The organism is Streptomyces sp. 5K101, from assembly GCF_046506645.1.
Lineage (GTDB): Bacteria > Actinomycetota > Actinomycetes > Streptomycetales > Streptomycetaceae > Streptomyces.
In genome coordinates this window covers 1-113,406 of record NZ_JBKFFO010000010.1, presented here as the reverse complement: position 1 = coordinate 113,406, position 113,406 = coordinate 1, and the positions used below count along the sequence as shown (strand labels likewise).

General features: G+C 71.2%; 100 protein-coding genes, 4 tRNA genes and 2 pseudogenes (1 of these 106 only partly in view). 41 read left to right on the top strand and 65 right to left on the bottom strand.

Going from position 1 to position 113,406, the window contains the following annotated elements; all coding sequences use genetic code 11:
• The 6 genes from rplJ to ACLB9X_RS20390 all read right to left on the bottom strand — a co-directional run.
• Positions 1 to 40: the beginning of a 50S ribosomal protein L10 gene (rplJ, locus tag ACLB9X_RS20415; protein ID WP_410361819.1), read on the bottom strand. It extends 491 nt beyond the left edge of the window; the window shows 40 of its 531 coding nt (coding positions 1-40); the start codon lies at positions 38 to 40; its stop codon lies beyond the left edge, outside the window.
• A gap of 516 nt (positions 41 to 556) precedes the next feature.
• Positions 557 to 1,285, bottom strand: a complete 729-nt coding sequence (rplA, locus tag ACLB9X_RS20410; RefSeq protein ID WP_365991383.1) for a 50S ribosomal protein L1 — start codon at positions 1,283 to 1,285, stop codon at positions 557 to 559.
• Positions 1,286 to 1,365: 80 nt separating this feature from the next.
• Positions 1,366 to 1,800, bottom strand: coding sequence for a 50S ribosomal protein L11 (rplK, locus tag ACLB9X_RS20405; protein ID WP_177148603.1), 435 nt, complete (start codon positions 1,798 to 1,800; stop codon positions 1,366 to 1,368).
• 163 nt (positions 1,801 to 1,963) lie between these two features.
• Positions 1,964 to 2,836, bottom strand: coding sequence for a transcription termination/antitermination protein NusG (gene nusG / locus ACLB9X_RS20400; RefSeq protein WP_410361818.1), 873 nt, complete (start codon positions 2,834 to 2,836; stop codon positions 1,964 to 1,966).
• 76 nt (positions 2,837 to 2,912) lie between these two features.
• A complete protein-coding gene (gene secE, locus ACLB9X_RS20395; RefSeq protein ID WP_177148601.1) occupies positions 2,913 to 3,200 on the bottom strand; it encodes a preprotein translocase subunit SecE in 288 nt (95 codons plus the stop codon).
• 104 nt (positions 3,201 to 3,304) lie between these two features.
• Positions 3,305 to 3,377: transfer RNA gene (locus ACLB9X_RS20390), tRNA-Trp, on the bottom strand.
• A gap of 205 nt (positions 3,378 to 3,582) precedes the next feature.
• On the opposite strand from ACLB9X_RS20390, the gene ACLB9X_RS20385 reads away from it, so the two are divergent.
• Both ACLB9X_RS20385 and ACLB9X_RS20380 read left to right on the top strand, forming a co-directional pair.
• On the top strand, positions 3,583 to 4,809 hold the full coding sequence (locus tag ACLB9X_RS20385) for a pyridoxal phosphate-dependent aminotransferase (RefSeq protein ID WP_410361817.1): 1,227 nt from the start codon (positions 3,583 to 3,585) through the stop codon (positions 4,807 to 4,809).
• A 120-nt stretch (positions 4,810 to 4,929) separates the two neighbouring features.
• Complete coding sequence (locus ACLB9X_RS20380; RefSeq protein ID WP_410361816.1) at positions 4,930 to 5,991, top strand: adenosine deaminase; 1,062 nt, start codon at positions 4,930 to 4,932, stop codon at positions 5,989 to 5,991.
• Between the two features lie 138 nt (positions 5,992 to 6,129).
• On the opposite strand, the gene ACLB9X_RS20375 is transcribed toward ACLB9X_RS20380, so the two are convergent.
• A complete protein-coding gene (locus ACLB9X_RS20375) occupies positions 6,130 to 6,744 on the bottom strand; it encodes a TetR/AcrR family transcriptional regulator (RefSeq protein ID WP_410361815.1) in 615 nt (204 codons plus the stop codon).
• A gap of 89 nt (positions 6,745 to 6,833) precedes the next feature.
• Between ACLB9X_RS20375 and ACLB9X_RS20370 the strand changes: the two are divergent.
• Positions 6,834 to 7,465: pseudogene (locus tag ACLB9X_RS20370) on the top strand (NAD(P)-dependent oxidoreductase).
• Positions 7,466 to 7,620: 155 nt separating this feature from the next.
• On the opposite strand, the gene ACLB9X_RS20365 reads toward ACLB9X_RS20370, so the two are convergent.
• From ACLB9X_RS20365 to ACLB9X_RS20340, 6 genes are all read right to left on the bottom strand, one after another.
• The gene (locus ACLB9X_RS20365) at positions 7,621 to 8,676 is read right to left on the bottom strand and encodes a UDP-N-acetylmuramate dehydrogenase (protein ID WP_410361814.1); all 1,056 of its coding nucleotides are present in this window, start codon (positions 8,674 to 8,676) and stop codon (positions 7,621 to 7,623) included.
• A 67-nt stretch (positions 8,677 to 8,743) separates the two neighbouring features.
• Entirely contained in the window at positions 8,744 to 9,172 is a 429-nt protein-coding gene (locus ACLB9X_RS20360) for a MaoC family dehydratase (protein ID WP_410361813.1), read from the bottom strand.
• The gene (locus ACLB9X_RS20355) at positions 9,172 to 9,624 is read right to left on the bottom strand and encodes a MaoC family dehydratase N-terminal domain-containing protein (protein WP_410361812.1); all 453 of its coding nucleotides are present in this window, start codon (positions 9,622 to 9,624) and stop codon (positions 9,172 to 9,174) included. Before ACLB9X_RS20355 ends, ACLB9X_RS20360 begins: the two co-directional genes overlap by 1 nt.
• Positions 9,625 to 9,771: 147 nt before the next feature.
• Positions 9,772 to 9,936: a 50S ribosomal protein L33 gene (gene rpmG, locus ACLB9X_RS20350; RefSeq protein WP_003956487.1), complete on the bottom strand. Its 165-nt coding sequence runs from the start codon at positions 9,934 to 9,936 to the stop codon at positions 9,772 to 9,774.
• 88 nt (positions 9,937 to 10,024) lie between these two features.
• Positions 10,025 to 10,097: transfer RNA gene (locus ACLB9X_RS20345), tRNA-Met, on the bottom strand.
• Between the two features lie 45 nt (positions 10,098 to 10,142).
• Positions 10,143 to 10,215 (bottom strand) — tRNA-Thr (locus tag ACLB9X_RS20340).
• A gap of 383 nt (positions 10,216 to 10,598) precedes the next feature.
• Here ACLB9X_RS20340 and ACLB9X_RS20335 point away from each other — a divergent pair.
• The 6 genes from ACLB9X_RS20335 (at position 10,599) to ACLB9X_RS20310 (ending at position 16,829) form a co-directional block, all read left to right on the top strand.
• Positions 10,599 to 11,834 carry an amidohydrolase family protein gene (locus tag ACLB9X_RS20335; protein ID WP_410361811.1) on the top strand — a complete coding sequence of 412 codons (1,236 nt, stop codon included), beginning with the start codon at positions 10,599 to 10,601 and terminating at the stop codon, positions 11,832 to 11,834.
• A 34-nt stretch (positions 11,835 to 11,868) separates the two neighbouring features.
• Positions 11,869 to 12,525: an SDR family oxidoreductase gene (locus ACLB9X_RS20330; protein WP_410361810.1), complete on the top strand. Its 657-nt coding sequence runs from the start codon at positions 11,869 to 11,871 to the stop codon at positions 12,523 to 12,525.
• 61 nt (positions 12,526 to 12,586) lie between these two features.
• The gene (locus ACLB9X_RS20325; RefSeq protein ID WP_410361809.1) at positions 12,587 to 13,096 is read left to right on the top strand and encodes a GyrI-like domain-containing protein; all 510 of its coding nucleotides are present in this window, start codon (positions 12,587 to 12,589) and stop codon (positions 13,094 to 13,096) included.
• 226 nt (positions 13,097 to 13,322) lie between these two features.
• A complete protein-coding gene (locus ACLB9X_RS20320) occupies positions 13,323 to 13,748 on the top strand; it encodes a helix-turn-helix transcriptional regulator (RefSeq protein WP_410361808.1) in 426 nt (141 codons plus the stop codon).
• 5 nt (positions 13,749 to 13,753) lie between these two features.
• A complete protein-coding gene (locus tag ACLB9X_RS20315; RefSeq protein WP_410361807.1) occupies positions 13,754 to 14,167 on the top strand; it encodes a VOC family protein in 414 nt (137 codons plus the stop codon).
• Between the two features lie 265 nt (positions 14,168 to 14,432).
• Positions 14,433 to 16,829: an ATP-binding cassette domain-containing protein gene (locus tag ACLB9X_RS20310; protein WP_410361806.1), complete on the top strand. Its 2,397-nt coding sequence runs from the start codon at positions 14,433 to 14,435 to the stop codon at positions 16,827 to 16,829.
• Between the two features lie 450 nt (positions 16,830 to 17,279).
• On the opposite strand, the gene ACLB9X_RS20305 is transcribed toward ACLB9X_RS20310, so the two are convergent.
• A complete protein-coding gene (locus ACLB9X_RS20305; protein WP_410361805.1) occupies positions 17,280 to 20,387 on the bottom strand; it encodes an NACHT domain-containing protein in 3,108 nt (1,035 codons plus the stop codon).
• A 260-nt stretch (positions 20,388 to 20,647) separates the two neighbouring features.
• Positions 20,648 to 22,768: an ATP-binding protein gene (locus ACLB9X_RS20300; protein WP_410361804.1), complete on the bottom strand. Its 2,121-nt coding sequence runs from the start codon at positions 22,766 to 22,768 to the stop codon at positions 20,648 to 20,650.
• A gap of 153 nt (positions 22,769 to 22,921) precedes the next feature.
• Here ACLB9X_RS20300 and ACLB9X_RS20295 point away from each other — a divergent pair, with 153 nt between their 5' ends.
• From ACLB9X_RS20295 to ACLB9X_RS20285, 3 genes are all read left to right on the top strand, one after another.
• The gene (locus tag ACLB9X_RS20295) at positions 22,922 to 23,968 is read left to right on the top strand and encodes a pentapeptide repeat-containing protein (RefSeq protein WP_410361803.1); all 1,047 of its coding nucleotides are present in this window, start codon (positions 22,922 to 22,924) and stop codon (positions 23,966 to 23,968) included.
• Between the two features lie 332 nt (positions 23,969 to 24,300).
• Complete coding sequence (locus ACLB9X_RS20290; RefSeq protein WP_410361802.1) at positions 24,301 to 25,536, top strand: helix-turn-helix domain-containing protein; 1,236 nt, start codon at positions 24,301 to 24,303, stop codon at positions 25,534 to 25,536.
• Entirely contained in the window at positions 25,518 to 26,096 is a 579-nt protein-coding gene (locus ACLB9X_RS20285) for a flavoprotein (protein WP_410361801.1), read from the top strand. The genes ACLB9X_RS20290 and ACLB9X_RS20285 overlap by 19 nt, the downstream gene beginning before the upstream one ends.
• Positions 26,097 to 26,312: 216 nt before the next feature.
• Here ACLB9X_RS20285 and ACLB9X_RS20280 read toward each other — a convergent pair whose 3' ends face one another.
• On the bottom strand, positions 26,313 to 26,699 hold the full coding sequence (locus ACLB9X_RS20280) for a winged helix-turn-helix domain-containing protein (RefSeq protein WP_410361800.1): 387 nt from the start codon (positions 26,697 to 26,699) through the stop codon (positions 26,313 to 26,315).
• A 703-nt stretch (positions 26,700 to 27,402) separates the two neighbouring features.
• Here ACLB9X_RS20280 and ACLB9X_RS20275 point away from each other — a divergent pair.
• The 13 genes from ACLB9X_RS20275 (at position 27,403) to ACLB9X_RS20215 (ending at position 38,698) form a co-directional block, all read left to right on the top strand.
• On the top strand, positions 27,403 to 27,669 hold the full coding sequence (locus ACLB9X_RS20275) for a DUF6284 family protein (protein ID WP_410361799.1): 267 nt from the start codon (positions 27,403 to 27,405) through the stop codon (positions 27,667 to 27,669).
• Entirely contained in the window at positions 27,666 to 28,001 is a 336-nt protein-coding gene (locus ACLB9X_RS20270) for a hypothetical protein (protein ID WP_410361798.1), read from the top strand. Before ACLB9X_RS20275 ends, ACLB9X_RS20270 begins: the two co-directional genes overlap by 4 nt.
• Positions 27,998 to 29,008, top strand: a complete 1,011-nt coding sequence (locus ACLB9X_RS20265; protein WP_410361797.1) for a DUF2637 domain-containing protein — start codon at positions 27,998 to 28,000, stop codon at positions 29,006 to 29,008. The genes ACLB9X_RS20270 and ACLB9X_RS20265 overlap by 4 nt, the downstream gene beginning before the upstream one ends.
• A complete protein-coding gene (locus ACLB9X_RS20260) occupies positions 29,005 to 29,244 on the top strand; it encodes a hypothetical protein (RefSeq protein ID WP_410361796.1) in 240 nt (79 codons plus the stop codon). The genes ACLB9X_RS20265 and ACLB9X_RS20260 overlap by 4 nt, the downstream gene beginning before the upstream one ends.
• Positions 29,244 to 29,582, top strand: coding sequence for an RRQRL motif-containing zinc-binding protein (locus ACLB9X_RS20255; RefSeq protein ID WP_410361965.1), 339 nt, complete (start codon positions 29,244 to 29,246; stop codon positions 29,580 to 29,582). Before ACLB9X_RS20260 ends, ACLB9X_RS20255 begins: the two co-directional genes overlap by 1 nt.
• 82 nt (positions 29,583 to 29,664) lie before the next feature.
• A complete protein-coding gene (locus ACLB9X_RS20250) occupies positions 29,665 to 31,236 on the top strand; it encodes a hypothetical protein (protein ID WP_410361795.1) in 1,572 nt (523 codons plus the stop codon).
• Position 31,237: 1 nt separating this feature from the next.
• The gene (locus ACLB9X_RS20245; RefSeq protein ID WP_410361794.1) at positions 31,238 to 33,337 is read left to right on the top strand and encodes a hypothetical protein; all 2,100 of its coding nucleotides are present in this window, start codon (positions 31,238 to 31,240) and stop codon (positions 33,335 to 33,337) included.
• A gap of 198 nt (positions 33,338 to 33,535) precedes the next feature.
• A complete protein-coding gene (locus tag ACLB9X_RS20240) occupies positions 33,536 to 34,003 on the top strand; it encodes a hypothetical protein (RefSeq protein WP_410361793.1) in 468 nt (155 codons plus the stop codon).
• A 12-nt stretch (positions 34,004 to 34,015) separates the two neighbouring features.
• Positions 34,016 to 34,204: a hypothetical protein gene (locus tag ACLB9X_RS20235; RefSeq protein ID WP_410361792.1), complete on the top strand. Its 189-nt coding sequence runs from the start codon at positions 34,016 to 34,018 to the stop codon at positions 34,202 to 34,204.
• A 101-nt stretch (positions 34,205 to 34,305) separates the two neighbouring features.
• On the top strand, positions 34,306 to 35,160 hold the full coding sequence (locus ACLB9X_RS20230) for a bifunctional DNA primase/polymerase (RefSeq protein ID WP_410361791.1): 855 nt from the start codon (positions 34,306 to 34,308) through the stop codon (positions 35,158 to 35,160).
• 3 nt (positions 35,161 to 35,163) lie between these two features.
• Positions 35,164 to 36,645: an ATP-binding protein gene (locus tag ACLB9X_RS20225; RefSeq protein WP_410361790.1), complete on the top strand. Its 1,482-nt coding sequence runs from the start codon at positions 35,164 to 35,166 to the stop codon at positions 36,643 to 36,645.
• Between the two features lie 470 nt (positions 36,646 to 37,115).
• A complete protein-coding gene (locus ACLB9X_RS20220; protein WP_410361964.1) occupies positions 37,116 to 37,286 on the top strand; it encodes a helix-turn-helix transcriptional regulator in 171 nt (56 codons plus the stop codon).
• Positions 37,287 to 37,333: 47 nt separating this feature from the next.
• Entirely contained in the window at positions 37,334 to 38,698 is a 1,365-nt protein-coding gene (locus tag ACLB9X_RS20215; RefSeq protein ID WP_410361789.1) for a tyrosine-type recombinase/integrase, read from the top strand.
• A gap of 165 nt (positions 38,699 to 38,863) precedes the next feature.
• Here ACLB9X_RS20215 and ACLB9X_RS20210 read toward each other — a convergent pair.
• Positions 38,864 to 38,945, bottom strand: a tRNA-Tyr gene (locus tag ACLB9X_RS20210).
• A gap of 192 nt (positions 38,946 to 39,137) precedes the next feature.
• Here ACLB9X_RS20210 and ACLB9X_RS20205 point away from each other — a divergent pair.
• The 3 genes from ACLB9X_RS20205 to ACLB9X_RS20195 all read left to right on the top strand — a co-directional run bounded on the left by ACLB9X_RS20205 (position 39,138) and on the right by ACLB9X_RS20195 (position 41,078).
• A complete protein-coding gene (locus tag ACLB9X_RS20205) occupies positions 39,138 to 39,626 on the top strand; it encodes a YajQ family cyclic di-GMP-binding protein (protein WP_410361788.1) in 489 nt (162 codons plus the stop codon).
• Between the two features lie 283 nt (positions 39,627 to 39,909).
• Positions 39,910 to 40,416 carry a methylated-DNA--[protein]-cysteine S-methyltransferase gene (locus ACLB9X_RS20200; RefSeq protein WP_410361787.1) on the top strand — a complete coding sequence of 169 codons (507 nt, stop codon included), beginning with the start codon at positions 39,910 to 39,912 and terminating at the stop codon, positions 40,414 to 40,416.
• The gene (locus ACLB9X_RS20195; protein ID WP_410361786.1) at positions 40,413 to 41,078 is read left to right on the top strand and encodes an alpha-ketoglutarate-dependent dioxygenase AlkB family protein; all 666 of its coding nucleotides are present in this window, start codon (positions 40,413 to 40,415) and stop codon (positions 41,076 to 41,078) included. Before ACLB9X_RS20200 ends, ACLB9X_RS20195 begins: the two co-directional genes overlap by 4 nt.
• 74 nt (positions 41,079 to 41,152) lie before the next feature.
• Here ACLB9X_RS20195 and ACLB9X_RS20190 read toward each other — a convergent pair whose 3' ends face one another.
• Positions 41,153 to 41,422: a GlsB/YeaQ/YmgE family stress response membrane protein gene (locus ACLB9X_RS20190; protein WP_410361785.1), complete on the bottom strand. Its 270-nt coding sequence runs from the start codon at positions 41,420 to 41,422 to the stop codon at positions 41,153 to 41,155.
• Between the two features lie 86 nt (positions 41,423 to 41,508).
• Between ACLB9X_RS20190 and ACLB9X_RS20185 the strand changes: the two genes are divergently transcribed.
• The gene (locus ACLB9X_RS20185) at positions 41,509 to 42,753 is read left to right on the top strand and encodes an APC family permease (protein ID WP_410361784.1); all 1,245 of its coding nucleotides are present in this window, start codon (positions 41,509 to 41,511) and stop codon (positions 42,751 to 42,753) included.
• 72 nt (positions 42,754 to 42,825) lie between these two features.
• Here ACLB9X_RS20185 and ACLB9X_RS20180 read toward each other — a convergent pair.
• The 12 genes and pseudogenes from ACLB9X_RS20180 to ACLB9X_RS20125 all read right to left on the bottom strand — a co-directional run.
• Positions 42,826 to 43,212: pseudogene (locus ACLB9X_RS20180) on the bottom strand (YccF domain-containing protein); the annotation flags it as partial.
• Positions 43,209 to 44,072: a zinc metalloprotease HtpX gene (htpX, locus tag ACLB9X_RS20175; protein WP_410361783.1), complete on the bottom strand. Its 864-nt coding sequence runs from the start codon at positions 44,070 to 44,072 to the stop codon at positions 43,209 to 43,211. The pseudogene ACLB9X_RS20180 and the gene htpX, both read right to left, overlap by 4 nt.
• A 145-nt stretch (positions 44,073 to 44,217) precedes the next feature.
• Positions 44,218 to 45,744 carry an NADH-quinone oxidoreductase subunit N gene (locus ACLB9X_RS20170; protein ID WP_410361782.1) on the bottom strand — a complete coding sequence of 509 codons (1,527 nt, stop codon included), beginning with the start codon at positions 45,742 to 45,744 and terminating at the stop codon, positions 44,218 to 44,220.
• Positions 45,741 to 47,342, bottom strand: a complete 1,602-nt coding sequence (locus ACLB9X_RS20165; RefSeq protein WP_410361781.1) for a NuoM family protein — start codon at positions 47,340 to 47,342, stop codon at positions 45,741 to 45,743. The genes ACLB9X_RS20170 and ACLB9X_RS20165 overlap by 4 nt, the downstream gene beginning before the upstream one ends.
• A gap of 3 nt (positions 47,343 to 47,345) precedes the next feature.
• The gene (locus ACLB9X_RS20160) at positions 47,346 to 49,346 is read right to left on the bottom strand and encodes an NADH-quinone oxidoreductase subunit L (protein ID WP_410361780.1); all 2,001 of its coding nucleotides are present in this window, start codon (positions 49,344 to 49,346) and stop codon (positions 47,346 to 47,348) included.
• Positions 49,343 to 49,729: an NADH-quinone oxidoreductase subunit NuoK gene (gene nuoK, locus ACLB9X_RS20155; RefSeq protein WP_410361779.1), complete on the bottom strand. Its 387-nt coding sequence runs from the start codon at positions 49,727 to 49,729 to the stop codon at positions 49,343 to 49,345. The genes ACLB9X_RS20160 and nuoK (ACLB9X_RS20155) overlap by 4 nt, the downstream gene beginning before the upstream one ends.
• A complete protein-coding gene (locus ACLB9X_RS20150; protein ID WP_410361778.1) occupies positions 49,729 to 50,364 on the bottom strand; it encodes an NADH-quinone oxidoreductase subunit J in 636 nt (211 codons plus the stop codon). The genes nuoK (ACLB9X_RS20155) and ACLB9X_RS20150 overlap by 1 nt, the downstream gene beginning before the upstream one ends.
• Positions 50,361 to 51,041: a NuoI/complex I 23 kDa subunit family protein gene (locus tag ACLB9X_RS20145; protein ID WP_410361777.1), complete on the bottom strand. Its 681-nt coding sequence runs from the start codon at positions 51,039 to 51,041 to the stop codon at positions 50,361 to 50,363. Before ACLB9X_RS20145 ends, ACLB9X_RS20150 begins: the two co-directional genes overlap by 4 nt.
• Positions 51,041 to 52,009 carry a complex I subunit 1/NuoH family protein gene (locus ACLB9X_RS20140; protein WP_410361776.1) on the bottom strand — a complete coding sequence of 323 codons (969 nt, stop codon included), beginning with the start codon at positions 52,007 to 52,009 and terminating at the stop codon, positions 51,041 to 51,043. Before ACLB9X_RS20140 ends, ACLB9X_RS20145 begins: the two co-directional genes overlap by 1 nt.
• Complete coding sequence (locus ACLB9X_RS20135) at positions 52,006 to 53,349, bottom strand: NADH-quinone oxidoreductase subunit C (RefSeq protein ID WP_410361775.1); 1,344 nt, start codon at positions 53,347 to 53,349, stop codon at positions 52,006 to 52,008. Before ACLB9X_RS20135 ends, ACLB9X_RS20140 begins: the two co-directional genes overlap by 4 nt.
• Positions 53,346 to 53,963 carry an NADH-quinone oxidoreductase subunit B gene (locus ACLB9X_RS20130; RefSeq protein ID WP_410361774.1) on the bottom strand — a complete coding sequence of 206 codons (618 nt, stop codon included), beginning with the start codon at positions 53,961 to 53,963 and terminating at the stop codon, positions 53,346 to 53,348. The genes ACLB9X_RS20135 and ACLB9X_RS20130 overlap by 4 nt, the downstream gene beginning before the upstream one ends.
• Positions 53,954 to 54,352: an NADH-quinone oxidoreductase subunit A gene (locus ACLB9X_RS20125; protein ID WP_410361773.1), complete on the bottom strand. Its 399-nt coding sequence runs from the start codon at positions 54,350 to 54,352 to the stop codon at positions 53,954 to 53,956. Before ACLB9X_RS20125 ends, ACLB9X_RS20130 begins: the two co-directional genes overlap by 10 nt.
• Positions 54,353 to 54,566: 214 nt before the next feature.
• On the opposite strand from ACLB9X_RS20125, the gene ACLB9X_RS20120 reads away from it, so the two are divergent.
• From ACLB9X_RS20120 to ACLB9X_RS20105, 4 genes are all read left to right on the top strand, one after another.
• Positions 54,567 to 55,727 (top strand): sensor histidine kinase, encoded by a 1,161-nt coding sequence (locus tag ACLB9X_RS20120; protein ID WP_410361772.1) that lies wholly within the window; start codon positions 54,567 to 54,569, stop codon positions 55,725 to 55,727.
• 364 nt (positions 55,728 to 56,091) lie between these two features.
• Entirely contained in the window at positions 56,092 to 56,751 is a 660-nt protein-coding gene (locus ACLB9X_RS20115; RefSeq protein ID WP_410361963.1) for a response regulator transcription factor, read from the top strand.
• 250 nt (positions 56,752 to 57,001) lie between these two features.
• Positions 57,002 to 58,945, top strand: a complete 1,944-nt coding sequence (locus ACLB9X_RS20110) for a 2-oxoacid:acceptor oxidoreductase subunit alpha (RefSeq protein ID WP_410361771.1) — start codon at positions 57,002 to 57,004, stop codon at positions 58,943 to 58,945.
• A complete protein-coding gene (locus tag ACLB9X_RS20105; RefSeq protein WP_410361770.1) occupies positions 58,938 to 59,987 on the top strand; it encodes a 2-oxoacid:ferredoxin oxidoreductase subunit beta in 1,050 nt (349 codons plus the stop codon). The genes ACLB9X_RS20110 and ACLB9X_RS20105 overlap by 8 nt, the downstream gene beginning before the upstream one ends.
• A gap of 81 nt (positions 59,988 to 60,068) precedes the next feature.
• Here the strand turns inward: ACLB9X_RS20105 and ACLB9X_RS20100 are convergent, their stop codons facing one another.
• Positions 60,069 to 60,470 (bottom strand): winged helix-turn-helix transcriptional regulator, encoded by a 402-nt coding sequence (locus ACLB9X_RS20100; RefSeq protein WP_410361769.1) that lies wholly within the window; start codon positions 60,468 to 60,470, stop codon positions 60,069 to 60,071.
• 109 nt (positions 60,471 to 60,579) lie between these two features.
• Between ACLB9X_RS20100 and ACLB9X_RS20095 the strand changes: the two genes are divergently transcribed.
• Together ACLB9X_RS20095 and rarD are read left to right on the top strand one after the other, a co-directional pair.
• On the top strand, positions 60,580 to 61,440 hold the full coding sequence (locus tag ACLB9X_RS20095; RefSeq protein WP_410361768.1) for an SDR family oxidoreductase: 861 nt from the start codon (positions 60,580 to 60,582) through the stop codon (positions 61,438 to 61,440).
• A 151-nt stretch (positions 61,441 to 61,591) separates the two neighbouring features.
• A complete protein-coding gene (rarD, locus tag ACLB9X_RS20090) occupies positions 61,592 to 62,587 on the top strand; it encodes an EamA family transporter RarD (protein WP_410361767.1) in 996 nt (331 codons plus the stop codon).
• Positions 62,588 to 62,924: 337 nt separating this feature from the next.
• On the opposite strand, the gene ACLB9X_RS20085 is transcribed toward rarD, so the two are convergent.
• Both ACLB9X_RS20085 and ACLB9X_RS20080 read right to left on the bottom strand, forming a co-directional pair.
• Positions 62,925 to 63,332 carry an SRPBCC domain-containing protein gene (locus ACLB9X_RS20085; RefSeq protein ID WP_410361766.1) on the bottom strand — a complete coding sequence of 136 codons (408 nt, stop codon included), beginning with the start codon at positions 63,330 to 63,332 and terminating at the stop codon, positions 62,925 to 62,927.
• Entirely contained in the window at positions 63,329 to 63,946 is a 618-nt protein-coding gene (locus ACLB9X_RS20080; RefSeq protein ID WP_410361765.1) for a CGNR zinc finger domain-containing protein, read from the bottom strand. Before ACLB9X_RS20080 ends, ACLB9X_RS20085 begins: the two co-directional genes overlap by 4 nt.
• Positions 63,947 to 63,968: 22 nt before the next feature.
• Here ACLB9X_RS20080 and ACLB9X_RS20075 point away from each other — a divergent pair, with 22 nt between their 5' ends.
• Both ACLB9X_RS20075 and ACLB9X_RS20070 read left to right on the top strand, forming a co-directional pair.
• Positions 63,969 to 64,418, top strand: a complete 450-nt coding sequence (locus tag ACLB9X_RS20075; RefSeq protein WP_410361764.1) for a VOC family protein — start codon at positions 63,969 to 63,971, stop codon at positions 64,416 to 64,418.
• Between the two features lie 182 nt (positions 64,419 to 64,600).
• On the top strand, positions 64,601 to 65,926 hold the full coding sequence (locus ACLB9X_RS20070; RefSeq protein WP_410361763.1) for a M28 family metallopeptidase: 1,326 nt from the start codon (positions 64,601 to 64,603) through the stop codon (positions 65,924 to 65,926).
• Positions 65,927 to 66,049: 123 nt separating this feature from the next.
• Here ACLB9X_RS20070 and ACLB9X_RS20065 read toward each other — a convergent pair whose 3' ends face one another.
• On the bottom strand, positions 66,050 to 67,273 hold the full coding sequence (locus tag ACLB9X_RS20065; RefSeq protein ID WP_410361762.1) for a LolA family protein: 1,224 nt from the start codon (positions 67,271 to 67,273) through the stop codon (positions 66,050 to 66,052).
• A 286-nt stretch (positions 67,274 to 67,559) separates the two neighbouring features.
• Positions 67,560 to 68,570: a polyprenyl synthetase family protein gene (locus ACLB9X_RS20060; protein ID WP_410361761.1), complete on the bottom strand. Its 1,011-nt coding sequence runs from the start codon at positions 68,568 to 68,570 to the stop codon at positions 67,560 to 67,562.
• A 221-nt stretch (positions 68,571 to 68,791) separates the two neighbouring features.
• Between ACLB9X_RS20060 and ACLB9X_RS20055 the strand changes: the two genes are divergently transcribed.
• Positions 68,792 to 70,780, top strand: a complete 1,989-nt coding sequence (locus ACLB9X_RS20055; protein WP_410361760.1) for a CocE/NonD family hydrolase — start codon at positions 68,792 to 68,794, stop codon at positions 70,778 to 70,780.
• A 114-nt stretch (positions 70,781 to 70,894) separates the two neighbouring features.
• On the top strand, positions 70,895 to 72,121 hold the full coding sequence (gene fahA / locus ACLB9X_RS20050) for a fumarylacetoacetase (RefSeq protein ID WP_410361759.1): 1,227 nt from the start codon (positions 70,895 to 70,897) through the stop codon (positions 72,119 to 72,121).
• 67 nt (positions 72,122 to 72,188) lie between these two features.
• Here fahA and ACLB9X_RS20045 read toward each other — a convergent pair whose 3' ends face one another.
• The 15 genes from ACLB9X_RS20045 to ACLB9X_RS19975 all read right to left on the bottom strand — a co-directional run bounded on the left by ACLB9X_RS20045 (position 72,189) and on the right by ACLB9X_RS19975 (position 88,736).
• Positions 72,189 to 72,485: a hypothetical protein gene (locus ACLB9X_RS20045; protein ID WP_410361758.1), complete on the bottom strand. Its 297-nt coding sequence runs from the start codon at positions 72,483 to 72,485 to the stop codon at positions 72,189 to 72,191.
• 141 nt (positions 72,486 to 72,626) lie between these two features.
• Positions 72,627 to 74,282 carry an NADH-quinone oxidoreductase subunit NuoN gene (gene nuoN, locus ACLB9X_RS20040; RefSeq protein ID WP_410361757.1) on the bottom strand — a complete coding sequence of 552 codons (1,656 nt, stop codon included), beginning with the start codon at positions 74,280 to 74,282 and terminating at the stop codon, positions 72,627 to 72,629.
• Positions 74,279 to 75,868 carry an NADH-quinone oxidoreductase subunit M gene (locus ACLB9X_RS20035; RefSeq protein ID WP_410361756.1) on the bottom strand — a complete coding sequence of 530 codons (1,590 nt, stop codon included), beginning with the start codon at positions 75,866 to 75,868 and terminating at the stop codon, positions 74,279 to 74,281. The genes nuoN and ACLB9X_RS20035 overlap by 4 nt, the downstream gene beginning before the upstream one ends.
• Positions 75,869 to 75,873: 5 nt before the next feature.
• A complete protein-coding gene (gene nuoL / locus ACLB9X_RS20030) occupies positions 75,874 to 77,817 on the bottom strand; it encodes an NADH-quinone oxidoreductase subunit L (RefSeq protein ID WP_410361755.1) in 1,944 nt (647 codons plus the stop codon).
• A gap of 15 nt (positions 77,818 to 77,832) precedes the next feature.
• Positions 77,833 to 78,132 carry an NADH-quinone oxidoreductase subunit NuoK gene (nuoK, locus tag ACLB9X_RS20025; RefSeq protein ID WP_365977471.1) on the bottom strand — a complete coding sequence of 100 codons (300 nt, stop codon included), beginning with the start codon at positions 78,130 to 78,132 and terminating at the stop codon, positions 77,833 to 77,835.
• A complete protein-coding gene (locus ACLB9X_RS20020; protein WP_410361754.1) occupies positions 78,129 to 78,965 on the bottom strand; it encodes an NADH-quinone oxidoreductase subunit J in 837 nt (278 codons plus the stop codon). Before ACLB9X_RS20020 ends, nuoK (ACLB9X_RS20025) begins: the two co-directional genes overlap by 4 nt.
• Positions 78,962 to 79,624, bottom strand: a complete 663-nt coding sequence (gene nuoI / locus ACLB9X_RS20015; protein WP_410361753.1) for an NADH-quinone oxidoreductase subunit NuoI — start codon at positions 79,622 to 79,624, stop codon at positions 78,962 to 78,964. The genes ACLB9X_RS20020 and nuoI overlap by 4 nt, the downstream gene beginning before the upstream one ends.
• A complete protein-coding gene (nuoH, locus tag ACLB9X_RS20010; protein ID WP_410361752.1) occupies positions 79,587 to 80,984 on the bottom strand; it encodes an NADH-quinone oxidoreductase subunit NuoH in 1,398 nt (465 codons plus the stop codon). The genes nuoI and nuoH overlap by 38 nt, the downstream gene beginning before the upstream one ends.
• A complete protein-coding gene (locus ACLB9X_RS20005; protein ID WP_410361751.1) occupies positions 80,981 to 83,488 on the bottom strand; it encodes an NADH-quinone oxidoreductase subunit G in 2,508 nt (835 codons plus the stop codon). The genes nuoH and ACLB9X_RS20005 overlap by 4 nt, the downstream gene beginning before the upstream one ends.
• A 61-nt stretch (positions 83,489 to 83,549) precedes the next feature.
• Positions 83,550 to 84,929 carry an NADH-quinone oxidoreductase subunit NuoF gene (nuoF, locus tag ACLB9X_RS20000; protein WP_410361750.1) on the bottom strand — a complete coding sequence of 460 codons (1,380 nt, stop codon included), beginning with the start codon at positions 84,927 to 84,929 and terminating at the stop codon, positions 83,550 to 83,552.
• Positions 84,929 to 85,762, bottom strand: a complete 834-nt coding sequence (gene nuoE, locus ACLB9X_RS19995; RefSeq protein WP_410361749.1) for an NADH-quinone oxidoreductase subunit NuoE — start codon at positions 85,760 to 85,762, stop codon at positions 84,929 to 84,931. The genes nuoF and nuoE overlap by 1 nt, the downstream gene beginning before the upstream one ends.
• Positions 85,759 to 87,081, bottom strand: coding sequence for an NADH-quinone oxidoreductase subunit D (locus tag ACLB9X_RS19990; RefSeq protein WP_410361748.1), 1,323 nt, complete (start codon positions 87,079 to 87,081; stop codon positions 85,759 to 85,761). The genes nuoE and ACLB9X_RS19990 overlap by 4 nt, the downstream gene beginning before the upstream one ends.
• Positions 87,078 to 87,806, bottom strand: a complete 729-nt coding sequence (locus ACLB9X_RS19985; protein WP_410361747.1) for an NADH-quinone oxidoreductase subunit C — start codon at positions 87,804 to 87,806, stop codon at positions 87,078 to 87,080. Before ACLB9X_RS19985 ends, ACLB9X_RS19990 begins: the two co-directional genes overlap by 4 nt.
• Positions 87,803 to 88,357, bottom strand: a complete 555-nt coding sequence (locus tag ACLB9X_RS19980) for a NuoB/complex I 20 kDa subunit family protein (RefSeq protein WP_393877392.1) — start codon at positions 88,355 to 88,357, stop codon at positions 87,803 to 87,805. Before ACLB9X_RS19980 ends, ACLB9X_RS19985 begins: the two co-directional genes overlap by 4 nt.
• Before the next feature lie 19 nt (positions 88,358 to 88,376).
• Positions 88,377 to 88,736, bottom strand: coding sequence for an NADH-quinone oxidoreductase subunit A (locus tag ACLB9X_RS19975; protein ID WP_003974383.1), 360 nt, complete (start codon positions 88,734 to 88,736; stop codon positions 88,377 to 88,379).
• A 690-nt stretch (positions 88,737 to 89,426) separates the two neighbouring features.
• On the opposite strand from ACLB9X_RS19975, the gene ACLB9X_RS19970 reads away from it, so the two are divergent.
• Positions 89,427 to 90,206 carry a C40 family peptidase gene (locus tag ACLB9X_RS19970; RefSeq protein ID WP_410361746.1) on the top strand — a complete coding sequence of 260 codons (780 nt, stop codon included), beginning with the start codon at positions 89,427 to 89,429 and terminating at the stop codon, positions 90,204 to 90,206.
• 646 nt (positions 90,207 to 90,852) lie between these two features.
• Here the strand turns inward: ACLB9X_RS19970 and ACLB9X_RS19965 are convergent.
• Positions 90,853 to 91,647, bottom strand: a complete 795-nt coding sequence (locus ACLB9X_RS19965) for a class I SAM-dependent methyltransferase (protein ID WP_410361962.1) — start codon at positions 91,645 to 91,647, stop codon at positions 90,853 to 90,855.
• A 152-nt stretch (positions 91,648 to 91,799) separates the two neighbouring features.
• Here ACLB9X_RS19965 and ACLB9X_RS19960 point away from each other — a divergent pair, with 152 nt between their 5' ends.
• A complete protein-coding gene (locus ACLB9X_RS19960) occupies positions 91,800 to 93,329 on the top strand; it encodes an ArnT family glycosyltransferase (RefSeq protein WP_410361745.1) in 1,530 nt (509 codons plus the stop codon).
• Between the two features lie 203 nt (positions 93,330 to 93,532).
• Here ACLB9X_RS19960 and ACLB9X_RS19955 read toward each other — a convergent pair whose 3' ends face one another.
• From ACLB9X_RS19955 to ACLB9X_RS19890, 14 genes are all read right to left on the bottom strand, one after another.
• Complete coding sequence (locus ACLB9X_RS19955; RefSeq protein ID WP_410361744.1) at positions 93,533 to 94,294, bottom strand: 4'-phosphopantetheinyl transferase family protein; 762 nt, start codon at positions 94,292 to 94,294, stop codon at positions 93,533 to 93,535.
• Positions 94,295 to 94,297: 3 nt separating this feature from the next.
• Complete coding sequence (locus tag ACLB9X_RS19950; protein WP_410361743.1) at positions 94,298 to 95,305, bottom strand: aspartyl/asparaginyl beta-hydroxylase domain-containing protein; 1,008 nt, start codon at positions 95,303 to 95,305, stop codon at positions 94,298 to 94,300.
• Between the two features lie 87 nt (positions 95,306 to 95,392).
• Positions 95,393 to 96,763: an MFS transporter gene (locus tag ACLB9X_RS19945; RefSeq protein WP_410361742.1), complete on the bottom strand. Its 1,371-nt coding sequence runs from the start codon at positions 96,761 to 96,763 to the stop codon at positions 95,393 to 95,395.
• A 17-nt stretch (positions 96,764 to 96,780) separates the two neighbouring features.
• The gene (locus tag ACLB9X_RS19940; RefSeq protein ID WP_410361741.1) at positions 96,781 to 97,242 is read right to left on the bottom strand and encodes an ArsR/SmtB family transcription factor; all 462 of its coding nucleotides are present in this window, start codon (positions 97,240 to 97,242) and stop codon (positions 96,781 to 96,783) included.
• A 96-nt stretch (positions 97,243 to 97,338) separates the two neighbouring features.
• A complete protein-coding gene (locus tag ACLB9X_RS19935) occupies positions 97,339 to 99,150 on the bottom strand; it encodes a non-ribosomal peptide synthetase (protein ID WP_410361740.1) in 1,812 nt (603 codons plus the stop codon).
• A 166-nt stretch (positions 99,151 to 99,316) separates the two neighbouring features.
• Positions 99,317 to 100,321: a TauD/TfdA family dioxygenase gene (locus ACLB9X_RS19930; RefSeq protein WP_410361739.1), complete on the bottom strand. Its 1,005-nt coding sequence runs from the start codon at positions 100,319 to 100,321 to the stop codon at positions 99,317 to 99,319.
• Complete coding sequence (locus ACLB9X_RS19925) at positions 100,318 to 101,085, bottom strand: thioesterase II family protein (RefSeq protein WP_410361738.1); 768 nt, start codon at positions 101,083 to 101,085, stop codon at positions 100,318 to 100,320. The genes ACLB9X_RS19930 and ACLB9X_RS19925 overlap by 4 nt, the downstream gene beginning before the upstream one ends.
• A 2-nt stretch (positions 101,086 to 101,087) precedes the next feature.
• Entirely contained in the window at positions 101,088 to 101,306 is a 219-nt protein-coding gene (locus ACLB9X_RS19920; RefSeq protein WP_410361737.1) for an MbtH family protein, read from the bottom strand.
• Between the two features lie 256 nt (positions 101,307 to 101,562).
• Complete coding sequence (locus ACLB9X_RS19915; protein WP_410361736.1) at positions 101,563 to 102,870, bottom strand: glutamate synthase-related protein; 1,308 nt, start codon at positions 102,868 to 102,870, stop codon at positions 101,563 to 101,565.
• Between the two features lie 26 nt (positions 102,871 to 102,896).
• Entirely contained in the window at positions 102,897 to 104,171 is a 1,275-nt protein-coding gene (locus ACLB9X_RS19910) for a methylaspartate mutase (protein ID WP_410361735.1), read from the bottom strand.
• Positions 104,171 to 104,584, bottom strand: coding sequence for a cobalamin B12-binding domain-containing protein (locus ACLB9X_RS19905; protein WP_410361734.1), 414 nt, complete (start codon positions 104,582 to 104,584; stop codon positions 104,171 to 104,173). The genes ACLB9X_RS19910 and ACLB9X_RS19905 overlap by 1 nt, the downstream gene beginning before the upstream one ends.
• A gap of 38 nt (positions 104,585 to 104,622) precedes the next feature.
• Positions 104,623 to 105,384 carry an SDR family NAD(P)-dependent oxidoreductase gene (locus tag ACLB9X_RS19900; RefSeq protein WP_410361733.1) on the bottom strand — a complete coding sequence of 254 codons (762 nt, stop codon included), beginning with the start codon at positions 105,382 to 105,384 and terminating at the stop codon, positions 104,623 to 104,625.
• A 105-nt stretch (positions 105,385 to 105,489) separates the two neighbouring features.
• Entirely contained in the window at positions 105,490 to 106,527 is a 1,038-nt protein-coding gene (gene gntD, locus ACLB9X_RS19895) for a guanitoxin biosynthesis L-enduracididine beta-hydroxylase GntD (protein ID WP_410361732.1), read from the bottom strand.
• Positions 106,528 to 106,648: 121 nt separating this feature from the next.
• Positions 106,649 to 113,374, bottom strand: coding sequence for an amino acid adenylation domain-containing protein (locus tag ACLB9X_RS19890; protein WP_410361731.1), 6,726 nt, complete (start codon positions 113,372 to 113,374; stop codon positions 106,649 to 106,651).
• Positions 113,375 to 113,406 lie beyond the last annotated feature (32 nt).

The window sequence follows — 113,406 nt, the reverse complement described above, 5'->3', positions numbered from 1 at the left end:
CGAGCTCGGCTACCGCGGCAGCCTTGTCGGGCCTTGCCATAGAGCGTCGGCCTCCTTCCGGGTGATGAGGACCGCTCAGAAGGGGCTGAACAAAACGAAACGCCCCGGCGCAGGCGCACGGGGCGTAGCTCTACCCGAACGGAGTCCGATCGGGGAGCTGTCCACTGTCACCTGCGCGGGTCGTCCGCTGCTGAGCGGATCCTTCGGCCACCGGACCCTCGGAAGGAGAGCACGGCAACGACCAGCGGTCTTTGGCTTCCGTGGAAGAGTACGGGAACGACTCGCCACGAGGCAAATCGGGCCATCGCCGCCCATGGCAGGCCTCGGCCCCTCGTCCGCGGGCCGCCGGCAAAAGCCGCGGCCCTTGCCGGTCCGGAGGGCGTCGGCTCCTCGTCTGCGCGCCGTCGCGGCGGCCGAGGCCCTTGCCGGCCCTGAAGGCGTCTGCGCCCGCGCAGCGCGCCCATGACGGGCGTATACGGGAAAGAGCCGGCCCCCGCCGCTCCGGGGGAGCGACGGGGGCCGGCTTCGTACGCGAGACCCGCGACTGCCGTCAGACTCAGACGGCGGCCGGGTCCTCCTCGACGAGGAGGTTGCGGGTGCGGTTCGGGTCCAGCGGGATGCCGGGGCCCATGGTGGTGGTCAGGGTCGCCTTCTTGATGTAGCGGCCCTTCGCGGCGGACGGCTTCAGACGGAGGATCTCCTCCAGCGCCGCGGCGTAGTTCTCGACCAGCTTCGTCTCGTCGAAGGAGACCTTGCCGATGATGAAGTGCAGGTTCGAGTGCTTGTCGACGCGGAACTCGATCTTGCCGCCCTTGATCTCGTTGACGGCCTTGGCGACGTCCATGGTGACGGTGCCGGTCTTCGGGTTCGGCATCAGACCACGCGGACCGAGCACGCGGCCGAGGCGGCCGACCTTGCCCATGAGGTCCGGGGTGGCGACGACGGCGTCGAACTCGTTCAGGCGGTTGCCCTTGGAGATCTCGTCGATGAGCTCGTCGGAGCCGACGATGTCGGCGCCCGCGGCACGCGCGGCCTCGGCACGGTCACCGGTCGCGAAGACCAGGACCCGGGCGGTCTTACCGGTGCCGTGCGGAAGGTTCACGGTGCCACGGACCATCTGGTCGGCCTTGCGCGGGTCAACGCCCAGACGGAAGGCGACCTCGACAGTGCCGTCGAACTTGGTGGCGGCGGTGTCCTTGGCGAGACGGACGGCCTCGAGCGGGGCGTAGTTGCGCTCCCGGTCGACCTTGGCGTCCGCAGCGCGGAGAGTCTTGCTGCGCTTCACTTCTGCTCCTGATGTGTTGAGCGTGGAGTCGTGGTCCGGGCCAGCGCTTGGCCCTGCCACTTGAGGTCGGACGGGGACTGTCAGCCCTCGACCGTGATGCCCATGGAACGGGCGGTGCCGGCGATGATCTTCTCGGCGGCGTCCAAATCGTTGGCGTTCAGGTCGGGCATCTTGGTGCTGGCGATGTCACGGACCTGGTCGCGCGTGAGCTTGGCGACCTTGGTCTTGTGCGGCTCGCCGGAGCCCTTGTCCACACCCGCGGCCTTGAGGATCAGCTTGGCGGCCGGCGGAGTCTTGGTGACGAAGGTGAAGGAACGGTCCTCGTAGACCGTGATCTCCACCGGCACGACCATGCCACGCTGCGACTCGGTCGCGGCGTTGTAGGCCTTGCAGAACTCCATGATGTTGACGCCGTGCTGACCCAGGGCGGGGCCGACCGGCGGAGCCGGGTTGGCCGCACCGGCCTGGATCTGGAGCTTGATAAGCCCCGTGACCTTCTTCTTCTTGGGAGGCATTGCTCTCTCCGGGTCCTAGTGAGAGGTGTCAGCACTCCAGCCGATCATCCGGATGGAGGCATACCGCACAACGATAACGGGTATCCATGCGCGGCCAAAAACCGAGCAGGTCAGACAACCTGCGAGAGGCGGTCTGACCTGTTCGGAAGCGTGCAGAAAAGTGTCAGTTCTTCTGGATCTGGTCGAAGCTCAGCTCGACCGGCGTCTCGCGGCCGAAGATCTCGACGAGGCCCTTGACCTTCTTCGAGTCGGCGTTGATCTCGTTGATCGTCGCCTGCAGCGTCGCGAACGGGCCGTCGGTGACGGTGACCGAGTCGCCGACCTCGAAGTCCAGCACCTGGACCTCGACCTTGCGGGCGGGGGCGGGCTTGCCCTCGGCCTCGGCGGCCTCGCGGGCGGCCTTCTCCTCGGCCTCCGGGGCGAGCATCTTGACGATCTCGTCCAGGGTCAGCGGGTACGGGTCGTAGGCGTTGCCCACGAAGCCGGTGACGCCGGGGGTGTTGCGCACGACGCCCCAGGACTCGTTCGTCAGGTCCATGCGGACGAGCACGTAGCCGGGCAGCTTGTTCTGCCGGACGTTCTTGCGCTCGCCGTTCTTGATCTGGACGATCTCTTCCTCGGGGACCTCGGCCTGGTAGATGAAGTCCTCGACGTTCAGCGAGACGGCACGCTGCTCCAGGTTGGCCTTCACGCGCTTCTCGTAGCCCGCGTAGGTGTGGATCACGTACCACTCGCCGGGCAGGCCGCGGAGCTCGTCGCGCAGAGCGGCGATCGGGTCGGCGGGAGCCTCCGGCTCGGCCTCGGCCTCTTCGGCGGTCTCGGCGTCTTCGGTCGCGACCTCGTCCGCAGCCTCGGCGTCGGTCTCGTCCTCCACGTGCAGCGCGGCGTCCTCGGCCGACTCGCCGACGGCGTCGTCGGCGGCTTCGGCCTGGTCCGGGTCCACACCGTCTGCCGCCTCGACGATGTCGAGCTCGTCCTCGACGGACTCGAAGCTCTCGCCGGACGTGGCGGAGTCGTTCAGGTTCGGGTCAGACACGGTGGCTGCTTCTTCCTGGATACAGATGGGGTGGAACAATGCGAAAGGGGCGCCGAGTACGGCGCCCTCCGCAGGATCAGCCGAAGACGTACTTGACTGCTTCCTGGAAGCCCAAGTCAATCACGGTCACGAGGCCGATCATGATGACGACGAAGACGATCACCACGGTGGTGTAGGTCGTCAGCTGGTTGCGCGTGGGCCAGACGACCTTGCGCAGCTCAGCGATGATCTGGCGATAGAACAGCCCGAGACGGCCCAGCGGGCCCTTCTTGCCGCGCTTTCCGCCCTTGCGGGACTTCTTCTTCGACTCCGGCGACTCGTCCTCGGCATCAGGCATGTCGATGGAGCCCACGGCGTCCGTCACGATCTCTCACCTGATTCCGGGTCGTGGCCGTGCCGCGCCCGGTGGAGCCGCACGGCGGTGCATAGTACGTACATGCGCACACAGCCTGGCGAAGGTGTGTGTAGCAGGGCCGGAGGGACTTGAACCCCCAACCGCTGGTTTTGGAGACCAGTGCTCTACCAATTGAGCTACGACCCTTTGTGGTTCCCCCAACCTACCGCATCCGGCCGGGTGCACTAAGTGCCCGGTGCGGATGTGGCTGGTGAAGGCCAACGACCAGTGAGTGTACGTGTTCCCAGGCCCGGCGTCGAACACAATGCCCTCGGGTCCACTTCTGACCACTGTTGTCCGCTCCTCGAAACCTGTGTGCCGGGTCCGTTTGCCGTCTGCGAGCATGGGCGGCATGAGCGCTGCAACCCCTCCCACCGAGCGCCGGGTCTCCGCCCGCATCGGCGCGATCTCCGAGTCCGCGACCCTCGCCGTCGACGCCAAGGCCAAGGCCCTCAAGGCCGCCGGGCGTCCGGTGATCGGCTTCGGCGCGGGTGAGCCCGACTTCCCGACGCCCGACTACATCGTCGAGGCCGCCGTCGAGGCCTGCCGCAACCCGAAGTACCACCGCTACACGCCGGCCGGCGGTCTGCCCGAACTCAAGGCCGCCATCGCCGCGAAGACGCTGCGCGACTCCGGCTACGAGATCGACCCTTCCCAGATCCTGGTCACCAACGGCGGCAAGCAGGCGATCTACGAGGCGTTCGCCGCGATCCTCGACCCGGGTGACGAGGTCATCGTCCCGGCTCCGTACTGGACGACGTACCCCGAGTCGATCCGCCTCGCGGGCGGCGTCCCGGTGGAGGTCGTCGCCGACGAGACCACCGGGTACCGCGTCTCGGTGGAGCAGCTGGAGGCCGCGCGTACGGAGAAGACCAAGGTGGTCCTCTTCGTCTCCCCGTCCAACCCGACCGGCGCCGTGTACACGGAGGCCCAGACCGAGGCCATCGGCCGCTGGGCCGCCGAGCACGGTCTGTGGGTGCTGACGGACGAGATCTACGAGCACCTGGTGTACGGCGACGCGTCCGCCGTCTCCCTCCCGTCCGTCCTGCCGGAGCTGCGCGACAAGTGCATCGTCGTCAACGGCGTGGCCAAGACGTATGCCATGACCGGCTGGCGGGTGGGGTGGATCATCGGCCCGAAGGACGTCGTCAAGGCGGCGACCAACCTGCAGTCGCACGCCACGTCCAACGTGTCGAACGTCGCGCAGGTCGCGGCGATCGCCGCCGTGTCGGGTGACCTGGACGCCGTCGCGACGATGCGCGAGGCCTTCGACCGCCGCCGCCAGACGATCGTCCAGATGCTCAACAAGATCGACGGCGTGGTGTGCCCGGAGCCCGAGGGCGCGTTCTACGCGTACCCGTCGGTCAAGGGTCTGCTCGGCAAGGAGATCCGGGGGCAGCGCCCGCAGACCTCGGTCGAGCTCGCCGCCCTGATCCTGGACGAGGTCGAGGTCGCCGTCGTCCCGGGTGAGGCCTTCGGCACCCCCGGCTACCTGCGTCTCTCGTACGCGCTGGGCGACGAGGACCTGGTCGAGGGCGTGTCCCGGATCCAGCAGCTCCTGGCCGAGGCCCGCGACTGACGCGTTCCCCGTGCACGACGGGCTCCCGGCTCCGGCCGGGGGCCCGTCTCTGCGTTCGGGCAAGAACCCGATCGGGGAAAAGGGCTGCCCAGGAGGTGTCCCGTACGGCAGGATCCCTGAATGCTGCACTCTTCAGGGGGACAGCCCCCCAACCCCCCGTACGCACGAGACGTCAGCCTGCTGCCCAAGGCCCATCTGCACCTGCACTTCACCGGGTCGATGCGGCCGGCCACCCTTCTCGAACTCGCCGACAAGTACGGCGTGCACCTGCCCGACGCGCTGACCGGCGGCGAGCCGCCCAAGCTGCGGGCCACCGACGAGCGCGGCTGGTTCCGCTTCCAGCGGCTGTACGACATGGCCCGCTCCTGCCTACGCGAGCCGGAGGACATCCAGCGGCTGGTGCGCGAGGCGGCCGAGGAGGACATCAGGGACGGCTCGGGCTGGCTGGAGATCCAGGTCGACCCGACCTCGTACGCGCCCCGGCTGGGCGGCCTGATCCCCGCCCTGGAGATCATCCTCGACGCGGTGGACACCGCGTCGCGCGAGACAGGTCTGGGCATGCGGGTCCTGGTCGCGGCGAACCGGATGAAGCACCCATTGGACGCCCGCACCCTCGCGCGGCTGGCCGTGCGCTACGCGGACCGGGGCGTCGTCGGCTTCGGCCTGTCCAACGACGAACGCCGGGGACTTGCCCGCGACTTCGACCGCGCCTTCGCGATCGCCCGCGAGGGCGGCCTGCTGGCGGCCCCGCACGGCGGCGAGCTGACGGGTCCGGCGTCCGTGCGCGACTGCCTCGACGACCTGCACGCCGCCCGTATCGGGCACGGCGTGCGCGCCGCGGAGGACCCGCGGCTGCTGCGCAAGCTGGCCGAGCGCCAGGTGACCTGCGAGGTGTGCCCGGCGTCGAACGTGGCGCTGGGCGTGTACGAGAAGCCGGAGGACGTCCCGCTGCGGACGCTGTACGAGGCCGGGGTGCCGATGGCGCTGGGCGCGGACGACCCGCTGCTGTTCGGCTCCCGGCTGGCGGCCCAGTACGAGCTGGCCCGGAGCCATCACGGCTTCACGGACGAGGAGCTCGCGGAACTGGCCCGCCAGTCGGTGCGCGGCTCGGCAGCACCCGCGGAGGTCAAGGAGAAGCTGCTGGCGGGCATCGACGACTGGCTGGGCGGCCCGGGGGCCTGACGTGACGGTGGGGCGGGCGGTACGGATGAGGCCGGCGGCCTGAACGCCCCCGCGGCGAACGTCCGGGGCATGCTCCGCCGCAGCGGCAGGTGCCCGACCGGCCCAGGCGCGGTGACGGTCAGCGGCCCGGCGTGGCGCTCAGCGGGGACCGTCCGGAGCGGAGATTCCGCGCAGCAGGGTGCGGGCGAGGCCCGCGGCGAACTCGTCCAGCGGCTGCGGGGGCCTGCCATCGGGAGTCGCGTCGTAGGCGAACGCGCGCTGGGCACAGGCGCCGAGGAGCAGGGACGCGGCGGCGTGGGTGTCGGCGTCGGCGCTGATGCGGCCCGCCTGCTGCTCGGTCCGCAGGTAGGCGGCGAGGCCCTCGATCGGCTTGTGCGGGCCGGTGCGCATCTCGCGCATGGCCTCTTCGTGGCGGCGCTTGAGCTGGGGCTCGGCGTACAGCGAGGCGGCCATGGGGAAGGTCTGCCCGTAGAAGAGGGCCGCCTGGCGGGCGATGTCGGTCAGGTTCTCCTCGACGCCGCCCCGGCCGGGGTCCTCGATCAGCGTGCTCAGCAGGGCGCCGACCTTCGGCAGCCGTTCGTTGAGCACGGTCACGAAGAGCTCCTCCTTGCTGGCGAAGTGCTTGTAGAGCGCCGCTTCGGAGCAGCTCGCGGCCTTCGCGATCTGCTTGGTGGTCGTACGCGCCAGGCCGAGCGACAGCATCAGCTCACGCGCGGCGTCGACGATGCGGACGCGGGTCGGCTTCTGCTCCATGCGCGCTCCTGACCGGCTTGACGGGTGGGTGAGTACCCACTCACCTTAGTGGTGAGTGAATACTTACCCACCTGAGGAGGGCGTGCACGATGCGGCTCACGGTTTTCGGCGCCACCGGCGGAATCGGCCAGGAGATCGTCCGGCAGGCCCTGGCCGCGGGACACCAGGTCACCGCCGTGGTGCGCGATCCGGCCCGCTTCACCGTGACGGGTGACGGGCTCGACGTCTTCCGCGCCGACCTCCGGGACCCGGAGGCACTGCGCCCGGCCGTCGCCGGGCGAGACGCGGTCCTGTCCGGGCTCGGTGCCCGCAGAAAGCCGACGCCGGCATCGCCGCCCGGCTGACCCGGTCGGTGCTGGCCGCGATGGAGGCCGAAGGCACCCGGCGGCTGCTGGTGGTCAGCGCGGCCCCGCTGGGCACTCCGGCGGAGGACGAGCCGCTGCTGGACCGGGCCATGACGTCCGTGGTCGGCTCGGTCCTGAAGGACGTGTACGCGGACCTGCGGGTCATGGAGGACGAGCTGGCGCGCAGCGCCACGGACTGGACGGCGGTCCGGCCTCCCCGGCTGCTCGACAAGCCGCTGACCGGCCGCTACCGCACGGTCGTCGGCGGCAATCCGCGCAGGGCCCGGACGATCGGCCGCGCGGACGTGGCCCACGCGATGCTGGCGATGACCGACGACCCGGCGACGGTGGGCCAGGGAGTAGGCGTCGCCTACTGACGCCTCCGGCCGACGCGTGTCCCGCGGCGGCTCAGGCCGTCACCGGTGACAGCCACCGAGGGACCGCTGCGCGGCTGCGGCCGGGCGGGCCGCACGGTGACGGCGGCCGCCTGGGCGAGCGCCATGCGGCGAGGACAGCGGGCGGCGCGACAGCGTCAGAGGCTGACCCCGACCGTCACCGGCTCGTTGACGAGGGTCACGCCGAAGGCGTCCCGTACGCCGGCCACCACTTCGCGGGCCAGGGCCAGCAGGTCCTCGGTGGTGGCCTCGCCCCGGTTGGTCAGCGCGAGGGCGTGCTTGGTCGAGATGCGGGCCGGGCCGGTGCCGTAGCCCTTGGTGAAGCCCGCCCGGTCGATCAGCCACGCGGCGGAGGTCTTGGTGAGGCCGTCGCCCGCGGGGTAGGCGGGCGGGACGGCACCGTCGCCGAGCCGGTCGCGCACGCGTCCGAGGAACGTCTCGTACTCGGCCGCCGTGAGGATCGGGTTGGTGAAGAACGACCCCGCCGACCAGGTGTCGTGGTCCTCGGCGTCCAGGACCATGCCCTTGCCGGCGCGCAGCCGCAGCACGGTGTCCCGTGCCTCGGCGGCCGGCACCCGGTCGCCGACCTCGACGCCGAGGGCCTTGGCGGTCTCGGCGTACCTCATGGGGGCCGACAGGCCGCCCGCGTCCTCCAGCTCGAACCGCACGCGCAGCACGACGTAGCGCTCGGGGTGCTGCTTGAAGCGGCTGTGCCGGTAGGAGAAGGCGCACTCCTCGTTCGTCAGCGTCACGGTCTCGCCCGTCGTGCGGTCGTACGCGACGACCTCCGTGATCGCCCCGGAGACCTCCTGACCGTAGGCGCCGACGTTCTGGATCGGGGTGGCGCCCGCCGAGCCGGGGATGCCGGCCAGGCATTCGATGCCGGCCAGGCCCGCTTCGACGGTGCGGGCCACCGCGTCGGTCCAGACCTCGCCCGCGGCCAGCTCCAGCCGCGTCCCGTCGAGCGCGAAGCCGCGGGTGGCGATGCGCAGGGCGGTGCCGTCGAAGCCCTTGTCCCCGATGACGAGGTTGCTTCCGCCGCCGATGATCAGCAACGGGGTGCCGGCGTCGTCCGCCTCGCGGACCGCGGTGATCACCTCGTCGTCGGCGGTGGCCACCACGAGACGCGTCGCGGGGCCGCCGAGGCGGAAGGTGGTCAGGGGGGCGAGGGGAGCGTCGTGAAGTTCCAGCACGGGGACAAGGGTACGGTCCGCGGCCGCGCCGCTCGGGCGGGGCCACGGACCGGGGCCGTCGGATGGCTCAGGCGAGCTGGACCACCGCGCGGGACATGCCCAGCACCTTCTGCCCGCCGCTCGTGGCGGTGAGGTCCACCCGCACCCGCTTGTCGTCCAGGAGCGCGGCGACCTTGCCGCTGACCTCGATGACCGCGCCCTTGTCGTCGTTCGGCACGACGACCGGCTTGGTGAAGCGCACGCCGTACTCGAGCACCGCGCCCGGGTCGCCCAGCCAGTCCGTCACGACACGGGCCGCCTCGGCCATCGTGAACATGCCGTGCGCGATCACGTCCGGCAGGCCGACATCGACGGCGAACTTCTCGTTCCAGTGGATGGGGTTGAAGTCACCCGAGGCACCCGCGTACTGAACGAGCGTGGCACGGGTCACGGGAAAGCTCTGCGCCGGCAGCTCGGTGCCGACCTCGACGTCCGCGTAAGCGATCTTGGCTGCCATCACGCCTCCTCGGCGGCACGCGCCACCAGCTTGGTCCACGCGGTCACGACGTGCTCGCCCGCCTCGTCGTGCACCTCACCACGGATGTCGAGCACGTCGTTGCCCGCCAGGGACTTGATCGACTCGATGGTCGAGGTGACCGTCAGCCGGTCCCCCGCGCGCACCGGGCGCCGGTAGGCGAACTTCTGGTCGCCGTGCACCACGCGGCTGTAGTCCAGCCCCAGCTGCGGGTCCTGCACGACCTCGCCCGCCGCCTTGAACGTGATGGCGAACACGAAGGTCGGCGGAGCGATGACATCGGGGTGGCCGAGCGCGGCGGCCGCCTCGCGGTCGGTGTACGCGGGGTTCGCGTCACCCACCGCCTCGGCGAACTCACGGATCTTCTCCCGGCCCACCTCGTACGGCGTGGTGGGCGGATACGTCCGCCCGACGAACGACTGGTCGAGCGCCATGGACTGGCTCCCTCCTGCTTGGTGCCCCAGTGGGGGCTGATCCCGGAGTGTGCGGACCGGCCCCGAGGCGGGACCTGTCCCGGACTGACGGCGAGAAACGACACGAGGCCGCCCCCAAGGGGGGGCGGCCTCGTGTACGAGCCTGATTCAGCGCGTTTCGCGGTGCGCCGTGTGCGAGTTGCAGCGCGGGCAGTGCTTCTTCATCTCAAGACGGTCCGGGTTGTTGCGCCGGTTCTTCTTGGTGATGTAGTTCCGCTCCTTGCACTCCACGCAGGCCAGCGTGATCTTCGGGCGGACGTCGGTGGCAGCCACGTGAGTGCTCCTTGACGGACGGATGGACGGATGAACGCAGAAAAGAGTAGCCGATCGAAGGACCGACCCCACAATCGGCTACTGTGCGTAGCGGTGACCGGACTTGAACCGGTGACACAGCGATTATGAGCCGCTTGCTCTACCGACTGAGCTACACCGCTTTGATACGGAGCCCCCTCACCCGAAGGTGAGGGATACCGCACCAGAGCCCCAATACGGAATCGAACCGTAGACCTTCTCCTTACCATGGAGACGCTCTGCCGACTGAGCTATTGGGGCGAGCGATGAAGACATTACACGCTCGCCCGCCGATCGCCCAAATCCGTTTCCCGGCCCTCTGTCCGGCCTGTGCGGTGCGGCTCCGGGCGGCCGGCGCTCCCGCCCCATCTCTCTCTCGGCGCCGCAGGTGTCGCCCCCGCGTCACCCCGCGGCCGCGGCCCCGTTGTCCGGCTTTCTCCTCGGGTGCCCCGAGCGCCCCGTACGCCACGTGCGACCCCACCGGTACGACTATTGCGCTCTTCCTCGAAGGCCATGACGAGCCGCCCTAGGCTCGACTCACGCTGCGTGATCCTCTCCGGTTTCTCCGGCCCTCCGGACCCTCCGGACCGCCGTTTTCCACCGGCCCCTACGCCCCGAGCCCGACCGCCCCCCACAGGAGCGCGATGCCCGACAGTCAGCCGCAGCCCTCCGACGGCGCGACCGCGGACTCCCCCGCGCTGCTGCTCTGCGGTGCGCGGCTCACGGACGGCCGCTCCGTCGACGTACGGCTCGGCGGCGGCCGCATCGAGGCGGTCGGCACCGCCGGCAGCCTGCCCCCGCACGCCTCACGGCTCGATCTGACCGGCTTCCTGCTGCTCCCCGCCCCCGTCGAGCCGCACACCCACGGCGACACGGCACTCAGCGCGGAGACGCCCGGCCCCGTGTCGTACGAGCCAGACGACATCCAGCGGCGCGCCACCGAGGCCGCGCTGCTGCAGCTGGGACACGGGGCGACCGCGCTGCGCTCCCATGTGCGGATCGGGGACGTCCAGGGCCTCGGCGCCCTGGAGGCGGTGCTCCAGGCCAGGCGGGCGCTGCACGGGCTCGCCGATCTCACCGCGGTCGCCGTGCCGCGGCTGCTGACGGGCGCCGCGGGCGCCGAGGGGCTGGCGCTGCTGCGCGACGCGATGAAGATGGGCGCCGGCGTGGTCGGCGGCTGCCCGGACGCCGATCCCGACCCCACCGGCTACGCGGAGACGGTCCTGGAGGTCGCCGCCGAGCACGGCTGCCCGGTCGACCTGCACACCCACGGTGACGACCCGGCTCGCCTCGCGCGGCTCGCCGCCATGGCCGGCGGCCTGCGTCCCGGAGTGACGATCGGCCCCTGCGCCGGCCTCGCGCGGCTGCCGCGCGACATCGCCGCCCGCGCCGCCGACCAACTGGCCGCCGCCGGCGTCACGGTGGTCTCCCTGCCGCAGGGCGGGTGCGCGGGCGTCGAACAGCGGGGCCACGCGCCCGTGCGGCTGCTGCGGGCCGCCGGCGTCACGGTCGCCGCTGGCAGCGGCGCCCTGCGCGACGTCGTCGCCAACCCGGTGGGCCGGGGGGACCCTCTGGAGGCGGCCTACCTGCTGGCCTCGCAAACCGGGATGCGGCCGTCGGACGCGTACGACCGCGTGGCCGGCACGGCGCGCAAGGTGATGGGGCTGCCCGAGGTGCGGGTCGAGGCGGGCTTCCCCGCGGAGCTGCTCGCCGTGCGCGGCGAACGGATCTCGGGCGTGCTGTCCCTCGCGTACAGCCGCATCGTCATCCACCGCGGGCGCGTCGTGGCGCGCACCAGCGCCGTACGCGAGTACTGCGACTCGGCGGCGGCCGTCGCGCTCGAACTGCCGCGGCAGGGGCGGTCGGACAGCTGTCCCTGAGCGCAGGCCACGTTTCGGACGTACGGTCGTAGGCATGCGCATTGTCATCGCTGGTGGACACGGTCAGATCGCGCGTCGACTGGAGCGGCTGCTCTCGTCGGGAGGACACGAGGTCGCGGGCGTCATCCGCAAGCCGGAACAGGGCGACGACCTCCGGGAGGCCGGGGCCGAACCGGTGCTGATGGATCTGGAGTCGGCGTCCGTCGAGGAGGTCGCCGCGGTGCTGCAGGGCGCGGACGTGGCCGTCTTCGCGGCCGGCGCGGGCCCGGGCAGCGGCGCCGAGCGCAAGGACACGGTGGACCGCGCCGCCGCGGTGCTCTTCGCCGACGCGGCGGAACGGGCGGGCGTACGGCGGTACATCGTCGTCTCGACCATGGGCGCGGACGCGGGGCACGAGGGCGACGACGTGTTCGACGTCTACCTGCGGGCGAAGGGCGCGGCGGACGACTACGTACGCGGCAAGTCCGGCCTCGACTGGACGATCCTGCGGCCCGGCACGCTCACGAACGACGCCGGCAAGGGCCTGGTGCGGCTGGAGGCCGCCACGGGACGCGGCTCGGTGCCGCGCGACGACGTGGCGGCGGTGCTGGCCGAGATGGCGGAGACGCCGGCGACGGCGGGACTGACGCTGGAACTCGTCTCCGGCGGGGTGCCGGTGCCCGTGGCCGTGAAGGACATCGCCGGGAACTGACGCGTCGCCTGCTCCGCCGCCCGGCCGATGAATTCCCCTCACCCACAAGGTCCTTGAGGTCATGACTCAGCCGACACCCGAGATCAGCCCCGCGGTCGTCGAACGCGGTGAGCAGCTCTACGCCTACATCCGCGGTTCCGTACGGATGGACGACTTCGCCGTGATCGCCGACCGCCTGCCCGAACTGATCGGCTGGCTGGACGCCGGCGGAGCCGTCTTCGCGGGCGCGCCGTTCTTCCGTTTCAACACCGTCGCCATGGACGCGGAGTCGGTGGTCGAGGCGGGCATGCCGGTCACGTCGATGCCGGAGCCGGAGGGCGACATCGGCATGGGCCTGCTGCCCGCGGGCCGCTACGCGACCGTCCACCACCACGGCCACCCCGACCAGCTCTTCGACATCGTGCGTGCGCTGCGCGCGTGGGCGGCGCGGGAGGGGCTGTCCTGGGACATGACGGAGGTCGACGGCGTGGAGCACTGGGCATGCCGCCTGGAGTCGTACCTGACGGACCCGCGGGTGGAGCCGGACCCCTCGAAGTGGGAGATCGAACTGGCCTTCCGCCTGGCGGACTGATACGAGCGGCACGGGCCTGGGCGGCCCCTCCCTTGCTCGGGCGTCGCTGCGGGCGGCGGCAGGCCCGACGGTCTGGGTCCGCAGGGCCGCAGCGGTAGTCGCGCGTGGTTCGGGCGTCGACGGCGACGGCAGGCGCCCGGGGCGTGTCCCCGGCGCTCTGCGCTGCCCGGGCGGCCGGGGCTCCGTCGCGCGGACGCGCCGGAGGGCGCTGTGGGAAGGTGGTCTCGTGACGCTGGAGGACCTCGTCCGGCTGCGCCGGGCCCGTGACGCGATGGACCGCGACTACGCGCAGCCGCTCGACGTTCCGGCGCTGGCGCGCGTCGCCCTCATGTCGGCGGGCCACTTCTCCCGCAGCTTCCGCGCCGCCTTCGGCGAGACGCCGTACAGCTACCTGATGACGCGCAGGATCGAGCGGGCCAAGGCCCTGCTGCGCCGCGGCGACCTGTCGGTCACGGAGGTCTGCTTCGCGGTCGGCTGCACCTCGCTGGGGTCGTTCAGCTCGCGCTTCACCGAGCTCGTCGGCGAGAGCCCGAGCGTGTACCGGGCCCGCAGCCATGACGAGGGCGCCGCCGTCCCGGCCTGCGTCGCCAAGGTCCACACGCGACCGGTCAGGAATGGAGAAGCCAAGGCCGCGCCCCCGCCCCTAGCGTGAAGCGCATGGACATCACACTCTCGCAGTGCTTCATCGCCGTCGACGACCACGACAAGGCTCTCGCCTTCTACCGGGACGTTCTCGGCCTGGAGGTGCGCAACGACGTCGGGTTCGAGGGGATGCGCTGGGTTACCCTCGGTTCGCCGTCCCAGCCCGATGTGGAAATCGTTCTCGAACCGCCCGTCGCGGACCCGAACGCCTCGCCCGCCGACCGGCAGGCCATGGCGGAACTGCTGGCCAAGGGCCTGCTGCGCGGTGTCATCTTCCGGACCGACGACGTCGACGCCACCTTCGAGCGTATCCGCGCGGCGGGGGGCGAGGTGCTGCAGGAGCCGGTCGACCAGCCGTACGGCGTCCGCGACTGCGCCTTCCGCGACCCCTCCGGCAACATGCTGCGCTTCAGCCGGCCTCGTCAGTGAATCACCTCCGTGCCCGCGCACCGGGCGCTACCCTGCCGACGAACCCGTGCCGCATCCCCGACGGGTGCGAAGTGAACGAGATGCCCGCCGCGAGCTGATGCTCGACGGCCGCCGGCAGGTCCGATGCCCCGGCGTCCACGCCGCTTCTGCCGTGGCCCGCAGACGCCATGGGCCGCAGCGGCGTGGACGCCTCGGATCCCGCGCCGACGAGCACGCGACGCCGACGGAGACCGCTCATGCGGCCCGCCCGACAGATGGAGAAACGATGAGCCGGGCCACGACGACGGACACGCAGTCGCCTGCGCCGAACGTTGCCGACAGCCACGATCTGATCCGCGTGCACGGTGCGCGGGAGAACAACCTCAAGGACGTCAGCATCGAGATCCCGAAGCGCCGGCTGACGGTGTTCACCGGCGTCTCCGGCTCGGGCAAGAGCTCGCTGGTGTTCGACACGATCGCCGCGGAGTCGCAGCGGCTGATCAACGAGACCTACAGCGCGTTCGTACAGGGCTTCATGCCGACGCAGGCGCGGCCGGAGGTCGACGTCCTCGACGGGCTGACCACCGCGATCAGCGTCGACCAGCAGCGGATGGGCGGCGACCCCCGGTCCACCGTCGGCACCGCCACCGACGCCAACGCGATGCTGCGCATCCTCTTCAGCCGGCTCGGCGAGCCGCACATCGGCCCGCCCAGCGCGTACTCCTTCAACACCGCGTCGGTCCGGGCGAGCGGCGGGATCACCGTCGAACGCGGTGCCGCCAAGACCAAGACCGTGAAGGCCACCTACAACCGCGTCGGCGGCATGTGCACGCGCTGCGAGGGCCGCGGCACCGTCTCCGACATCGACCTCACCCAGCTCTACGACGACTCCAAGTCGATCGCCGAGGGCGCGTTCACCATCCCCGGCTGGAAGTCGGACAACGTGTGGACCGTGGGTGTCTACGCCGAGTCCGGGTTCCTCGACCCGAACAAGCCGATCCGCACGTTCACCGAGAAGGAGATGCAGGACTTCCTCTACCGTGAGCCGACCAAGGTGAAGGTCAAGGGCGTCAACCTCACCTACGAGGGGCTGATCCCCAAGATCCAGAAGTCGTTCCTGTCCAAGGACAAGGAGGCGATGCAGCCGCACATCCGGGCGTTCGTGGAGCGGGCGGTCACCTTCACCACCTGCCCCGAGTGCGACGGCACCCGGCTCAGCGAGGACGCGCGGTCGTCGAAGATCAAGGAGATCAGCATCGCCGACGCGTGTGCGATGGAGATCAGGGACCTGGCCGCGTGGATCCGGGAGCTCGACGAACCGTCGGTGGCACCGCTGCTCACCGCGCTGCAGCAGACCCTCGACTCGTTCGTCGAGATCGGCCTCGGCTACCTCGCGCTCGACCGGCCGGCGGGGACGCTGTCGGGCGGCGAGGCGCAGCGCGTCAAGATGATCCGTCATCTCGGTTCCTCGCTGACCGATGTCACCTACGTCTTCGACGAGCCGACCACCGGCCTGCACCCCCATGACATCAGCCGGATGAACAATCTGCTGCTGCGGCTGCGGGACAAGGGCAACACGGTGCTGGTCGTCGAGCACAAGCCGCAGACGATCGCGATCGCCGATCACGTCGTCGACCTCGGCCCCGGCGCCGGTACGGCGGGTGGCACCGTCTGCTTCGAGGGCTCCGTCGAGGGGCTGCGGACGAGTGACACCGTCACGGGCCGCCACCTCGACGACCGGGCGGCCCTCAAGAAGACGGTGCGCAAGCCGGCCGGGGCGCTGGAGATCCGCGGCGCCACGGCGCACAACCTCCGGGACGTCGACGTCGACATCCCGCTCGGGGTGCTGACCGTGGTGACCGGCGTCGCCGGATCCGGCAAGAGCTCGCTCGTGCACGGGTCGGTCCCGGCGGGCGCGGGCGTCGTGTCGGTCGACCAGAGCCCGATCCGCGGCTCCCGGCGGAGCAACCCGGCCACCTACACCGGTCTGCTCGACCCGATCCGCAAGGCGTTCGCCAAGGCCAACGGCGTGAAGCCGGCGCTGTTCAGCGCTAACTCCGAGGGCGCCTGCCCCACATGCAACGGCGCGGGCGTCATCTACACCGACCTGGCGATGATGGCCGGTGTCGCCACCCCCTGCGAGGACTGCGAGGGCAAGCGGTTCCAGGCCGAGGTGCTCAAGTACACCTTCGGCGGCAAGGACATCAGCGAGGTGCTCGCGATGCCGGTGACCGAGGCCGAGGAGTTCTTCGGCTCCGGCGAGGCGCACACGCCGACCGCGCACCGCATCCTCGACCGGCTCGCCGACGTCGGGCTCGGCTACCTCAGCCTGGGCCAGCCGCTCACCACGCTGTCGGGCGGCGAGCGGCAGCGGCTCAAGCTCGCGACGCACATGGCGGACAAGGGCGGCGTCTACGTCCTCGACGAGCCGACCACCGGCCTGCACCTCGCGGACGTCGAGCAGCTGCTGGGCCTGCTCGACCGGCTCGTCGACTCCGGCAAGTCGGTCATCGTCGTCGAGCACCACCCGGCGGTCATGGCGCACGCCGACTGGATCATCGACCTCGGTCCGGGCGCCGGCCACGACGGCGGCCGGATCGTCTTCGAGGGCACCCCCGCCGACCTCGTCGCCGCCCGCTCCACCGTGACCGGCGAACACCTCGCGGACTACGTGGGCGCCTGAGCGGGCGCCTCGCGGAGGTGCCGGAACACCGGTGAGCCGTCGCGCCGCCCTCCGGCGCGACGGCGCCGCCACCTGCAGGGACGGCGGGCGGCTGGTGGGTGTGCCCGAGCCGGCGAGCGGGATCGAGCGCGGGCGTGGCCGGAAGGCCCGGCCTGGCCGCGTCGCGCCCCCGCACAGCAAGACGGCCCCTGATCGCGTTTCCGCAGGTATCAGGGGCCGTTCTCATCGCGTGGCGGCGCCAGGATTCGAACCTGGGTAGGCTAAGCCGACGGATTTACAGACCGCGCGTCGCTAGTGGGCGCACCTGGCAATACGGCACCTGCCGGCATAGCCACCCCACACCTACCCCACAGGGGCCGAGCGGTGGTCTACCTCTCTTCGTCCCAGGCTCTTAGTCGGGGCTGTCGCCGAGTACACGGCCGTCCCTTCCGGCGACCAAACTGCGATGCTTTAGTGGAAACGTGTTCTCACACCCGGGATGACCAGGTCGGTGACCGGCGCGCCGTCTGGGGCATGGCACTCATGGAGATACACACTTTTCAGGTTCTTGAACCGTGTGAAGGTACGAGGGGTGGGTGGCACGACGCTTTGTACTAGGTGCAGTGCAGACAACGCCGGTGGGGGGCTCTTGAGCGCCGTGAGCCAGACGTTCACGTCGCAGTTATGAAAGAACAGAGAATTGAGACCGGTCGCTTCTGCGAAGTCATCCGAACCCTGCACAGTACAGCGGTCGGCCGCGATCACTTGCAAATACGCCAGGTTAGGGAGTGCATTCACCGGACTCAGGTCGATGCTCCCCCTGACGCTGGCGAAGCTGAGGAACTCGAGGCTGGATAGCGAGCGCAAAGCGCTTTGGTCCGTTTCCTCAAGTGCCGGAATCCCCAGCGCCTCCAGCTGTGTGAGTTCCGCGAGAACCGAAGCCTCTGCCACTGACTCGGCGCTCAACAATAGGAGTTTCTTCAAACCAAGGTGGCCTCGGAGTACGGACAGGTCGAGACCTTCGAGTCGACCAGCGGTCACCCACAACTCTTCCAGGGGCGAGAACTCGGCGAGAAAATCGAGATCTTTTACCGGATAATCGACCTGCAGGCGCGTCAGCGAACGCAACCCGATTGCCGCATCCAGCTGACCGGAATGACTGATCACCACATCGTGCCCCGCCAGCGGCAGACCGGACAGAACATCATGGGCGTAGGCGTCTGCATCGAAGTAAGCCCATGCGCTGATGAGCTCGTGGACGACGCCCGGACGCTCGTCACCCACATAACCCGCCAGCATTTCCAGCGACTCCTCACCCCCGATCAGCGCCACAGTCCGTACCGTCTGTGCCGCGGACTTCTCGGTCAGCTGCTCCAGTGACCGAGGCAGCCAACGGCGGAGGCTGGGCCCCACCGCAGCCAAGGCGGGCGGGTCCGTTTTCCGTCGCGCCGGCAGCAGCTTGGTCACGGCCTCGTCCAGACGTTTCGCCAGGCCTTCCGGAACGACGGGCATCGTCTCCTGGCAGGCTGCGGCTACCAGCCGCAGTGTGCGCGTATGCCGGGGTTCTTCATCGGCTCGGTTGAGGATGCCCATGAGGAGCTCTTCCCGCTGGCGGGTGTTGGCATGGCCCGCCGCCATGATGATCGTCTCCCGCCACAGATCCAGATGCGCTCGGCCGACCAGGTTGCCCATGCGGTCCTCCTCCGCAGCCTCCTTCGCGGCGAGATACTCCTGAAAAGTGCGGTGCACAAAGTCCATGCGCCCCTGAGCTGGCGACCTGAGAATCCCGGAGCGGTCCCGTAGCTGCTCCAGGACATGATTGCCATCCAGATCGTCTACGTGGCGCATCACCCGCAGCTTCGCAGCGACGTACTGGGCTGCCCGTTCCAGGTCGATCTCGCTTCGATTGTTGTCCGACAGGCGCCATGCGATATCTCGCAGTATGACGAGCTTGTCCCCAAGGCTGAGCTTGCTGTCCACCGCACTCGGCACATTGCGGTCCGCATCCCGATCGTGGACCAGAGTATGCAAGGCGTTGCGATACAGCTCCATGCGATCCCGTGGCAGTTGGCGGCCCCTGTTCAGATGCATGGCGCACAGCATCGCGGCCAACAATGGCGTACCCGCAAGCGATTGGAGATGAGCGCGGTCCTTGAGACTGGTGAGCAGAGACTGCTCGTACTGGGGGAGTTCATCCACGGCACAGGGCAGTTCCCCGCCTAGTTCCCGGACGGCCTGGTGCCACTGCCGTACGAATGCCGCCAGGTCCGGTGGCGTCATCCGATCCAGATGAAGGGCTGTGAAGTCCTCACGCCGCAGCCAGTCCGCACCAGCCGCGGCGGGGCGTGAGGTGACGACCACCCGTACACCCTCGTACTGTCCCAGCAGCCTGCGCAGCCACTCCCGGACTGCTCGGCGTTCCCGGTCAAGCAGCTCGTCCACGCCGTCGATCAGGAGCAGTACGTTGCCACCGTCGAGCTGCCGCTCCACCCAGCCCCTAGGCATGATCCCGGTAATGGCCCCGGCAATTCCGTCAAGCATTGCCTCCGGGTTGGGCAGCGTCCGGCCGCTGTACTCACGCAGCTTGATGAGGACAGGGGTGAGGCCGTTCCAGCCAGACAGCTCACCGGTGAAAGCGCCGCGCGCCGCCATGATGGCTAGCCAGCGCAGCAGGGTCGTCTTGCCCGAGCCGGCCTCGCCCCGCAGCAGCACCCGACGGGTCTCACCGCCCAACGCCGCCTCGACCCGCATGCCGGAGGACTCGCTTCCGGCTTCTTCCCAGTTACTCATGTCGGGCCTGAGCAGTGGAAGTGAGCGGGTGGTGCGTCGGGATCGCTTCCCATCGTCCCCAGTAGCACGCAGGCTGACGTAGGCGACCGACAACCGCACTCGTGGCGCAGTCGCCTGATCGGACGTTCGGCGGAACAACTCCACTTCGTCAAGGTCCCTGCTGACCAGTTCCAGGTACGTACGGCGGAAGGCCGTGTCGTGGTCGGTACCGTCCGGCGCAAACAGTGAACGATCTGGGAGCCGTTCAAGAATTCGCGCCACCTCGGCACCCAACGTGGCTGTCCGCGCCAATAGCTCAGCTGCTGCTCGCTCCTCAAAGACTGGAAGGCTCCGCACGATACGAACGTAGTATTCAACGCATTCGGCGAAGAGCACCTCGTACAGACGGCCTTCCGCCTCGTTGAGGCCGACCGGTGCGCTCACGGAACCGGTGATGTGGCGGATGAGCTCGGCCGGTTTAGCATTCGCGGCTAGGAGGGCCTCGTCTGATAGGTCCGCCCGCATGAACGTGTCGGACACGGCGTCGATCACGGCCTGACGACCGCCCTCATCCAAGCGCTGGAACTCGTGCTTCAAGAACGATTCCAGCCGATCAAACACCGCGTTCGTGATCTGCTCGAACTGCTGCCTGACCTCGCGCTGGAGACGCACGCCGGGCACCCGTACCCGGACTAGTTCCTCCATCGGCAGCAGACGCTCCTGCTCCCGCTGCCTGCCTCCCAGCCATAACTGCCCCGCCGCATTCGCCACCGTCGTGCCCAGCCGTAACGCCGCGGTCTCCGCGATCATCGAACCCCTCCTTCACGCGACCCCAGACATTGTGGCAGCAGACGACGGCAGAAGGGGCCCACTCCGACCGACTGCCAGCACCCAGCTCACGCCCTCGGATGAGGGCACCATGGATGCTGACGCACGGCTTTACAGACCGCGCGCCTGTCCGCCTCTGACCAGGGAAAACGTCGCCGAGGGGTGCGACTGCCCCACATTGACCCCGCACGAGCACGCGATGGGACGAGACCAGCCCGGCGGCACTCCAGAGGTCGGGCACATCAGCCCTCTAGGACAGAGGGCACGTCAGGCGTCGCGTCGCCACTTCGAGGAGCCGGCATAAGCGCGGCTGCCTGCTCCTCCACATCCTCATCATCCGGTTGCAGAATCGTCGGGGTGGCATCCGCATGCTTACGCACGAGATACTCCAAGGCATGCTCATCTGTGGACTGGTAATCGAGCCTGTCCCGGTAGAAATGCAGTCGCTGTTTACACTCCAGGATTACTTCACTCCATTCACGAACCCACAAACGGGCGTTGGAACCAACCGTGCCAGCCTGACCGGGAGGCAAGTGAGGCTGCCTGGTGAGACTCCGCAATGCGTCATCCAGGGAATTTCCAATAAGCCAGAAATCCCAGTTCGCCTCGGTTGCCCTAAAGCGCTCATCGCCGACGACGGTGGTCGCGTACTTTACAAGCTGACCGAACTCAGTCATGCCCAGCCGGACACTTGGACGCTTGAGTTCCACGACCAGGTGATGGGGTCTCTGCACCCACACCGTAGTCTTGGAAAGCATCAGATCGACTCGTCCTGTACTGCCGTCCAAGAGACGCACATTAGTGTCTTGAGGCTCAGGCGCCCTCAATAGTTCCAAATGCTTTCGGAGAACTTCCGATAGGCCACGCTCACTAACCATGAGAGAGTATTCTTCACCGAATACCCAAGCCTCGTTCTCCAGGATCTTATGAAGCTGGTCCCGCTCTCTCGTTACCTTCTTCGCTTCGGTGTCGAAAAGGAGTATCTCCAAGGCTCGAAGAAAGTCGAGACGGTCCGTTACCTCCGTGGAAGTACGGATCAGCGACGTCAGACTAGTACGCTTCAGGAGAATCCCCAGCTCCTCCTTCTCCTGACGAGATAGGGAGAAGAACCGCTCAAGAATCTCCGGCGTGTGGCCCGGCTTCGCAGCAAGCGTCTCTTTCAGTAGGCCCAGCGTTGCCCTTCGAGCCTTATGCGCTTTTGGAATATGCTTGGCGATAGTCGTGGCGACCGTATCAAATGCCTCCCGCTCGGTGATCTCCGAGGGGTCGACGGGCTCTCCCTCGTACGGGTAGACCTCTTCTCGCTGCCACTCCAGGACTTGCTCACGCCGTCGAGCATCGACCCTGCTTCGGAAGTGCTCACGCAGACGCTCCCTGGCTTGCTCCACCACCTCCGAGGCTGGTGAATCTTCATCCCAATCCACCAAGGCCAGGTCTTGCGGCCGATCCTCGAACCCTTTCCAAGACAGGTACGCCGTGAAGTTGAAACCGGGCGCCTGAATTTCCGGACGCAGCTTCACAAGCGGCATCCGCATGGAATCACACAGCGCAAGTTCACGCGTAACACCTTTACGCCACTCTATGACCCGCAGCTCTGGTGCAGTGAAGTCACCGGTTTGACCAAGCACATACACAGCCGAGTGCACCTGCACCTCACCAGGATCCACCTGGATACCGTCGTACGTGATTGAGGAATCCGGATAGGTTTCAAGGTACAGGGCAAACTCGGTTGTCAGCGCCGCGATCACTCTTGAGGTGTTCAGCAATCGATCGAGGTGAGGAACTGCCCCCCAAGCTTCAACGATGGTACCCGGGTCCTCAGCGGTAGGCCCCAACGTTTCAATGTGATAGTTGCGCATCGCGGAGCGGTCCGCTTCGATAAGCGTCTTCACCGTGCCATCGACACCCTTGCCAATGGTGACCCAGCGAACATGCTGCCCTAGGGCGAATGCACGAACACGACCTTGCCCATTCCTGCCATGCATCGCTCGCCGCTTATCAAGGGAAACTATCGCCGCCTTCTTCCATGAACCGCCCAATTTGTCAAAGTAGGACGGGCAGGATTCCGACGGCATCCCATGGCCGTCATCTGAGACGATCACCTTACTCACGCCATCGAGCTCGTTTCGCTCGATTACTACCGTGACTGCTGTTGCGTCAGCGTCCAGTGCGTTCCAGATGAGCTCAACTACCGCACCAACCGGATCGTTCAGCTTCGCTACGCCTTCGACGTGGTCCTGCTCGACCTTCAGCGTGATGCTCCCCATAGCCCCTCCCCTGATGCAGGCATCAACCGGCGCAATCAGCGCGTCGACTACCGTCAGTATCGGCAAGGTGACGGCCATTGTGAACACCGCGATCACGTCGCCCGCGGGTCGCTGGGCCCGGTTGCCACGGCCATCCCGCACGCAACCGCCCCACGGGCCGTGGGCATGTAGGAGGACATGACAAGGTCTACGTCTCTCGATACGCGCCGCAGGCGCGCCCGGTATCGGCGTCGGGGCAAGCGTGCTGGTGTGGTCCTTCTGGTGGTGACGGTCGTGGCCGCGCTGCTGGTCGGCCTTCCATGGCTGGTCGTGAAGGGCCCATACGTGCTGGACGCCCAGTACATCAACGAGAAGACCGTGGGCGACGGGGCCGGATCGGCCGGACTGGTGACGGGACTGCGGACCGCGCTGGTGGCGTGCGTGGCCGCGATCGGCGCCGGCGTTGCCCTGCTCTACACCGCCCGCACCTACCGGCTCAACCGCCGCGGCCAGATCACCGAACGCTTCACCAAGGCGCTGGAACGTCTCGGCTCCGAGCACCAGTACGTCCGTATCGGCGGCATCCTCGCACTGGAACAGATCACCCGAGACGCCCCCGAGCAGGCCGCTACCGACGCCGCCCGGGTCCTGAACCACTTCATCCGCGATAAGGCCCCCAAAGCCGCCAAGCCGGACGCCACGGAAGAAGAAGCCGCCGAGCTGCCGAAGGAACCCGCCGCCGACATCCAGGCCGCCCTGACCGCCCTGACCCGCACCGAGTCCCGCACCCACGTCGACCCCCGCGAGAGACTCGACCTCCAGGGCCTCCACCTCGCTGGCGCACGCCTCGCCGAAGCCGACCTCGCCGAAGCCGATCTTGAGGGGGCGACGCTCACCGACGCCGACCTTGAGGGGGCGACGCTCACCAGCGCCTTCCTGCTAGGGGCGATGCTCAATAGCGCCGGCCTGAAAGGGGCCGACCTCACTGACGCTCGCATGCAAAGGGCGACGCTCACTGACGCCAGCCTGATCGGGGCCGACCTCACCAGCGCCTACCTGAAAGGGGCGACGCTCACCGACGCCGACCTAATCGGGGCCGACCTCACCGGCGCCTACCTGAAAGGGGCGACGCTCACTGACACCGACCTGGACAGGGCGACGCTCACCAATGCCAACCTGAAAGGCGTCGACTTCACAGGCTCTGAAGGGCTTACCGCCGAACAGATCAACGCGGCCCTCACCGATGACGACACTATCCTTCCCGATTACCTCCGCGGTCAGCCAGCCTCGCCGTCAACCTCGGTGGGCGGGCGCTAGGCGCTCCGCCTCGGTGGCTGCTGCAGACGATCGGAGTCCTCGCGGTGGACTGGTGTGGCGACCGGTGTCGTGGCCCTGTTCCTCGCAGATGCTCTGCTGGGTCCGTGCGGCGCCGGCGGTCGCAGCGGGCGGCGATCCACCCTTCGGAGACTGTCGAAGGGCGCGAGATCGAACTGTCTCGCAAGGTCGATGGCCGGACATTCCGTCCGGGTCACGGCGTATGGAGACCGTCACGCTCGTATCGCCAACGGCGGGCTGTCTGAACGACTCCCCGCCCCGTGACCTGCTCTGTACCGTGAAGCAGGCCCCTACACCAGCAGGAGGCAGCACGCATGCGTGGTCTCGGAGATCACCTCAGCATCGGCGAACGGATCGCGTTCTACCGAAAGCGTCGCGGCTACACCCAAGAGGTGCTGGCTGGACTCGTCGGCCGCAGCACCGACTGGTTGGCGAAGATCGAGACGGGCCGCAGGAAGCCACCGAGGATCGACATGCTCGCGGAGCTCGCGCGGACGTTGCGGGTTCCACTCGGGGACCTCGTGGGCCAGTCCATGCTCATGGAGGACGAGAAGCAGCAGGACGACGTGCCAGCCGTGCGCGATGCGCTCATGAGCCCACGACGGCTCTCCCGGCTCCTCTTTGGACCGGAGGTAGACGCCCAGCTCCCAACCCCTGCCCCCGCCGCCGTCCGGGTCGAGAAGGCGTGGAATGACTACCAGGGCGGCCGACTTGGCAGTGTGATTGCGACACTTCCTGCGCTCCTCCAGACCGCGCAGGAGCTGGAGGACCGTGCAGCGCGCCGCGAGGGGGACCGACACGACTGCTGGGCAGTCTCTGCCCGGACTCACCACCTCGCAGCCACGACGCTCGCGAAGATCGGGGAGTCCGACATCTCTTGGCTCGCCGCAGAGCGCGCCATGCAAGCGGCGGACGCGTCCGATGACCCCTTGGTGCTCGCCTCCGCAGCGCGCTCCGGAACGCATGCGCTGCTCGCCAACGGCCGGTACGAGGCAGCGATGGAGCTGGGCGACGCCACGGCAATGTGGCTGTCCTCTCGCGTGGCGGAGAGCGATCCTGCCGCGCTGAGTCTGCTTGGCATGATCCACCTGAGGGCCGCTGTCGCCGCAGCGCGCCACCAGGACCGTCCGGCAGCCACACGTCTACTGAACCGCGCCGAAGAGCTCGCGGACGATCTCGGCTCGGATGAGAACTACTGGCAGACCGGCTTCGGCCCGACGAACGTGCTCCTGCACCGGCTGTCCATCGAGCTGGACCTCGACAACGTGTCGTACGTGGTGGAGCACGGTCGGATCAACGTGGACCACATGCCGCAGGAGCGCAGCGTCTCCCACCGGATCGACTTCGCCCGCGCTCTCTCGCTCGCCGGCCATGGCGACGAGGCCTTCGCGGAGCTGCGTACGGCCGAACGCTCGTCGCCGCAGCTCGTACGCAACAATCCGAGGGTGCGCGAGACGCTCAGGGACCTGACCAAGCAGTCCCCCGTGACAGCGGGCGCTCGCTCGTCTGAGGTTTTCGTGATGGCTCAACGGTGCAGGGCGGTGCAGTGAGCACGGGGAAGCGTGGTGTTCTCGGAGTCGTGGGTTCGGCAGCCGGCGGAGTGGAAGCGCTCCGTACCGGACTTGTGGAGCCTGCCATGGCTCGTGGATGGCAGGTGGCCGTCACGCTGACCCCGACCGCTGGCAACTGGCTTCGGATGATCGGCGAGGTGGAGCGGCTGGAGGAGCTGACCGGACTTCCGGTACGGGATGAGCCGCGACTCCCCGGAGATTCCCGGCCGCATCCGCCCGTCGACTGCTACGTGGTCGCACCCGCAAGCGCCAACATGGTTGCCAAGCTCGCGACCGGAATCGCGGACAATCAGGCGCTGACGCAAGTGGGCGAAGCTTTGGGCACGATTGACCTGCCCGTCGTCGTCTTCCCGCGCGTGAACGCAGCGCATACTCGCCACCCATCGTGGCAGCGTCATATCGAGGCGCTACGAGAGGCGGACGTGCATCTCGTCTATGGGCCGGAGGTGTGGCCCCTATACGAACCCCGTGAGGCACCGCCTGGGCGCGAACTCCCGTGGCCTGCGGTGCTGGCCGCTGTCGACCTCGCAATAAAATGACGGCTCGTCAACTCGTCTGACCTACAACGACGATGGACCCGGACACTTTGTCCGGGTCCATCGTCGTTAACACGCCCAAGCTGTCTGGCATGTCGGAGACGTTCGAACAGCACAGCAACGCAGTAGGGCTCACGCCCGCTCAGTGCGCATTGATCCGAGCGAGTCTCAACCAGGCGCGGGAGGCGGCGGACCGGCTCGGCCGCAGGGTCGAGGACCTCACGAAACAGACCGCGTACCCTCGGCGCCCACGATCCGCTCAAGCCGGTCGAGGCGTTCGTCGAGCCGGCGGATCGTCTCGTGCATCGCGCTGAGCTCCGAAGCCAGGGCAAGGAACGCGGAGCCTCCTCCCTGGCCGTCGGCGATGGGCTGTGCTGGGTCAACCACGAACGTTCCGCGGCCTTGCTGCGAGATGACGAGGCCTTCTTCGCTCAGCTCCCGGTACGCGTTCTGCACCTTGACCAGCGTCACGCCGTACTTCTTGGCCAGGTCTCGCGCGGCAGGCAGGCGGTCGCCGGGGCCGAGCTCGCCACTCACGAGCCTTTGACGCATGTCTGCGGCGATGTCCTTGGCCGTGGGGCGCGGTGCTGCAGGGCTCTTCTCCATGCGTTCGAGCGTAACCGTCCTAGGTCAATTCCATGCGGCGCGATCCGCTTGACGCTTCCAGATTGACTTAGGTAATGTCTCGGGTCGAGGCGATTGACTTAGGTCAATCTGTCGTCAGTAGCGCCCGGAGGGCCCGGTGAAACGGGTCTGAAGTGAGCGCTCGCTCCTTGAGAACTCAACAGCGTGATGAGGTAGCCGCCTCCTCCTACAAGGCGGCCAGCGCGGCTCAGGTCCGCGCGTCTCAACCCCTCCGCAGGGCTCATCTGCGGCCGGTTGCCTCCCCAGCCCGTCCGGCGCTCGCGCCGAACGGGCTGGGCGCGGGGAGCTGGAATCCCCTGGCTCTACATGACTGCGCCGCCCGGAGTTGGAGCTCCGGGCGGCGCCTTACAGGCACCTGTGTGGAGGTCCCTGTGTTCACCAGTCTGACAGAGGCGGAGCGGGCCGAGCTGGCCCGCAGGAACGCTGAGGCGAACAAGCGCAGTGCGGACAACGCCCGTGTGCAGGGCCGCCGGTGAGCGGCGAGCACGAGCGGGACGAGCGTCCGCCGCTTCCGGTGCGGCCCCCGCGGCCCCATCCGCACGCGGCGGCCGGCGGCCGCTGAACTGATCCGCAGTCCCTGATTCCCACCCACGGCGTGCGCCCCCGGAGCAGCAACTCCGGGGGGCGCTGTCGAGCCGTCCACCTGCTGAGGAGAACACGACTCATGAAGCACATCGCTGCACTTCAGGCGGTTGTTACTGCCGACGAGTTCGACCACGAGCCGACGGCCGCGGAGCTGGACGCGATCGAGCGCGAGATGCCGCTCATCGTGGCGGAGGTCGACCTGCTCGACGTCCAGATCGGTCTGCTCGACCGGGCGGCCACGGTGCTGGACGAGCGGCGGGTCCGCCGGGCCCGTAACCGGGTCCTCGCGGCCCGCCGAGACCTCACGAACCGCGCCGCGACGGCGCTGAGGGGTGGTGCCGCATGAGCGCGTCCACCCTCGCGGCGCTGAACGCTCCGCTGGTCGTCCTGCGGATGTTCAGTGCCGAGTTCGCGCATCTCCCGGCGCCGGGAGTGTCGGTGTCCACGGTCTACCCGGACCGGCTGGAGCTGTCCTTCCACGACGACTTCGCCGGGTTCGAGGCATGGCGGGACGCTTTGGGGATCGCGCCCGAGACTGTGAGCTACCACGAGCAGGGTGTTCACACGCGTGTCCTGAAGACGGAGACGGACTACGCCGGCGCCCGGCTGGTGCTGGTCGGCTACACCAGGATTCCGGCCTCCCCGGCGGTGTGTTCACGGGCGGAGGTCGGCCCGTGAACAGTGTTCAGATCCGTTCAGCCGAGCGCGCGCTGTCGGTTGGGACGTGGCTGATCGTGGCCGGGGCGATGCTCTACTCGATCCTCACCGTCACACCGCTCGCGGCCCGGCACACCCCCGACGAGTGGGACTGGACCGCGCCGATCCTGCCGCTGGTCGTGGACGCCGCGGTGGTCATCGTGGTCCGCCTCGATGCCGTCCTGGCCAGCCTGGGTGGGCACGGCGGCCGGTGGCCGGTCGTGCTGCGGTGGCTGACCGGCTGCATGACCCTCGCCCTGAACGTGGCCGACTCCGCTCTGAAGAAAGACCTGGTCGGCGTGGCTGTGCACGCGGTCGCGCCGCTGCTGCTGATCGTCACGGCAGAGACCGGGCTCGCCTACCGGCGCGCCATCACCGCCGCCGTGACGCGGCTGGAGACCGAGCAGCGCGCCGAGCGGGAAGCCCGCGAACGGGCCGCCGCCGAGCGGCGGGAGGCGGCCGAGAAGCGGGCCCGCGAGGAGCGCGAGCACGCCGCCGCGCTGGCGCGTGAACAGCGCGAGCACGAAGCAGCGCTCGCCCGTGAACACGCTGAACGCGAGGAGCGGGCACGCCGTGAGGAACGCGCGGAGCGCGAGGCGCGGGAGCGTGCGGAGCGGGAGGCTCGTGAACGCCGTGAACGCGAGCGTGAACAGCTTGAGCTTGAGCGTGAACGCCGTGAACGGGAGGCCGCTCAGCGCCGCGAGACCGAGCGTCGGGAGCGCGAGGAAGCCGCGCGCCGTGAACAGCTTGAGCGGCAGGAGCGGGCCGAGCGTGAACGCGCCGCACTGCTCGCCGGCGGCCCCGCCGAGGAGAAGCTGCCGGAGGGCCGCGCCCGGCAGATCGTCCACGCCGCTTACGCCACCGGCCTGCCGGTGCGCACGGCCGCGGAGCTGTGTGGCTGGTCCATCGGCTGGGTCTCCACCCGCTACCAGGAACTGCGCGACACCACCCAGACCGGCCCGCGTGCTCTGGAAGGAGCCGTCTCGTGAAGCTCTCCCCGAACACCGCCCCGGTCGAGCCGGGTGACCTGCTGATCCGCTTGCACAACCAGTTCGGTGCCGCCGTCGACGTCACCGGCAGCCAGCACGGCCAGGCATCGCGCTGGGACTGCCACGGCTGCGGCGAGCAGTCCGAGTTCCCCGTGCTGGACAGCCTGTTCATGACCCGCGCCAAGGCCAACAAGCACGCCGCCACCTGCCGGGCCGCCTATCACCGCCTCGCGTGATGGCCGCGCTGCTGGTCTACCGGTGGCGGCTCGCGCCGGACGGCTACGCCACCTACCGCCAGCTCCGTGCCCTCGGGCTGCGGTCCGGCGGGCAGGACGTCGCCGCGCAGCTCGAACGGCCCCGGCGCCGCCGGGGCCCGCTAGTCGCCTACCTGTACCGGATCGACCAGGCCAAGCCCGTGCGGCCCATGACCCCGGCCAAGCGGGCCGCTCTGGCCAAGGCGAACGCCGCACAGCGCATCTGCCCCAACTGCCGCCACGACGCCGGGTATCGCATCCCGCGCTCGCGTGGCATGTGCGGCACTTGCGTCCACCACGAGGAACAGCGCACCGCCTGACCACATGCGCAAGCCCCGAACGCGTTGCTTTGGCCGGCAGCGTCCGGGGCTTGCTGATCTCCCGTGAAGGAGTGCACTCAGCATGACGGACACCACCATCACTCCGGTAACGGCCCCCGAGGCCGCCCCGGAGCCCACACCACCCCCCGCGACGCCGGACCAGACGAACACCCCGGCTGCCGACGTAGAGCACACGCCGGGCGGGTGGCCGGTCGTCCCGCTCGCGGTGACCGGCACGAACACCACTGCCACGCTGCTCGGTGCTGCTGCGCTGGTCGGCGGCCCGGCCGCACTCGCCGTCGCCGCAACCGGCGCGGTCGTCCTCGGCACGGCCGCTGCCGCCCGCAACCGACGCGACCAACGGGGCCAGGCCAAGACCCGGAACGCTGCCCGGACCGGCACGAAGGCCAGGGCAACTGCGCCCGGCCGCAGCTCCCACACCAGCGCCGGGCGCGTGCCGCGGCGGTCCCGCCACGGGAACGCCGGCACCACGAAGGCCACTGGTCGCGGCCGGGGCACGTCGCGCCGCAGCGCCACCGGTTCCGCCGCCTCAACCGCCGTGCGGACGAAGGGATTGAACCGTACCGGCCGTAAGGGATCCGCCGGGTCGCCGTACGCCTCGTCGGGCAAGGGGCGCGGCACGGTGGGGCAGGTCAAGGCGCTGCGCGAGGCCGCGCGGCAGACGTCGCCGTCGCGGGCCGCCCGCCGCAACGAGACGACCGGTGCCCGCCGTTCGCTCGCGGATGCGAGGCGGCAGGCCAAGGCCGATCGGCGGTCCGCGGGCCTGGCCGGTAAGGGGCCGGTCGGCCGTGCCGTGGGCAAGGCGGCCGGCCGCGTCGGGAAGGCGCGCGGCGCGGCGATAGATCGGGCCCGCAAGGCGCGGGACGCGCGGGCTGCCGGGCAGGTCGCCGCCGAACGAGACCAGGCGCGTAAGGCACCGGCCCGCAAGAAGGCGCGTAAGGCGCTGTGGCGGTCCGCGGCCCGGTTCCAGGGACGACGGCTGCTCGCCGCGCTCCTGGGCGGTGCGCTCGGGCTGCTCGGGATGGTCACCACCCCGCTCGGCCGCAAGCTCGGCATCAGGTTTCTGCAGCAGCCCGGCCGCCGCCTCTACGCCCGCCTGATGCGCGTCGCGGGCGAGCAGCGGGCGAAGCGGGATGAGGAGATCCGCGCAGCCCAGAACGACGAGGAGGCCGCCGCCGAAGCGGAAGCGAACGGCGACAGCGACGGCCAGATCGGGGACCGGGCGGAGCGTCCGGCCGGTGTCGTCCCCGCCGCAACCAACAGCAGCACGACGAGTGAGGGAGAGATCGTGTCGGGTTTCCGGTTCGAGGACTACGCGGCGGAGATGGAATCCGCCGCTCAGCAGTACGACCCCGAGAGCGCCATGGAGATCCTCGCCATGGTCGAAGGGCTGCCCGCGGCACTGACCAGCGTGGCGAACGTGATGCGGATCCTCGCCGAGCGCGCGGACTCCGAGTTCCCGCTGGAAAAGGAAGTCGCGGACGGCTTCAACGACATCTTCGGCGCGGTCATGAGCGCCGTGGCTGTGGCGGAGGACATGGGCCCGCTGTTCCGCCAGGCCCACGAGCAGGACATCGCCCGCCACGAGGACCCGCGCAACGGACCCGAGGCCGAGAAGGGATGGAACGTCTGACATGAGCTCCAACACGCAGGCCAGCACCGGGCCGGTGTGGGACTGGGCAGCAGGTCACGGACCCGTGACCGGCGCCCTGTCCGCCACCACCGGATGCCTCGCCGTCGCCACCACCGGAGCCGCCACCGGCATGCCCCCCGGCTGGGCACTCGCCATCGGCGCGGCCGGCGCGATCGGCCACACCGTCACCAGCCTCCGCGACCGGCTGTCCGCACGCACCATCGGCATGCGCGCCGCGTCCTGGCTCGTCGGCGCGGGCTGGACCACGTGGGCCATGACCACCGGCCCGCTGTCGTGGGCCGCCCTCGGGTCGCTCGCCACCTTCGGTGTCGGCCTGGGGGCCGCCGCCCGCGCCACCCTCCTGCGCGAAGAGGCGATCGAGCTGGAAGCGATCGCCGCCCATGAGCGGCAGATCGCCCGAGAGCTCTCCGCGGAGCGCCGGGCGATCGCCGCGCAATGGGTGGACCGGATCCAGCGCGTCTGCGGGATCTCCGTGCGCGTGCTCGCGGTCGAGCAGTGGCCCGCCGGCACCGGTTTCACCATCGACGCCGAACTCCCGCCCGGCGGCACCACCTACGACAGGATCGCGCAGCACTCCGCGCAGCTCTCCGCCGACGCGCGGCTGCCGCACGGCTGCACCGCGACCGCGTCGCAGGGCATCGACCAGGGTCGCGTGCTGGTCGACGTGACCACGGTCAACGTGCTCGCCGCCGAGGTCACGTACCCCAGCGACTACGGGCCGCTGTCCCTCCACACCGGGATCCCGTGGGGGCTGCGGACGAACGCAGACGAGGTCCGCGCCTACCTGCGCGAGCAGTGCGCCTTGGTCGTCGGGCCGACCGGGTCGGGCAAGACGAACATGGTCCACACGATCCTGGCCGGGTTCGCCCGCGCCACCGACGTGCTGACCTGGGTGATCGACCTCAACGCCGGATCCGCCGGCCTGCCCTGGGTCCGCCCCGCGCTCGACAGCAGCGGCCAGACCACAGACGGCATCCGTCCGGGGGTCGACTGGCTCGCCTCCACACACGAGGAAGCCGCGCTGATGCTCGATGCGGCGGTCCGGATCGCGAAGCACCGCAAGATGGCCTACCAGGACCTCATGTCCAAGGCGAACACGGACCTGCTGCCCATCAGCGCGCAGATTCCCCAGATCGAGATCGTGATCGATGAGGGTGCGGAGATCCTGGCCGCCACCGACCGCCCGTCCAAGGCCCTGGCCGCGAAGATCCTGGAAGTCATCCGGATCGCCCGCGCCATGGGCATCCGCACCGTCCTGACCGCCCTCGGAGCCACCGGAGCCGTCCTGGGCAACCTGATGATCCGCCGCGAAGCGAAAGTCCGCGTCGCCCTCACCGGCGGCGAGACCGAGGGCATGGACCTGGGCAAGCAGTTCCCCGGATCCCGCGGCCTGCGCGTCGACCAGGCCCCGTACAAGGGCGCCGGGTTCATGGGCACCCCCGAATCACCAGCCGCGCTCTTCAAGTCGTGGCGGATCCTGCCCAACCAAATCCGCGACATCGTCGCCGCCACCTCCAACCGGCACCCCCAGCTCGACGCCACATCCGCGAAAGCCGCCGGACCGGACTACGCGCGGCGCTGGGACAGTGCCCGCACCGCGTGGATGCGCGACGACCAGCCCACCACGGATACCCCGAGGGGGGAGACCGGCACCAGGGCCGGGCTGAACCTGTCTGCGCTGCGCGAGCAGCCGCCAGCCGGGCCGCTGGATGAGGACGCGCTCGCGCGGAAGTTCCGCGAGCAGATCGACGCCCAGTTCGCCACCGCCCCCGAACCCGGCGCCACCGAACCGGACGCGGGCACCGAGCAGCCGCCCACGGCAGCAGGGCTCAACCTGTCCGCCCTACGCGGCGAGGAGGACAACGCCGCGCGGAACGCCGCGCTCGCGCTGCTGCTCGCCGCCGGGCCGGACGGGACGGGGGCATCCGCGATCGCCCGCGCGCTCGCGGACGAGCACGGCACCACCCGGCAGACCGTCGTCGGATGGCTCAAGACATGGACCGAGGACGGCACCGCCGTCCGCGTCGGCACCGGCACCAAAGCCCGCTACGTCCACCACCGCCACGCCCCCCAGGCGTGAGCGCTTGTCGCTTGTCGTGCCGCCCGCGAGAAGGCCCCTGGACGCCTCTGTGAGGGCCGGAAACGGCTTGTGACCTGCAAGGCGACAAGCGACAAGACAAGACAAGCGACAAGGCAGACGACAAGCGACACGACAAGCCGGCACCGGGCAGCACCCCGCCCCAGGGGTGCTGCCCGCCGTCGTTGAAGGGACCCCGTTGTGCACTCCGAGACCGCGTACGAGATCACCACCCTGCCCGTCCAGCAGGCCACCGGCCACGGGCCGATGCTGCCGCACGAGATCCCGCCCGGCGTCCAACTCGTCACCCTGCCCGGCGGCATCCGCACCCTCGCCTACACCCAGCCCCCCGCGGCACCCGGTTCGCAGTCCGTGCCCGCAGCGGCGCCGATTCCGACGTGGGCCAAGACCACCGCACTCCTCGCACCGACGATCGGCGGCGGCATCGCCGCCGCCGGCATCGGCCTCTTCTACGCCGCACCGGGACTGATCGCCATGAGCCAAGCCCTGTGGGCCGCCGTCGCCCTCATCGCCGCCGGAGCCATCGCCCCCCTTCTGCTCCGCGCCATCCGCCGCACCGGCAAGGCACCGGCCACCACGTACATCACGCAGAACATCACCGCCACCGGCCTGCTCGGCAAGGCCACCGGCACCATCAACCATCGCTGAGGAGATCCCGGCATGGCCGTGACCGTCTCACTCGTCGTCCTCTTCGGACTCTGGCTGTTCGCCCTGCTCCGCTCCAGGACCCTCGGCTGCGGCTCCGCCTTCATAGCAGCCGGGTTCGGGTTCTTCCTCGCCTCCACCGGCGCCGCTGAACCCATCAACCAGCTCGCCAACGCCGTCATCAACGCCATCCCCGCGCTCTAGGGGTGGCAGGTGGCTGAAACGCCGAGAGCGGCCCCCCAATCCGCCAAGATCCGGGGCCGCTCTCGTCTGCCAGTCACTCACGAGAACTGGAGACACCCAGCATGACCCAACCGACCACGAACGACTACCTCCGAACGGCGCTGAGCCTGGCCCAAGCGGGCGTCCCCGTGCTGCCGCTGCGCAAGGGGAAGGTGCCGTTCGGGAACTGCCCGGACTGCACCGGTCTCGCGTGCGGTGGGCGTCCGAGCATGAAAACGGCCGGAGACTGCGGCTGCCCGCGCGTGTGCCACGGCTGGGCTGCAGCCACCACCAACACCGCCATCATCACCTCGCCCGCCTGGGCCCCGATGTGGCGCACGGCAGCCGCCGTCGCCTACCACCCCGCCGGGGCCGGGCTCACCGTCGTGGACCTGGACGACACCGACGCCGTCGCCTGGGCCCGCACCGCGCTGCCGCCGACCCGAACCGTGGCCACCACGCGCGGCGAGCACTGGATCTACCGGGGCACGATGCGGTCCGTGAACGCCGTCCGCCCGGGCATGGACATCAAGTCCACGATGGCCTACGCCCGGTGGCTCGGCCCCGGCACCGGCACCACGGCCGCCCTGCCCGATGTCGTCCGCGCCCTGGCCGCGAAGGAGTCCCGCCCGGCCCGGCCGGCACAGTCCGCCGTCCGTCTGGCCGCGCCCGCCGGGGGCGGGGAGTGCCGCCACCGGACGCCCGTCTACCTGGAGCGTGGCATCGCCATGGCGGAACAGCGCATCACCGAGGCACGCAGCCAGATCCACACCACCGTCTACCGCACGTTCCTCGCCGTGCTGTCCGTCCACGGCCGGTGCGGCTGCCTCACCGACACCCACGTCGCGCGGCTGTTCACCGCCGCGCAGGCCAAGGGCGAAACCCTGCGGCACTGCACCGACGCGTGGACCAACGCCCGCACCGCCCTGGGGATGTGAGCCATGTCCGACGACGAGAAGACCCCGGCCCGCGAGGTCATCACCGACTACGCACAGGCACACTTCCGGTACTTCCGCACCGCCGACGGCACCGTGTACGCACAGCGGAAGGGCCACCCCGTGGCCCGGCCGATCCGCTCCCAGGGCACGACGGGCAGCCACCGGCAGGAACTCATGGTCGGCCTGTTCAGGGACGGCATCGGCGTGTTCAACGGCACCGCCCTCAAGGAAGCGCTCGACCTGATCGAAGCGTTGGCGCTGACCGAGCATGTGCAGCCCGTGCACATCCGAGTAGCTCCCGGATACGACGGGGCCACATGGCTGGACTTGGGCCGCAGCGACGGGCAGTCCGTGCGCATCCACCCCACCGGATGGGACATCCGCTCCCCGGATCCGCAGGAAGTCTGCTGGCGTCGCACCCAGCTCACGGGGGAGCTGCCCTTGCCGGTCAAGGACACGAACGGCAAGGGCATCGATCTCCTGATGCGGCTGTGCAACTTCGCCAACGCTGAGACCGAGTGCCTGGCCATCGCGTGGCTCATCGGCTGCTTGGGTCCGGCCGTGCCGGTGCCCGCGCCGTTTCTCACCGGCCCGCAGGGAGCAGGCAAGTCCACCGGCGGGCGGATGCTCGTGCGGATTATCGAGGGCATGAGCGGCGACCTGCGCCGCGCCCCGAAGGACGAGGAGAACCTGACCACGTCCGTGGCCGCCGGATGGGTCACCGCCCTGGACAACCTCTCCCACATGACCCCGGACCTCTCCGACGCCATGTGCCGCATCGTCACCGGCGCCGAGGACGTCAAGCGCGCCCTGTTCACCGACGGGGACGTCTTCCGCATCGGCTACCGCCGCCCCCTTCTCCTGACCGGCATCGACGTCGGCGTCATCCGGCCCGACCTCGCCGAACGACTCCTGCCACTCCGCCTGGAACGCCCCCGGGTCCGGCGCACCGAGGCGGAACTGTGGTCCGACTTCGCCGAGGTACTGCCCGTCATCCTCGGCTCGCTCCTGGACCTCACCGTGCAGGTGCGGGCAGCGCAGGCGGACATCCCGACCGACCTGCGCATGGCCGACTTCGCGCACCTGTGCGCGCAGCTCGACGCGGCCACCGGCCTGGGTGCGCTCGCCGCCTACCGGGGCAGCTTGGACGACCTCAACGACGACGTCATCGAGGGCGACCTGCTGGCACAGACGGTGCTCAAGCACGCCGCCGGCGTCGCCCCGGGTACCGAGCAGCGGATGACGTCCGCCGAATGGCTGCACTGCCTCACGGGCCTCTACACGGGTGAGGACTTCCGTCCCCTGCCCAAAGGGTGGCCGACCACCGGCAAGGTGCTCTCAGACCGGCTCAAGCGTCTACAGCCCACCCTCGCCGCCCGGGGCGTCCTCATCGACTGGGGACGCACCAAGACCTCCCGCTACATCGAGATCGGGCGGCCGGCCACCGCCGCGCCGCCCCCGTCCGAGCAGGAAGCGGCCTTCTGACCGCACGGCACCACGACCACCGCACAAGCAAGAGGAGCACCCGGCCCTGCGTGCTCCTCTTGCTGTTCGGCGGCGACGCCGCCCTGCGAGGGTCGCGCCGCGAAGCGGCTCCTTCTTCACTCTCTGAGCCGCGCACCACAACAGACACCACCCCTCTTTGTCCGAAGTAGAGAGACGCTGCGTCACCTGCGTCACCCGCAACCCGAAAACGGCCGCTGCCCTGCCAGAACACAGGTGACGCAACAGCCAATGCCTGCGTCACCCCGCGTCACCTGCGTCACCCGATGACGGAGGCCCGCGTCACCGGTGACGCACCCCCACCGTGCTGCGTCACCGCAAAACCGCAAGTCAGAGCGGTGAATGACGCAGATGACGCAGGTGACGCAGAAATCCCAACCTCGGACACACGCGGCCCCCACCCGAGACCCGCCAGCCATAGGAGATGAGTCGTGACGACCGCCCGCGAACCGATGCTCAAGCTCCCCGAAGTTCTGCGAGAGATCCGCATGAGTCGCGCCGCGTTCTACCGCATGCGCGCTCGCGGCCAGGGCCCGAAGCTCAGCAAGTTGCCGAACGGGCACCTGCGCGTCAGACGCAGCGACTTGGACGCCTGGCTGGACAGCCAGGAAATTGCCTACTGAACATCTGGGGCCCGGCCATCGGCCGGGCCCCCTCTTGGAAGGACCCCATGGGACACGTCTTCAACGTTCGCATCTGGTCGGTACGACAGAGGAAGGACCGTGGCCAAACCTCTGCAGAGCTGCGCTGGAAGGTCGGGGACACGCCGCACTCTCAGACGTTTCGCACCAAGACCCTCGCGGATGGTCGGCGAGCGGAGCTGATGACCTTTGTCCGCAACGGTGAACCGTTCGACGAAGTGAGTGGCCTGCCGGTGGCGGAGCTGCGTCGGCGTAACGACGTGAGCTGGTACCAGCACGCACGGGACTACATCGAGATGAAGTGGCCCGCTGCGCCCGCCAAGACACGCACCACCCTCGCCGAGGCCATGGCCAGCGCGACCCCAGCGCTGGTCACCACGCGCAGGGGCATGCCAGGGCCCCGCGAGCTGCGCCGCGCTCTCTACAGCTACGCCTTCAACATGAACCGCTGGAGCGAGGAAGCCCCGGAAGAGGTTCGGCGCATCTTGGCATGGGTTGAAGCGCACACGGTCAACATGAGCGCGCTGGACGATCCCCTGCTCCTGCGGAAGGTGTTGACCGGATTCACGCTGCGGCTCGATGGACAGCCCGCCGCAGCGTCGGTTGTCCGTCGGAAGCGGGCCATCTTCCACAACTCCTTGGGCTTCGCGGTGGAAGCCCGTCGCCTCGCGGTGAACCCTCTCCCCCGGGTCCAGTGGGCCATCCCTGCGCCCGTTGAGCAGATCGATCCCGGCTGTGTGGTCAATCCCCGCCAGGCGCGGCTCCTCATCGATGCTGTGGCCGAGCAGGGAGACCGCGGCAAGCACCTCCGAGCCTTCTTCGGATGCCTCTATCACGCCGGCCTGCGGCCCAGTGAAGCCGTTTGGCTCCGGCAGAACAACTGCGACCTGCCCTTGACCGGCTGGGGGGCGCTCCACCTGGACGGCTCACGCCCTCGTGTCGGTAGCTCCTGGACGGACTCCGGCACGGCGCACGACGTGCGTGGATTGAAGTGGCGGCCCCGTAAGGACGTGCGCCACGTTCCAATCCCCCCGCCGCTCGTGTCCATGCTGCGTCAGCATCTGGAGATCCACGGCACGGCCCCTGACGGACGCCTGTTCCAGACCGCCCGCGGCGGCCTCGTGCAAGAGAGCGGGTACGGCGAGGTGTGGGCCCGCGCTCGCCGTCACGCCCTGACCAGCGAGCAGCAGGCGTCCCCCCTCGCCGCCCGCCCCTATGACCTACGCCACGCGTGCGTGTCTCTGTGGCTCAATTCCGGAGTGGACCCGGTAGAGGCGGCTCGCCGCGCCGGCCACACCGTCGCGGTGCTGTTGAAGGTGTACGCCAAGTGCCTGGACGGAGCCACGGCCATGGCGAACGCTCGTATCGAGGAGGCCATGAAGCACTGGGGGTGAAGGCCCCGGATCCGTGCCCCACGCCTGCCCCACGGACGCTGGTCACCAGGCGAAACCAGGTGAGACACAGTGGGAAATAGCGGGCATAACGCCAGCCCATAAGTCGCGAACGAGGAAAGGGCCCCTGCGCTGCGTTTCCGCAGTTCAGGGGCCCTTTTCTTCGCGTGGCGGCGCCAGGATTCGAACCTGGGTAGGCTAAGCCGACGGATTTACAGTCCGCTCCCATTGGCCACTCGGGCACACCGCCATGGGATGCCGCCAGGAGGCTCCGCTGTGGGGCGGTGCTCCGTGGCAACGACGTAAACGATACCTGATGCGCAGGGGTGCTACGCCACCGGATTGATCAGCGCTCGGGGCGGGTGCGGGTGGCTAGGCTTGGCGGAGCGGTCCGGGCGGTCCGGACACGCTCCACGCACCCCGATTCAAGGAGCCACAGGACATGGCCGACTCCAGTTTCGACATCGTCTCGAAGGTCGAGCGGCAGGAGGTCGACAACGCCCTCAACCAGGCCGCCAAGGAGATCTCGCAGCGCTACGACTTCAAGAACGTCGGCGCCTCGATCGCCTGGTCCGGCGAGAAGATCTTGATGCAGGCGAATTCCGAGGACCGCGTCAACGCGATCCTGGACGTCTTCCAGACGAAGCTGGTCAAGCGGGGGATTTCGCTGAAGGCGCTGGACGCGGGCGAGCCGCAGCTCTCCGGCAAGGAGTACAAGATCTTCGCCTCGATCCAAGAGGGCATCTCCCAGGAGAACGCCAAGAAGGTGGCAAAGATCATCCGTGACGAGGGCCCGAAGGGCGTCAAGGCACAGGTCCAGGGCGACGAGCTGCGCGTCAGCTCCAAGAGCCGGGACGACCTGCAGGCCGTGCAGGCTCTGCTCAAGGGGCAGGACTTCGACTTCGCGCTGCAGTTCGTGAACTACCGGTGAGGTAGACGCCCGCACTGGGCGAACGGGGGCGGAGCGGCTCTGGCCGCTCCGCCCCCGCCCGTCGGGGCGGGGTCCGGTGGCGGGCCGGTGGCGGTAGCGGTGCCGACCGATCGGGGGCGGGGGTTCGGTGGCGGTGGCGCCGTCGAGAGGGGTCATGTCCGATTTCCGCCAGCGTCGGTCGCGTCAGGGACGCAGACTCGTGGACGAGCGGGCGTTGCAGCCTCCCAGGGCATCCGGTGAGGCCACCCCGCACCGAAAGATCCCGCAAGGAGGGACGCGCGTCATGACCACCCTGTACGACGTCGTCGACAGCCCGTTGGGCGAACTGCTGCTGGTCGGCGAGGTCTCGGCCACCGCTAGGGGCGGCACCGCGCTCACGTCGCTCTCGCTGCCCGGGCAGAAGGGCGGTGCCGTCGTCCAGGACGGCTGGCGCCGCGACCCGGCGGCCTTCGAGGAGATCGGCCAGCAGCTGTCCGCGTACTTCGCGAGCCGGCTGACCCGCTTCGAGATCGAGTACACCGACAGCGGGACCGCCTTCCAGCGGCGGGTCTGGCGCGCGCTGGAGGACGTCCCGTACGGACGGACCACGACCTACAAGGAGATCGCCGAGCGGGTCGGCACCTCGGCGGTCGGCGTGCGCGCCGTCGGGACGGCGATCGGGCGCAATCCGCTGCTCGTCGTCCGGCCGTGCCATCGCGTGATCGGCACGGACGGCGCCCTGCGGGGGTACGCCGGCGGGCTCGCCTCCAAGGAGCGGCTCCTGGGGCTGGAGGGCGCACTCGCGTCGTGAACGACACGCTCTTCCCGAGGGAACGGGCCGTCATCGCCCCCGGCGCGGTCCACGTGCCGGACTGGCTGCCGTCCTCCCGGCAGCGGGAGGTCGTCGAGGCCTGCCGGGCCTGGGCCCGGAGTCCGGTGCCGCTGCGGCACACTGTGCTCCCGGGCGGAGGGGTGATGTCGGTGCAGACGGTGTGCGTGGGCTGGCACTGGCAGCCGTACCGCTACTCCCGTACCGCGGACGACGTGAACGGCGAACGGGTCGCCGCGTTCCCGCAGTGGCTGGTCGACCTGGGCCGCGAGGCGCTGGCCGAGGCGTACGGGGATGACGGGACGTACGGCGACGCCGCGGCGTACACCCCGGACACGGCGCTGATCAACTTCTACGACGGCGCAGCACGGATGGGCATGCATCAGGACAAGGAGGAGCGCTCCGGCGCTCCCGTGGTGTCGTTGAGCATCGGGGACACCTGCCTCTTCCGCTTCGGGAACACCGAGAACCGGGGGCGGCCCTACACGGATGTGGAGCTGCGCTCGGGAGACCTTTTCGTCTTCGGCGGTCCCTCCCGTTTCGCGTACCACGGTGTGCCGAAGGTCTACGCGGGCAGCGCCGATCCCGCGGTCGGGCCGGCCGCCGGGCGGCTGAACATCACCCTGCGGGAGACGGGCCTGTAGCCGGGTGCGCACTCACCGCCGACGGGCACCCGGCGCCCGGCACCCCGCCGCCACGAGGGCTCGTACGTGGTGGTTCAGCGAGAACGGGAGTGGCCGAACAGGATCCGGTAGATGATCAGCAGCACGAGCGATCCGCCGACGGCCGCGGCCCAGGTCGCGCCGTCGTAGAACTCGTTGGCTATCGGCCGGTCCAGATAGCGGGCGGAGAGCCACCCGCCGGTGAACGCGCCGGCGATGCCGATGAGCGTGGTACCGATCAGCCCGCCCGGGTCCCGGCCGGGCAGCAGGATCTTGGCTATCGCCCCCGCGAGCAGACCGAGGACGATCCAGCTGATGACGCTCATGCCATGAACCTGCCTTTCGAACGGTGTCGTGTCCGAGGACGAGGGGGAGACGGGGCGCGGTTGCGCGGATCAGTAGGGTGCGACGCATGACACGGGAGTTGAGGCGTTCGCTCGGGGTGTTCGACGCGGTGGTGATCGGCCTGGGATCGATGATCGGCGCGGGCGTCTTCGCGGCACTGGCTCCCGCCGCGCGCTCGGCCGGTACGGGACTGCTGATCGGTCTGGCGCTGGCCGCCGTGGTCGCCTACTGCAACGCCATGTCGTCGGCCCGGCTCGCCGCGCTGTACCCGGCCTCGGGCGGCACCTATGTGTACGGACGGGAGCGGCTGGGTGATTTCTGGGGCTACCTGGCGGGGTGGGCGTTCGTCGTCGGCAAGACCGCCTCGTGCGCCGCGATGGCGCTCACCGTCGGGGCGTACGCCTGGCCGGAGCAGGCGCATGCCGTCGCAGTCGCCGCGGTGGTGGCACTGACTGCCGTGAACTACGCGGGCGTTCAGAAGTCGGCGCTGCTCACCAGGGCGATCGTGGCGGTGGTGCTCGCTGTGCTCGTCGCGGTGGTCGTCTCCTGTCTGGGGTCGGGCGCGGCGGACACGGGTCGGCTCGCACTCGGGGGCGACCTCTCGGTCGACGGAGTGGTGGAGGCCGCCGGCCTGTTGTTCTTCGCGTTCGCCGGGTACGCGCGGATCGCGACGCTGGGCGAGGAGGTGCGTGATCCGGCCCGTACGATCCCCCGGGCCGTGCCGGTGGCCCTCGGCATCGCGCTCGTCGTCTACGTGTGTGTGGCCGTCGCCGTCCTTTCCGTGCTGGGTGCGGGTGAGTTGGGCAGGGCGACGGCTCCGCTGGCCGATGCCGTGGAGGCGGCGGGGGCCGGCGGGCTCGGGCCCGTCGTGCGGGTCGGCGCCGTCGTGGCGGCGCTGGGGTCGTTGCTCGCGCTGATTCTCGGCGTCTCGCGCACGACACTGGCGATGGCCCGGGACGGCCATCTGCCCGGAGCACTGGCCGCCGTCCATCCGCGGTTCCAGGTGCCGCACCGCGCGGAGCTGGTCGTGGGGACCGTCGTCGCGGTGGTGGCGGCGACGGTGGACCTGCGCGGGGCGATCGGCTTCTCGTCGTTCGGAGTGCTGATGTACTACGCCATTGCCAACGTCTCGGCATGGACGCTGAGTTCCCGGCCGGCGCAATTCACCGCGGCCTGCGGTCTGGTGGGGTGCGTGGTCCTCGCGTTGTCACTGCCCGCGGTGTCGGCCGTCGCGGGACTGGGCGTACTGGCGGTGGGCGCCGTGCTCTACGCGCTGCGCCGGCCCGGGCGGAACGGGTCCGGCGACCGCTGAGCGGCTGTGGACGGCCTCCTGCGGGACGACGGCCGAGGGCCCGTCGCCGGCTGCCGCGGACGGTTTCAGCGGGCTCGCGAAGGGGCGGTCCGTGGGGACGATCTCGCGGCCGAGCGGCACGAGCGCCACAGGGATCAGCTTGAAGTTCGCCACGCCGAACGGGATACCGATGATCGTCAGGCACAGCGCGATGCCCGTGACGACATGGCTGAGCGCGAGCCACCATCCGGCCAGGATCAGCCACAGGACGTTGCCGATGAGCGACGGCGCCCCGGAGTCGCGGCGGTCGACGGTCGTGTGGCCGAAGGGCCACAGCGCGTAGACGCCGATACGGAACGACGCGATGCCGAACGGGATGCCGATGATCGTGACGCACAGGACGACGCCCGCGACGAGGTACCCCAGGAAGAGCCAGAAGCCGCTGAGGATCAGCCATATGACGTTCAGAATGGTCTTCACGGGCGATGACCTGCCATCTGCTCGAGCCGGGCAATTCGTTCCGCCATGGGCGGGTGGGTGGCGAACATCTTGGCGAGGCCCCTGCCCGGTCCGAAGGGGTTCGCGATCATCATGTGGCTCGCCGTCTCCAGGCGGGGCTCCGGCGGCAGCGGCAGCTGCTTGGTCCCCGCGTCGAGCTTGCGCAGGGCGCTCGCCAGCGCCAGGGGGTCGCCGGTGAGCTGGGCGCCCGACGCGTCCGCTTCGTACTCCCGCGAGCGGCTGACCGCGAGCTGGATCACCGAGGCCGCCAGCGGCCCCAGGATCATGATCAGCAGCATGCCGACGAGACCGGGACCGTCGTCGTCGTCCGAGCGGCCGACGGGGATGAGCCAGGCGAAGTTGACCAGGAACATCACGACCGAGGCCAGGGCTCCGGCGACCGACGAGATGAGGATGTCGCGGTTGTAGACGTGGCTGAGCTCGTGGCCGATGACGCCGCGCAGCTCCCGTTCGTTCAGGATCCGCATGATCCCCTCGGTGCAGCACACGGCCGCGTTGCGCGGGTTGCGGCCGGTGGCGAAGGCGTTGGGCGCCTGGGTCGGGGAGATGTAGAGGCGCGGCATGGGCTGGCGGGTGGCGGTGGAGAGCTCGCGGACGATCCGGTACAGCGCGGGCGCCTCGAACTCGCTGACCGGACGGGCACGCATGGCGCGCAGTGCCAGCTTGTCGCTGTTCCAGTAGGCGTAGGCGTTCGTACCGAGGGCGACGACGAGCGCGACGAACAGCCCCGTCCGGCCGAAGAAGCTGCCGATGACGAGGATGAGTGCGGACAGTCCCCCGAGGAGTACGGCGGTCTTCAGCCCGTTGTGCCGGCGGTGCACGGTACGCCCTCCAAACGGTGCGGCAGGGGAACCCTTCGCGTGGTGCTCCACTCTCCAGTGGACCCTTCTGTACTGGTCAACGCCAGGCGAAGGACGCTGGTTCCCCTGTGCTCCGGGCCACGGGCGTGGGCCGTTCGGGTGAACGTCAGAACAGGGTGTCCGCGGCGAAGCGCAGCACCAGCTGGGGGTAGCCGGAGAGCACGACACCGCCGACCGCGGTCAGCGCGATGGCCACGGTGACGGGCGCGGGCGTGCGCCGGCGCACCGGCTCGGCCTCCGCGCCGCTCACGGCTCCCGCGGGGGCGCGGAACAGCAGTGCCGTCCAGTGGAGGTAGTAGTACAGCGCGATCACAACATTGACGCCCATGACGACGGCGAGCCACCCCAGGCCCGCGTCGACGGCCGACGAGAACACGGTGACCTTGGCGAACAGGCCGATGATGCCCGGCGGCAGTCCGGCCAGGCACAGCAGGAAGAAGCCCATCGCCAGGGCGGCCGCGGGGCGGGCCGTGTACAGGCCCCGGTAGTCCGCGATCCGGTTCTGCGGGTGGTTCCGGGCGACGAGCGCGGCGACCGCGAAGGCCCCGAGGTTCACGACGGCGTACATCAGGGCGTAGGCGACGGTGGCGCCGATCTGGTCGTCACTGGAGTACGCGGCGGCCGCGATCGGCACCAGGAGGTAACCGGCCTGTCCGACGGAGGACCAGGCCAGCAGCCGTACCGCGCTCCACGCGCGCGTGGCCGACTGACGCAGGGCCGCCACATTGCCGGCGGTCATGGTCAGGGCGGCGAGGACGGCGAGCGCGGGGCCCCAGATGTCCGCGTAGGCGGGGAAGGCGACGACCGTCACCAGGATGAGGCCGGTGAATCCGACGGCCTTGCCGACGACGGAGAGGTAACCGGCGACCGGGAGGGGCGCGCCCACATAGGTGTCGGGGACCCAGAAGTGGAAGGGAACGGCGGCGGTCTTGAACGCGAAGCCGACGAGTGTCAGGGCGACGCCCGCCTTGGCGAGCGTGTCCAGCTGGCCGGGGACGTTCTCGAGGCCGGCGGCGACCTGGGTGAGGTGCAGCGTGCCGGTCGCGGCGTAGACGAAGCTGACGCCGAGCAGCGTGACGGCCGTCGCGGTCACGGAGGACAGGAAGAACTTCAGGGCGGCTTCGCTGGAGAGCCGGTCGCCGCGCCTGAGGCCCACGAGGGCGAAGGCGGGCAGCGACGCGACTTCGAGGGCGATGACGAGGGTGGCGAGGTCGCGGGAGGCGGGCAGCAGCGCGGCGCCGGCCGCCGAGGAGAGCAGCAGGAACCAGAACTCCCCGGCGGGGAGGTCCTCGCGGGTGTCCGTGAGCGAGAGCACCGCCATCAGCAGTGCGCCGCCGAGGACGAGGAACTGGATGGCCAGGGTGAAGTGGTCGGCGGTGTAGCTGCACGCGTCCGTGCCGTTCGTCAGGCAGAACGTCGAGCGGTCGCCCCTTCGCAGCGGAAGCAGGGTCACCATCGCGGCGACCAGGCCGGCGATGGCGACGGCGCCGAGCAGCGGCTTGCGACGCTCCTCGACGAAGAGGTCCAGGACGAGGACGATCAGTCCGACGACGGCGGTGATGGTCGGCGGCGCGATCGTGAGCCAGTCGACCGACTGGACCAGGCTGGGGACGCTGTCGGCTGCCAGGGTCACGACTTGCCTCCTGCGAGGAGCTGCTGCACTGCCGGGTCGGTGAGGCCGAGGAGGACCGCGGGCCACAGTCCGGCGATGACGGTGAGGGCCACGAGCGGAGTCCAGGCGGCGAACTCGTAACCGCGGACATCGGTGAGCGGGGCGAACGTCCGGCCGTCCGTCGGGCCCGCGATGCTCTGGGAGGGAGCTCCCATGCACACCCGGCGCACGACGACCAGCAGGTACGCCGCGGTCAGCAGCGTGCCGAAGGCGGCGATCGCCATGAAGACGAGGAACGCGGGGCGGCTGAGTCCGTCGGCCGGGTCGAAGGCGCCGAACAGGGCGAGCATCTCCCCCCAGAACCCGGCCAGGCCCGGAAGGCCGAGGGACGCGACGGCCGCGAAGGCGAGCAGACCGCCGAGGCGGGGAGCGCGTCCGTACAGCGCGGCACCGGTGGCTCCGGCGAGGGTGTCGAGATCGGCGGTGCCGTAGCGGTCCTTCACCGCGCCGACCAGGAAGAACAGGAGGCCGGTGATGAGGCCGTGGGCGATGTTGGCGAAGAGCGCGCCGTTGATGCCGGTGGGCGTCATGCTCGCGATGCCGAGGAGGACGAAGCCCATGTGGCCCACGGACGAGTAGGCGATGAGCCGCTTCAGGTCACCGCCCGTGCCCTTGCGCGCCAGGGCGAGACAGGCGAGCGATCCGTAGATGATGCCGGCGACGGCGAAGGCCGCGAGGTACGGGGCGAACGTCTGCATGCCGTCGGGCGTGATCGGCAGGACGATACGGACGAATCCGTACGTCCCCATCTTGAGCAGGACGCCGGCGAGCAGGACCGAGCCGATGGTCGGTGCGGCGGTGTGCGCGTCCGGCAGCCAGCTGTGCAGAGGCCACATCGGGGTCTTGACCGCGAGCCCGATCCCGATCGCCAAAGCGGCGATGACCTGCACGGATGTGGTGAGGTCGCGGCCGTTGTCAGTGGCGAGTGCCACCATGTCGAATGTGCCGGCCTTCAGCCCGACGAGCAGGAGGCCGAGCAGCATGACGACCGAGCCGAGCAATGTGTAGAGGATGAACTTCCAGGCGGCGGGCTGCCGTCCTTCACCGCCCCAGCGGGCGATGAGGAAGTACATCGGGATGAGCACCATCTCGAAGGCCAGGAAGAACAGCACCAGGTCGAGGACCGCGAAGGTCGCGAGAGTGCCGGATTCGAGGACGAGCAGCAGAGCGACGAATGCCTTCGGTGAGGGGCCGGCCGGCATCTTGAAGTAGCCGTGGAGCGCGCAGAGGAAGGTCAGCAACGCCGTCAGTACGAGAAGGGGGAGCGAAATGCCGTCGACACCGAGGTGGATCCGCACGTCGAGTGCCGGGATCCAGCTGATGTCCGTCGTGGCCTGCATCCGCGACGGCTGGTCGTGGTCGAAGCCGAGTGCCAGCACCACGGTGGCGGCCAGGACCGCGCCGGTGACGGTCACTCCGTGTCGCAGGACCGCCTGGTCCGGTCCGGAGCCGCGCAGGCCGGGCGGGGCCGGCAGGAGCGCCGCGGCGGCGCCAAGGAGCGGGCCGACGACGAGGAACGCGAGAAGGAACTGCATCACGGACTCGCTGATATCGATCACGGCTCACGACCCCGCGTTGACGTTGGACAGGACGACGGCGGCGACGGCCAGGACGACGGAGCCCGCGAGCAGCACACCGAGGTAGGTCTGCACGTTGCCGGTCTGCGCGCGGCGCACGGCGCTGCCGAGCAGGCGTGCTCCGGTGCCCGATCCGCTGACGTAGGTGTCGACGACCTCGCGGTCGAGGAAGCGGACGAGCTGTGCGGCGGCGCGCACTGGGCGGACGAACAGCGCGGAGTAGACGGCGTCGACGTGGAATCCCGCGGCGGCGTGGCGATGGAGCGGGCCGAGCAGCAGGCGGGCGGGGTCGGACGGGTCGGGGGCCGCCGCGATCGATCCGTAGGCCGGGGTGTGCGCCGCGATCGCCTCGGCCTCGGAGACAGCCGGTTCGGCGTCGGGGTGCGCGGCCACGGCGCCGATGGGGGGATGTGCGGCGACCGCCGTGGCGTGCCGCCACGCACCGTAGGTGAGCAGTCCGCCGACCAGGGCGACGCCGGTGCCGAGGACGGCGGTGGTGACAGTGAGGGTGAGGGCGTGGCCGTCGAACCAGGCGGGCAGCTGGTCGAAGGTCAGGCCGAAGGCGAGTGACGGCAGCGCGAGGATCCAGAGCACCGTGGTCATGGCGACCGGCTCCCGGCCGTGGTCGGGGGCCTCGGCACCGCGGCCGTGGAAGGCGAGCAGCCACAGCCGCATCGCGTACGCGGCGGTGAGAAGGGCCGTCAGCAGCCCGGCGACCAGCACGGTCCAGCCGGCGCCGCTGGGGGCCACGGCGGAATCGCCGAGCGCGGTGTGCTCGGCGGCGACCAGGACGGCTTCCTTGGAGAAGAAGCCGGCGAAGGGAGGGATCGCGGCGAGCGCGAGCAGCGCGACGGTCATCGTCCAGTAGGCGTCGGGCACGCGCTTGGGCAGGCCGCTCATCCGGGACATGGCGGCGAGCGAGTTCGTGCCGGCGGCATGGATGATCACGCCGGCGGCGAGGAAGAGCAGTGCCTTGAACGCACCGTGGGACAGGAGGTGGAAGACGGCGGCACCGCGGTCGCCGACGGCCAGCGCACCCGACATGTAGCCGAGCTGGCCGATGGTCGAGTAGGCGAGGACGCGCTTGATGTCGTCCTGGGCGAGCGCGGCGAGCGCCGAGCCGACCATCGTGATCGCCGCCATGGCGGCGAGGACGGTCATGGCCGCGGCGGACGCGGCGAAGACGGGAAGGAGCCGGGCCACGAAGTAGACACCGGCCGCGACCATCGTCGCGGCGTGGATGAGCGCGGAGACGGGCGTGGGGCCCGCCATCGCGTCGGGAAGCCAGGTGTGCAGCGGGAACTGCGCCGACTTGCCCGCCACGCCCGCGAGGAGCAGGAGTGCCACCAGGGTGGGGTGGTCGACGGCGTCGGCGGCGACGGCGCCGAGGACGCCGCTGATGCGGAAGGTGCCCGCGTCGGCGGCGAGCGCGAACAGACCGATCAGGAAGGGGACATCACCGAGCTTGGTGACCAGGAACGCCTTGAGGGAGGCGGCACGCGCCTCGGGCGTCTCCCAGTAGTGGCCGACGAGGAAGTACGAGCAGATGCCCATGATCTCCCAGCCCACGAGCAGCACCATGAGGTCGCCGGAGTAGACGACGAGCAGCATGGCGGACGTGAACAGCGAGATGAGCGCCGCGTACGAGGGGTAGCGCGGGTCGTCGCGGAGGTAGGCCGTCGAGTAGATCTGCACACAGGACGCGACGATCCCGACCAGGACGGCGACGAGCGCCGCGAAGCCGTCGATGTACAGGGCCAGGTCGATCGGGACCGAGCCGGTGGGCGTGAGCTCGGTCGCCGCGGTGAGGGCCCGGCCGCCGTCCTGGCGCACGGCGACGAAGACGGCGAGAGCGGTGGCGGCGAGCGTGGGCAGGACGGCCAGCGGGCGGACGAACCCGGGGGCGGTGCGGCCGAGGAGGAGTCCGGCGGCGGCACCGAGGAACGGAAGGAGGGGGACGAGAACGGCGAGGGTCGTCGTGGTCACGCGGTGGCCTCGGCCTTCTCCTCGCGGTCTGCGGGTGTGTCGCTGTCGTCGGGTGTGCCGCTGTCGTCCGGCCCCGTCGGCTCGGCGGTGTCACGGAGGCGGTCGACGTCGGAGCTGCCGCGGTTGCGGTAGACCATCAGCACGATCGCCAGGCCGATCCCGATCTCGGCGGCGGCGACGGCGATGACGAACAGGGTGAGTGCCTGGCCGGCGTGGAGCGTGTCGCGCAGCCACACGTCGAAGGCGACCAGGTTGAGGTTGACCGCGTTGAGCATCAGCTCGACGGACATCAGGACGAGGATCGCGTTGCGGCGTGCGAGGACCCCGTACAGCCCCACGCAGAACAGGAGGACGGCGAGCACTGCGGGATAGGCGAGATGCATCAGCTCTTCCCCTCTCGGGCCGTGCGGTCGGCCGCGCCGTCGCGGCCTGTGCGGCCGGCCCGGTCCGACGGCACGGGGCCGGGCGGGGCAGGCGGTTCCGGGTCCCGGCGGGACAGCACGATCGCGCCGACGAGAGCGGCGAGCAGGAGGACGGAGAGTGCTTCGAACGGCAGCACCCAGTGCCGGAAGAGGATCTCGCCGGACACCTTGGTGGATCCCTGGACGGGTCCGTCGAGGTCGATCCAGGTGGTGCGGAACGCGTCCACGACGACCCACACCAGGGCCGCCGCGGCGGCGGCCGCAACCGGGAGGGCAACCCAGCGGTTGCCGGAATCGGCGTCCGGAGAGCGGCCGATGGGGGCCTTGGTGAGCATCAGTCCGAAGAGAAGGAGGACGACCACGGAGCCGACGTAGATCAGGACCTGCACCCACGCGATGAACTCGGCGGTGAGCAGGAGGTATTCGACGGCGAGACCGCCGAGCGTCACGACCAGCCAGAGGGCGGCATGCACCAGCTGCCTGGTCGTGACGGTGACGAGGGCCGCGCCGAGCGTGGCGAGACCGACGAGCAGGAAGGCGATCTCGACACCGGTCGGCGAAAGGAAGCCCTGGGGCGCGGCGGCGGCGAGCGTCATGCGGGGCCTCCCTGTCCGGGCTCGGTGCCGGGGTCAGGCTCGACGCCGGGGCGGGCGCCCGGTCCAGGGCCAGGGCCGGTGCCCGGCTCGGGGCCGGTGCCGGGGCCCGGCTCGGGGCCGGCTTGGGGCTGGGGCTGGGCCGCTGCGGCCTCCTCGGCGGCCGCCAGCTTCTCGGCGGCCTTGCGGGCGGCCGCGATCTCCTTCGGCTCCTCGGCGCCCGGGTCGAGCGCCGGCGGCGCGGGCACCGTCCACATCCACTCGCGGAGCTTGTCGCGCTCGTGCGTGAGGTCGTGGATGTCGGTCTCGGCGTACTCGAACTCGGGCGACCAGAACAGCGCGTCGAAAGGACACACCTCGATGCAGATACCGCAGTACATGCAGAGCGAGAAGTCGATGGCGAACCGGTCGAGGACGTTCCGGCTGCGCTCGCGGCCTCCAGGGGCGGCCGCGGGGACGGTCTCCTTGTGCGAGTCGATGTAGATGCACCAGTCGGGGCACTCACGGGCGCAGAGCATGCAGACCGTGCAGTTCTCCTCGAACAGGCCGATCACGCCGCGGCTGCGCGGCGGGAGGTCGGGCAGGACGTCCGGGTACTGCGCGGTGACGTGCTTCTTCGTCATCGTCCGCAGGGTGACGGCAAGGCCCTTGGCGAGGCCGCTGCCGGGGATCGGGGGCATTACTGGATCACCACCTTGACGATGCCGGTGAGGGCGATCTGAGCGAGGGCGAGCGGGATGAGAGCTGTCCAGGCGAGCTTCTGCAGCTGGTCCTCGCGCAGCCGCGGGTAGCTGACGCGCAGCCAGATGACGAGGAAGGCCAGCAGCGCGGTTTTCAGGAGGGTCCACACCCAGCCGAGCCCGTCGGCATCGAACGGACCGTGCCAGCCGCCGAGGAAGAGGACGGTGGTCAGACCGCACAGGACGACGATGCCCGCGTATTCGGCGAGCAGGAACAGGGCGAAACGGAGGCCGGTGTACTCGGTGTACGCACCGAAGATGATCTCGGAGTCGGCGACCGGCATGTCGAAGGGAGGACGCTGCAGTTCGGCGAGTCCGGCGACGAAGAAGACGACGGCGCCCACGATCTGCCAGGGCAGCCACCACCACTCGAAGGCGTTCAGGATGCCGGGCAGCGAGACGGTTCCGGCCGCCATGGCGACGGACGCGGCGGTGAGCAGCATCGGCAGTTCGTACGCGAGCAGCTGAGCGGCGGTGCGCAGACCTCCGAGAAGGGAGAACTTGTTGGCCGACGCCCAGCCCGCCATGAGCGATCCGAGCACGCCGACGCCCATGACCGCGAGTACGAAGAAGATGCCCGCGTCGACGATCTGGCCGACCGCGCTCTCACTCGGCCCGATGGGGATGGCGATCAGGACCAGGAGGTAGGGCAGCAGGGCCACGGCGGGCGCGAGTTGGAAGATGCGGCGGTCGGCGTCCGCCGGGACCACGTCCTCCTTCTGCGCGAACTTCACGCCGTCGGCGACGAGCTGGGCCCAGCCGTGGAAGCCGCCGGCGTACATGGGGCCGAGGCGTCCCTGCATGTGGGCCATGACCTTGTGCTCGGTCTGCCCGATGATCAGCGGGAGCACCATGAACACGGCGAAGACGACGATGAGCCGGAAGGCGACGTCGGAAGCGTCGTTCACGCGGGGTCGCCTCCGGCAGGTCGGTTCGGCTCGTCGGCCTCGGGTTCGGTCACGGACTCAGGTGCGGGCGCGGGCTCGGACTCATGTACGGGCTCGGGACCGGCCTCGGGTGCGGGCTCGGGACCGGCCTCCGGCTCCGCTGCGGGCGCGGGCCCGGACTCAGGTGCGGGCGCGGGCCTGGCCTCCGGCTCCACTGAGGGCTGGGGCTCGGCGCGTGGCGCGGCGTCGGGCATCGCGGCGGGTGCTTCTGCGGGCGCCTGCACCTCCTCGGGCACCGAGCCGGGCGCCTGCTTGGGCGGTTGCTCGTCGTCGAAGGCCGGGCGGGCGTGGTGCCAGGGGGCGTCGGAGCTGCGGGTGCGCGGAGCGGCCGGGGCCTCCGCCGGTTCCTGGGCGCCGCCGTCCGGCCGGCGCAGGCCGGCCGGGCCCTCGGCAGCGCTGCGGGAGCGCTGGGCCGGACGAGCCTCGCCCGTCTCAGGCGCCACCGCCTGCGACGCCGAACCCTCACCCGCGCTGCGCATGCGCCGGGCGGGACGGGCCTCGCCCGCCTCAGGCGCCGCCGCCTGCGACGCCGAACCCTCACTCGCGCTGCGCATACGCCGAGCCGGACGAGCCTCGGCCGCATTCCCCGCCGGCGCCGCCGCAGCAGCAGCCTGCGACGCCGAACCCTCGCTCGCGGTGCGGGTGCGGCGCGGGGGGCGGTCGGGCGTCGCACCCGGAGCCGCGGCCGCACGCGGGGTGCGGGCCGGGCGGGCCGGGGCGGGCGGGAGCTGGCCCTTCAGCGGGCCCCACTCGTTCGGGTCGGGTACGCCGGGCGGAAGCATCTGGCGTCGCTTGGGTCCGCCGTGCTCCGACTCCCCCGGCTCCTTGGCACCCGGCCATGCCTTGGCCACCCGGGCGGCCAGGACGAAGTCCTTGCGCAGCGGGTGTCCTTCGAAGCCCTCGGGAAGGAGCAGGGGATCGAGATGCGGATGCCCGGTGAAGTCGACGCCGAACATCTCGTGCGTCTCGCGCTCGTGCCAGCTCGCGCCCGCGTAGATGTCGACGGCGGTCGGCAGCGAGGGGGCGCTGTGCGGGACGGTGGTGCGGACGAGCAGCCGGCGCACCGCGCGGCCCTCCAGCGAGACGACGTGCGCGCACACGCGGAAGCCGATGCCCGGTTCGTCGACCGCGCTCAGCCAGTCGAAGTAGGTGCAGCCCAGCTTGTCGCGGGCGGTCTCCAGCGCAGTCGTCCAGGCACCGGCGGGGACGTCGACGGTGAGCAGGTCGTAGCTGCGCTCGGCGGTGGCCTCTGCGCCGAAGATCTCGGTGACGGCGTCCGGGAGGCTGTCGTACGAGTTCACCGCGCGCCCTCCGATCCGGCGGCGGGGACAGCGCCCGGGGTCTCCGGCGGGCTGACGAGACCGCTCCGCAGCGCCGCCGTGGACGGGCGGGTGCCGCCGCCCCGTTCGTAGCGCTCGCCGAGCGACTCGCGGGCGATCTTCTCCTGCAGCTTGAGGATGCCCTGGAGGAGCGCTTCCGGACGCGGCGGGCAGCCGGGCACGTAGACGTCGACGGGGATGATCTGGTCGACGCCCTTGGTGACGGAGTACGAGTCCCAGTAGGGGCCACCGCAGTTGGAGCAGGCACCGAAGGAGATGACGTACTTGGGCTCGGGCATCTGCTCGTACAGACGCTTCACGGCCGGGGCCATCTTGTCCGTCACCGTGCCGGAGACGATCATCAGGTCGGCCTGGCGCGGTCCCGGCGCGAAGGGGATCACGCCGAGGCGGATGAAGTCGTGCCGCGCCATGGAGGCCGCGATGAACTCGATGGCGCAGCAGGCGAGCCCGAAGTTGAAGACCCAGAGGCTGTAGCGGCGGCCCCAGTTGAGGACGACCTTCATCGGCTCGGGGGCGAGGCGCGCCAGTGCGCCGAGCCTCCGGGGCTCGGGAAGGTCCACGGGAGTCACGCCCATGTCAGGACGCCCTTCTTGTACGCGTAGAGCAGTCCCACGGCCAGGAAGCCGAGGAAGATGAACATTTCGACGAGCGTCGTCGCGCCGTAGCCCCCGGCGGCGAAGACGGTCGCCCACGGGAAGAGGAAGATCGAGTCGACGGCGAAGATCACGTACAGGAAGGCGTAGACGTAGTAGCGGACCTGGGTGTGCGCCCAGCCCTCGCCGACGGGGTCGACACCGCACTCGTAGGTGAGCAGCTTCTCCGGGGTCGGCACCGCCGGCCGCAGCAGCCGCCCGGCGCCGAAGGCCACGGCGACGAACAGCACGCCGATCACCGCGAGCAGTCCGACGACCGAGTAGCTCTGGAAGTAGTCCGCCGCGGTGACGACCACGGTCGTTTCCGGCACGTCCGCCCCTCGCTCCCTGACCTCGTTGACCTCGTGACCTCGTCGGCGCCCTGTTCGACGTTGTTCGACGTCGTCGGTCCCTACGCACCGGAGTCTAGGCCCTGCTAAAGGGAGCGTAAGCAGTCGCGTCGGGTATCAGGTGGGGTTGTCCCCACCTGATACCACCCAGGAACCCCATGGCGTCCGCACTCCCCGGCCCGGCAGGCTGGCCCCCATGACCGCGAGCAACGCCACCTCGGACAACGGAGGACCGCCGCCCGTGCGCCTCGCCTTCGACCGGCGCACCTGGAAAAAGGTCGCGCACCTGCTGGCCGACTTCCCCCTCTCGCTGCTCGCCTTCGTCTACGTCGTGGTCACCGTGGTCGTCGGCGTGGGCCTGTCGGTCACCGTGGTCGGCCTTCCCCTGCTGGCCCTCGCGCTCGCGGGCGCCCGCGGGATCGGGCGGGGGGAGCGGGCGAGGGCACGCGCGCTGCTCGGTGTGGAGGTCGACGAGCCCAGCCCGCTCGGCCGTCCCCGGGACGGCGGCCCGGTCCTGTGGGTCTGGTCGCGGCTGAAGGACCCGGTGGCGTGGCGGACGGTGCTGTACTCGTTCGTCCGGCTGCCGTGGGGTGTGGTGACGTTCACCGTCACGCTGGTGGGGCTGATCGTGCTGTGGCCGGTGCTGCCGTTCCTGGCGCACGCCATGGCGGGTGCGGACCGTGCGATGGTGCGCGGCCTGCTGTCGCCGTCGGACGAACTGGAGCGGCGCATCGCGAAGCTGGAGTCCGACCGGGGCGTGGTCGTCGACACGGCCGCGGCCGATCTGCGCCGTATCGAGCGCGATCTCCACGACGGCGCGCAGGCCCGGCTCGTCGCGCTCGCGATGGGACTCGGCCTCGCCAAGGAGAAACTGGCCGAGGATCCGCAGGCAGCGGCCCGGATGGTCGACGAGGCGCACGGCGAGGTGAAGCTGGCGCTCCAGGAGCTGCGGGACCTCGCCCGTGGCATCCACCCGGCCGTGCTCACCGACCGCGGCCTGGACGCCGCGCTGTCCGCGGTCGCCTCGCGCTGCGCGGTACCGGTGACGGTGGAGGTCGACCTGGACCGCCGGCCGGCCGCGGCGATCGAGGGCATCGCGTACTTCACGGTCTCGGAGCTCCTGCAGAACGTCGCCAAGCACGCGCGGGCCAGCCGCGCCTCGGTCGACGTCTGGCGTTCGCAGGACCGGCTGATGCTCCTGGTCAGGGACGACGGCAGGGGTGGCGCGGACCCGGCGGCGGGCAGCGGTCTGGCCGGGCTCGCGGAACGGCTGGGGGCGGTCGACGGCATCCTGGCCGTCGACTCGCCGGCGGGCGGCCCGACCACCGTCACGGCGGAACTGCCCTGGCGCGGCTGATCCCGCCGGTCCTGGCTCACCGGTCCCGCCCCAGACGCGCAGGAGCCCGCCCTGCCCACCGTCCGCCCCCGACGCACAGGAGTCGCCTGGCCCCACCTCCGTCGGCGACGCCGCCGAAGCCCCACCCGTCGCCGGGACATCCCCCCTGCCCTCTCAACCCCGTCGCCCGTCTCTGCGTCCCCCCGGGCAGCGGCCGGAACGACCCCGCGGGCTCCGTCCTGCGGCGCAGGGCCGCCGTGCGGCCCGCGGCATCCCGCCAATACCAGCAGCTGGACCCGATCTCGAGACGAAGCTGGAATGCTGGGCGGCGCAGGCGACGCGGAAGGTTCATCGCACAGGGGGGCGCGAGGCTGTGGAGGACAGGGTGCGGGTGGTCATCGCCGAGGATTCGGTACTGCTCAGGGAGGGACTGACCCGGCTGCTGACCGACCGCGGACACGACGTCGTGGCGGGCGTGGGCGACGCGCAGGCGCTGATCAAGACCGTGGCCGAGCTGGCGGACCAGGACGCCCTGCCGGACGTCGTGGTCGCCGACGTACGGATGCCGCCCACCCATACGGACGAGGGCGTCCGGGCCGCGGTGCAGCTGCGCCGCGAGCACCCCGCGGTCGGCGTGCTCGTGCTGTCCCAGTACGTGGAGGAGCAGTACGCGACCGAGCTGCTCGCGGGCAGCACCCGCGGGGTGGGCTATCTGCTCAAGGACCGGGTAGCCGAAGTACGAGAGTTCGTGGACGCGGTCGTGCGAGTGGCCCGTGGCGGCACCGCGCTGGACCCGGAGGTCGTGGCGCAGCTGCTCGGCCGGAGCCGCAAGCAGGACGTCCTCGCCGGGCTCACTCCCCGGGAACGGGAGGTTCTCGGCCTGATGGCCGAGGGCCGGACGAACTCGGCGATCGCCAAGCAGCTCGTCGTGGGCGACGGTGCGGTGGAGAAGCACGTGGGCAACATCTTCCTCAAGCTCGGCCTCTCCCCCAGCGAGGGGGACCACCGGCGTGTGCTGGCCGTGCTGACGTACCTGAATTCCTGATCTTCCGCCCGCCGCGTCCCGGCGGCGGGCCGACACCCGGGGCCCAGGGGTGCGGAATGACGAGGGGGCGAGGTACGGAAGGGGATGCTGGGACGGGTGAAGCGTGACAAAGCAGGCGACACGACGTCTCATGGGGACGTCCGACATATGAGCGGTCCAGGGAAGGCCACCCTCACCGTCGTAGGGTTGCCAGTGGGACGGTCGGTGGACCGGCCGCCCCGAGGAACCGCCTCGAGGGAGGTCCAGTTCAGTGACCAGCCAGGTCAGTAGCCCGGCCGAGCAGGCCGACGCCAACAGCGGCCACGAGGCCGTCGTGGGCGAGCAGCGCGGTCCCGCGGGCGACAAGGAAATCCGCCGACTGGACCGGGTGATCATCCGCTTCGCGGGTGACTCCGGTGACGGCATGCAGCTGACGGGTGACAGGTTCACCTCGGAGACGGCGTCGTTCGGCAACGACCTCTCCACGCTGCCGAACTTCCCCGCGGAGATCCGGGCCCCCGCGGGGACCCTGCCGGGTGTCTCCAGTTTCCAGCTGCACTTCGCCGACCACGACATCCTCACGCCCGGCGACGCGCCGAACGTGCTGGTCGCGATGAACCCGGCGGCACTCAAGGCCAACATCGACGACGTGCCGCGCGGCGGCGAGATCATCGTCAACACGGACGAATTCGCCAAGCGCGCCATGGCCAAGGTCGGCTACGACACCTCCCCGCTGGAGGACGGCTCGCTGGACGCGTACCACGTCCATCCCGTGCCGCTGACGACGCTGACGATCGAGGCGCTCAAGGACTTCGGGCTCTCCCGCAAGGAGGCCGAGCGCAGCAAGAACATGTTCGCGCTGGGGCTGCTCAGCTGGATGTACCACCGGCCGACCGAGGGCACGGAGTCCTTCCTCCGGACGAAGTTCGCGAAGAAGCCGGCCATCGCCGAGGCGAACATCGCCGCCTTCCGCGCCGGCTGGAACTTCGGCGAGACGACCGAGGACTTCGCGGTCTCCTACGAGGTCGCCCCGGCCACCAGCGCTTTCCCCACGGGCACGTACCGCAACATCTCCGGCAACCTCGCCCTGTCCTACGGCCTGGTCGTCGCGAGCAAGCAGGCGGATCTCCCGCTGTACCTGGGCTCGTACCCGATCACGCCGGCCTCGGACATCCTGCACGAGCTGTCCAAGCACAAGAACTTCGGCGTGCGCACCTTCCAGGCCGAGGACGAGATCGCCGGGATCGGCGCGGCGCTGGGCGCGGCGTTCGGCGGCTCCCTGGCGGTGACCACGACCTCCGGTCCCGGTGTGGCGCTGAAGTCGGAGACCATCGGGCTCGCCGTGTCGCTGGAGCTGCCGCTGCTGGTGGTGGACATCCAGCGCGGCGGCCCCTCGACCGGTCTGCCGACCAAGACCGAGCAGGCGGACCTGCTGCAGGCCATGTACGGGCGCAACGGCGAGGCTCCGGTGCCGGTCGTCGCCCCCCGCACCCCGGCCGACTGCTTCGATGCGGCCATCGAGGCCGCCCGGATCGCGCTGACGTACCGGACGCCGGTCTTCCTGCTGTCCGACGGGTACCTCGCCAACGGCTCCGAGCCCTGGCGGATCCCCGATCTCGACGAGCTGCCCGACCTGCGCGTCCAGTTCGCCACCGGGCCGAACCACACGCTGGACGACGGCACCGAGATGTTCTGGCCCTACAAGCGCGACCCGCAGACGCTCGCCCGCCCCTGGGCGCTGCCCGGCACGCCCGGCCTGGAACACCGCATCGGCGGCATCGAGAAGCAGGACGGCAGCGGCAACATCTCGTACGACCCGGCCAACCACGACTTCATGGTCCGCACCCGGCAGGCCAAGATCGACGGCATCGAGGTGCCGGACGTCGACGTCGACGACCCGGACGGCGCGCGGACCCTGGTGCTCGGCTGGGGATCGACGTACGGCCCGATCACGGCCGCCGTACGCCGCCTGCGGGCCGCGGGGCTGCCCATCGCGCAGGCCCATCTGCGCCACCTGAACCCCTTCCCGGGGAATCTCGGGGACGTCCTCGGGCGTTACCAGAAGGTAGTGGTACCGGAGATGAACCTCGGCCAGCTCGCCACCCTGATCCGGGCGAAGTACCTGGTCGACGCGCAGAGCCACACCCAGGTGAACGGGATGCCGTTCAAGGCGGAGAAGCTCGCAGAAGCTCTCAAGGAGGCCATCAATGACTGAGGCGCTCTCGCTGGTGCCCAAGGCCGAGGCCAAGCAGTCCATGAAGGACTTCAAGTCCGATCAGGAAGTGCGCTGGTGCCCCGGTTGCGGTGACTACGCGATCCTTGCCGCCGTGCAGGGCTTCATGCCCGAGCTCGGCCTGGCGAAGGAGAACATCGTCTTCGTCTCCGGCATCGGCTGCTCCTCGCGCTTCCCGTACTACATGAACACCTACGGGATGCACTCCATCCACGGCCGCGCCCCCGCCATCGCGACCGGCCTCGCCTCCTCCCGCCGCGACCTGTCGGTCTGGGTCGTCACCGGGGACGGCGACGCGCTGTCCATCGGCGGCAACCACCTGATCCACGCCCTGCGCCGCAACGTGAACCTCAAGATCCTGCTGTTCAACAACCGGATCTACGGTCTCACCAAGGGCCAGTACAGCCCGACCTCCGAGCTCGGCAAGATCACCAAGTCGACGCCCATGGGGTCGCTGGACGCCCCGTTCAACCCCGTCTCGCTGGCACTGGGGGCCGAGGCGTCGTTCGTCGCGCGCTCCGTCGACTCCGACCGCAAGCACCTCACCGAGGTGCTGCGGGCGGCCGCCGACCACCAGGGCACCGCGCTGGTGGAGATCTACCAGAACTGCAACATCTTCAACGACGGCGCCTTCGAGATCCTCAAGGACAAGCAGCAGGCGGAGGACGCCGTGATCCGGCTGGAGCACGGCAAGCCGATCCGGTTCGGCCCCGAGCTCGCCAAGGGCGTGGTCCGCGACGAGCGGACCGGTGACCTCGCGGTGGTACAGGTGACGGCGGAGAACGAGTCCAGGGTCCTCGTCCACGACGCCCACAACCCGAGTCCCACCACGGCCTTCGCGCTGTCCCGGCTCGCCGACAACGACACGCTGCACCACACGCCCATCGGCGTCCTGCGCAGCGTGGAGCGGCCGGTCTACGACACGCTCATGGCCGACCAGCTCGAGACGGCCGTGGAGCAGAACGGCAAGGGTGATCTCGCCGCGCTGCTCGCGGGCAACGACACCTGGACGGTCGTCGGCTGACGCTCGCCTCACGGACGCAAGGGCCGGGAGCCTCGCTCCCGGCCCTTGCGCGTGCGTACCGGTGGGGGTGACGGGACCCGGTCAGACGGTGTCCGCCGCGCGGGCTTTTCCGTCGTCGTACGCGGCGCGGGCCGCCTGCACGTCGGCCACGCGCCGCTCCGTCCAGCGGGCGAGGTCCCACACCTGCCGGGCGGCCTCGGCGCCCAGCTCGGTGAGCGAGTAGTCGACGCGCGGCGGGATGACGGGCTTGGCGTCGCGGTGCACGAAACCGTCCCGCTCCAGCGTCTGGAGGGTCTGGGCCAGCATCTTCTCGCTGACGCCGCCGACGTGCCGGCGCAGCTCGCTGAAGCGGTACGAGCGTTCCAGCAGAGCGGCGAGCACCAGCACGCCCCAGCGGCTGGTCACGTGCTCCAGGATCAGCCGGGACGGGCACATCTCGCGGTTCACGTCGGGGGCGGCGGCCCCGTTCCTGCTTACGGCCATGCCAGTACCTTACGTGAAAGTGGGTACTTTCGTATCGTTAGTGCTCTCCGTAGGGTGGCTCGCGAAGCGAATAACGCACATGAAGCATGCGAAACGGAGAAATGCCCCCATGAGCATCGTTGTCACCGGAGCCACCGGAGCCCTCGGCCGCGTCGTCGTCGACGAGCTGCTCGCCGCCGTCCCGGCCGACCGGATCGCCGCGGTGGTCCGCGACAAGGAGAAGGCGGCGGACCTGGCGGCGTGCGGCGTCGAGCTGCGGATCGCCGACTACAGCGAGCCGGCCACCCTCGCCGGCGCCTTCCGCGCGGGCGACCGCGTGCTGCTGATCTCCGGCAGCGAGGTCGGCCGCCGCGTGGCGCAGCACACCGCCGTGATCGAGGCGGCGAAGGCCGCGGGCGTCGCGCAGCTCGCGTACACCGGCGTACTGGGCGGGCCGGACGCTGACTTCGACCTGGCGGCCGAGCACAAGGCGACCGAGCAGCTGATCCTCGACTCCGGGCTGCCGTACACCTTCCTGCGCAACGGCTGGTACACCGAGAACTACACGGGCAACCTCGGCCCGGTCCTGGAGCACGGCACCGTCGTGGGGAGCGCGGGCGACGGCCGGATCGCCTCGGCCACCCGCGCCGACTACGCGGCCGCCGCGGCCGCCGTGCTGACGGGCGAGGGCCACCTGGGCGCGGCCTACGAGCTGAGCGGCGACACCGCGTGGTCCCTCGCCGAGTACGCCGCCGAGCTGTCGCGGCAGACCGGGCGGACCATCACGTACACCGAGGTCCCGGCCGAGACGCACCTCGGCATCCTCACCGGGGCGGGCGTTCCGGAGCCGTTCGCCCGCATCCTCGTCGACGTCGACGGGGCCATCGGACGCGGGCTGCTGGCGCGTACCACCGGCGATCTGGCGCGGCTGGCCGGGCGGCCCACCACGCCGCTCGCCGAGACGGTGGCGGCGGCGCTGGCCACCGCCTGAGCCCACTCCCCCTCGCGCCACTCCCCTCGCGAGCCGCCGCTCCGGGCCGGGCGACGATGATCCGTCATGACCGTATGGCGATACGGACATGACATCGCGCCCTCGCGCGCGTACCTTCGTCAGGGAACGCGCGCGCAGGGCAGGAGGGTCAGTGAAGTCGGAGAACGAACAGCGGGCAGGGCTGCTGTACGGGATCGGCGCCTACGGGATGTGGGGCCTGGTCCCCCTTTTCTGGCCGCTGCTCAAGCCGTCCGGGGCGACGGAGATCCTCGCCCACCGGATGGTGTGGTCGCTGGCGATCGTGGCGGTCGCGCTGCTCGCGCTGAAGCAGTGGGGCTGGGTCCGTGAACTCGTGCGGCAGCCGCGCAAGCTGGGCCTGATATCCGTCGCCGCCACGGTCATCACCGTCAACTGGGGCGTCTACATCTGGGCCGTGAACTCCGGCCATGTCGTCGAGGCGTCGCTGGGCTACTTCATCAATCCTCTGGTCACCATCGCCATGGGCGTCCTGCTGCTGAAGGAGCGCCTGAGGCCCGCACAGTGGGCCGCCGTGGGCATCGGCTTCGGCGCGGTGCTGGTCCTGGCGATCGGCTACGGCAGGCCGCCGTGGATCTCGCTGACGCTCGCGTTCTCGTTCGCCACGTACGGGCTGGTGAAGAAGAAGGTCAACATCGGCGGCCTGGAGTCGCTGGCGGCCGAGACGGCGATCCAGTTCCTGCCGGCGCTCGGCTTCCTGCTCTGGCTGGGCGCGAACGGCTCGTCGACCTTCGGCTTCCACGGCGTCGGCCATGCGGCCCTGCTCGCCGCGACGGGTGTGGTGACGGCCGCGCCGCTGGTCTGCTTCGGCGCCGCGGCCATCCGGGTGCCGCTGTCGACGCTGGGGCTGCTGCAGTACCTGGCGCCGGTGTTCCAGTTCCTGCTGGGGGTCCTGTACTTCCACGAGGCGATGCCCGCCGAGCGGTGGGCCGGGTTCGCCCTGGTGTGGCTGGCGCTGACGTGCCTGACGTGGGACGCGCTGCGGACGGCCCGCCGGGGCAAGGCACAGGCGCTGCGGCTCGCGGCGGACGCCGCCCTGAGGCCGGCGCCGCCCGCCCCGGCCCCGCTGCCGGAGCCCCCGGCCGCGGCCCGCCCGGACCGCACCGCCTGACCCACGCCGGCCCGGCGGGCGCCGTGCGGGTCCGTCTTCCGGGCCGGGTCCGGCAGGTGGGCCTGCCGGGCGCGGCCCCGGCCCGGCAGGCGCTCAGCCAGACACGCCCCCGGAACGGGCACCGGCGGCCCCCCGATGTGAACGCCACCGGTGGGTCGTATGCCTCACCGGAGCGCACCGCACGGGCCTGGGCCCGGTCGGGGGCCGTGACGTGCCCCGGATCGGAGGCGAGCTCCGGGAGCCGGGCCACGCCGGGCGGGGGGGGGAGCCTGGTGGGCCGCTGGAGGGCGGGGCGTCGCTCGCGCCGCCGTCGGGCCGGGCGTCGGGCGCCGGACGGTCAGTCCCTGGCCCGGTCGACTCCCAGCGCCTTCTCGACCTCCGCCGCCACCGCCTTCCAGTGCGCCCTGCGGCGCTCGCGCTCCTCCGCGTCCGCCAGGCGCTCCTGGTGGAACCGGAGCACCGACCCGATGCCGGAGCGTGCGGCGGAGACGGCGACCTGCACCGTGCTCGGGCCGTACGTCACCCGGATGCGGTCGCCGGGACGGTAGGAACGGACCTCACCCCTGACGCCGTCGGCCGTCTCGTACGTCTCCCCCTTCGCGGCGGGCAGCCGCACGCCCTTGCCCAGCCACAGCTCCACGCCCTCGGGGCTCGCGACGAAGTCCCACACGGCCGCGGGCGGCAGCGGCAGGGTCCTGGACACGCCGATCTCCCAGCCCGCGTCCTTGGTGAGTCCAGTGGTCATGATCCGTCTCCCTCGGCCTGGCGGGCGCGGTGTGCCCGCACCTTGCTGCGGTTGCCGCAGTGCTCCATCGCGCACCAGCGGCGCCGGCCGGGCCGTGAGGTGTCGACGAAGAGCAGGTAGCAGTTGTGCGAGGCGCACTCGCGGATGCGGTGCGCGTACGGGCCCGTGAAGAGCTCCACGGCGTCGCGCGCGACGGTCGACAGCAGCGGGGCCGCCCCGGCCCGCCCGGGCAGCCACTGCCGCGATCCGTCCGCCGCGATGCCGAAGGCGAGGGGCGGCTCGGCGGCGGCCGCGTTCACCGTCGCCACGTCCGCCGGGTCCACGTCGCGCCCGTGCACGCGGGCGCCGGCCATCCGCCACAGGGCGTCCCTCAGTCGGCGGACCGCCGCGAGCGAGGCGTCGTCGACGTCCAGCCGCAGGCCCCCGGGCAGACGGCTGGCCGCCACCCAGCGCAGCAGGCCGGCCGGCTCGTCCAGCACCTCGTAACGAGCGAACTCGCCGGGACCGCCCGTGGTCAGCAACTCCAGACAGAGCGCCCCCGCGTCGAAGCGGTACGGACGGCCCTCGCGCGTCCGCAGCTCCAGTCCCGGCGTTTCCGTTGCCCTCCCACCCATGTAACCACTATAACCGGTTGCCATGACACTGCACTGGAAGCTCGTTGTCGACGCCGCCGACCCGCACGCCCAGGCGGACTTCTGGGCCGAGGCCCTCGGCTATCTCGTCGAGGACAACAGCCGGATCGTCGAGCAGGTGCTCAGCCACGGTGGCGTACCGGCCTGGGCCACCGTGGAATCGCACGGCCGGCGCGCATGGCGCGATCTGGCCGCCGTCCGCCATCCGGACGACCCCTACGACGAGAACACCGGTGGGGGACTCGGGCGGCGCATCCTCTTCCAGCGCGTCCCGGAGGCGAAGACCGGCAAGAACCGTCTCCACATCGACGTGCACGCCGCGCCCGGCGCGAGGGACGCGGAGGCGGAGCGGCTGCTGCGGCTGGGGGCGACGGTCGTGCGGCACGTGAAGGAGGCGGGCGGGGAGTGGGTGGTGATGGCGGACCCGGAGGGGAACGAATTCTGCGTGCAATGACGGGGGTTCGGCCGTCCGGGATACGAACACCCGTGTCGGGATTCTGCTCTTGACGGGATGTCAAAATCTCGCTGAACATTCAGCACGCACAGCGCACGTCAAGCTCCAGCGCCCCGGGCCCCGCCGGCCCGGGGCGTCACGCACGTTCCGTTCCATCCCCGTACGGAATCCGGAGCCCCCACATGAACCTCTCCGTTCCCAGACGCACGCTCGCGGCCACCGCCCTCGCCCTCGCCGGGCTGCTCGCCGCCGGCGCGCCGGCGGCCACCGCCGCACCCGGTGCACAAAGCGCCCCGGCGGCCGCGCTCGCCGCACCCGACATACCGCTCGCAGGCGTCAAGGCGCACCTCACCGAGTTCCAGTCCATCGCGACGGCCAACGGCGGCAACCGGGCGCACGGCAGGCCCGGCTACAAGGCGTCCGTCGACTACGCGAAGGCGAAGCTGGACGCCGCCGGATTCACCACCGCGGTCCAGCAGTTCACGTACAACGGCACGACCGGCTACAACCTGATCGCCGACTGGCCGGGCGGCGACGTCAACCAGACCGTCATGGCCGGCGCCCACCTCGACTCGGTCTCCTCCGGAGCGGGGATCAACGACAACGGCTCGGGTTCCGCCGCCGTGCTGGAGACCGCACTCGCCGTCTCCCGCGCGCAGCTGAAGCCCGCCAAGCACCTGCGCTTCGGCTGGTGGGGCGCGGAGGAGCTGGGCCTGGTCGGCTCGCGGCACTACGTGAACAACCTGCCGACGACGGAGCGGTCGAAGATCTCCGGGTACCTGAACTTCGACATGATCGGCTCACCGAACCCCGGCTACTTCGTCTACGACGACGACCCGGCGATCGAGCAGACCTTCAAGGACTACTTCGCCGCTCTCGGCGTCCCGACGGAGATCGAGACCGAGGGCGACGGCCGCTCGGACCACGCGTCGTTCAAGAACGTGGGCATACCCGTCGGCGGGCTGTTCACCGGCGCGAGCCGTACCAAGACCAGCGCGCAGGCGCAGAAGTGGGGCGGCACGGCCGGTCAGGCGTTCGACCGCTGCTACCACTCCTCGTGCGACACGACGTCGAACATCAACGACACCGCGCTGGACCGCAACAGCGACGCCGTCGCCCACGCGATCTGGGCCCTGTCGGCCGGCACCACCGTCCCGCCCGGTGACTTCTTCGAGAACACCGCCGACGTCGCCGTCCCGGACGCCGGAGCGGCCGTCACCTCGACCGTGACCGTCTCCGGGCGCACCGGCAACGCCCCGGCCGCTCTCAAGGTGGGAGTGGACATCAAGCACACCTGGCGGGGCGACCTGGTGATCGACCTCGTCGCGCCGGACGGGACCGCGTACCGGCTGAAGAACTCCAGCGGCAGCGACTCGGCGGACAACGTGATCACGACGTACACGGTGGACGCCTCGGCCGAGGCGGCCAACGGCGCCTGGCAGCTGCGGGTGCAGGACGTGGCCCGGTACGACACCGGCTACATCGACAGCTGGCGGCTCACCTTCTGACGGCTCGGGCCCGCGGCGGGAGGCCGGGAAGCCACCGCCGCGGGCCCGGGGCCGTGCACCTCTTCCCTTACGGCGGGCCCCGCCGTACGGCGAGGCGGCCGACCGCGGGCGCAGCGGCTGCCGTTACTTGTCCGCGTTGGCCGCCGCGACCAGTGCGTCCTTCGTCACGGCGCCGACGTAGACCGTGCCGTCGTCCGTCATCAGGGCGTTGACCAGGCGCGTCGAGAAGACCGTGCCCTTACCGAACTTTCCGGTGACCTTGTCGCCGAAGGCGTCCAGGAACTGCTGGGCCTCCGCAGGGGCGTCGCCCTTCTCCGGGGCCTTGCCCTCCGCACCGCCGGGCGCCTCGATCCGGGCGATGGACGTCCAGCCCTCGCCGATGACGTCCGGTCCGGCGAAGTCCGCCAGGCCGCCCTCGAACTCCTCGCGGGCGTTCTTCTCCCCCTCCAGACTGTCGGCCTCCGTCACCTTCGCCCCCTTGGGCGGGGTGAAGGCGAACGTCGAGGCCGCGGGCCGGGAGAAGTCGACCTTGGTGAAGCCCGCGTCGACGACGGCCTTGCCGCCGCTGCTCGGCGTGAGCGTGAACTTGAGCGGGGTGCCTGTCTCGGCGTCCACCGCGATGGTGACCGCTCCGACCGTCGAGCCCTTCTGCTCGGGCTTGACGACCAGCTTGTACGCGTCCCGGCCGGCCACCTTGGCCGTGCCGCCGACGGTGATCGACGTGGTGCCCTCGGATGCCTTCAGCACCTCGTCCGCGAGCTCCTTCGGCGTGGCCGGCAGGTCCTCGCCCCGCTTCTCGGCCGAACTGCCGGGCCCTTGCTCGCCCTTGCCGTCCTCCTGGGCGTGGAAGACCTCGTTCGAGGCGCTGTCGTAGCCCCACATCTCGTCGCCGTTGTGGATCAGGCTGTACTCGTCCGAATCCCGCAGGATCGAGATCTTCTGACGGTCGGGCCCGTCGGCCGCGATCCGCAGGGTGTGCGTGCCGGAGGCGAGTTCGGTGAGCCGGGCCTGCGGGTCGGCGGAGGAGCCCGCGCCGCCCTCGCCGCCGTCCGGCCCCGCGAGGGAGCCGGCCAGAGTGTCGAGTGCGGGCAGCCCCAGGTCGGTGGTGATCTTGACGGTGCCGGAGAGCTGCTCGGTGTCGGACGCGGCGATCTTCTCGATCAGCTCCTGTGCCGTGATCTTCGGCAGATCGGGGTCACCGGAGGCGGCGAGCGCCGGGACGAGCCCGATGGTCCCCGCCGCCACCCCGGCCACCGCGAGGGGGACGAGATAGCGGGAGGCCTTGCGGCGCCCCGGCGCGGGCCCGTCGGCCGCCTCGGTGGGGTGTGCGCTGTCGTTCGGTGCCATGGTGTGCCCTACCTCCGTGGTTGGTCAGGGGTGGTGTTCACCATCTGACCAAAACGGCTGCCGGGAGGCGTCAGCCCGCGGGCGCAAACCCGCGTACCCCTCTGGGATGACACCGCAGGCCCTCAAGTCCCCCGCCCCGTAGGGGTCGAACAGGTCCCCCTGGCTCAGCCCGCACGGTGCACCGTCCTCCGGGGCCCAGCCCACGCCGTGCACCGTCCCCCTGGCTCAGCCCGCGCGGTGGACCGTCCTCCGGGGCCCAGCCCACGCCGTGCACCGTCCCCCTGGCTCAGCCCGCGCGGTGGACCACCGCGTCGCACAGCTCCTGCAGCGCCGCCTTCGCGAAGCAGTCGGGCAGCGGGGCGAGCATCGCCCGCGCCTCCTCCGCGTAGCGGACGGAGTCCAGCCGGGCCTGCTCCAGTGCCGGGTGCTCGCGCAGCCGGCGCAGCGCCTCGGCGTGCCGCTCGTCGTCGCCGAGGTCGCCGTCGAGCAGGGCGACGAGGTCCAGGTCCTCGGGGCGACCGTGCGCCTCGGCGGCGGCGCGCAGGTGCAGCACCGGCAGCGTCGGGATGCCCTCGCGCAGGTCGGTGCCCGGCGACTTGCCGGACTCGTGCGAGTCGGAGGCGATGTCGAGGACGTCGTCGGCGAGCTGGAAGGCGACGCCGAGCCGCTCCCCGTACTGCGTGAGGACGTCGATGATCCGCTCCTCGGCGCCGGACATCATCGCGCCGAAGCGGCAGGACACGGCGACCAGCGAACCGGTCTTGCCGGCCAGTACGTCGAGGTAGTGCTCCACTGGGTCGCGGCCGTCGCGCGGGCCCGCGGTCTCCAGGATCTGCCCGGTGACCAGCCGCTCGAACGCCTCCGCCTGGATGCGGACGGCATCCGGGCCGAGGTCGGCCAGGATGTGCGAGGCGCGGGCGAAAAGGAAGTCGCCGGTGAGGACGGCGACGGAGTTGCCCCAGCGGGTGTTCGCGCTGGGCACGCCGCGCCGCACGTCGGCCTCGTCCATCACGTCGTCGTGGTACAGCGTGGCGAGGTGCGTGAGCTCGACGACGACGGCCGAGGGCACGACGCCCGGCGCGTGCGGATCGCCGAACTGGGCGGCCAGCATCACGAGCAGCGGGCGGAAACGCTTCCCGCCGGCGTGGACGAGGTGCTGCGCGGCCTCCGTGATGAACGGGACCTCGCTCTTGGTGGCGTCGAGCAGGCCCGCCTCGACAGCCGACAATCCGGTCTGGACATCGGCCTCAAGAGCCTGGTCCCGCACGCTCAGCCCGAACGGCCCGACGACGGTCACGAGGGGGTCTCCTGTCTGCTGACGATCACACGGATTGTCGATGTGTCGCTGGATTCACTCAAGTCAGCGTATCCGGTCGCCTTTCGATCACCGTGAGCGCCTTCCCGCCGCCCCCGGTATGTTCGTGATCAGCCGTAATGATCTGGAACAGGGGATTTTGCCCCTACCCGTGAGGGTCCCCGCCGCCCCCCTCGGCGGGGTCGTGCCGCCGAGGTTCAGCCATGCGTATCCGCACCGAGTTTCCGTACGAGACGGCTCGCGAGGACCTGCGCGTCCGCCTGCCCGACGGCATCGCCCTGTACGCGCGCCTGTGGCGGCCGGTGACGGACGATCCCGTGCCCGCTCTCCTCGAGTACGCGCCGGACCGGCTCACCGACGCGACGGCGGTCCGCGACGGGGAGCGCCACCCCTGGTATGCGGGCCACGGCTACGCCTGCGTCCGCGTCGACGTGCGCGGCCACGGCAACAGCGAGGGCGTGCCCGGCGCGGAGGGCGGCGCGGCCGAGCTCGCGGACGGCGTCGCGGTGATCGAGTGGCTGGCGCGGCAGCCATGGAGCACCGGCCGGGTCGGCATGATCGGCATCGGCGCGGCAGGCCGGAGCGCGCTGCAGATCGCGGCGCTCGCACCGCCCGCGCTGCGGGCCGTGGTCGCGGTGGGCGCGAGCGACGACCCGTACGACACCGACGGGCCCTACCTCGGCGGATCGGTCACCGGCGAGTCGTTGCACTCCCGGGCGGCCGCCCAGCTCGCGCGCGCCGCCCGGCCGCCGGACCCGCTGCACGTGGGCGACGGGTGGCGCGCGCTGTGGCTGCGGCGGCTGGAGGCGATCGAGCCGGGCGCGCCCGGCTGGCTGGCGCACCCGCTGCGGGACGAGTTCTGGCGGAGCGCCGGGATCAGCGACGACACGGACGCGGTACGGGCGGCGGTCCTCGCGGTGAGCGGTCTGCACGACCCGGCCCGCGACACCGTCCTGCGGCTCGTGGAACGGCTGCCGCCGGACCGGGTGCGCGGGCTGGTCGGACCGTGGCCGCGTCAGTACCCGGACCGGGACCCCGAACGGGGGATCGGCTTCCTCCAGGAGACGTTGCGCTGGTGGGACCAGTGGCTGAAGGACCGGGACACGGGCGTGCTGTCCGAGCCGCTGCTGCGCTGCCGACCCGGGCCGTCCGGGCCCGGCCCGGGCTCCTGGACCGGTGTGGACGCCTGGCCGTCGCCGCATGTCACCGTCGTCCCCTTCGCGCTCGGCGACCCGGGCACCCCGGCAGCCCCTCGCGTCCCGGTTCTCGTGGACTCCCCGCAGCACACCGGGACGGACGCCGGCCGCACCTGCCCCGTGGGCCACGACGCCGACCTGCCGCCGGACCAGCGGGAGGAGGACGCCCGCTCGGTCTGCTTCGAGTTCCCCGTGGCCGCCGCGCCGCTCGTCGTCCTGGGACGGCCCCGGGTCACCCTGCGGCTGCGCCTGGACGCCCCGCACGGGCAGGCGATGGCCCGGCTCTGCGACGTCGCACCGGACGGCGCCGCCACGCTCGTCACGCGCGGCGCCCTCGACCTCGCCGCGCGGGCAGGCCGGGAACGGGCGCTCGCCTGGACGCCGGGCACGACGCAGGACGTGTCGTTCGACCTGTCCCTGGCCGCGCACACCTTCGCGCCGGGCCACCGCGTCCGGCTGGCGGTCTCCTCCGCGTACTGGCCGTGGCTGTGGCCGTGGCCGGACGCGGCGGGCTTCGCACTGGACCCGGCGGGCTCGCGGCTCGACCTGCCGGTCCTCGAACAGGCCGGGCCCGACGGCGCGTTCGCGGAGCCCGAACACGCCGAGCCGCCCGCCGTCGCGGTCCCGCAGACCCTCGACGGGGACCGCCCGCGTCTGGTGCTGACGCGCGACGTGGCGGACGGCCTGTGGACCCTGGACGCGACGCCCCACCGAGGCGGCACGCATGTCCACCCGGACGGCCTGGAGCACACGGAGGAGGCCCGCGAGACGTACGCGATCCGGCAGGACGATCCGCTCTCCGCCGAGGCCCGCACCGCCTGGTCGATCCGCTTCCACCGGCCGGAACTGGGCTGGGACGCCCGCGTCGAGACGCGTTCCGCCCTCACCTGCGACGCGGCCGGCTTCCTCGCCGCGGACGAGGTGGTGTGCCGCGACGGCGACGAGATCGTGTTCCACCGCACCTGGGAGAAGCGCCTGCCCCGCACGGCGCGCTGACGGGCGGACGGCCCGCGCCGGAGTGCTCCCGGTGTGATCCATTGGGCCCTGCCGCGGCGGCCGGGCGGGCACGTAACGTGTCACCCACACCCGTGGAAAGCGAGGCAGGCACCGATGTCCGAGCAGAGCCCGCTCGATCTGGCCGAGGGCGACCCCTTCGGCCCGCACAACCTTCCGTACGGCGTCTTCACCACGGCCGACGAGCCGGAGCGCCGCAGGCTCGGCGTCCGGATCGGCGGCCATGTGCTCGACGTCGGAGCCGCCGCCCTCGCGCTCGGCTCGCCGTACGCGGGGGTGCTGGCGCAGCCGAGCCTCAACCCGCTGCTCGCCGCCGGGCGCACGGCCTGGCGCGACGTGCGGCGCGCCCTGACCGCCTGGGTCACGGTGCCCGCGCATCGGCCCGACATAGAGCCGCTGCTGCGCCCCCTCGACGCGGTGACGATGCACCTGCCCTACGAGGTCGCGGACTACGTCGACTTCTACGCGAGCGAGCACCACGCCACCAACGTCGGAAGGATCTTCCGGCCCGACGGGGACGCCCTCACCCCCAACTGGAAGCATCTGCCGATCGGTTACCACGGCCGGTCGGGCACGGTCGTCGTGTCCGGTACGGACGTCGTCCGGCCGTCCGGGCAGCGCAAGGCGCCGACCGACCCGGCCCCCGTCTTCGGACCGTCCGTGAAGCTCGACATCGAGGCCGAGGTCGGCTTCCTCGTCGGCACCCCGTCCGAGCAGGGCAGGCCTGTCCCGCTCGCGGACTTCCGCGAGCACGTCTTCGGGCTCTTCCTGCTCAACGACTGGTCGGCGCGCGACCTCCAGGCCTGGGAGTACGTGCCGCTCGGCCCGTTCCTCGGCAAGTCGTTCGCCACCTCGGTGGCGGCCTGGGTCACCCCGCTGGAGGCCCTGGAGGCCGCCCGGACCGCCCCGCCCGCGCGGGACTTCCCGCTGCTGCCGTACCTCGACGACGCGGCCGAGGAGGAGCCCGGCGGCTTCGACCTGCGCATCTCGGTCGCGCTCAACGGCCAGGTGGTGTCGGAGCCGCCGTTCGCCACGATGTACTGGACGGCCGCGCAGCAGCTCGCGCACATGACGGTCAACGGTGCGTCGCTGCGCACGGGCGACCTGTTCGGCTCGGGCACGGTCAGCGGCCCCGAGGTGCACCAGCGCGGCTCCCTCCTCGAACTCACCTGGAACGGCCGCGACGCCCTCGAACTGTCCGACGGCAAGCGCACGTTCCTGGAGGACGGCGACGAGGTGACGCTCACCGCCTGGGCACCCGGCCCCGACGGCGTCCGCGTCGGCCTCGGCGAGGTCACGGGCCGCATCGTGCCCTCCGCCTGACCGGTCCGTACGGCTCCCGCCGCCGCTGCCCGGCGGCGGGACCCGGGACGGGGCCGAGGCCCTCCGGTCAGCGCTCCACGAGCCTGACCACGATCATGAACGAGCCGACTGCCAGCAGGAGCAGCGCGAACACCGCCTTCCACGGGCGGCGTCGGCGCGCCAGGTCCCGGCCGGCGCCGGCGATCGCGAAGACCGCACCGATCAGGCCCAGTACGCCCACGACCGCAGCGGTCCAGTAGACCCAGCCGTGCTCCCCGAACACGCGCAGCAGGAACAGGGCGGGACCCAGGAGCACAAGTGGCCACAGGTGGTCACTGCCGGATCCCTCCGCCGCTCGGTGCTGCCGGATCTCCTGATCGGTCATGTCTCCCCCGTGGTCGGCGGTCGTTCGTCCATGCCCCCGGTAGGACGGCGCGCGGCGCCGACGGGTTGCCCGGCGGCACGCGGACACAACAGAGGGCCCGGCCTCTCCTCACGGAGCGACCGGGTCCTCGGGCGTGCCGCGCTAACGGACGAACACGCTCGCCTGGCCGGCCAGGTCCAGGAAGTACTGCGGTGCGACACCCAGTACCAGCGTGACCGCCACGCCGACGCCGATCGTCGTGATCGTCAGCGGGGACGGCACGGCGACCGTCGGGCCCTCCGGCTTCGGCTCGCTGAAGAACATCAGCACGATGACCCGGATGTAGAAGAACGCCGCGATCGCCGACGAGATCACACCCACCACGACCAGCGCCACCGCGCCGCCCTCCGCCGCCGCCTTGAAGACCGCGAACTTGCCGGCGAACCCGGACGTCAGCGGGATGCCGGCGAAGGCGAGGAGGAACACCGCGAAGACCGCCGCCACGAGCGGCGAACGGCGCCCGAGACCCGCCCACTGGGACAGGTGCGTCGCCTCGCCGCCCGGGTCGCGGACCAGCGTGACCACCGCGAACGCGCCGATGGTCACGAAGGAGTACGCGAGCAGGTAGAAGAGGACGGACGAGATGCCGTCGGGCGTCGTGGCGATCACACCGGCGAGGATGAAGCCCGCGTGCGCGATCGACGAGTAGGCCAGAAGCCGCTTGATGTCGGTCTGGGTGATCGCGACGATCGCGCCGCCGAGCATCGTGACGATGGCGACCGCCCACATGACCGGACGCCAGTCCCAGGTCAGGCCCGGCAGCACCACGTACAGCAGCCGCAGGAGCGCGCCGAAGGCGGCGACCTTGGTGGCCGCGGCCATGAAGCCCGTGACCGGCGTCGGCGCGCCCTGGTAGACGTCGGGCGTCCACATGTGGAACGGCACCGCGCCGACCTTGAACAGCAGGCCCATGAGGATCATCGCGCCGCCGATCAGCAGCAGCGCGTCGTTGCCCATCGTGTCGGCGAGCGCCGGGTCGATGGTGCGGACGCTGCCGTCGACGACCTCGGCGATCCGCGCGTACGACACCGAGCCCGCGTAGCCGTAGAGGAGTGCGATGCCGAAGAGCAGAAACGCGGAGGAGAACGCGCCCAGCAGGAAGTACTTCACGGCCGCTTCCTGCGACATGAGCCGCTTGCGGCGGGCCAGCGCGCACAGGAGGTACAGCGGGAGCGAGAAGACCTCCAGCGCGATGAACAGCGTCAGCAGGTCGTTGGCGGCCGGGAACACCAGCATGCCGGTGATTGCGAACAGGACGATCGGGAACACCTCGGTGGTGGTGAACCCGGCCTTCACCGCGGCCTTCTCGTGGTCGCTGCCCGGGACCGCGGCGGCCTCGGCGGCGAACGAGTCGACGCGGTTGCCGTGCGCCGCCGGGTCGAGCCGACGCTCGGCGAACGTGAACACGGCGACCAGCGACGCCAGCAGGATCGTGCCCTGCAGGAACAGCGCCGGCCCGTCGACCGCGATCGCGCCCATGGCGGCGATCTGCGCCTTGGTGGTGCCGTACCCGCCGGCGGCGAGAGCGACGACCGCGGCGAAGGAGGCCGCGAGGGCGACGACGGTCAGGAACATCTGGGTGTGGTAGCGGGCCCTGCGCGGGACGAGGGCCTCCACGAGCACACCCAGCACGGCCGCGCCGACGACGATCAGCACGGGTGCCAGCTGGGCGTACTCGATGTGGGGCGCGGGGATCTTGCCGAGCGGCTCGACCTCCGCGGCCGTCGTCCACAGGCTGTGGACAGCTGTAGCGCTCACTTGGCCGCCTCCACATCGGGCCGGGGGTCCTGCTTCTGTACGTCGGACATCGTGTGCTGCACGGCCGGGTTGACGATGTCCGTCAGCGGCTTCGGGAACACGCCGAGGAAGAGCAGCAGCGCGATCAGCGGTGCGACCACCGCCAGTTCACGTGCCTTGAGGTCGGGCATCGCGCTGACCTCCGTCTTCACCGGGCCGGTCATCGTGCGCTGGTAGAGCACGAGGGTGTAGAGCGCGGCGAGGACGATGCCGGAGGTCGCGATGATCCCGGCCACCGGATACGCGGAGAACGTGCCGACCAGGACCAGGAACTCGCTGACGAACGGCGCGAGTCCGGGCAGCGACAGGGTGGCGAGGCCGCCGATCAGGAAGGTGCCCGCGAGCACCGGGGCGACCTTCTGCACCCCGCCGTAGTCGGCGATGAGCCGCGAGCCGCGCCGCGAGATCAGGAAGCCGGCCACCAGCATCAGCGCGGCGGTCGAGAGGCCGTGGTTGACCATGTACAGCGTCGCGCCCGACTGGCCCTGGCTGGTCATCGCGAAGATGCCCAGGATGATGAAGCCGAAGTGCGAGATCGACGCGTACGCGATCAGGCGCTTGATGTCCCGCTGGCCCACCGCGAGCAGCGCGCCGTAGACGATGCTGACCAGCGCCAGCGTGATGACGACCGGCGTCGCCCACGACGACGCCTCCGGGAAGAGCTGGAGGCAGAAGCGCAGCATCGCGAAGGTGCCGACCTTGTCGACGACCGCCGTGATCAGCACGGCGACCGGGGCGGTCGCCTCGCCCATCGCGTTCGGCAGCCAGGTGTGCAGCGGCCACAGCGGGGCCTTCACCGCGAAGGCGAAGAAGAAGCCGAGGAACAGCAGCCGCTCGGTGGTGGTCGCCATCTCCAGCCGGCCGCTCGCCCTGGCCTCGGCGATCTCGGAGAGCGAGAAGCTGCCCGCGACGACGTACAGACCGATGACGGCGGCCAGCATGATCAGTCCGCCGACCAGGTTGTACAGCAGGAACTTCACGGCCGCGTACGTCCGCTGGGCCGCCGCGTGCTCGTCCGTGCCCGCATGGGCGCGGTCGCCGAAGCCGCCGATGAGGAAGTACATCGGGATGAGCATGGCTTCGAACAGGATGTAGAAGAGGAAGACGTCGGTGGCCTCGAAGGAGAGGATCACCATCGCCTCGACCATCAGGATCAGCGCGAAGAAGCCCTGGGTGGGCCGCCAGCGCTTGCTCCCGGTCTCCTGAGGATCGGCATCGTGCCAACCCGCCACGATGACGAACGGGATCAGCAGCGCGGTCAGCGCCACCATCACCACGCCGATGCCGTCGACCCCCAGCTCGTACCGCACGCCGAAGTCCTTGATCCAGGCGTGGGATTCGGTGAGCTGGTACCGGTCGCCGTCGGGCTCGAACCGTACGAGCACGATCGCGGCCAGCACCAGCGTGGCGAGCGAGAAGAGCAGCGCCAGCCACTTGGCGACCGTCCGGCGCGCGGCGGGCACGGCCGCGGTGGCGATGGCACCGACCGCCGGGAGCACCGCCGTTGCCGTCAGCAGAGGAAAGCCTGCGTTCACTACTTCGGACATACCGATCAGACCGCCCTCATCAGCAGGGTCGCGGCGATGAGGATCGCCGTACCGCCGAACATCGAGACCGCGTAGCTGCGGGCGTAGCCGTTCTGCAGCTTGCGCAGCCGGCCGGAGAGCCCGCCGAACGTGGCCGCCGTGCCGTTGACCACTCCGTCGACCAGGGTGTGGTCGACGTAGACCAGCGAGCGCGTGAGGTGCTCGCCGCCGCGGACCAGGACCACATGGTTGATGTCGTCCTGGAGCAGGTCGCGGCGGGCGGCGCGGGTGAGCAGCGAGCCGCGCGGCGCCGTGACCGGCACCGGCCGCCGCCCGTACATCAGGTACGCGAGGCCCGCGCCGAGCAGCAGGACGACGATCGTCGAGGCCGTGATCGCCGGGACGGCGATGACGGGGTGCGGGTGCTCGAACTGCGTGACCGGCTCCAGCCAGTGGACGAAGGACTCGTTGAGGCTGAAGAGGCCGCCCGCGAAGACCGATCCGAAGGCGAGCAGGATCATCGGGATCGTCATCGACCTGGGCGACTCGTGCGGGTGCGGCATCTCCCCGGGGTGCACCTCGATGCCGGGCTCGACGCTGGGCGCCGTGTCCGGGTCGGGGGCGGGCTGCCAGCGCTTCTCGCCGAAGAAGGTCATGATCATCACGCGGGTCATGTAGAAGGCGGTGATGCCCGCGCCCAGCAGCGCCACGCCGCCGAAGATCCAGCCGCGGATGCCGTCGTCGTACGCGAAGGCAGCCTCGATGATCTTGTCCTTGGACCAGAAGCCGGACAGGCCCGGGAAACCGATGATCGCCAGGTAGCCGAGGCCGAAGGTGACGAAGGTGACCGGCATGTACTTGCGCAGGCCGCCGTACTTGCGCATGTCGACCTCGTCGTTCATGCCGTGCATGACCGAGCCCGCGCCGAGGAACAGCCCGGCCTTGAAGAATCCGTGCGTCACCAGGTGCATGATCGCGAACGCGTATCCGACGGGACCGAGACCGGCCGCCAGGATCATGTAGCCGATCTGCGACATGGTCGAGCCGGCCAGCGCCTTCTTGATGTCGTCCTTGGCGCAACCGACGATCGCACCGAAGAGGAGCGTGACCGCGCCGACGATGACGACGGCCAGCTGGGCGTCCGGCGCGGCGTTGAAGATCGCGCCGGAGCGGACGATCAGGTAGACGCCGGCGGTGACCATGGTGGCCGCGTGGATCAGGGCCGAGACCGGGGTCGGGCCCTCCATCGCGTCCCCGAGCCAGGACTGCAGCGGCACCTGGGCCGACTTGCCGCACGCGGCGAGCAGCAGCATCAGGCCGATGGCCGTCAGCATGCCCTCGGACGTCTCACCCGTCGACTCCAGCACCGGCCCGAAGGCGAAGGTGCCGAAGGTGGTGAACATCAGCATGATCGCGATCGACAGGCCCATGTCGCCGACGCGGTTGACCAGGAACGCCTTCTTGGCGGCGGTCGCCGCGGTGGGCTTGTGCTGCCAGAAGCCGATGAGCAGGTACGAGGCGAGGCCGACGCCCTCCCAGCCGACGTACAGCAGCAGGTAGTTGTCGGCGAGCACCAGCAGCAGCATGGCCGCGAGGAACAGGTTCAGATAGCCGAAGAAGCGGCGGCGCCGCTCGTCGTGCTCCATGTACCCGACGGAGTAGAGGTGGATCAGCGTGCCGACGCCCGTGATCAGCAGGACGAACGTCATCGACAGCTGGTCGAGCTGGAAGGCGATGTCCGCCTGGAAGCCCTCGACGGGAATCCAGCTGAACAGCCTGCTGTGCAGGGCGCGTTCCTCCGCGCCCTTGCCGAGCATGTCGGCGAACAGCACGGCGCCGATGACGAAGGACGCGGCGGCGAGCAGGGTGCCCAGCCAGTGGCCGGTGCGGTCGAGCCGGCGGCCGCCGCACAGCAGCACCGCCGCTCCGAGCAGGGGCGCCGCGACGAGCAGCGCAATCAGGTTCTCCACGATTCGTCGGTCCCCTTACAGCTTCATCAGGCTGGCGTCGTCGACCGAGGCCGAGTGGCGGGAACGGAACAGCGACACGATGATCGCGAGTCCGACCACGACCTCCGCGGCGGCGACGACCATCGTGAAGAACGCGATGATCTGGCCGTCGAGATTGCCGTGCATCCGGGAGAAGGCGACGAGTGCGAGGTTGCAGGCGTTGAGCATCAGCTCGATGCACATGAAGACCACGATCGCGTTCCGCCGGATCAGGACACCCGCCGCGCCGATGGTGAACAACAGGGAGGCGAGATAGAGATAGTTGACCGGATTCACCGCGTGGCCTCCTGTCCGTCACGGTCGTGCTCGTCCCGGCCGCGTCCGAGGCGCTCCTCGGACCGCTGCTCGATCGCCTTGAGATCGTTGAGCGCGTCGGCCGACACGTCGCGGATCTGGCCGCGCTCACGCAGCGTCTTGCTGACGGTGAGCTGGGAAGCGGTGCCGTCGGGCAGCAGACCGGGGATGTCCACCGCGTTGTGCCGGGCGTAGACGCCGGGAGCGGGCAGGGGCGGCAGCTGCCGGCCCTCCCGTACGCGCTGCTCGGACAGCTCCCGCTGGGTCCTGGCCCGCTCGGTGCGCTCGCGGTGCGTGAGCACCATCGCGCCGACCGCGGCCGTGATCAGCAGGGCACCGGTGATCTCGAAGGCGAAGACGTACTTGGTGAAGAGCAGGGCCGCGATGCCCTCGACATTGCCGCCGTGCGTGGAGTTGGCGACGCCCAGTCCGTTGAAGTTCTTCAGCGAGGCGTGGCCGATGCCGGCGATCAGCAGGATGCCGAAGCCGAGCCCGCAGGCGGCGGCCAGCCAGCGCTGGCCCTTCAGCGTCTCCTTCAGCGAGTCGGCGGCGGTGACGCCGACCAGCATGACGACGAAGAGGAACAGCATCATGATCGCGCCGGTGTAGACGATGATCTGCACGACGCCGAGGAAGTACGCCCCGTTGGCGAGGTAGAACACCGCCAGGACGATCATGGTCCCGGCGAGGCTGAGCGCGCTGTGCACGGCCCGCTTCATCAGGATCGTGCCGAGCGCCCCGAGCACGGCGACCGTGCCCAGCACCCAGAACTGGACGGCCTCGCCGGTCGACGCGGCGGCGGCGAGCGTGCTCATGCGCCGATCACCTTCTTCGACGCCGGCTCGTCCTCGCCGAAGGTGGACTCGGCCTCCTGCACCCGCTCGCCCTTGGAGTGGGCGACCTGCCGGACCGTGCCGGGAGCGGCCTCGGTGACCAGCCCCCGGTAGTAGTCCTGTTCGTCCATGCCGGGGTGGATGGCGTGCGGCGAATCGACCATGCCCTCCTCCAGACCGGCGAGCAGCTGCTCCTTGGTGTAGATGAGGTTCTCCCGGCTGCTGTCCGCCAGTTCGAACTCGTTCGTCATGGTCAGCGCGCGCGTCGGGCAGGCCTCGATGCACAGGCCGCAGAAAATGCACCGGGCGTAGTTGATCTGGTAGACGCGGCCGTACCGCTCGCCCGGGGAGTAGCGCTCCTCGTCGGTGTTGTCCGCTCCCTCCACATAGATGGCGTCGGCCGGACAGGCCCAGGCGCACAGCTCGCATCCGACGCACTTCTCCAGCCCGTCCGGATGGCGGTTGAGCTGGTGCCGGCCGTGGAAGCGCGGCGCCGTGACCTTCTGCTGCTCCGGATACTGCTCGGTCAGCCGCTTCTTGAACATGGCCTTGAAGGTCACGCCGAAGCCGGCGACCGGATTCTGGAACGAGCTCTCGGATCCCTCAGACACCGTCAGCCTCCTTTCCGTCCTGAGGACCATCACTGTCGGTTTGGGGGCCACCGCTGACGATCAGTTCCCCGTCGCGGCGCGGGCGCCTGCGCGGCACCGGCGGCAACTCCTGGCCGGGCAGCGGCGGTACGGGGAATCCGCCCGCCATCGGGTCGAAGGGGCCGGGTTCGGGCTTCGCGGCCTCGGCCTCCTTCTCCTTCTTGCCGCGGAAGACATCGGCGACGAAGGACAGGAGCAGCACGGCGATGACGGCACCGGCGACGTAGAGCACGATCTGCTGGAAGTCGTAGTTCTCGTTCCGCAGCGCCCGCACGGTCGCGACCAGCATCAGCCAGACGACGGAGACCGGGATCAGGACCTTCCAGCCGAGCTTCATCAGCTGGTCGTAGCGGACACGCGGCAGCGTGCCGCGCAGCCAGATGAAGAAGAACAGCAGCAGCTGGACCTTGACGACGAACCAGAGCATCGGCCACCAGCCGTGGTTCGCGCCCTCCCAGAAGGCGGAGATCGGGTACGGCGCCCGCCAGCCGCCCAGGAACAGGGTGACCGACACGGCCGAGACGGTGACCATGTTGACGTACTCGGCCAGCATGAACATCGCGAACTTGATGGAGCTGTACTCGGTGTTGAAGCCGCCGACGAGGTCGCCCTCGGATTCCGGCATGTCGAACGGCGCCCGGTTGGTCTCGCCGACCATCGTGACGACGTAGATGATGAAGGAGACCGGCAGGAGCAGGATGTACCAGCGGTCCGCCTGCGCCTCCACGATCGCCGACGTCGACATCGACCCGGAGTAGAGGAAGACGGAGGCGAACGCCGCGCCCATCGCGATCTCGTACGAGATCATCTGCGCGCACGAGCGCAGACCGCCGAGCAGCGGGTACGTCGAGCCGGACGACCAGCCCGCGAGCACGATGCCGTAGATGCCGACCGAGGCGACGGCGAGGATGTAGAGCATCGCGATCGGCAGGTCGGTCAGCTGCATCGTGGTGCGGTGGCCGAAGATCGAGATCTCGTTGCCGGCCGGGCCGAACGGGATCACGGCGATGGCCATGAAGGCCGGGATCGCGGCGACGATCGGGGCAAGGATGTAGACCACCTTGTCCGCGCGCTTGACGATCACGTCTTCCTTGAGCATCAGCTTGACGCCGTCGGCGAGCGACTGGAGCAGACCCCACGGACCGTGCCGGTTGGGGCCGATGCGCAGCTGCATCCAGGCGACGACCTTGCGCTCCCACACGATGGAGAAGAGCACCGTCACCATCAGGAAGGCGAAGCAGAACACGGCCTTGATGAGGACGAGCCACCAGGGGTCGCGCCCGAACATCGACAGGTCCTCCAGCGCCAGGACGCTGCGCTGTGCTTCGGCGACATGAGCCAGCGTGGTCATGCGTGCACCTCCGTCGTCGCCTCGTCGGCCCCCGTCACGGCGGCGATACGGACCAGTTCGCCCGGACGGGCGCCGGTGTCCGCACTCACGCCGCCGCCCACCGAGTTCATCGGCAGCCACACCACGCGGTCGGGCATCTCGCTCACCCGCAGCGGCAGCCGTACCGATCCGGCCGGGCCGGAGACCTGGAGCTCGTCACCGTCCTTGACGCCGGTCTCGGCCGCGGTCGCCGCCGACAGCCTGGCCACGGCGGCGTGCCGGGTCGCGGCCAGCGCCTCGTCGCCCTGCTGGAGCACGCCCTGGTCGAGCAGGAGCCGGTGACCGGCGAGGACCGCCTCGCCCGCGCCCGGCCGCGGCAGCGGCCGCGCGGACTCGGCGGGTTCGCCGGCACGGGGGCCGTCCCAGCGGCCGAGCCGGTCGATCTCGGCGCGGACGGACCTCAGGTCCGGCAGGCCGAAGGGGATGTCGAGCGCATCGGCGAGCATGTGCAGCACGCGGGCGTCGGTCGGCGGGACGGGGCGGGTCATCTGGTCGGGCTTGAGCGCGGCCTCGAACATCCGCACCCTGCCCTCCCAGTTGAGGAAGGTGCCGGGCTTCTCGGCGACGGCCGCGACCGGGAAGACGACGTCCGCCCGCTCGGTGACCTCGCCGGGCCGCAGCTCCAGCGACACCAGGAAGCCGACCGCGTCGAGCGCCTCACGCGCGCGTGCCACGTCGGGCAGGTCGGCGACCTCGACACCCGCGACGACGAGCGCGCCCAGTTCGCCGGTGGCCGCGGCCTCGACGATCTGGCCGGTGTCCCGGCCGTAACGGTGCGGGAGTTCGCGTACGCGCCAGACCTCGGCGGTCTCCTCACGGGCCCGCGGATCGGTGGCCGGACGGCCGCCCGGCAGCAGCGACGGGAGCGCGCCCGCCTCGACCGCGCCGCGGTCACCGGCCCGACGCGGGATCCACACCAGGCGGGCACCGGTCGCGGCCGCCGCGCGCAGGGCGGCGGTGAGACCGCCGGGCACGGCCGCGAGCCGCTCGCCCACCACGATCACCGCGCCTTCGGCGCGCAGCGCCTCGCCCGCCCGCGCGCCGTCCCCTTCGAGGCCGGTGCCGGAGGCGAGGGCCTCCAGCCACTCGGTCTCGGTGCCGGGCGCGGCCGGCAGCAGCGTGCCGCCCGCCTTGGCCAGGCCGCGGGTGGCGTGCGTGGCCAGGGAAAACGTGCGCTGGCCGTGCTTGCGGTGGGCCTTGCGCAGGCGCAGGAAGACGCCGGGCGCCTCCTCCTCCGACTCGAACCCGGCGAGCAGGACCGCCGGCGCCTTCTCCAGCGAGGTGTAGGTGACTCCCGTGCCGGACAGGTCCCGGCCCCGTCCGGCGACCGCCGCCGCCAGGAAGTCGGCCTCCTCGGCGGAGTGGACCCGCGCGCGGAAGTCGATGTCGTTGGTGCCCAGGGCGACCCGCGCGAACTTGGCGTAGGCGTAGGCGTCCTCGACGGTCAGCCGGCCGCCGGTGAGCACCCCGGCCCGGCCGCACGCGGCACGCAGTCCCTCCGCCGCCGCCTCCAGCGCCTCCGGCCAGCTGGCGGGCTCCAGCTCACCGGTGTCCTTGCTGCGCACCAGCGGGGTGGTGAGGCGGTCGCGCTGCTGGGCGTAGCGGAAGCCGAACCGCCCCTTGTCGCACAGCCACTCCTCGTTGACCTCCGGGTCCTCGGCGGCCAGGCGGCGCATGACCTTGCCGCGCCGGTGGTCGGTGCGGGTGGCGCAGCCGCCCGCGCAGTGCTCGCACACGCTCGGCGAGGAGACCAGGTCGAAGGGGCGGGAGCGGAAGCGGTACGCGGCCGAGGTGAGCGCGCCGACCGGGCAGATCTGGATGGTGTTGCCGGAGAAGTACGACTCGAACGGGTCGCCCTCGCCGATGCCGACCTGTTCGAGCGCGCCCCGCTCCAGCAGCTCGATCATCGGGTCGCCCGCGACCTGGTTGGAGAAGCGGGTGCAGCGCGCGCACAGCACGCAGCGCTCGCGGTCGAGGAGCACCTGCGGGGAGAGCGGGATGGGCTTCTCGTAGGTGCGCTTCCTGCCGTCGAAGCGGGACTCCGCCTGCCCGTGCGAGACCGCCTGGTTCTGCAGCGGGCATTCGCCGCCCTTGTCGCAGACCGGGCAGTCCAGCGGGTGGTTGATCAGCAGCAGCTCCATCACGCCCTTCTGCGCCTTCTCGGCGACGGGCGAGGTGAGCTGCGTCCTGACGACCATGCCGTCGGTGCAGGTGATGGTGCAGGAGGCCATCGGCTTGCGCTGGCCCTCGACCTCGACGATGCACTGGCGGCAGGCGCCGACGGGGTCGAGGAGGGGGTGGTCGCAGAAGCGGGGGATCTCGATGCCGAGCAGTTCGGCGGCGCGGATCACCAGCGTCCCCTTGGGGACGGAGAGCTCGACGCCGTCGATGGTCACCGAGACGAGGTCCTCCGGCGGCCGGGCCGCCGCTCCGCCGGCGGAGGCGGAGGACGTGGTGACGGTCATGCGTCCACCTCCGGGTGAGACGAGTCGAAGCCGCGGCCGGTGCCGGGCGCGTGCGCCGGACTCATGCGGACACCTCCGTGATGTGTCGGTCGGCCCAGGCCGTGGACTTGGCCGGGTCGAAGGGGCAGCCCCGGCCCGTGATGTGCTGCTCGTACTCGTCGCGGAAGTACTTGAGCGAGGAGAAGATCGGCGAGGCGGCGCCGTCGCCGAGCGCGCAGAACGACTTGCCGTTGATGTTGTCGGCGATGTCGTTCAGCTTGTCGAGGTCGCTCATGACGCCCTTGCCCGCCTCGATGTCGCGGAGCAACTGGACGAGCCAGTAGGTGCCTTCGCGGCACGGCGTGCACTTGCCGCACGACTCGTGGGCGTAGAACTCGGTCCACCGCGTCACGGCCCGCACCACGCAGGTGGTCTCGTCGAAGCACTGGAGCGCCTTGGTGCCCAGCATCGACCCGGCCGCGCCCACGCCCTCGTAGTCCAGCGGAACGTCGAGGTGCTCGTCGGTGAACATCGGGGTCGAGGAGCCGCCCGGCGTCCAGAACTTGAGCCGGTGGCCCGGCCGCATGCCGCCGCTCATGTCGAGCAGCTGGCGCAGCGTGATGCCGAGCGGGGCCTCGTACTGGCCGGGGCTCGCGACATGGCCGCTGAGCGAGTACAGCGTGAAGCCCGGGGACTTCTCGCTGCCCATCGACGTGAACCACTCCTTGCCCCTGTTGAGGATCGCGGGAACGGACGCGATGGACTCGACGTTGTTCACCACGGTGGGGCACGCGTACAGACCGGCGACCGCGGGGAAGGGGGGCCTGAGCCGGGGCTGGCCGCGGCGGCCCTCCAGGGAGTCCAGCAGCGCGGTCTCCTCACCGCAGATGTACGCGCCGGCGCCCGCGTGCACGGTGACCTCGAGGTCGTGCCCGCTGCCCAGGATGTCCTTGCCGAGGAAGCCCGCTTCGTACGCCTCGCGGACGGCCTCGTGCAGCCTGCGCAGCACGGGGACGACTTCGCCGCGCAGGTAGATGAAGGCGTGGTTGGACCGGATCGCGTAGCAGGTGATCACGATGCCCTCGATCAGGGAGTGCGGGTTGGCGAAGAGGAGCGGGATGTCCTTGCAGGTGCCCGGCTCCGACTCGTCGGCGTTGACCACGAGGTAGTGGGGCTTGCCGTCGCCCTGCGGGATGAACTGCCACTTCATTCCGGTGGGGAAGCCCGCGCCGCCGCGGCCGCGCAGGCCCGAGTCCTTGACGTAGGCGATGAGGTCGTCGGGGGTCATCGCGAGCGCCTTGCGCAGGCCCTCGTAGCCCTCGTGCCTGCGGTAGGTCTCCAGGGTCCAGGACTCCGGCTCGTCCCAGAAGGCGGAGAGCACCGGGACCAGCAGCTTCTCCGGGCTCGCCTCGCCGCCGGTCTCGGGCCGGGAGCTGCCCCCGTATTCGGTGGACACGGTCATCACTCCCCCTCCTTGCTGACAGGTCCGGCCGGGTGCTCCGGGTCGGACGCCGATGTCTGCTGCGGCGCGTCGTGAGAACTCAGGTGCTCGGCGCCGGGCTGCGGCCGCTCCTTGGGCGCCTCGCCGCGCGGGTGGACCACACGTGCCGGGGCGGCCTCGCCCCTCGCCAGGCGGAGCCCGATCAGCGACGCGGGTCCGGCGCCGCCGCTCGCCTCGACGGCGCCGGGACGCTCGTCGGGGAAGCCGGCCAGGATGCGGGCGGTCTCCTTGTACGTGCACAGGGGCGCGCCGCGCGTGGGCGTGACCTGCCGGCCCGCCCGCAGGTCGTCGACGAGCTGCTTGGCGGACTGGGGCGTCTGGTTGTCGAAGAACTCCCAGTTGACCATCACGACGGGTGCGAAGTCGCAGGCGGCGTTGCACTCGATGTGCTCGAGCGTGACCTTGCCGTCCTCGGTCGTCTCGTTGTTGCCGACGCCGAGGTGCTCCTTGAGCTCCTCGAAGATCGCGTCGCCGCCCATCACCGCGCACAGGGTGTTGGTGCAGACGCCCACCTGGTAGTCGCCCGACGGCTTGCGCCGGTACATGGTGTAGAAGGTGGCGACCGCGGTGACCTCCGCGGTGGTGAGACCGAGCATGTCGGCGCAGAACTTCATGCCCGTACGGGTCACATGGCCCTCTTCCGACTGCACGAGGTGCAGCAGCGGCAGCAGGGCGGACCTGCTGTCCGGGTAGCGGGCGATGATCTCCTTCCCGTCCGCCTCCAGCCTGGCGCGCACATCGGCCGGGTAGTCGGGCGCGGGCAGTTGCGGCATACCCAGCGATACGTCCGTCATCGGTCGACGCCTCCCATCACGGGGTCGATGGACGCGACGGCGACGATGACGTCGGCGAACATGCCGCCCTCGCACATCGCAGCCATGGCCTGCAGGTTGGTGAACGACGGGTCGCGGAAGTGGACCCGGAAGGGACGGGTGCCTCCGTCGGAGACGACGTGCACGCCCAGTTCGCCCTTGGGCGACTCGACGGCCGCGTACGCCTGTCCGGCCGGGACGCGGAAGCCCTCGGTCACCAGCTTGAAGTGGTGGATCAGGGCCTCCATGGAGGTGCCCATGATCTTCTCGATGTGCTGGAGGGAGTTGCCGAGTCCGTCGGGGCCCAGGGCGAGCTGCGAGGGCCAGGCGATCTTCTTGTCGGCGACCATGACCGCCCCGGGCTCCAGGCGGTCCAGGCACTGCTCGACGATCCGCAGCGACTGGCGCATCTCCTCGAGGCGGATGAGGAAGCGGCCGTAGGCGTCACAGGTGTCTGCGGTCGGGACGTCGAAGTCGTACGTCTCGTAGCCGCAGTACGGGTCGGTCTTGCGCAGGTCGTGGGGCAGGCCCGCGGAGCGCAGGATCGGTCCGGTGGCGCCGAGCGCCATGCAGCCCGTGAGGTCCAGGTACCCGATGTCCTGCATACGGGCCTTGAAGATCGGGTTGCCGGTGGCGAGCTTGTCGTACTCCGGCAGGTTCTTCTTCATCTTCTTCACGAACGTGGCGATCTGGTCCACCGCACCGGGCGGCAGGTCCTGGGCGAGCCCGCCGGGCCTGATGTACGCGTGGTTCATGCGCAGGCCGGTGATCAGCTCGAAGATGTCGAGGATCAGTTCACGGTCGCGGAAGCCGTAGATCATGATCGTCGTGGCGCCGAGCTCCATGCCGCCGGTGGCGATGGCCACGAGGTGGGAGGAGAGCCGGTTGAGCTCCATCAGCAGCACGCGGATGACCGTCGCCCGGTCGGGGATCTGGTCCTCGATGCCGAGCAGCCGCTCCACGCCCAGGCAGTACGCCGTCTCGTTGAAGAACGGCGTCAGGTAATCCATGCGCGTGACGAACGTGGTGCCCTGCGTCCACGTCCGGTACTCGAGGTTCTTCTCGATACCGGTGTGCAGGTAGCCGATGCCGCAGCGGGCCTCGGTGACGGTCTCGCCGTCGATCTCCAGGATCAGGCGGAGCACGCCGTGCGTGGAGGGGTGCTGGGGCCCCATGTTGACGACGATGCGCTGGTCGTCGGCCTTGGCGGCGGACTGGACGACCTCGTCCCAGTCGCCGCCGGTGACCGTGTAGACGGTCCCCTCGGTGGTCTCGCGGGGTGCTGCTGGCTGCGTGCTCACGAGTACGACCTCCGCTGGTCCGGAGCCGGGATCTGGGCGCCCTTGTACTCGACGGGGATGCCGCCGAGCGGATAGTCCTTGCGCTGCGGGAAGCCCTGCCAGTCGTCCGGCATCATGATCCGGGTGAGGGCGGGGTGGCCGTCGAAGACGAGCCCGAAGAAGTCGTACGTCTCGCGCTCGTGCCAGTCGTTGGTCGGATAGACCGACACCAGCGACGGGATGTGCGGGTCACTGTCCGGCGCCGAGACCTCCAGCCGGATCAGCCGGCCGTGGGTGAGCGACCGCAGGTGGTAGACGGCGTGCAGTTCGCGGCCCTTGTCGTGGAGGTAGTGCACGCCGCTCACGCCGGTGCACAGCTCGAAGCGCAGCGCGGGGTCGTCGCGCAGGGTCCGCGCCACCTGGAGCAGGTGCTCGCGCGCGATGTGGAAGGTGAGCTCGCCGCGGTCGACGACCGTCTTCTCGATGGCGTTCTCCGGGAGGAGGCCCTGCTCCTCCAGGGCGCCTTCGAGCTCGTCGGCGACCTCGTCGAAGTACCCACCGTAGGGACGGGCGGCCGGTCCCGGGAGCCGTACGGAGCGTACGAGCCCTCCGTAACCGGACGTATCCCCTCCGTCGTTGGCGCCGAACATGCCGCGCTGGACGCGGATCTCCTCGCCGTGCTCACCGCGCTGCCCGGGAAGGTTCTGCCCGGAGAGCTCCTTCTCCGGATTCGGCTGGTCGGTCACCGCAGCAGCCCCTTCATCTCGATCGTCGGGAGCGCCTTCAGGGCTGCTTCCTCCGCCTCGCGGGCCGCTTCCTCCGCGTTCACGCCGAGCTTGGAGGTCTGGATCTTCTGGTGGAGCTTGAGGATCGCGTCCATCAGCATCTCGGGGCGCGGCGGGCAGCCGGGCAAATAGATGTCGACGGGGACAATGTGATCAACACCCTGCACAATCGCGTAATTGTTGAACATTCCGCCCGACGATGCGCAAACACCCATGGAGATCACCCACTTGGGGCTGGGCATCTGGTCGTAGACCTGGCGCAGGACGGGCGCCATCTTCTGGCTCACCCGCCCGGCCACGATCATCAGGTCGGCCTGGCGCGGCGAGCCGCGGAAGACCTCCATGCCGAACCGGGCCAGGTCGTACCGCCCGGCGCCCGTCGTCATCATCTCGATGGCGCAGCACGCCAGGCCGAAGGTCGCCGGGAAGACGGACGCCTTGCGCACCCAGCCCGCGGCCTGTTCGACGGTGGTCAGCAGGAAGCCGCTCGGCAGCTTCTCTTCGAGTCCCATAGGAGTGCCCCTTCGCCCCTCAGTCCCATTCCAGGCCGCCGCGCCGCCACACGTACGCGTAGGCGACGAAGACGGTGAGCACGAAGAGCAGCATCTCCACGAGCCCGAAGATCCCCAGCGCGTCGAAGGTGACGGCCCAGGGATAGAGGAAGACGATCTCGATATCGAAAATGATGAAGAGCATCGCCGTCAGGTAGTACTTGATCGGAAAGCGGCCGCCACCGGCCGGCGTCGGCGTGGGCTCGATGCCGCACTCGTACGCTTCAAGCTTCGCCCGGTTGTACCGCTTTGGGCCGATAAGCGTGGCCATGACCACGGAGAAGATCGCAAACCCTGCCCCGAGGGCGCCGAGCACAAGGATGGGCGCGTAGGCATTCACCCTCCCCGCTCCTTCCAGTCGTCCTTGACCGTTGGACCGCACCGGGCCATCGCCTCGCCGCCTCGAGAAGATCGTGCACATGTGAGGCAGTTCACAAGCCCGACTGCTCCGCATCCTATGCCTCTCGGTCTGTGATCTGCGACACGGGGTCCGGCATCGCGTTTGTGATCTCCACCACCCGACGAACGATCATGAACGAGGATGAGCGGTGATCTTCATACGTGAAGCTCCCGAGCGATCACCAGATGTGACATCCGGTGCGGTTTCCGCTGGTCAAAGGCGTGGTTCTCTATCAAGTGATGGCGCATGCAGGCAAATTGGCGATGGACCGCAATGGGTGATAGAGGACATCGCTCACTCGACCGTGGGACGGGGCGGACGGCGATGGACGCGTGCACGCGTTCACGAGCCCCCACGGGCCCAGACGTTGACCGTTCTGTGACCTGCGCCACTCGCTCAAGAGTTCAACAAAAGCGGGCTTGGCCATCCGGGCGAGACGGTGATAGGTCGACGGCAATTCGGACCTTTTACGGAAAGCCCATGATCACAGCCGTGATCACGGATGACCGGTTTGCCCGTTAGGGCGTCAATAAAGGTTCATAGGCAGCGGATTCAGAGGTTCCGTTCGTAACTGTGGCGCAACCCACGTTTCTTGAAGGGAACCGTCGGGCCCTGATAGCGGTTGTTCTCATGTCCCACACCGCTCACATACCCAGCCACCGGAAGCCCCGCCGCGGAGCGTCGAAAGTCGCGATCCGAAGCGGAGTTGCCGGTGGCTTCCTCAGCACCATCGCGGTGGCCGGAGCCACCGCGCCGGCGAATGCCGAGCCGGTGACCCAGACCATCGAGATGCCCGTCCTCACCGCCGCCGACCTCTCCGCTGCGGTCGCGCAGTCGGCCGCGGCCACGCAGCAGGTCGCGCTCGACCTCGAACTGCAGGCGCAGGAGGACGCCGCCGCCGAGGAGGCGGCGAAGCAGGCCAAGAAGGCGAAGGCCGAGGCGGAGCGCGAGGCCGAGGCCAAGGCCAAGGCGGAGGCGAAGGCCCGCGCCGAGGCGGAGACGAAGAAGCGTGCCTCCCGCACCGCCGGGCGCACCACGCTGTCCGCCCCCGCGAGCGGCTCCGCCGCCACGGTCGTCGCCTTCCTCAAGGCGCAGCTCGGCGACGCGTACATCATGGGCGCCACCGGTCCCAACGCCTGGGACTGCTCCAGCCTGGTCCAGGCCGCGTACCGCCAGGTCGGCATCGAGCTGCCGCGCGTCTCGCAGGACCAGTCGGTCGCCGGCACCCAGGTCGGCACCTCCAATCTCCAGGTCGGCGACATCCTCTACTGGGGTGGCGCGGGCTCGGCGTACCACACGGGTGTGTACATCGGGAACGGCCAGTACCTCGACGCCGCGAACCCGAGCAAGGGCGTCGTGATCCAGGACCTGTCCGGCTACCCGGCGAGCGGCGCGGTCCGCGTGCTCTGAGGGCCCGACGTCCTCGACGGGCCGCCGCTCCGCAGGGGAGCGGCGGCCTGTGCGTCCCGCCTGCGCCCCGGCCGGGGCCTGCGGCCCGGCGGCTCGGCCCCCGGTTGCCCCGGTCGGCTCGGCCCCGGTCGCCCCGGCTGGGGCCTGCGGCCCGGCGGGTCGGCCCCGGCCGCCGGTCGGCGCCCACGCCCCGCGGTTCGACCCACGGTCGACCATGCCCCCCGCAGTTCGGCCCCGCGCCGGCGGCCGGGGCGAACGTCTATGTGCAGGGTTGGCCGGTATGTGCAGGGTTGGCCGGGCCACGTCGCCGGCAGGTCGCCGGTCCACGCCCACGCGCCGCGGTTCGGCACCCGGTCGACCGTGCGCCCCGGCAGTTCGGCCACGGCCGCCGTCGGGTGAGCGGCTACGCGGGCCGGGCCACGTCGCCGGAGGGCGGGGTTCCACGCCCACGCCCCGCGGTTTTGGCCCCCGTTCGGCCCCTGTCCCGGTCGAGCCTGTGCCCGTCCCGCCGCTCCGTCGGACGTTCCGTCACGCGCCGCGTGTATGCGCGCGGCGGCCGCCGTGGCGCAGGCCGCCGTGCGGGACAACCGGACCGCCGGGACCGCGTCCCGGGACGGCTACCGCGGTCCGTCGGGGTCCTCGTTCGTCACGCCGCCGTGTGGGTCACGCGGAGCTTCGACTGACCGTGGGGCAGCCGTTCCCAGTCGTCCATGAAGCGGGCGGTCAGGCCATGGCGCGCGGCCAGCCCGACCAGCGTCTCCGTGCGGTAGTAGAAGTCCTCGCCCAGTACCTGGTGCTCGCGCGTCTCCGTACGGTCGTAGGTGAAGTCGAAGAAGCCGCCGGGCGCGAGGATCCGTCCGACGTGCGCGAGGCACTCGTCGATGATCTCCAGCGGCGAGTGCGAGAAGACACTGTGCGCATGCACGACCGTGAACGCGGCGTCGGGCAGGAAGTCCAGCGTCAGGTCGTCGACGGGCGTCAGGTACGGCATCTTGCGCTGGAGCCCGTAGCGGACCAGGGTCTTCTTCGCCTCGATGAGGATGTCGGGCGAGATGTCGATCCCGTAATAGTGGCCGGGCTCCAGATGGTCGATGAACAGCCGGCCCGCCCGCAGGTTGCCGCAGCCGATCTCCAGCAGCCGGTCCTGCGGCCGCAGCCCGTGCTCGCGCAGGTAGTCGAACTGCATCTGCCCGATGGCGAGCCAGCGGTCGAACGACGGCCCGCCGCCGACCGCCGCCTCCGGGCTCCTCGCGGTGTCCGACGCCATCACCGCCCGGTAGTACGCGACGTGGCCGCCGCGGTGGCGCAGCCGCAGCCACGCGTCCCGGCCCGCCCGGCGCAGATGGGGTACCACCCGGCGGGGATGGCTCAGGGCGTACCGCACCTTGTGGCCGAGACGTGAGCGGTTCACCGACAGGCGGGATGCGGGTCCTTGCTGCATGACGGCCTCCGTGCCATCCATGGGCTGCACCTTTCCGGATGCTAACGACGGACGCGCCACCCAGGTGTGGGCTCACTCGTTCGGAACGCGGCTTGGTCCGACTGCCGCGTCCGTCCGGGCACCGGGCCGCGCCCGGCGGCAGCGTGGCTGCCATGCGCGAATCAGGCATGATCAGCCAGGCGCGGAACGGTGCGGCGGGCACGGTGCTGCGCGGCCCGGGCTCCGCAGCCCCCGCCGGGAACCCCCTCCCCTGGCTCGCGGCCGTCTCCGCCGCCTTCGCACTCCTGCACCTCGCACTGATCGCCCCGGGGCTCGGGCTCGGCTGGGACGAGTCGGTGTACATCAGCCAGGTGAGCCCGCAGGCACCGGCGGCGTTCTTCAGCGCGCCGCGCGCGCGGGGCATCACCTTCCTCGTCGCCCCCGTCACGGCGCTGACCACCTCCGTCGTGGCGCTGCGCGTCTTCATGGCCCTGCTGGCGGGCGGCGGCCTGTTCCTCGCGCTGTGGGTATGGCGACGGCTGCTGCCGGCTCCCGTCCTCGGCCTCGCGGGCGGGCTGTTCGCAGGGCTGTGGATCACGATGTTCTACGCCTCGCAGGCGATGCCCAACCTGTGGGTCGCCTACGGTGCGCTCGCCGCGGTCGGCTGCTTCCTGCGGGCGGCCCGGAGCCCGGGCGACCGGTGGGCGCCCGTCGGCATGGCCGCGGGCGTGGCGTTCGCCGCGCTGATGCGGCCCACGGACGCGGTGTGGCTCGCCCTGCCGCTCGCGGTCGCGGCCGTGGTGATCCGGGCCTGGCGGTGGCCGCTGCTGCTGGTCCTGCTCGCCGCGGGCGTCGCCGTCGGCTGCGCCCCGTGGATCGTCGAGGCGTACGTCTCGTACGGGGGCCTGGCCGCCCGGCTGGAGCGGGCCAGCGAGATCCAGGGGCGGCTCGGCTGGTACTTCTCCGTCGACGACCACGTGCGCGCGATGGACGGACGCCTGCTGTGCCGCCCCTGCGACGTGCCCTGGCGGCGCCCGGCGGCCGCCCTGTGGTTCTTCGTCCTGCCGCTGCTCGTCGCGGCCGGTGTGCGGACGGCATCCCGCGGCCGCCGCCACCGTACGACGGTGGTGGTGGCGACGGTCGTCGGAGCCGCGCTGGCCGCGCCGTATCTGTTCACCGTCGGCTACGCGGCGCCGCGCTTCCTGCTGCCCGCCTACGCGCTGCTCGCCCTGCCCGTCGCGTACGGCCTCGTTTACGCGTGCCGGCCCCGTCCGCGCGGGCGCCGGATCGCCGTCGGCATCGTCGTGGCGGCCGTGGCCGCGCACCTGACGGTCCAGTACCTGGTGGTCGACCGCGCGGCCGACCGGGTGCGCCGCAGCACCGCCGACCTCGAGCGCGTCACCGCCGAACTGCACGCCCTGGGGGTGCGTCCGCCCTGCGTGGTCAGCGGCGCGGAGGCGATCCGCATCGCGTTCCGCGCCGGCTGCGCCTCCCGCCAGCCGCGGGGCCACGACGAGAGCATCACGCCGCAGCAGCTGACGGCCGCGACGCGGAACCGGCCGGTCGCCGTCGTGGTCGCGGAGGGGGGCCGCCCCCCGGCGTACGCCCGCGCGTGGCCCGCCCATCCGCTGCCCGACCTGGGCAGCCGGACGGGCCTGCGGGTCTATGTCTCGGGCCCACGCCCGCCGGCGACGAACGGCTGACGGCCCGCCGCCGCTGACGCCCCCGGGGTCTCAGGCACGGGGCCAACGCTGCCCACGGGCACCGCCGCTGCCCGACCGGGCAACCGGACGAGCTTGCCCGTCCACGTCCCCCGGGACTCGGCCGGCACCCACGGGCGGGGGGGGAGGCGGGGGCGCCACCGGCTGCCGCAGACGGCCGGCAAAGCCGACGGCCGCCGACCCGGTCACGTACCCGGGGCTCCGCGCCAGGCCAGGGCCGCCGTGGAGCCGGGTGGGGCCGCTACGTCGGACAGGTGCCAGCCCGGGGGTGGTTCCGCCGGTTCGACGCCCGTGCCGAGGTACCAGGACGCCGGGTCGTCCGCCAGGCCGATGCCCAGTCCCTTCAGGTACGCCTCCTTGCGCACCCACGCCCGGGAGAAGGCCGGCGGCCGGGCCTCCGCGGGCAGCAGCGCCAGTTCCGCCAGCTCCCGCGGATGGAGCGCGTCGGACGCCTCGCGCACCGCCGCCGGGGACGGCACCGTCTCGGTGTCCACGCCCACCGGGGTCGCCGCGAAGGCCAGCAGGCCGAGGCTGCCGCTGTGCGAGAGCGAGTAGTGCAGCGGGTGGCCGGCCACCGAGGGCCGCCCGTGCGGCCCCCCGCAGGACGGGCACGGGACGCGCGTCAGCGGCACCTCCCGCGGCGGCCGCTCCAGATAGGCGCCGAGCAGCAACCGCAGGGCCACGTGCGTGGCGAGGTAGCACTCGCGGTCCGCCGGGACCCGCAGCGCCGCAGCCCGGGCGCGTTCCTCGGCGTCGAGCACGTCCGGCGCGCTGCCGAGGACGAACGCCCGGTGGTGCTGTGCGCGCACCAGCCACACGTGCGGGGGCGCGCCCGCCCGTGGCAGGGCCGGCCGGCGGGCGCCGTCCGCTGGGCGCGGTCCGGCCGGCGCGAACCCGGCCGGATCGAACTCGGCGGGATCGAGCAGAACGCCGGTCGCCGTCGGCATGGCTCAGGCCGCGACCGGGACCGAGGGGCGGACGACTTCCTCCATGCGGCTGCCCCAGCGCATCCGCAGCCGCACCCGCGGGCCGCCGACACCGGCCGGCTCGATCTTCAGGGTGCGCTCGGCGGTCCAGCCGGCGGCACGGAACTCGCCCTCCCCGAGGTGGACCAGCCGGGCGCGCGGCTCGCCGTCCACGTCCAGCACCAGCCGGTCGCCGTCGACGCGGATGCGGCCGGACCGGTCGTCGGAGGCCGTGACGGAGTCCGCGGTGTACTTCTCGTCCGCGGCGGCCAGCTCCTCCGACTCCCCGTACAGGAAGGCGTCCGGCAGCGCGAAGGTGCAGGCGAACGCGGGCAGTTCGGAGGCGTCCAGGGGCAGTTCGGGGCGGTTGAGGAGCACTTCGGACCAGCGGATCGCGTCGCGGAACTCGGCCGGGAAGAGCTCCAGCAGCTCCTGGCTGACGTAGGCGTCGATGACCATGTGGACGCGACGCTCGTCGCCGTCGTTGCGCACCGAGTGCAGCCGGGAGAAGTCCCCGAACCAGAACGTGCCGGGCTGCCAGGTGTGCCGCTCGCCCCCCAGGGTGAGGACGGCCCTGTCGTTGGTGACCAGCGGTATGTGCAGCCGGACCCAGCCGGCGGGCAGCCCGTAGGGGACGTCGCGGTGCTCGTCGACCTCGGCCCCGACGCCGAGCGACATCAGGCGCACGGCCCGCAGCTCGGTGGGGATGGCGGCCAGGATCGAGGCGATGTACGGGGCCTTGTCCAGCCACGGGGTCGACGCGTAGTCGACGAGGCCGAAACCGCCCGGGTCGGTGCGCTCGGCGCTGCCCTCGGGGCTGCGCAGCGGGAGCACCCGCCAGTCCAGTGCGCTGGCCTCACCGGGTTCGAGGCTCTCCCCGTAGGTGCGCTGGGCGGCCCACTGGGTCCGCTCCAGCTCCTGCAGTTCGGCCAGCAGCCGGTCGACGTCGTAGTCGCCCTTGAGCTGTACCGCAGCGAATGTGCCACTCGACATGGGAACGCCTCTTTTCGTGGGTCGGTATCGGGGTCCGGGGGTTCGGAACGTCAGCAGTCATGCACACGCTATGGGGCGAGTTGGGCGCTATGCGGAGGTACGGGGGGCAGTTTCAGGGGCAGTCGGGGCCCCGGGGGCCGCGGGTGGTGGGGCCGGCTCCTCCTCGGCCTCTGCCCCGGCGTCCTCGCTCCCGCGGGCGTCCAGTTCCCGCCAGTGCGGCCGCATCGCGGGCACCACCGTGCTGACCAGGTACAGCCCGGCGCACGCGTACAGCACCGGCGCGAGACCGGCGGCGGTCACGGCCGCGCCGGCCAGCACCGGGCCGAGCGGGACACCGGCGGAGCCGACGGAGTCGGTCAGGGCGGAGACCCGGCCCAGCAGCGGGCGCGGGATCCGCTCCAGCATCACGGCGTTCAGGATCGGGTTGACGAAGCCGATGGCGAGGCCGTCGCAGGCGCCCACCGCGAGCACCACCCACAGCGGCAGGTCGAAGGCCATCACGAGGAACCTCGGCGGACCCGCGATCAGGAAGGCGATCACATACGTGGGCCGGCGCCGCAGCCGGTGCGCGAACGCCGTCGCCAGCGCCGAACCACCCACCGCGGCGATGCCGAACACCGATCCCAGCGCGCCGATCGCGGCCGGACCGCCGCCCGCCTCCTTGGCCCAGACGGGGATCAGCAGCGAACCGTACGCCGCGTCCACGAGGTTGGTGACGCTGAGCATGACGGCGATGGAGCGCAGCAGCCGGTCCTGCCGCAGGAACCGGATGCCCGCCTTCAGCCGCTCGGCGTAGCTCTCGGGCTCCTCCTCGTCCGCCGTCCGCCCGGCTCGCCCTGGTCTCGTGCCGCGGCGCGGCCCGGTGACCGCGACGGCGACCGCGGACACAAGGAAGCACAGCGCGTTGGCCGTCATGGCCCACAGCGGACTGAGGAAGGCGACCAGGGCGCCCGCCGCGGCTGGGCCCGCGGTGCCGGCGAGCCGCTCCAGGGTGCCGACCAGTCCGCTGGCCCGCTCCAGCGGGACCCCCGCCTCCTCGGCGACCTCGGGGGTCATGGTGCGCTTGGCGACGTCGCCGGGGCCCCGGGCCAGGCCGATGGCCGCGGACAGGGCGAGCAGCATCCCGTACGGCAGGACGTCCAGCCAGTAGCAGAGCGGGACGAGGCCGACCACCACGGCGCTGACCACGTCGGCGAGGACGGAGAAGGGCCGGGAGCCCATCCTGTCGATCAGCGGACCCGCGAGGGTCTTGCCGACGACCAGGGGAACGGCTTCGCAGAAGACCACCAGTCCGGTCTGCGTGGCGCTGCCGGTGGTCACCAGGACCAGCCAGGGCAGGCCGATCATCGTCAGCCGGGTGCCGAACAGCGAGATCGTGTACGAGGTGAGCAGTCCGTACAGCGAGGTGCGCCGGCCGCGGACCGTCACGTCCCTCTCGGGGGGCATCTGGTGGGGCATCGACGCGAACCTTTCCGTCATTCCGGGTGGGGCGGGCAGGGCGGTACGGGCTCCGGCCGGGCGAGCGCGGCGGGGCGGGGGAACGCCTGGAGCCGCAGGACGACCGGGACGGTCTCCGGCTCCGGTTCCTCCGGCCCCGGGCGCTCCCGGCCGTACGTGCCGATGACCTCGACCGGGGGCTGCCGCGCGGCCCGCCACCAGCGCTCACGTCCGCCGCCGGTGTGCCGGTCCGGCTCGACGAAGCCGTACGCGGCCGGCCGGCGCACGTGGTAGCCGGCGGAGGCCCAGCTGACCCCGGTGCGCCGGGCGAGCCGGGTCGCGGTCGCGGGTCCCTCGGTCCGCAGCAGGCCGAGCAGGTGGAACCGCAGGGGATGGGCGAGGCCGCGCAGGCTGCGGGCGTCGGGTGCGGCCCCATCCGCCGGACGGGGATGCGGCGGCCGGGGAGGAACGCGGCCGGGGCCGGCGGACTCGTCGCTCACATCGGCACCGTAGGGTCCGGGGGCTTCGTCGCCGGGACTTCTCGGACAGGTTCGCCGGAAAGCGGACGGTGAAAGGCCGGATGCGGGCGGGTCACGTCAGGAATCCCGCAGCGCGGCCGCCTCACGGGCCAGGTCGCGCAGCACCGGGTGCCGGTAGACCAGCCTGGTCGGGATCACCACACCCAGCCGCCGCTTCAGGTTCGCCACCACGCGCAGCGCCATCAGGGAGTGCCCGCCCAGCGCGAAGAAGTCGTCCGTGGCCAGCACCCGCTCCCGGCCCAGGACCTCCTGCCACGCCTCGGCCACGGTCACCTCGAACTCGCCCTCCGGCAGCGCCCCGCCGTCCGGCGCGTCCTGCGCGGCCGTCCCGGCAGGCCGCGCGGACAGCGCCGCCCGGTCCACCTTCCCGCCCACCGCCAGCGGCAGCTCCGCGAGTGAGGTCAGAGAGGGGATCATGTAGGCGGGCAGCCGGGTCGCGAGCCAGTCGCGCAGTTCCGCGAGGTCCGGCGAGGCGCCCGGGGACGGTACGACGTAGCCGGCCAGCGCGGCGCCCGTGCCGTCCTGGCGTACCACCACGACCGCCGCCGCCACCTCCGGACGGCTCGTCAGCACCGCCTCGATCTCGCCGAGTTCCACGCGGAAGCCGTTCACCTTGACCTGGTGGTCGACCCGGCCGAGGTAGTCCAGCGTCCCGTCGGCCCGCCACCGCACCCGGTCGCCCGTGCGGTACATGCGACCGCCCGCGGGCCCGAACGGCGAGGCGAGGAAACGCTCCGCCGTCAGCCCCGGGCGGCCCCGGTACCCCTGCGCCAGGCCCGGGCCGGTCAGGTACAGCTCGCCCTCACCGGCGGGCGCCAGGTCGTCGTCGAGCACGTGGGCGCCCACCCCCGGCAGCGGCGGCCCGATGTGGGCGCTCTCCCCGGTGACCCAGCCGGCCGTGGAGTCGACGGTGCACTCCGTGGGTCCGTACAGGTTCACCGCGCCGACGAGTCCGCGCCCGGCGAGCTCCGCCAGGTCCGTCCACATCGCGGCCGGTACCGGCTCGCCGCCGATGAACAGCCGCAGCGGACGGCCAGGCAGCCCCTCGGCCGCGGCCACGACCTGGTCGCGCAGCGCGGTCCAGTGCGAGGGCGTGGTGTCGAGGTCGGTCGCGCCCTGCTCCCGCAGGTACGCGGCCAGCGCCTCGGGTTCGGCCCGCAGTTCCTCGGTGAGCAGCAGGAGCCCGTCGCCACGGCAGACCCTGGCCCACTGCTGCACCGAGGCGTCGAACGACACGCTCGCGTTCCAGGCGACGCGTCCGGCGGTGTCCGGGTAGACGCCGCTCTCCTCCAGCGAGCGCACCAGGTGGGCCACGCCGCCGCGGGTCACGGTGACGCCCTTGGGGCGGCCGGTGGAGCCCGAGGTGTAGATGACGTACGCGGGCGCGCCGGGCGGCACCACCGCCTCGGCCACCGGGAACACCGCGCCCGCACCGGGCGCCAGCACCCGTACCCCCGGCCCCCAGGCGTGGCCGCCGTCGGCCGCGACGACCACACAGATGCCGGCGTCCTCGACCATGTGGGCGAGGCGCTCCTTCGGGTGCGCCGGGTCCAGCGGGACGTAGGCCGCACCCGCCCGCCAGACCGCGAGCAGCGCGACGACCAGTTCGGGGCCGCGCTCCAGGCTGACCCCGACGGCATCGCCGGGACGCACGCCCGCGCCGGCGAGGGCGGCGGACACGGAGCGGGCCCGGGCGTCGAGGCCGGCGAACGTCAGGCGCTCGCCGGCGGGCGTGGTGACCGCGGTGCGGCCCGGGTGGGCCGTGACCGCCTCCCGGAAGCGCAGCAGCAGGTCGGGGGCGGCTGCCCGGTCCGGGGCCGCGCAGGCGGCGGGGGCGGCCTCGGTCAGGCCGGTGGAACTCGCGTGCATCACAGGCTCCTTGATCAGGACGGGGGGGTTGCGGGTGACCCCGGCCGCCGGCCGGGGTTCGGACCGCCAGGGCAGGCTGCCTGGGCTCGGACCACCAGGGCCGGCGGGGCTCGGATCGCCAGGACCGGCCGCCGGGGCTCGGATCGCCAGGACCGGCCGCCGGGGCTCAGACCGCCAGGGCCGCCTCGCCCGCCGGGACGGCCGGGCTGCAGTCGGCGACGGCCACCGGCTCACCCATCGCGACGACGATCCTGCGGTCGCCGCGGAAGGGGTCGCGGCCGTGCGCGCTCAGGACGTTGTCGACCAGCAGCAGGTCACCCGGCTGCCAGGTCTCCCGCACGGTGGCCTTCTCGTAGGCGGCGTCCAGCACGGCCACCTCCTCGGCGGTGAGCGGGGTCCCGTCGCCGAGCGCGGTGTTGAACGGCAGCCCGTCCTCGCCGAACTCGCCGACCAGCACGTCCCGGATGTCCGGGTCCAGGGACCACTCGCTCCAGAACGCCACGTGGTTGAACCACACCTGTTCGCCGGTGAGCGGGTGGCAGATCAGCGCCGGGCGCACCTGGCGCGTGCGCAGGGTGTCGTCCTCGCCCCACTCCCATCCGATCCGGTTCTCGGTGCAGTAGCGCTCCACGTCCGCGCGGGAGTCGGTGGCGAAGGCGGTGCGCCAGTCCAGGGAGATGTGCTCGCCGTAGTTGCGGGTCAGGGCCCAGCCGTGGGTGCGGAAGCGTTCCACCAGCTCCGGCGGCAGTTCCGCGAGGACCTCGCGGACGTCCGCGACCGGGGTGGCACCGCCCTCCTCGGGGGCGGTCAGGCAGCAGAACAACAGCAGCCCGGGGAAGGTGAGGGTGTAGCTGTTCTCGTTGTGCATGCGGATGGCCTGGGCCGGCGGCAGATCGGTGGACGAGAACACGTCGTCGCCGAAGTCGCTGCGCGGAGTGGCCTTCTCCTGGTATTTCGCGCGGGCGGCGAACAACGCGTCACGGACGGCGGCGAAATCGCCGGCCGTGCCGATCGGCAGCCCGCGCAGATGCACCGCCCCGTGCCGGGTGAGGACTTCGCGCAGTTCGGCGTGGTGCGCGCGCACCCAGGCGCTCGCCTCCTCGACGCCGGACACGCCCTCGATCACGGTCGTCACCGGCTTGCCCGGCGACCGGGTCCACTGGAGCGTCATGACTGTTCCTTTCGCGGCGCGAAGTGCTCGGGAAGCGCCTCCCACAGCGGCTGGGTGTAGAAGTGACCGCCGGGCAGCGCGTCCACCCGCAGGCCGCCCCGCGCGACGCGCGCCCACTGGGCGGCGACCTCCGGCTCGATGACCTCGTCGTCCTGCCCGTACAGCACCTGTACGGGCATGGAGACGGCGGCGCCGGGCCTCGGGCGGTAGGAGTCGCGGACGACGATGTCGGCGCGCATCAGCTCGATCGCCATCTCGGCGAGGTCGGGGTCCTCCGCGACGTACGCGGGCAGCAGTCCGATCTCCCGCATCCACTCCAGCAGCCGTCCGTCGGCGTCCTCGATCCGCGGGAAGCGGTCGCGTTCGGTCACGCCGCGGTCGGGGGCGTTGCAGGCGGAGACGATCAGCTGCTCGGGGGCGTGCGCGCCGCGCTCCTCCAGCCGGGCGGCGACGTCGAAGGCCATCCAGCCGCCCATGCTGTGTCCGAAGAGTGTGTACGGGCGCTGCTCCGCGGCGCGGAGCACCGACGCGGCGGCGTCCTCGGCGAGTTCCTCCCAGGTGGCGGCGAAGTCCTCGGTGAAGCGGCCCTCTCGGCCCGGGTAGCAGACCAGGGCGAGCTCGGTGGTCTCGTCCAGCAGGGCCGGCCAGGTCCGGTACGGGCCCGTCCCGCCGCCGCAGAATCCGAGGCAGACCAGAGTGTGGGTGGCGGCGGGCCGGCTCTCCGGCCGGACCACCGACGCGTCCTGCAGCAGCTGGCCGCTCATGGCTACCGGGCCACCTCGTCCATCTCGCGGCGCAGCCCGGCCGGGCGCATGTCGGTCCAGGTCCGCTCGATGTACTCCAGGCAGGCGGAGCGGCTGTCCACGCCGTGGACCGTGCGCCAGCCGGCGGGAACGGCGATGTGGGCGGGCCACAGGGAGTGCTGCTCCTCGTCGTTGGCGAGGACCAGGTACTGGCCCTCCTCGTTCTCGAAGGGGTTCGCCATCGGTGGTCCCTTTCTCGTGAACAGCTGTAGTCGGTCGGTCGGTCTGTCGGAGCGCTGAGTGCTCTCGGTGCGCCCGGTGCGCTCGTGCGCCGGGTGCTTTCGGTGCGCTGGGTGATCTCGGAGCGCTCGGTGCTCTCGAGCGTAGGAGCGGGGAGCGGGCCCGCCCGGCAGTTGTCTCGGCAGGTGGCGGGCAGTTCCGGGCTGCCGCCGGGTGTGCCGGTCCGGTCCGGCCCCGGCCCGGACCGGCGGCGCTTCTCTAGAGGGCGACGGGCTCCGGGAAGGGCGCCGGGGACCACTGCGGGGCGTCGGGATGCCACAGGTCCTCCGGGCCCAGGTCCCCCGGCCGGTACTTGCCCAGCGCGCTGATCAGCAGCCGCAGTTCGAGCGCCATCGCGTGCACCAGCCGCTCCAGGCCCGCCTCCGGATCCTCGTCCACGGCGAGCAGCGCGGCCCGGCCGAGCCCGACCGCGGTGGCCCCGGCCGCCAGTGCCTTGACCGCACGGGCCCCTTCCCACATCCGGCCGCTGGCCAGCAGGCACTGCCCCGGCGCCGGTCGCACCCGGCGCAGGCATTCCGCGAGCGGCAGCCCGACCGCGGTGAGGAAGGACACCGGGGCCCATCCGGAGCCGCCCTCGGCGCCGTCCACGGTCACCGCGTCCGCCCCGGCCGCCCAGGCGACCGCGGCGGCCTCCCGGACGTCGCGGGAGGGCGGCAGCTTCACCCAGATCCGCGCCCGGGGGAAGTTGTTGCGCATCAGCCTGACCTGCTGGGCGAGGATGTCCTGCGTGAAGGTGCCGGGGCAGCTGGAGCGCAGCACCCGGCGGGCGCTCCCCGCGGCCGCTCCCCCGTCATCCAGGACGTTCTCGACGGCGTAGTGCTCCTCCAGCCGGCGCGCCGACTCCTCGTCGACCAGGGTCATCCCGCCCAGACCCGGCTTGGCGCCCTGACCGACCTTCAGCTCGAAGGCGAGCCGCCCCGATTCGAGCAGCGGCTGCACGGACGTGTCGCTGTAGATCAGGTTCCAGATCTCCGCGTCGGCGTCCTCGGTGGACTGCTGTACGGCGATTCCGCCGCCGGCGTCCTCCAGCGCGTCCTGGTAGGCGCCGATCCGGCCCAGCAGGGTCCGGCCCTCGCGCTCCCCGAGCCGTCCGGTGCCGTTGACCGGTCCGACGTTCTCGCCGATCACCATCGGGATGCCGAGCCGTGCGGCCTGCCGGCCCGCCGCGAGCCCCAGGTCCCGGCTGGCCACCTGGGTGGAGCCGAAGGCCGAGACGTACACCGGGAGGGTGGCGGAGAAGCCGCCGACGGCGGTGGCGAGGCCCACGTCACGGTAGAGCGGCTCCCGGGCCAGTTCGATCAGCTTCTCCAGCCGCTGCGGCATGAAGGCCGGCGGCACCAGCCGGGTCCGGTCCAGCGCGTCCGCGCCCGCGTCGGGCGCCGTCTCCCCGGCCCCGAACAGCTCGTGCCCGTAGGCCGAGGCGGGCGGGAACACCTGGGCCGCGCCCTCCCGGGCCCGGGCCCGTACCTGCTGTTCCGGATATCCGCCGGCGTGCAGTGAACTCATCCGTCCTCACTCCCTCGTGTCGTCTCTCACGCCCCGGCACCGGCGAACTGCCCGAGGTCCAGCCGGGTCTCCACGTGGTGCAGGGCCTCCAGCAGGCCGCTGCTGGTCAGCGCGGCGGCCGGGCGCGGCGTCACCACGTGTCCGAGCGGCATGGCCCCGATCGAGCTCCAGGCCAGCCGACCGCGTTCGTCGATGAAGGAGGCCGCCCGCCCGGCGTTGTCCGGGTGCAGGCAGTACGGGACGTCCAGCCAGCCCCGTGCGAACGCCTCGACCAGCGCCGCCCCCGGGTCGTCCGACAGGCACAGCACCGCCTCGACGAGGGCCCGCGCCTGCACGTACACCTCGCTGTCGCGCGTGTCCCGGCCGACCGGACGCGGCCGGGTCAGCCGGGCCGTGCGCGCCGAACTCTCCAGCGCGGCCACGTTCTGGGCGACCGTGGGGATCCGGTGGGCCTCGGCGGCCGTCTTCACGATGAGCCGTTCGGCCCCGGTGCGCACGGCCAGCCGCACCGCCCGGTCCTGCAGGGCGCGGGCGCCCGACGGGGTGCGCGGGTAGACGCCCATGTACGTGTAGACCACGACGTGCCAGTCGATGCCGGGCAGCAGCTCCGCGGCGAGACCCCGCAGCGCGCGCACCGCCTCCTCGTCCTGCGCCTCGTCGGTCTGCTGGGCGTAGCTGAGCGAGACGCTGGTCAGCCCGTGCCGGACGAAGAACAGGCACTCCAGCAGGGACAGCGCCACCAGCAGCGCGGGCGGGCACAGCTGGCCCATCATGCAGCCGCCGAAGGACTCCAGGTGCGGTCGCTGTCCCGGCCGGCCCGCCGCGGCGAGCCGCCGGCACGCCTCCTCCCAGTTGCGCACCGACTCCACGAGCGGTGTGCGGCTGTAGGGCAGGCAGTACGAGACCGGGCCGCCTTCCGTGGCGTGCAGCCCGGACCGCGCCAGGGCGGTGACGATGGCCTGCGGGGCGGGTGAGCCGTGGCGCACCTGGACGGGGAAGTCCGGTGCGGCGACGCCTTCCAGCATCCGGCGGGTGGTCACGGCGCCGTGCGTGACGAGGGGGTAGCCGTTGAGGTCGACTCCCTCGTCCACGGCGCGGCGGGCGGCGGCCTCGTCGCCGGTGCGGGTGTAGCTGTCGAGGGTCAGCGTGCCCACGGTGGTGGCGTCGGCGTCGCGGGTGGCGAGCAGTCCGTGCCGCATCCGCGCGGGGGAGCTGAAACCCATCCGGGGCTGGACCACCAGCTCGGGGGCGGTGTGCACGAAGGAGCCGAAGTCCTCGGCCCGGTGTCCGGTCGCGGCCATCAGACCCGCACCCCGGCCGTCAGACTGTCGAGGTAGCCGCGGAAGGGCAGGATGCCCTCGCTCTCCTCGAACACCGCGTCGAACCCGGCGGCGCGCAGCCGGGGCGTCCAGGCCGCGGCCGGCTCGCCGGCCGTGCCGAGCTTCCCGCCGATCACCACGGGCGTGCGGGCGAGTTCCTCGGTGGCCCGCAGGCGCCTGATCAGGCGCACTCCGTCGTTGGCGCCGTGGCCGTTGACGCTGCTGATCACGACGAGGTCGGGGCGGTGCCGGCGGCAGGCGCCGATCACCAGGTCGTCGGGCACGCAGGCGCCCAGGTTGGTCACCTGGTGACCCCACTCGCGGAGCAGCAGCTCCAGATAGATCAGGTTCCAGGTGTGCGCGTCGGAGGAGGTCGTGGTCACTACGGTGTGCATGGGTCTGAGGAATCTCCCGCTCCGTGGCTCCGTACCGGTCACCGGACGGCGGGTACAGCGGTCGCGGTGCCGTGGGCGGAGGTGGTGGCGCCCGCTGTCTCGCCGCCGTCGATCACCAGCTCGTGGCCGGTCACGAACCGCGCGTCCGCCGAGGCGAGATAGAAGAAGGCCGCCGCGATCTCATCGGGGGCCGCGTGCCGGCCGGCCGGGATCTGCGCGTTGGTGGCGTCGAGCATCTCCTGCGTGTACTCGGCAAGTTGCATGGGGGTCAGCACGGCTCCGGGACTGACACAGGCGACCCGTACGGCGGGGCTGAGCTCCAGGGCGAAGGTCTGCGTCAGCGCGACGATCCCGGCCTTGGTGGCGTTGTAGTCGGCGTAGAAGGGGTAGCCGCGGCGGCCGTTGACAGAGGCGGTGGCCAGGAGGACACCGCTGCCCTGGGCCGTCATGATCCGTGCGGCCGCCTGCCACAGGCCCAGTACGCCCAGCAAGTTGACGTCGGTGATCCGCCGGGCATCGGCCTCCTCGATGTCCAGGACGCCGTGGCGGACGCTGATTCCGGCGTTGGCCACGACGACGTCCAGCCGGCCGGTCTCCTCGTGGACCTGGCGCAGCGCGGCGCGGACCGCCGCCCAGTCGGCGGTGTCCACCTTCAGCCAGGCGACGGAGGGTTCACCCGGCTCCGGGTCCCGGGGAGCGGTGACGTCCAGGTTCACCACCCGGTCCCCGGCGCGGGCGAAACGCCGTGCGGTGGCCTGGCCGATACCGCTGGACGCTCCTGAGATGACGACGGTGCGCAAGGCGGACTCCTTCACTGACGGACTGAGGACTGAGGAATGGGGACGGCTGAGAGCCGGAGGCAGGGAACTGGCAGGGCGGGGCGCGGAGAACCGGAGGCCGTGGGGTCAGAAGACGACCCGGCCGCTGCCCGGCAGTCCGCCGGTGGCGCCCGCCTGGGCGGCCTTGCGCAGGTCACGACTGACGATCATCCGCTTGAGCCAGCGGTCGGTGCCGTCGTAACGGACCTCGAAGGGCTTGCGGCCGTGCACCGCCAGGTAGTTGTCGACGACCAGCAGGCTGCCCTGCTCGACCACCACGGAGTGCTGCACCCGTTCCAGCTCGGCCATCAGCGCGTGCAGCGCCCGCTCGGCCCTCGGCCGGTTCTCGACGACGCGCATGAAGGGCAGGTCGATGCGCAGGTACGGCCGCTCGCGGTCCCCGAAGAGCACGGGCACGGCGACGGGGTTGCGCTGCATCTCCTCGACCCGGGCGAGCGCCGGGTGGTCCGGGTAGCGCAGCTGCAGCTGCCGTACGTGCTCGTCGTCCGGCATGATCTCGAAGTCGGGACGGGTCAGCGCGTCGATGTCCTCGTCGCTGAGTTTCACGTCCCGGACGGACGCCAGGATCGTCGGCACCCGGTCGTGGTTGCGGATGCCGAACAGCATCAGGTAGTCGCAGCGGCCGGGGTGGAAGCCGTCCTCGGTGTGGAACTCGAGCAGGGTCTCGCTGCCGTGGCCGCTCTGGCGCTGCTCGTCGCCGCGGATCGGCAGGATGTTCTGGATCATGCGGCCGAGCTGGAGCGTGGAGAAGGTAAACGGATCGCCCAGCGCGGTCGCGCACATGGCCAGGAAGACCTCCTGCTCCAGGGTGGTCCCCGGGCCCGCGACCTGCTCCCAGTGCTCCGGAGTGGGGCCGACCGCGGTGTCGTCCACGGGGAAGCCGTGGACGAGGAGGCCGGCGGAGGACTCGGTGCGGCGGAAGGCCTCCAGGAACTGCCGCAGCCGGGGCGGCAGGGCGGCGTCGGCGAAGCGGGTGCGCTCGTCGTCGTATCCGCGCGGTGCCGTGGGGTCGGTGAGGGACGCGGCCAGCCGGGCCGCGCCCTCTCTTATGTGTTCCACCTCGGCGGCGGACAACTCGTACTGGGCGATGGTCTCTTCGATCATGGCTTCGGCTCTTCCTGAACAAACCGGCGTCGGGCGCGGTTGCGGGAACGGGTCACGTGAAACGCGGGAACGCAGCACGGGGACGGGTCACGGGAAACGCGGGAACGGGTCAGGGGACGGGTCACGTGAAACGCGGGTCGCGGGCGATGACATCGGCGACGGCGGCCAGCGGTGCGGGCCGGGTCATGTCCAGGTGCTCGCACGCGATGTCGTGGGTGCTGAGGTGTCCGGTCAGATAGGGACTCCAGTCGGCCGGGACGGGTGCTCCCGGCTCACGGCCCGCGGTGGCCGTGAAGTGCAGCAGGTCTCCGGTGAACCGGCCGGGCCCGACGGCCTCGACCAGGGCGACGGTGTGGGCGGCGGTGTCGGCGAGGGAGGCGACGAACGCGGGTTCCAGGCCGGCGCCCGCGCCCTCGTCCCCCTCCCGCCGGAGGAATCCGGCGATCTCCTCGGGGGCGAAGGCGGGACCGCCGCCTTCGCCGCCCCCGCCCATCGGGTAGGAGTCGAGCAGCGCCAGCAGGCCGACCCGCTCGCCCTGTTCCTGGAGCCGGCAGGCCATCGCGTGGGCGATGTTGCCGCCCAGCGACCAGCCCAGCAGGTGGTACGGGCCGGATGGCTGGACCGCCCGGATCCGGGCCAGGTATGCGTCGGTGAGTGCGGCGAGGTCCGGGTGCCGGTGCTGGGGGTCGCGGTCCGCGTCGAGCCCGTACACCGGCCGGTCCTCCAACGCCCCGGCCAGACCCGCGTAGCACCAGCTCAGCCCGGTCACCGGGTGCACGCAGAACAGCGGTGCGCGGGTGCCTCGCGTGCTCAGCGGCACGAGCGGACCGGGGCCCGCGGCGGCGTCACCGTCGTCGGTCCGGGCCGCGAGTCCGGCCACCGTCGGGGTACGGAAGAACGCCTGGAGGTTCAACGACCTGAAGTCGCCCCGGAGTTCGGCCCGGATGCGGCTCAGCGCGCGGGTGGCCAGGAAGGAGTGGCCGCCCAGGTCGAAGAAGCTGTCGTCCACGCCCACCCGTGCCACGTCCAGGACGTCGGCGAAGATCCCGCACAGGGCGAGCTCGACCGCCGTCCGGGGGGCCCGGCCCGCACCGCCGTATTCCGGCACCGGAAGGGCCCGCCGGTCCAGTTTTCCGTTGGAGGTCACCGGGAGGACCGGGAGGGGTACGAAGGCCGCCGGGACCATGTACTCGGGCAGTGCCGCGGCCATGAGGCGGCGCAGCTCCGCCGGGTCCGGCTGCTCGCCGGCGGCCGGGACCACATAGGCGACCAGCCGCTTGTCCCCGGGCCGGTCCTCGCGGACCACGACCGCGCCGTGGCCGACGCCGGGGCACCTGGCGAGCACCGCCTCGATCTCGGCCGGCTCGATCCGGAAGCCCCGGATCTTGACCTGTTCGTCGACCCGGCCGCAGAACTCCAGGCTGCCGTCGGCCCGCCAGCGGGCCAGGTCCCCGGACCGGTACATGCGCTGTCCGGTGCCGTACGGCGAGGCCACGAACCGCTCCGCCGTCAGCGCGGGCCGCCCCGCGTAGCCGCGGGCGAGTCCGGCGCCGGCGATGTACAGCTCGCCGGTCACCCCGGCCGGGACCGGCCGCAGCGACTCGTCCAGGACGTACACCCGTGCGTTGCCGACCGGGCGTCCGATCACCGGGGTGTCCGTCGCCTCCAGCGGGGTGGTCAGGGTCTCGACCGTGCACTCGGTTGGGCCGTAGAAGTTGTGGGCCGTGGTGGCCGGTTCGGCGAGCAGCCGGCGCCACAGCGGCTCCGGGATCGCCTCTCCGCCGAAGGTGAGCGTGCGCGGGGTGAGCGCGGGCGTGGACAGCAGCCCGTGGTCGAGCATCTCCAGCCCGTAGGTCGGGGTGGTGTCGAGGAAGTCCACGCCGTGCCGGCCCGTGTAGCGGACCATTGCCGCCGGGTCCCGGCGGGTCTCGTCGTCCAGCAGGTGCAGCTCGTGCCCGGCGAACAGGGCCAGCAGCCCCATCCACGAGGCGTCGAAGGACAGCGGCGCGGTGACGGCGACGGTCGCGGCCTCCCGGCCGGTGGCCGCGAGGTGGTCGGCGAAGAGCGTCTCCCGATGGCTGTGGAACAGGTTGGTCAGCGCCCGGTGCTCCACCGCTACGCCCTTGGGCCGGCCGGTGGAGCCGGAGGTGTAGAGCAGATAGGCGGGGTGCGCAGGCCGCAGCGGTGTGCGGCGGTCCCGGTCGGCGGGATCGGTGGCCGCGTCGCCGGTCGCCGCGGCGGGCAGCCGGTCGAGCAGGACGGCCGTGCGGCCCTCGTACAGCGCCGGATCGACGCCCGCGGCCGTCAGCACCAGCCGGGGAGCCGCGTCGGCCAGGATGTACGCGATCCGGTCCGCCGGGTGGCCGGTGTCGACGGGCACGTACACGGCACCCGCCTTCAGCACGGCGAGCAGGGCGACCACCGATGCCACGGACCGCTCCAGGAGGACGGCCACCCGCTCCTCGGGGCCGGCGCCCTGCCGGATCAGCTCCCGGGCCAGGGCGTCGGCCCGGTCGTTGAGCTCACGGAAGCAGAGCCGCTCCTCGTTCAGGACCAGCGCGGTGGCCTGCGGCCGGGTGCGCGCCTGCGCCTCGAAGAACGTGTGGACGGGCTGCTCGGCCGCGGCCCCGCGGCCCTGGACGGTGTGGCCGCTCCAGTCGCCGAGGATGCGTGCCTGCTCCCCGTCGCCGAGCAGTTCGGCCTGCCCGACGGGAGCGTCGGGTTCGGCGGCGACGCAGGTGAGCAGCCGCACCAGGCGCTCGGCCATCCGCTCGACGGTGTCCGCGTCGAAGAGATCGGTGGCGTACTCGATGTTCCAGCGGAGTCCGGCGGGTTCGCCGTCCCCGGTGGCCTTCTCCTCGACGCCGAAGAGCAGGTCGAACTCGGCGACGTGCAGGTCCAGGGGGTGCTCGGCGGTCTCCAGGCCGGGCAGGTCCAGGGGGCCGCCCGTGCCGTTCTTGAGCAGCAGCATGGTCTGGAAGAGGGGGTGGCGGGCGGTGGACCGGACCGGGTTCAGGGCCTCCACGACCCGCTCGAACGGCAGGTCCTGGTGCGCGTACGCGTCCAGATCGGTGGTCCGCACCCGCTCCAGCAGCTCCCGGAACGTCGGATCACCCGACACATCCGTCCGCAGCACCAGCGTGTTCACGAAGAACCCGACCAGATCGTCCAACGCCTCATCCGTACGCCCGGCCACGGCCGTACCCAACGGAACGTCCGTCCCCGCACCCAGCCGCGAGTACAGCGCCGCCAACGCCGCCTGCAACACCATGAACAGCGTCGTCCCGGTCTCCCGCGCAAGCTGCGACAACCGCGCGTGCAGCTCCGCCGGAATCCACGCCTCGACAGCCCTCGCACGGCCACTGGGCACCGCCGCCCTCGGCCGGTCCACCGGAAGCGCCAACTCCTCCGGCAGCCCCGCCAACCGCTCCCTCCAGTACGCCAACTGCCGCGCCGCCAGGCTCTCCTCGTCCTCCTCACCGCCCAGCAGCTCCCGCTGCCACAACGCGTAGTCCGCGTACTGCACCGGCAGGGCGGGCCACTGCGGCCGCTCGCCCGCCGTGCGTGCCGCATAGGCGGTGGCCAGGTCGCGGGCGAGCGGGGCGACGGACCAGCCGTCGCCGGCGATGTGGTGCAGGACGAGGGCGAGGACGTGGTCGTCCCTGCCGATGCTCAGCAGCGTGGCGCGGACCGGCAGTTCCGTGGCGAGGTCGAAGGAGTAGCGGGCCGCCCTGACCAGGTGCCCGGTCATCTCCACCGGCGGGCAGGCCGTCACTTGGAGCGGGATGTGGGCGTCCTGGACGACGTGCTGCCGTGGCACTCCGCCCTCGGCCGGGAACACCGTCCGCAACGCCTCGTGCCGCAAGGCCACATCATCCAGCGCCGCACCCAGCGCGGCCCGATCCAGCGGCCCCCGCAGCCGCAACGCCAACGGAATGTTGTACGTCGAACCGCCCTCCTCCCACTCCCGCAGGAACCACAACCGCTGCTGCGCATACGACAACGGCAGCGGATCCGGCCGACTCGCGGCCGCGACCAGGGCGGGCCGCCGTTCGCCGCTGTCGCGCAGGGCCGTGGCGAGGCCCGCCACGGTGGGATGAGCGAAGAGGGTGCGGATGCCGATCTCGGTGCCCAGCACCGAACGGATCCGGCTGATCAGCCGCGTCGCCATGAGCGAATAGCCGCCCAGAGCGAAGAAGTTGTCGTCGATGGTGACCCGGGACCGCCCCAGCGCCTCGGCGAACACCGCGCACAGCACCTCTTCGGCCGGTGTGCGCGGGCTGCGGCCGCGGGGGGCGTCGTCGGCGTCGCCGGGTGCCCGGTCTGGCGTGCCGGTGACGGGGGCGTGAGAGGGGAGGCCCAGGTCGAGGCGGCCGTCGGCCTGCCAGCGGGCGAGGCGTCCGGTGCGGTACATGACCGTGCCGGAGCCGCCGTAGGGATTGGCGACGTAGCGGTCGCCCGAGCGGGGCGGGGCCGCCGGTGCGGACGTGGCCAGGTACACCTCGCCGAGCACTCCGGCCGGTACCGGCCGCAGGACGTCGTCCAGCAGGTACGCGGTCCGGGTGGGGACGGTGCCGGCCTCTGCCAGGTCCTGCCACAGCTCGGCGGGAACGGAGGCGCTCCACTCGGTGAGGATGCGGTCGAGCTCCTCGGGGCCGAGCAGTTCGGCCTGTCCGACGGGGACGTCCGGCTGGGCGGTCACGGCCTCCAGCAGGCGCAGGAAGCCGCGGCTCATGGCCTCGACGGTGCCGTGGTCGAAGAGGTCTGTGGCGTACTCGAACTCGGCGCCGATGCCGGCCTGGCGACCCTGCTCGTCGAAGCTCTCGGCGAGTCCCAGGGTCAGGTCGAACTTGGCCGCGCGGTGTTCGAGCGGGTGGATCTCGGTGCGGGTGCCCGCGAGTTCGCAGACGCCGTCCTCGGTGTTCTGCAGGACGATCATGGTCTGGAAGAGGGGGTGGCGGGCGGTGGACCGGACCGGGTTCAGGGCCTCCACGACCCGCTCGAAGGGCAGGTCCTGGTGCGCGTACGCGTCCAGATCGGTGGTCCGCACCCGCTCCAGCAGCTCCCGGAACGTCGGATCACCCGACACATCCGTCCGCAGCACCAGCGTGTTCACGAAGAACCCGACCAGATCGTCCAACGCCTCATCCGTACGCCCGGCCACGGCCGTACCCAACGGAACGTCCGTCCCCGCACCCAGCCGCGAGTACAGCGCCGCCAACGCCGCCTGCAACACCATGAACAGCGTCGTCCCGGTCTCCCGCGCAAGCTGCGACAACCGCGCGTGCAGCTCCGCCGGAATCCACGCCTCGACAGCCCTCGCACGGCCACTGGGCACCGCCGCCCTCGGCCGGTCCACCGGAAGCGCCAACTCCTCCGGCAGCCCCGCCAACCGCTCCCTCCAGTACGCCAACTGCCGCGCCGCCAGGCTCTCCTCGTCCTCCTCACCGCCCAGCAGCTCCCGCTGCCACAACGCGTAGTCCGCGTACTGCACCGGCAGCGGGGACCAGGCCGGGGCGTGCCAGGCCGTCCGGGCCGCGTACGCCGTGGACAGGTCCCGGGCCAGCGGGGCCATGGACCAGCCGTCGCCGGCGATGTGGTGGAGGACCAGGACCAGCACGTGGTCCTGCTCGTCGAGCACCAACAGCTCGGCTCGGAAGGGAAGTTCTGCGGCCAGGTCGAAGGGGTACGCGGCGGCTTCCGCGATCCGGGCGTCCAGTTCGCCGGCCCGCGTCTCGGTGGTGGTCAGCGGGATCTGTGCGTCCTGGACGACGTGCTGCCGCGGCACTCCGCCCTCGGCCGGGAACACCGTCCGCAACGCCTCGTGCCGCAAGGCCACATCATCCAGCGCCGCACCCAGCGCGGCCCGATCCAGCGGCCCCCGCAGCCGCAACGCCAACGGAATGTTGTACGTCGAACCGCCCTCCTCCCACTCCCGCAGGAACCACAACCGCTGCTGCGCATACGACAACGGCAGCGGATCCGGCCGACTCGCGGCCGCGACCAGGGCGGGCCTGCCTCCGGTGCGCGGGGTGAGACCGGCGGCGAGGCCGGCGGCCGTCGGCGAGGCGAACAGGTCGCGCAGGCCGAGCTCCACGCCGAGCACCGAGCGGATCCGGCTGATCAGCCGGGTCGCGGAGAGCGAGTGGCCGCCGATGTCGAAGAAGTTCTCCTCGGCGCCGACCCGCGAGATGCCGAGCACCTCGGCGAACAGTCCGCACAGCACCTCCTCCTCGGGGGTGCGCGGCCCGCGGCCCGCGGCGGAGCCGCCGACCAGCGGCTCGGGCAGGGCCCGCCGGTCCAGCTTGCCGTTGGCGGTCAGCGGCAGCGCGTCCAGGACGACCACGGCCGAGGGGACCATGTACTCGGGCAGGACGCGGCCCAGGAAGCGGCGGAATTCCTCGGGGTCGAGGGAACCGCCCTCGACCGGGACGGCGTAGGCGACCAGGCGCTTGTCGCCCGGCCGGTCCTCGCGGGCCATGACGGTCGCCTGCACCACGCCGGGGAAGCGGGCGACGGCGGCCTCGACCTCACGCGGCTCGATGCGGAAGCCGCGGATCTTGACCTGGTCGTCCAGACGGCCGATGAACTCCAGCATGCCGTCGGCCCGCCGCCGGGCCAGGTCACCGGTCCGGTACATCCGCTCGCCGGGTGCGAAGGGACTGGCCACGAACCGCTCGGCGGTCAGGCCGGGGCGTCCCGCGTAGCCGCGGGCGAGACCGGCCCCCGCGACGTACAGCTCGCCGGGGACGCCGGTCGGGACCGGCCGCAGCAGCTCGTCGAGCACGTAGGCCCGCTTGCCGGCCAGCGGGGAGCCGATCGGAATCGACGGCGTGTCCGCGCTCACCTCGCCGATGGTGTACGAGGTGGTGAAACCCA

What these genes read in the sequence shown, in the direction of transcription:
- ACLB9X_RS19970 (WP_410361746.1), top strand. Translation starts at nt 89,427, where the DNA reads ATGTCCCACACCGCTCACATACCCAGCCACCGGAAGCCCCGCCGCGGA.
- ACLB9X_RS20075 (WP_410361764.1), top strand. Translation starts at nt 63,969, where the DNA reads ATGACACTGCACTGGAAGCTCGTTGTCGACGCCGCCGACCCGCACGCC.
- rplK (WP_177148603.1), bottom strand. Translation starts at nt 1,800, where the DNA reads ATGCCTCCCAAGAAGAAGAAGGTCACGGGGCTTATCAAGCTCCAGATC.
- ACLB9X_RS20305 (WP_410361805.1), bottom strand. Translation starts at nt 20,387, where the DNA reads ATGATCGCGGAGACCGCGGCGTTACGGCTGGGCACGACGGTGGCGAAT.
- ACLB9X_RS20360 (WP_410361813.1), bottom strand. Translation starts at nt 9,172, where the DNA reads ATGGCAGCCAAGATCGCTTACGCGGACGTCGAGGTCGGCACCGAGCTG.
- ACLB9X_RS20105 (WP_410361770.1), top strand. Translation starts at nt 58,938, where the DNA reads ATGACTGAGGCGCTCTCGCTGGTGCCCAAGGCCGAGGCCAAGCAGTCC.
- ACLB9X_RS19980 (WP_393877392.1), bottom strand. Translation starts at nt 88,357, where the DNA reads ATGGGACTCGAAGAGAAGCTGCCGAGCGGCTTCCTGCTGACCACCGTC.
- ACLB9X_RS19935 (WP_410361740.1), bottom strand. Translation starts at nt 99,150, where the DNA reads ATGCACGCGAGTTCCACCGGCCTGACCGAGGCCGCCCCCGCCGCCTGC.
- ACLB9X_RS19915 (WP_410361736.1), bottom strand. Translation starts at nt 102,870, where the DNA reads ATGAGTTCACTGCACGCCGGCGGATATCCGGAACAGCAGGTACGGGCC.
- ACLB9X_RS20120 (WP_410361772.1), top strand. Translation starts at nt 54,567, where the DNA reads ATGACCGCGAGCAACGCCACCTCGGACAACGGAGGACCGCCGCCCGTG.
- ACLB9X_RS20205 (WP_410361788.1), top strand. Translation starts at nt 39,138, where the DNA reads ATGGCCGACTCCAGTTTCGACATCGTCTCGAAGGTCGAGCGGCAGGAG.
- ACLB9X_RS20315 (WP_410361807.1), top strand. Translation starts at nt 13,754, where the DNA reads ATGGACATCACACTCTCGCAGTGCTTCATCGCCGTCGACGACCACGAC.
- ACLB9X_RS20310 (WP_410361806.1), top strand. Translation starts at nt 14,433, where the DNA reads ATGAGCCGGGCCACGACGACGGACACGCAGTCGCCTGCGCCGAACGTT.
- nuoF (WP_410361750.1), bottom strand. Translation starts at nt 84,929, where the DNA reads ATGACCGTGTCCACCGAATACGGGGGCAGCTCCCGGCCCGAGACCGGC.
- ACLB9X_RS19930 (WP_410361739.1), bottom strand. Translation starts at nt 100,321, where the DNA reads ATGACGCTCCAGTGGACCCGGTCGCCGGGCAAGCCGGTGACGACCGTG.
- ACLB9X_RS20385 (WP_410361817.1), top strand. Translation starts at nt 3,583, where the DNA reads ATGAGCGCTGCAACCCCTCCCACCGAGCGCCGGGTCTCCGCCCGCATC.
- nuoH (WP_410361752.1), bottom strand. Translation starts at nt 80,984, where the DNA reads ATGACCACGCTGGCTCATGTCGCCGAAGCACAGCGCAGCGTCCTGGCG.
- ACLB9X_RS20005 (WP_410361751.1), bottom strand. Translation starts at nt 83,488, where the DNA reads ATGACCGTCACCACGTCCTCCGCCTCCGCCGGCGGAGCGGCGGCCCGG.
- ACLB9X_RS20230 (WP_410361791.1), top strand. Translation starts at nt 34,306, where the DNA reads ATGACCCAACCGACCACGAACGACTACCTCCGAACGGCGCTGAGCCTG.
- ACLB9X_RS20215 (WP_410361789.1), top strand. Translation starts at nt 37,334, where the DNA reads ATGGGACACGTCTTCAACGTTCGCATCTGGTCGGTACGACAGAGGAAG.
- ACLB9X_RS20225 (WP_410361790.1), top strand. Translation starts at nt 35,164, where the DNA reads ATGTCCGACGACGAGAAGACCCCGGCCCGCGAGGTCATCACCGACTAC.
- ACLB9X_RS20200 (WP_410361787.1), top strand. Translation starts at nt 39,910, where the DNA reads ATGACCACCCTGTACGACGTCGTCGACAGCCCGTTGGGCGAACTGCTG.
- ACLB9X_RS19925 (WP_410361738.1), bottom strand. Translation starts at nt 101,085, where the DNA reads ATGAGCGGCCAGCTGCTGCAGGACGCGTCGGTGGTCCGGCCGGAGAGC.
- ACLB9X_RS20185 (WP_410361784.1), top strand. Translation starts at nt 41,509, where the DNA reads ATGACACGGGAGTTGAGGCGTTCGCTCGGGGTGTTCGACGCGGTGGTG.
- ACLB9X_RS20080 (WP_410361765.1), bottom strand. Translation starts at nt 63,946, where the DNA reads ATGGGTGGGAGGGCAACGGAAACGCCGGGACTGGAGCTGCGGACGCGC.
- ACLB9X_RS20325 (WP_410361809.1), top strand. Translation starts at nt 12,587, where the DNA reads ATGACTCAGCCGACACCCGAGATCAGCCCCGCGGTCGTCGAACGCGGT.
- nuoI (WP_410361753.1), bottom strand. Translation starts at nt 79,624, where the DNA reads ATGGTCCTCAGGACGGAAAGGAGGCTGACGGTGTCTGAGGGATCCGAG.
- ACLB9X_RS19950 (WP_410361743.1), bottom strand. Translation starts at nt 95,305, where the DNA reads ATGTCGAGTGGCACATTCGCTGCGGTACAGCTCAAGGGCGACTACGAC.
- fahA (WP_410361759.1), top strand. Translation starts at nt 70,895, where the DNA reads ATGTCCGAGCAGAGCCCGCTCGATCTGGCCGAGGGCGACCCCTTCGGC.
- ACLB9X_RS20085 (WP_410361766.1), bottom strand. Translation starts at nt 63,332, where the DNA reads ATGACCACTGGACTCACCAAGGACGCGGGCTGGGAGATCGGCGTGTCC.
- ACLB9X_RS20245 (WP_410361794.1), top strand. Translation starts at nt 31,238, where the DNA reads ATGAGCTCCAACACGCAGGCCAGCACCGGGCCGGTGTGGGACTGGGCA.
- gntD (WP_410361732.1), bottom strand. Translation starts at nt 106,527, where the DNA reads ATGATCGAAGAGACCATCGCCCAGTACGAGTTGTCCGCCGCCGAGGTG.
- ACLB9X_RS19945 (WP_410361742.1), bottom strand. Translation starts at nt 96,763, where the DNA reads ATGCCCCACCAGATGCCCCCCGAGAGGGACGTGACGGTCCGCGGCCGG.
- ACLB9X_RS20235 (WP_410361792.1), top strand. Translation starts at nt 34,016, where the DNA reads ATGGCCGTGACCGTCTCACTCGTCGTCCTCTTCGGACTCTGGCTGTTC.
- ACLB9X_RS20275 (WP_410361799.1), top strand. Translation starts at nt 27,403, where the DNA reads ATGAAGCACATCGCTGCACTTCAGGCGGTTGTTACTGCCGACGAGTTC.
- ACLB9X_RS20065 (WP_410361762.1), bottom strand. Translation starts at nt 67,273, where the DNA reads ATGGCACCGAACGACAGCGCACACCCCACCGAGGCGGCCGACGGGCCC.
- ACLB9X_RS20035 (WP_410361756.1), bottom strand. Translation starts at nt 75,868, where the DNA reads ATGTCCGAAGTAGTGAACGCAGGCTTTCCTCTGCTGACGGCAACGGCG.
- ACLB9X_RS20280 (WP_410361800.1), bottom strand. Translation starts at nt 26,699, where the DNA reads ATGGAGAAGAGCCCTGCAGCACCGCGCCCCACGGCCAAGGACATCGCC.
- ACLB9X_RS20255 (WP_410361965.1), top strand. Translation starts at nt 29,244, where the DNA reads ATGGCCGCGCTGCTGGTCTACCGGTGGCGGCTCGCGCCGGACGGCTAC.
- ACLB9X_RS20190 (WP_410361785.1), bottom strand. Translation starts at nt 41,422, where the DNA reads ATGAGCGTCATCAGCTGGATCGTCCTCGGTCTGCTCGCGGGGGCGATA.
- ACLB9X_RS20150 (WP_410361778.1), bottom strand. Translation starts at nt 50,364, where the DNA reads ATGACGCTCGCCGCCGCCGCGCCCCAGGGCTTCCTTTCGCCGACCGGT.
- ACLB9X_RS19960 (WP_410361745.1), top strand. Translation starts at nt 91,800, where the DNA reads ATGCGCGAATCAGGCATGATCAGCCAGGCGCGGAACGGTGCGGCGGGC.
- ACLB9X_RS20045 (WP_410361758.1), bottom strand. Translation starts at nt 72,485, where the DNA reads ATGACCGATCAGGAGATCCGGCAGCACCGAGCGGCGGAGGGATCCGGC.
- ACLB9X_RS20070 (WP_410361763.1), top strand. Translation starts at nt 64,601, where the DNA reads ATGAACCTCTCCGTTCCCAGACGCACGCTCGCGGCCACCGCCCTCGCC.
- ACLB9X_RS19905 (WP_410361734.1), bottom strand. Translation starts at nt 104,584, where the DNA reads ATGCACACCGTAGTGACCACGACCTCCTCCGACGCGCACACCTGGAAC.
- ACLB9X_RS20270 (WP_410361798.1), top strand. Translation starts at nt 27,666, where the DNA reads ATGAGCGCGTCCACCCTCGCGGCGCTGAACGCTCCGCTGGTCGTCCTG.
- ACLB9X_RS20130 (WP_410361774.1), bottom strand. Translation starts at nt 53,963, where the DNA reads ATGGGCGTGACTCCCGTGGACCTTCCCGAGCCCCGGAGGCTCGGCGCA.
- ACLB9X_RS20145 (WP_410361777.1), bottom strand. Translation starts at nt 51,041, where the DNA reads ATGCCCCCGATCCCCGGCAGCGGCCTCGCCAAGGGCCTTGCCGTCACC.
- ACLB9X_RS20100 (WP_410361769.1), bottom strand. Translation starts at nt 60,470, where the DNA reads ATGGCCGTAAGCAGGAACGGGGCCGCCGCCCCCGACGTGAACCGCGAG.
- ACLB9X_RS20375 (WP_410361815.1), bottom strand. Translation starts at nt 6,744, where the DNA reads ATGGAGCAGAAGCCGACCCGCGTCCGCATCGTCGACGCCGCGCGTGAG.
- ACLB9X_RS19955 (WP_410361744.1), bottom strand. Translation starts at nt 94,294, where the DNA reads ATGCCGACGGCGACCGGCGTTCTGCTCGATCCCGCCGAGTTCGATCCG.
- ACLB9X_RS20095 (WP_410361768.1), top strand. Translation starts at nt 60,580, where the DNA reads ATGAGCATCGTTGTCACCGGAGCCACCGGAGCCCTCGGCCGCGTCGTC.
- ACLB9X_RS19920 (WP_410361737.1), bottom strand. Translation starts at nt 101,306, where the DNA reads ATGGCGAACCCCTTCGAGAACGAGGAGGGCCAGTACCTGGTCCTCGCC.
- ACLB9X_RS20380 (WP_410361816.1), top strand. Translation starts at nt 4,930, where the DNA reads ATGCTGCACTCTTCAGGGGGACAGCCCCCCAACCCCCCGTACGCACGA.
- nuoE (WP_410361749.1), bottom strand. Translation starts at nt 85,762, where the DNA reads ATGACGGACGTATCGCTGGGTATGCCGCAACTGCCCGCGCCCGACTAC.
- ACLB9X_RS20220 (WP_410361964.1), top strand. Translation starts at nt 37,116, where the DNA reads ATGCTCAAGCTCCCCGAAGTTCTGCGAGAGATCCGCATGAGTCGCGCC.
- ACLB9X_RS20020 (WP_410361754.1), bottom strand. Translation starts at nt 78,965, where the DNA reads ATGAGCACGCTCGCCGCCGCCGCGTCGACCGGCGAGGCCGTCCAGTTC.
- nuoK (WP_410361779.1), bottom strand. Translation starts at nt 49,729, where the DNA reads ATGCATCTCGCCTATCCCGCAGTGCTCGCCGTCCTCCTGTTCTGCGTG.
- ACLB9X_RS19910 (WP_410361735.1), bottom strand. Translation starts at nt 104,171, where the DNA reads ATGGCCGCGACCGGACACCGGGCCGAGGACTTCGGCTCCTTCGTGCAC.
- ACLB9X_RS20055 (WP_410361760.1), top strand. Translation starts at nt 68,792, where the DNA reads ATGCGTATCCGCACCGAGTTTCCGTACGAGACGGCTCGCGAGGACCTG.
- ACLB9X_RS20330 (WP_410361810.1), top strand. Translation starts at nt 11,869, where the DNA reads ATGCGCATTGTCATCGCTGGTGGACACGGTCAGATCGCGCGTCGACTG.
- ACLB9X_RS20355 (WP_410361812.1), bottom strand. Translation starts at nt 9,624, where the DNA reads ATGGCGCTCGACCAGTCGTTCGTCGGGCGGACGTATCCGCCCACCACG.
- ACLB9X_RS20250 (WP_410361795.1), top strand. Translation starts at nt 29,665, where the DNA reads ATGACGGACACCACCATCACTCCGGTAACGGCCCCCGAGGCCGCCCCG.
- ACLB9X_RS20335 (WP_410361811.1), top strand. Translation starts at nt 10,599, where the DNA reads ATGCCCGACAGTCAGCCGCAGCCCTCCGACGGCGCGACCGCGGACTCC.
- ACLB9X_RS19965 (WP_410361962.1), bottom strand. Translation starts at nt 91,647, where the DNA reads ATGCAGCAAGGACCCGCATCCCGCCTGTCGGTGAACCGCTCACGTCTC.
- ACLB9X_RS20290 (WP_410361802.1), top strand. Translation starts at nt 24,301, where the DNA reads ATGCGTGGTCTCGGAGATCACCTCAGCATCGGCGAACGGATCGCGTTC.